Here is a 115343-nt window from a genome sequence, read left to right as displayed (position 1 = left end):
ACGTGTCTGCAGACAGGTCCGGCCATTTAAAAGCGAGCCATTGGCTTGAGGAAGGTAGGCTTGAAGACATTCCCTTAGCTCTTTCTCATCACTATTGTGGGAGCCGAAGTTTTGCTTATGCTGATTAGGATCTATGGGCTGACCACCATCCGTTCGACCGATTTTTAAGCCTGTTTTATTCAGCGCTGGAAATCCATAAAACATACGTGTGCCTTCATCGACGTAAAAGGAAGGAAACGCGTCTGCTGCATACAAGGATTCAGGGGCCTCAAACCAACCAAACACCTTTCGAATCGTTTGGATGGGGAGGTTAAGGGGTTTTAACAGTTTAGCAGTCCATGCCCCTGCCGTGATGATTACCTTTTCCCCATAGTAGTGACTATTTTTTGTTGTGACCTTGATCGGGTGCCCATTAAAATCAATGTCTACGACGGGCTCGCCGCCAATGAGCTCAGCGCCATTGGCTAAGGCTATCTCCTTATAGGCCTTAAGGCAATGTTCACTAAATAATACGCCTGAGTCTGATTCTAGGCATCCGATAAAATGCTCGGGAACCGTAATTCCTGGCCATTTTTGCATGATGCCTTGTGCACTCATAATATCTAAGGAAAGATCGTATTTAGCAGCGGCTTCAATAGTTTCCTGTAAAAATGGGGAATGCTTTGGTCCTAATCCAAGAACACCTGTTTTCTCAAAAATTTTATATGGGACTGCGGCTTCAAGGTCTTCCCATAATTCCTGTGCGCGTTGAACGAGCTTCACATATTGACGCCCTTCACCGTAGGCATGGCGGATCATGCGCGTCTCCCCATGGTGACTGCCATGAGTATGTGGCGGATGAAAGGCATCAATCATTAATGGCTTTATCCCGCTTTTTGCCAGAAAGGCACCGGCTGCCAGCCCCATGGTTCCAGCTCCCACAATAATGCAATCATAAACGTTTGTTGTCATGGCTACTCCCTCTCCAAGATTGAAAGAAAAACGCTTGACTGATTTTTTCCAAGCGCTTTTCTTCTTACTTTAAACATTTCATTTGATGAGCTTAATATTTGAGATCTGAAACGGGTTTGACGACTGGAATGGCTGCGCCTTTATATTGTTTCTTTATAAAATCTGTGACTTCTTTTTTGTGGAAGATGTCTACGATTTTTTTGTAGGTCTGATTATCTTTGTCCTTTGTTTTAGCTGCAATGATATTAACATAGGCGTTATTGCTTGAATCCTCACGGAAGATCGGGTCATTGGTTGGGTTGAGGCCAGCATTAATCGCCATATCGCAGTTAATGATAGCTGCTGTTGCATCATCCAAGCCGCGAGGGGTTTGACCTGCTTCTACAGGCGTGATTTTCAAATGCTTTGGATTTTCCTTAATGCTTTCTTTACCTTCAGTTCCAGTAAAGTTAGAGGATAGCTTAATTAAACCTGCCTTTTGGAGCAAGGCAAGGGCACGGCTTAGATTGGTTGCGTCGTTAGGCACAATGATTTGATCGCCATCCTTGATGTCCTTAATATCTTTGATTTTCTTAGAGTAGATCCCCATCGGCCAAATCGCAGTGGTTCCGATATCGGTTAAGTCCAAATGGTGCTGCTTTTTAAAGGAATCAAAATAGATAACGGTTTGGAAAGCGTTAAGGTCAATATCGCCATTATTTAAAGCAATGTTTGGCTGTACATAATCACTGAACTTTACAATTTGGATGGTGATATTTTCCTTCTTAGCTAGTTTTTTCACTAAATTCCATGTTGGCAATTCAGCCGGAGAAATGCCAACTTTGACGGTTGCTGGTTTGCTGCTGCTTGCATCTTTACCAGTGTTAGAAGAGCCACAAGCAGCAGTTACAATAAGTACAAAAACGAGAATGAGTGCTAATAATGCTTTTTTCATAAGATGTTTACCTCCAAAATGTTTATATTTTTATAGGGTTACTTCCTGCGAATTTTTTTAGCAAGAAGGTTGCCAATCGATTGGATAAGCTGGACGAAAATAATCAATAAAACAACCGTAATAATCATCACAACTGTCTGGAATTGCTGATAGCCATAGACAATGGCTAAGTCCCCTAAGCCACCGCCGCCAACGGCTCCAGCCATTGCTGAAGCTCCGATTAAGCCTATTGTAGCAATCGTAATCGCTAGAATGATAGACCCTAACGCTTCTGGTAATAGAAAGCGCCAGATGATTTGCCAAGGTGTTGCTCCCATCGCTTGAGCCAATTCGATTACGCCATGATCTACTTCTAATAATGAATTTTCGATCAATCGTCCAATATAGGGTGCAGTAAAAATCACCAGAGGGACAATAGCCGCAACAGTTCCAATAGATGTTCCAACAATCAGCCGTGTAAAAGGGATGATGGCGACGATAAGAATGATAAAGGGAATTGATCGAAAGATATTAACAATGACACTTAGACTAGTGAAAATCGTTTTATTTTGTAAAATCCCATTTTCCCGTGTCACAACTAGTATCACGCCTAAAGGGATTCCGATAATTAATGAAAATACAAGGCCCAATCCAACCATTAGTAGCGTTTGTTCGATGGCAGTTCTGAGTTCTGGACCAAAATAACTCCAATCAAGCGCCATGAATATCAACCTCCCTCACAGTGACCTCTTGCTGCCGAATATAAGACAAGACCTGTTCAATGGCACTAGGCTCACCTTGAAATTCAATGATTAAATGACCAAAAGGGATGCCTTGGAGCTCCGTGATGGTGCCATGAATGACATTGACATCGATGGGAAAGCGCTTGGCAATTGTCGACAATAATGGAAGATGAGTGGACTGTCCCTTAAAAAGCACGCGATACAAATACATTGAATCATTTTCTTGATGTTTCTCTTTGATTAACGCCTTAATCGTTGGTGGGATGGCATCATTAATAATCGTGCGCACGAAATTTTTTGTTATCTCTTGCTGTGGCTCGGAAAAAACATCTAATACTGAACCTTGTTCAACAATAACCCCGCCGTCAATGACAGCGACTTTGTCACAAATATCGCGAATGACGTTCATCTCATGTGTGATCATTAAGATGGTTATCCCTAGTTCATCTCGAACCTTCTTTAAAAGCGCAAGAATGGACTGTGTAGTATCTGGATCAAGAGCTGATGTAGCCTCGTCACATAAAAGAATATGGGGATCAGTCGCAAGCGCCCGGGCGATACCAACTCTTTGCTTTTGTCCGCCTGAAAGTTGATCAGGGTATTGCTTGGCTTTATCCGAGAGTCCGACAAAGGATAGGAGGGCATTGACCCTTTTCTCAATTTCCTCTTTGGGTCTACCGTCAATAATGAGTGGCATCGCCACGTTTTTAAAAACTGTTTTTGCATTGAGTAGATTAAATTGTTGAAAGATCATACCGATCTTCTTGCGTTCTTTTCTAAGCTGACTGGCCGTTAAGTGTTGTAGATTAACCCCATCGATGAACACCTCACCTGATGTTGGGCGTTCAAGGAGGTTGACACAACGGATGAGTGTACTTTTCCCTGCACCACTAAATCCGATGACGCCAAAGATTTCTCCTTGACCGATTTCTAAACTGATGCCTTTTAATGCTTCCACTCGCTTGCTATCTTTTCCGTATACCTTGTGAATATCTTTAAGTACTAGCATAGGAACCTCCTTACTTGACTGAACTGAAGACGCATTGTAAACAACAAAAAAACCTCTTTCATTCCGAAAGAGGTTCGTATCTTAGAAAACCTTATCTTTCAGAATGAGATAATCATTCTGCAGGATGTAGCACCTGTTCCATTAAGGAAGGTTGCTGGACGTCATTGGGCCTGTTCCCTCGGTCACTCTTGATAAGATAGTTATTTAGTTTATGTCATACAGGAAAGAGAACGGATAGGTTTCTCTTAGGTGTCTATAAACTTTTGTAAAGTTAACGAGATTAATAATATCTCGCGTAAGAAAATCTGTCAATCCTCATTTTGTATTTCAGGAGAAGAGGTTGCGCTTACACCCTTGATGCGGCAAAGAAAAAAATTTTTTTATGGGTATGTTCTAGTGAACGGTTACATTAATCCTCCCCTCCAGGTGCCTACGTCTGGAAAGGTGGAGCGTGCCAGTGAAATTAGGTTCTCTTCTCACATCTGGCTATGCATATCCCTCTTTGAAAGCGTCCATGCTAAGAAGGAGTAGAGAGATAAACGAGTCGGAGGTTGCGATGAATCGATTATTTTTTATTCTTATGTTGATAGGTGTTCCGCTTTCTATCGTTGGCCATGTATTAAAATGGAATGATATCATGATGTTTGTTTTTTATTGCGTGACGATCATTAGTTTGGCCAATTATATTCGCCGTTCGACAGAAAGCTTAGCGGCTGTGGTGGGAGATACCGTAGGAGGCCTTTTAAACGCAACCTTCGGTAATGCTGCAGAGATTATTATCTCGTTTTTTGCTTTGCGTGAAGGATTGAATACAGTCGTGATTTCTTCAATAACGGGTGTCGTTTTAGTCAATCTGCTCTTTGCTGGTGGGCTATCTATTTTGATAGGTGGCTTAAGGTTCAAACGACAAAATTTTAACGTCTTTAAAGCACGACATAATACGGGGTTACTCATGTTTGCGATTGCTGTAACTTTTGTGTTGCCCTTTATTTTTGCCAAGCGGATGAGCACAGAGAATATGCATTTTTTATCAACAGCCTTTGCCATTGTCATGATCCTGCTATATCTTTTAGCTTTATTTTTCAAATTGGTGACCCATAAGGGAGCTTACGTAGGTGAAGGAGAAGCACAACTAGAGACGGAAAAGCCAGAATGGTCGATGGGGAAAGCAATGCTCATTCTCGGAGCGGCGACAGTGGTTCTTGGATATATAAGTGAAAAATTAGTGGGGACGATTGAGCCTGTCGGCAATGCTCTAGGCTGGAGTGATGTATTTATTGGCATTATTGTTGTAGCGGTGGTAGGAAGTGCAGCCGAATATGTGTCGGCGATCTATATGGCCTATCAAAATCGCATGGATGTGATGATGGAAATCGCCATTGGTTCGACCGTGCAAACGGCGATGTTTGTCGCTCCAGTCCTTGTACTTGTCTCATGGCTGTATACCTTTTTGCCCCTTGTTTTTAATACAACAGAACTGGTTGCCATGATTATAGCTGTGCTTATGACTATCTCCATTACAAATGATGGAGATACCAATTGGTTTGAAGGGGCATTACTCATAGGCACATATATTGCTATGGCGTTTTGCTTCTATTTGATCTAAAGAAGGTAGGCTTTAGTGAGAATCAGCTAATGATTTTATTGAAAATGGTTGACGAGTGATAAAGAAGGGATCTTTTGTCATTTGAGATGCAGGTTTTTAACTAGAAAAGAAGCAGATCCTTAACAAAAGAGACGTAGGCCTGCAGGAGACTGTCCCCATAGAAAAAGGCAGTAAATGCGCCAATAGCAAGGAATGGAACAAATGGGATCGGTCCTTTTCTTTTTCTCTTTCGTAGCAGTTGGGCCAAAAAAGTGATCCCCATTCCAACAAAGCAAGCAATAAAGAGTGCTAAAAGGCTATCCTTCCATCCCAAAACAAAACCTAGCACACCAAATAGCTTGATATCCCCGTAACCCATACCATTTTTGATGACCAGAGAGGCTAAGAATAAGAGGATGAGGCTGATACATGCCCCTAAGAGGGCTTCCGCCCATGAATTCCAGGTGAAAAGGAGGTGAAGAAGGCCAAATAACAGGATAAAAAAGAGTAAGAGCTTATTGGGAACTAAAAAATATGTCAAATCTGACAGGGTTAAAATAATCAGCATAGCACTGAAGCTTAGGGAAATAGGGAGTAGCAGGGGCTGGTGATGGTGCAGGCAATAATAGAGGATAAAGATATAAAGCAGACCTGTGAAACATTCAATCAGTGGATAAGTGATGGGAATACGCTGTGAACAGGTTTGGCATTTTCCCTTTAGCAGAAGAAAAGAGAGAATAGGAATGAGCTCTGAAACTGTCAATCTTCGCTCACAAAAGTCACAATGCGAGGGTGGATGGATGATGGAATTGCCAAGGGGAAGCCGGAAACTGACAAGGGTAAAGAAGGACCCCATGATAAGTCCAAAGAGGAAGAAGTAGATGTAAAGGAAGAGGATAGTATCACACACCTTTATGAGGAGTTAGTGTAAGGGGATTCATAAATTACAATAAACGACCGCGTATCATTTGTCAATTTGTAGACGAAGAGGCATGAGAAGGGCCTGTAATCGTGTGATAGGATCAGTTGGGGGATAGCACGACAAAAGGTGGGCGCTCCCAGATCAAAGGGTGAACGTAACTAAAGACGTGGACATTTTAACAAAGGTCTCGACCAAAATAACACATAGAGCCCCAAGTTACCAAAAGGAGAATTCATCCAAGGATACAAGTTTCGGAAATCAAGGTGTGAGCGTAACAACTGGTATGCCCAATTTAACAAAAGCCTTCCAAAAAATAACCAAAGTCAATGGCATCAAGCTAGAGAAGAGGCTCCAGAGCCAGGTGTTTCTCTGTGTCCATAAAAACGCACCTCCAATTTTAAGGCGAACCTAAAAATTGGGGGTGCAGGTGGAGTAAGGGTTTATCAAGTGACTGAGAAGGAGATTTACCTCGCTTCCTCTATTTTCTTCCATTCCTTCATCAATTGGCGACGACGAGCCGTTTCGTTGACTTGTTCATCGGCATGATAGGAAGAGCGAACCATAGGACCGGATTCACAATGACGAAAGCCCTTTTCCAGTGCGATCTTTTTAAATTCATCAAACTCATCGGGATGAACGTAACGTTCGACATTAAGATGCTTTTTAGTTGGTTGTAAATATTGACCTAATGTCAGAATATCAACTTTATGGGCAAGTAAGTCATCCATGGCTTCGAGTACTTCTTCTTTGGTTTCACCAAGTCCAAGCATCATACTGGATTTCGTTGGCAATTCAGGACTCATATCTTTAACGCGTTTTAATAATTCTAAGGAACGGTCATAGGTTGCACGCGCACGGACGCGCTTGGTTAAGCGACGCACAGTTTCGATATTATGATTAAAGATATCTGGCTTGGCGTCCATAAGAGTTTTCAGGCTTTCATAGTCGCCCTTCATGTCAGAAGGGAGGACTTCAACCGTACAATTTGGCACGCGGCGACGGATCGCACGAATCGTTTCAGCAAAGACAGCAGCACCACCATCTTGTAAATCATCGCGAGCAACGGCAGTAACAACGACATGACGGAGACCCATTGTTTCAACAGAAGCAGCGACTCTTTCTGGTTCTTGCCAGTCAAGCTCAGTAGGTCTACCGGTTTGAACTGCACAAAAACGGCAGCCCCTTGTGCAAATATTCCCTAGGATCATAAAGGTAGCGGTTTTTCTGCTAGCCCAGCACTCATGAATATTTGGACATTTGGCTTCTTCGCAGACCGTATGTAGACGATTTTCACGCATCATTTTCTTTAAGCTTTTGTAGCTCTTATTTGTATTCAGTTTAATTTTCAACCATTCAGGCTTTCTTTGATAGCCTTCATTATTAGTGGACATATCGATCACTCCTAGCGTGAGAAAGTATATTCAGGGTTTTCGTACTTCTCTTTAGCAAGCTGACGGGCCTCTTCTAATAATTCTTTTTCGGGTTCATAAGGAACGAGTTTAATCTCCAATCCCTCTTCAAAGCCTTTTTTAAAGGCGGTCTTAACCTCCTCTAATGAAACAGGGAGTTCTAAGATTTGATTAATGGCAACAGCCTTATCTCCAAAGGCTTTCCTAGCACGCGCTCTAATTTTTTCATTTGGAAAAGCAAATAGATCAAATAGAACGTTATCATCAATTTCGAGTGGAATCGAGCCATGTTGTAAGATCACGCCTTTTTGGCGTGTTTGTGCACTGCCAGCAGCCTTGCGTCCGTCAATGACTAATTCATACCACGAAGGCTCCTCGAAGCAAACCGCTGTGCCTGATTTTCCTGGAATGTTTTCTGGTTCAGCGAGTTCTGCTGAAATGCTCAAGGCTTGATAGCCTTTCAATAACCCTTGAGATAAAACCCTATAAGCCTGTGTAATAGAGGAGGGCATTTTAGGATGACTTTCACTAATAATAACACTATAAGTTAATTCCTTGTCATGTAAAACCGCTAATCCTCCAGTAGGCCGTCTGACAATATCAAATCCGTGTCTTTTGGTTGCGTCAACATCAATGCGATTTTTTGTTTTTTGAAAATAGCCGAGAGATAGCGCTGCAGGGTTCCATCCATAAAACCTAAGGATTGGCTTAAGTCTTCCCTGATGGACCCAATTTAATAAGGTCTCATCAAAGGCCATGTTAAAGGATGCGGATTGATCACCAGTATCGATATACAGCCACTCTTCAGTCATCGAATTTCCTTCTTTCATAAAAAAACGATTTAGTGCATTAAAACACTTTATAGATATGATAAACACCCTTGGCTAATAATGTAAACATATTTGCGGGAAGTCTAAATTTATGGAATTATCCGTTTATTTATAGATAGGAGTGGGAAGCTTTGATCAGTCGGCAATCGCACGCTTAAAAAAACCAATATAAACGAGAAATATACTAAGAATTAAGTGTGATTTTAAGTGTTACATATGGATATTATCCAGTGAAAGCGTTAGAAAACTTGTTTTTTTACCGTATTGGCACTCCTGATGTGATATTTCAAATCACACATTAAGGGGACACCAAGCTTTAGGCGGTGAAGGTCAAAGCCTAAACTTATATGAGCACCCTTATAAGATTAGTTAACAAGGTTGTACATTCTTATCATTTAAAAAGACTCATCATGTCGTGAACTTATGCCCCAAATGTTAGTTATTATCTAACCTTTTAGGTTGTTTCACAAATTGACGAGTCTTTTTTTTTCTAGTTATGAAATGCGTTTGGTGGTTTCCTCTTGCTCTGGCCCGTTATCTATAAATCTGCGGTAGAGTGTAGCGATGATTGGACCTGAAATGTTATGCCAGACACTAAAGATTGCGCTTGGCACCGCAGCGAGTGGTGAAAAGTGTGCTTGAGCAAGTGTAGCACCAAGGGCGGAGTTTTGCATGCCTACTTCAATGGATACAGCCTTTTGTTTGGCGGGTGTCATCCGCATGAGCTTTGCCGCTAGAAAACCGATAATGAGTCCTAAAACATTGTGTAAAATGACAGCGACAAAAATCATGGCGCCAGTTTTAGCGATCTGCTCATTGCTTAGGCTGACAACCGCAGCAACAATCGCAATAATTGCGATAACTGAGACAAGGGGAAGAACGGTGACTCCAGCTTCGATTTTACTTTTGAGAAGGAGTCTAGCCATAATGCCTAATAAAATCGGTATGATGACAATCTCTAAGATCGATAAGACAAGTGAGCCAAGATCGACAGCGACCCATTTACTCGCTAATAAAAGAATGATAAATGGCGTAAGCAAGGGCGCGAGTATTGTAGATACAGATGTAATTGCAACAGATAAGGCGGTGTCTCCTTTAGACAGATACGTCATGACGTTGGAGGCCGTTCCACCAGGGCAGGCTCCGACTAAAATGATACCAACAGCAACATCCTTAGAGACAGGTAAGAAATTGGCGAGTAAAAAGGCTAATAGAGGCATGATGACAAATTGAGCGACGACGCCAATAGCGACATCCTTTGGTCTTCTAAAGACTTCTTTAAAGTCTTGGACTTTTAGTGTCAGTCCCATACCAAACATGATGATGCCAAGTAAAATTTGTACATAAGGTCCAATCCAAGTAAAGCCGCTAGGGAAAATGAAGCCTAAAATTGCAAAAAGGATAACCCATATGGCGAACGTATTCCCACAAAAACGACTGATAGCTTCTAAAGTTTTCATGACTTCTCTCTCCCTTGTTTTTAGATATCTTTAAATTATAATAGTGTTCGAAAATATTACAATACTTAAATAATATTGAATCAGAAAAAAATTTCTATGAAAGACTGTTATGACACAACGAAATCACTTATAGTTGAGGGGAAGTATTTATTTTAGTGGTTAGTATTCGACCTTCAAGCCCCCCTTGTATATAATCGACGTAGAATCTATAAGAAGCGGAGGATGGCTCTAGCAAGGTTGAAGAAGATTATGCAGATGTCCACCCAACTTATAGGAATTAAAATACCAATTTAACAAAATGTTAAAAGGATGACGTTCAAATGCGAAAGTATGTATACATGTTACTAGCCATTGCGGCGATGACCTTCTTAATGGCTGGGTGTTCTGGTCACTCTGAGTCGCAGCAGAGTGGTAAGCCAAAAAAAGACATCACCGTTCGGATGATGGCTGATCCTGATTTTCTTGATCCGCATAAGGCAACTGCTTCACTTACCTTTCAGATGATGCTTAATGTCTTTGAAGGGTTAGTGAACCCCGCGCCAAATGGTGGCATTGAGCCAGGCGTCGCTAAGTCTTATAAAATGTCAGAGGATGGATTAACTTATACGTTTAAACTGAGGCCCGGCATAAAGTTTCATAATGGGGATCCTGTTACTGTGCAAGATGTGGAATATTCTTTTGATCGATTGACGGGTAAGTCGACAGGCCAACCTTTGTCCAGCAGTTTGGCGGCCATTATCAAGTCTGTCACAGCACCTGATGATCAAACGATTGTGATTAAGCTGAAAAAACCGTATTCACCGTTTTTAACCGAGTTGACCGCTGTTGATGCAGCCATTCTTGATAAAAAGAATGATGCCAAACAGAATACGCATCCTATCGGGACAGGACCTTTCAAATTCGTAGAATATAAACCGGAAAATAAGCTCGTTTTGGAAAAATTCGATGATTATTGGAAAAAAGGTGTGCCTTATTTGAATAAGGTGACATTCTCTTACCAACCGGATGATGATGCAGCCTTCATGAGTTTAAAATCAGGCAACTTAGATTTGACAAGTGTACCGGCACATAAGGTGGATGAAATTAAGAACGCTTTTAATATTATTCCTCAGAATAGCAATGCTGTCTTTTTAATGGGGTTTAATAATGCTAAAAAGCCTTTTAATGATGTTCGTGTGCGTCAAGCAATTAATGATGTGGTGAACAAGCAGGACATCATTGATGCGGCCTTTTCAGGACATGGTTCGAAGCTAGGTTCACATATGAGCCCTGCCATGGGTAAATATTTTGATAAGTCAACGGTAGGGGATTATCAGCCCAATGTGAAAAAAGCTAAACAGTTATTAAAAGCAGCGGGATACAGCAACGGCTTTTCAATGACGATCACAGTCAGCTCACATAGTCCGGTCTATTCCGAGGCTGCACAAGTCATTGTTGAAGAGCTTAAACAGATCGGTATCCATGCTAAAATAAATGTGATTGAGTGGGCAAAGTGGCTTGATGATGTCTATAAACAGAAAGACTATGAAGCCACGATTATCGACTTTACTGGTAAGCTAAGCCCTTTTGATACATTGAGCCAGTATCGCTCCAATGACCCGGAAAATATGATGAATTTCAGTGATGAAAAATTCGATACATTAATGAGTCAGATTTTAAATGAATCCAGTGAGGATAAGCGTGTCGCCTTGTATAAACAGGCACAGGAAGAACTCAGTCAACAAGCCCCTGCTGTATTTATTTGTGATTATCAGACAGAGTGGGCGTTGAATAAACAGTTTACTGGGTTCACTAAATATCCGATTTATTATTTAGATCTCGCTCATATAAAGCCTGCTAAATAAGAGAAAAGGATTGGAACAAACACAAGTCATACATTCATAGATAGTGCAAATAATGGGGAGCTTTTAGCTCCCCACTAAACTGTTGCTGATTTTTAGAATATAAAGGAGTGACGAGGAATGGCTTATATCCTGCGCCGCCTTGTATTTTTATGTCTCACTCTCGTTTTTATCTCCATTATTACCTTTTTAGTCTTTCGTATCTTACCAGGAGATCCTGTTCAAATCATGCTGGGACCAGATGCAGACCCAGCCCGTATCACAGCGGTGCGTCATCAACTAGGCCTTGATCAGCCGTTATTCGAGCAATATATTCATCTTATTCAGGGGTTTGTAAAAGGAGATTTAGGAGAATCCTTGCGTTTTTCTATGCCGGTAAAAACATTGATCCTTGCCCGGTTGCCGCTTACTTTTTCTTTGGCGCTCATGTCTTTAGTGATTGTTGTATTCGTTTCTATCCCTTTAGGTGTTCTAGCGGCCATTCGCAAAAATAGCTGGGGAGACATCATCCTATCTTCCATCACACAAGTCGGGATGGCGATTCCTACTTTTTTTGTTGGCATGCTGTTAATGATCCTATTCGGATCAATGTTTCGTTTGTTTTCTCCGGGAGGTTACATTCCATGGGGAGAAAGCTTCTTTGGTGCACTTGGCTCGCTTTTGTTGCCAGCACTAACGATTGCTATCCCACAAATCGCTGTTTGTTTTCGCTATGTACGCAATGAGATCTTAGAGCAGACCACCATGGATTATGTCCGGACGGCACGAGGAAAAGGCGCAACGGAACGGGCCACATTATTTAAGCATATCCTGAGGAATTCTTTAATCCCCGTTTTGACCGTTTTTGGACTCATACTTGCTGAAGTCATTGCTGGTACAATCGTTGTGGAGCAAGTGTTCTCACTTCCTGGAATAGGGACGCTGCTTATTACATCGGTCAGCGGCAGGGATTTCCCTGTTGTCCAAGGCCTTGTATTGTATATTGCCTTTGTTGTCGTATGCATTAATTTTATAGTGGATCTGTTATATCGTGTGCTAGATCCGAGAATCCGATTAAAGTGAGGATAGAACAATGATACATAGCAAGAAAAAGAGAAACATGAACCTCATCATTGGTGGCACTATACTCCTCTTCTTTTTAACGATCATGGTCATTAGCTTTTTTTATACACCCTATGATGTAAATAAAATACAAGTCGCCAATAAATTGCAGCCACCAAGCAGTGCCCATTGGCTGGGCACGGATAAGTTTGGGCGAGATACTTTAAGTCGGATTATGACTGGTACGCAGACCGCTTTTTTTGTCGGTGCTGTTGTTGTGGTCATCGGGCTTTTCTTCGGGTCAATAATCGGTGGTTTAGCAGGTTATTTGGGTGGCTGGTTCGATGAAATTGTCATGCGCTTTATCGATGCACTCATGGCTTTCCCAGGGATTATCCTTGCCATCATGATTGTTGCTGTGTTTGGCACAGGGATTACGGATACGGCTCTTGCTCTTGGTGTGCTCGCTACACCAAGTATTGCAAGGATCGTGCGCAGTGGCTTCATGCAGAATAAGGATTTAGATTATGTGGTCGCTGCTCGGTCGATAGGGGTTTCGCCTCTTCGTATTATTTTCAAAGTCATCATGCCTAATATTTATTCGCAATTGATTGTCGCAGGCTCAGTAGCCTTTGCTGGTGCTTTACTCGCAGAAAGCTCACTAAGTTATCTCGGTTTAGGCGTACAGCCTCCTGACCCGAGCCTAGGCAGGATGTTAAGTGAGTCTCAGGAGTACATCACGGATGATCCATGGTATGCGCTGGCTCCGGGGCTCACCATTACATTTATAGTGCTTGGATTTTATATGCTAAGTAATGGGTTACGAGAATTGACCGATCGTCGTTCTTAAAAAAACCCTTTCAAGAAGTAGAAAAGATTGTATAATAAGAGTAGTGTGATCAATGATAACGCTTTGTTTTACTGAATTTTTTATATAAGAAGAAAGCTCATGATGTTTTACTTTGATGAACCATGTTGTTTTCTAATTAAAAGGGTGAATACAATGTATTATGGATCAATTGAAGCGGGTGGAACTAAATTTGTTTGTGCTGTAGGAAATGATCAAGGAGACATCCAAGAGGCCATACAAATCAAAACGGAAGCACCAGAAGTCACAATGCCGAAAGTGATCAATTTTTTTAAGCAATATTCGCTAAAGGCGATGGGCATCGGCTCTTTTGGACCCGTTGATATTGATAAGGGCAGTCGGACTTATGGCAACATCACGTCTACACCTAAGCTGGCCTGGCGGGATTATCCACTTGTTCAAACCATTCAAGAGGCTTTTCCTATTCCTATTGAATTTAATACAGATGTTAATGCAGCTGCCCTCGGAGAAGCGACGTTAGGGGCCGCGAAAGGTTTGGATAGCTGTCTTTATATTACTGTTGGGACAGGGGTTGGAGCGGGTGCAGTTGTACATGGCGAGCTCTTATCGGGGCTTTCACATCCAGAAATGGGACATATTCTTATTCCTAGACATCCAAAAGACACTTATGAGGGGAAATGCCCCTACCATAAAGGCTGTTTAGAAGGCTTAGCTGCAGGGCCAGCAATCGAAGCACGTTGGGGACAAAAAGGTGTTGCATTATCCGATCGTAAAGACGTGTGGGAGCTTGAAGCCTTTTATATTGCTGAAGCCTTAATGCAATATATATTAATCCTGTCTCCAAGGAAAATCATCCTTGGCGGTGGTGTTATGAAGCAAAAACAACTATTTCCGCTCATACAGGACAAGGTAAAAGCGTTATTAAATGGCTATCTTGCCTTGCCAGAAGTGACAGAGGCTATTGAGAGCTACATCGTTCCGCCAGGACTGGGAGACCATGCCGGGATCACGGGCGGATTGATTTTAGCAAAACAGGCAGAGCGTGCCTCGGAAAAGGCTAACATCTAAAGAAGCAGACACTAGGCTGACTCATTATGAGCCAGCCTCTTATTACAATGTTTATAAGAACGGACCCGGTGTAAAGTGATGATTGTGTCAATAATCATTTAGAAAATGGAGGGAAGAGCGATGGGGACACATGCGGTGGAGGTTGTTGTTGTAGGCTCCTATATGTCGAGCGATGAGGAAGCCATTCAAGTGTTGCGTTTTGATTCACAAACTGGCAGCTTGGAATATTTTACAGGCATTTCTGGTATTGAAGCACCTTCCTACCTAACAATGAATAGCACAGGAGAAAGGCTTTATGCTGTTAGTGAGGTTGAAGAGGGTGAACTAGTCGCTTATGGGTTTGACAAAGAAGAGAAAAAGCTGCAGGAAATCAATCGCCAATCGACTAAAGGAGCGGCACCGTGTTTTGTTAGCCTTGATCCGTCGGAACACTACGTGTTTACAGTCAATTATTTAGGTGGAAACGTATTGGCTTTTCCGATAGAAGACAAGGGCTCTGTTGGGCCAATTATGGATAGCATCACGCACTCTGGCCATAGTGTGCACGCTGAACGTCAAGAGGCACCGCATCCTCATACGATCGTAACCGTCCCAGCGACGAGAGATCAATTAGTCACAGACTTAGGTACGGATCATGTTTATATTTATCGGAATGAGGCAGAAGATGGGAAGCATCATTGGATTCTTAATGATCAAATTGAAGCGACCCCAGGGTCAGGACCGAGGCATGTGGCATTCCATCCCAATAAACGTCTGATTTACATTCTCCATGAATTAAATTCAACGATTGCAGTGTATGCGGTTGATGATCAAGAACACTTCCATTTGCTCGACACAATCAGCACATTGCCTAAAGGATTTGATGAAGAGAATACTGCGGCGGATATTCACTTGAGTCCGGATGGCCGGTTTCTTTATGCCTCAAATCGTGGCCATGATAGCATTGTTACCTTCAACATTTCGGAAAATGGAAAATTGGAAAATAAAGTGTTTACGCCGACTTTAGGGAAAACGCCGAGAAATTTTCTCATTACACCATCAGGGAAGCATCTTCTTGTAGCCAACCAAGATTCCGATTCAATTGTCGTTATGGATATCAATGATGAAGGTGTGCCAGTCGCTAATGGTCATACCTATACGATTAAAAAACCCGTTTGTTTGTCTTATAAAAAGCTATAAGGCTTGCTTGATTGAAATAAGAAAAACTGACCTTGTATAAGTCAATCCCTAAGTAGTATAAGCTTGCTTTGATGGATGCTTTTCCCAAGTGATATCAGATGACAAAATACGAGGCATTCGGTAGAATGATAGAGTTATTTATTTTTGATATTTGTGGGGGTTGACCATGAAGGAACCATTAAACACTCTATCTGCTGGCCCGACTTTAAGGCACAATAAGGCATGGCTGATCGGTGTGGTGATTTTTTTCATTGCAGTTATTATGGGTTTATTTTGGGCAAAATGGAATCCTTATTATCATAAAGCGTTTATTGCTGCGCATGATCATGTGATAGGTTCATCTTCTATTTCAGGTGATGGTCAAGCTGCACCAAATCCATCTTGGAAAGCATCATGGGATTTTAGTGTTGGCTATTTTCAATCGATCTGGAAGGCCTATTTAGTGGCGATTATTTTAGCATCTTTAGTGCAGGTAGCCTTACCGAAGGACTGGATCAGAAGAGTCTTGGGTAAAACCTCTTACGGAAGTACAGTGATTGCCGGTCTCTCTGCCTTGCCGGGAATGATGTGTACGTGTTGCACAGCGCCGCTTGTCGTTGGGATGAGAAAGCAATCGAGCTCCGTCTCGGCAGCCGTTGCCTTTTGGTTTGGCAATACCGCGCTTAATCCAGCGGTTTTAATCTTTATGTTTTTTACTCTTGGGTGGAAGTTTACTTTATTACGTCTTATTTTTGGACTCATTCTTGTCTTTGGTGTGAGCTATTTGGCGGGGCGAGTGGCTGTCAAAAATATGGATGTCCAACAATTTGTTGATAATATTGAACAAGGGGCTACACCTCAGGGCAATTTTGGATTGCGATGGCTCAAAAGCATTGGAGGTATTCTCCTTGTTACGATTCCGGTTTATATTTTAAGTGTGTTTGTCTTAGGTGCGTTTCGTGCATGGCTATTTCCGACCATTGGTCCTGAGTGGGGAAACAGCTTGCTCATAGTATTACTATTTGCTATCGTTGGGACGTTATTTGTTATCCCAACTTCTGGGGAAATTCCGATCATCCAAACCTTTATGAATTTTGGTTTGGGAGGCGGTCCTGCGGCAGTGCTCGCTATCGTTTTGCCGGTGATCAGTCTTCCTTCTGCACTTATGGTGCGCAAAGCTTTATCATGGAGAGTCTTGGGCTTTTTGGGGTTAAGTGTGGCTGTGCTCGGTGTGATAGCTGGTGGTATGGGTGCCATATTTTTATAAGTGTTGTCATAAAAGTATCTAGAAGAAATGTTTCTAGGTACTTTTTTTATACTATCAGAATGTATAACTCCGCTAACGCTTATAAAGGAAGATAGTATAAGTGTAACTTTAGCTTTCGCCATTAAAGCTTGGCGACAAGCCAAGTTTTCTAATTGACTAAGAAATTATTGAAATCATCAATTTGTGGGTAACTGTTTGTAAAATACTTAAAAAAGTAGATGAGATAACCTCCCTGCATTTCTTCGGACAGGAACGGGATCAGGAAGCCAAAAGGAGTCTGAAGTCAAGGCATCTCCTGATTCAACAAGATAAAGGCAACAATAGATGCTGCCAGTGTTAAGGCGAGCACCGTGTTTTTATTAGGAGGAGGCTTTTGGATGACGAACAGAAGTGAGGTTTATCGCAGGCTCTTGGAGCAGGTGAAAAGCTATTTCAAGGCGGAGCAGGTGATGTTTGTAACAGCGGAGGCAGAAAATCGTTCAGCCGCAGTACTTAGAGGTTATGAATATGGTGGGGAGACCTGGCACTACCTTTTTAGGATGCCTGCGGTGATTGGGAAGAAGGGTATCACTTTTGCGATGCAGGAGGGTGGCATGCGCTCACCTGCAGGCATATACACCATTAGTCAAGGCTTTGGGACTGAAAGCCCTCCTGAGGGAATCAGGCTTCCTTATAAGCAAACGTCGCCTCATGATTATTGGGTAGATGATGTAACTTCTGAAGATTATAATCGTTGGGTGGTTTATGAAGGTGATCCAAAAGCGCGCTGGCATTCTTTTGAAAGACTGCATATTCCGTTGTATAAATACGCTGCGGTGATCGACTATAACGAAGAGGCGATACCGGGTAAGGGAAGCGCGATTTTTTTGCATATTTGGCCAGATCCCAATGGATATACTGCAGGCTGTACGGCAGTATCAGAGGAAAATCTTTTAAGACTTTTAAAATGGTTAACACCTGAGAAGCATTCTGTCATCATTCAAGGGAGTAATGAGCAGCTTCATCAATTATTATTGCCGTGATAGTGTGGATATAGAAAGTCAAATCCTCAATATAATCACAAATATACTATTTTGAAGGGCTTGCTCAATCGACGCGATTTTTATTGATAGCTTTAATATTTTGGATATCTAACAAAAAGCAAGCAGTTGAACATATAAGAAAGTTCCTCTTCACTTGTGCGATAGATTAGAAACGAAAGTGAAAGTCAGCAAGTCTGAGCCAAGCTCCTCTTATAATGTTTTACGTATTGTGAAGCATAAGTATTTTGTGATTGGGCAATGTAGAAAAAAGAGGAGGGTGATTAAACTGAAACACTTCGCTCCGTTGCTTATTAAATTTATCATGGTATTCGCTGTGTTATATGTTGTAGCAGGTTTATTTTATGAATGGAGCTTTTCTTCTGTCCTTTGGACGAGCATTGTGCTAACTGTGGTAGCCTATCTAATCGGAGATTTATGGATTCTATCGACAGCAGGCAATGTGATGGCCACTTTAATTGATTTTATTTTAGGACTTTCTATCCTCTGGATTCTTGGCAATGTCTTTTTAGACAGAGCGGTATCTATGGTCAGAGAGCCAATGATCTCGGCACTGATAATTGCGGCTGGGGAATGGCTTTTTCATAAATATTTAGTGGAAAGATTGGATCGTCATGAAATGAAAAGTCGCCCTATGCTAGGAAAATAACTGGTCCCACAGTGTGGGCCAGTTATTTTTTCAATAGGTCTATAAGAAGTGATCAGTGGTTATTTTGGTGGGGAATCAGGAGGGTGCTATTTATTAGAGACTAAATTCGTTCATAAGTAAATAGATTGTCATTTCCCTGGTTTTATGTAAATATAGGTGTAATGACACATGTAATATTAAAATGCCGTAGAGGGGAAAGGGAGAACATTATGACAAAAAAGTTTCTTGCTATTATCTTTATTTTTTTTGTGCTAATAACGTATATCATCCCGTATACACTGCTTTCGCATGTGCATGCTTGGTATGGGAGCTTTTTATTTTGGGCTATTATAGCTCTGGTCATTATCGGTTTTAATTATTTCGTAACACGGAATTGGGGGAAGTAAGTTGAATACACAGTGGGTGTGGTTAGGCGTTATTATTTATATCATCTTATCTTTGCTTGTGGCGCTGATTTCAAGGCGAGGCAGTTTGACAGATATGGAAGGCTATTTTCTTGGTGGGCGAAAAATGAATGGATTTATGTCTGCCATGAGTTATAGTGCGACAACATATAGTGCCTTTATGATGGTTGGATTAGCAGGCCTGACGTATCAAGGGGGTGTCGGGGCATTAGGGTTTGAGATCGTCTATTTTATTGGCGTATCACTTGTTGCCCTATTTGGACCAAAATTTTGGTTGATTGGAAAAAAGAATGGTTATGTCACACCATCCGAGATGATTGGTGATCGTTATGAAAGTAAAGGCGTTGCTATGATTATCGCTTTGTCGAATTGTCTTTTCCTTATTCCTTATAGTGCTGTTCAGCTTGCTGGGGTGGGATACTTACTTCAAGGGATGACCAATAATGCCATTCCATTTACTGTTGGCGTGGTGTTGGCTACGGCATTAGCGCTTTTATTCTCAGTGATCGCGGGGATTCGTTCTGTCGTTTGGACCGATGCCTTGCAAGCGATAGTCATGATTATCACCTCTACTATTGTTGTTTTAATCGTGATTCATGGACTAGGAGGGTTTGGCCACTTCTTTACTACATTAAAAGAGAAGCATCCTGAATCGTTAGCGGTACCTGGTAATGGTTACTTTAGTTTTACCACATTTTTAAGCTTGACATTGCCATGGTTTTTCTTTAGTATGTCCAATCCACAAGTCAGCCAGCGCCTTTATATGCCAGGCTCATTAAGAGGCTTGCGCAATATGCTGATGGGCTTTCTTGTTTTTGGCTTTATCTATACCTTAGTGTCTGTTTTGTGGGGGTTTTCCGCGTTTGCTTATTTTCCCCATCTTGCAACGGCGGATTTAGCTACACCCAAGCTACTATCATCAAGCTTGGTACCGACTGCGTTGGGCATTATTGTTATGATAGGTATTTTAGCAGCAGCGGTCTCAACTATTGATGCGATTCTTTTAACCTTGTCCTCTCTCTTTTCGAGGGATGTCTACAATAATGTAAAAAGTGATGTGTCGGATAGGAAACAGCTTCAAGTTGGCAAAGTCGTTTTGCCGATCATTGCGATTTTGGCCTTTATCTTTGCTGAGCTGCAATTGAATTTGATTTCCGTTCTTTCTGTTGCTTCATCGGCAGGGCTAATTGTTGTCGTTCCGGCGATTTTTGGAACATTTTTTTGGAAAAGGGGGACGGCGGCTGGCGTCATAACCAGTGTGGTCATCGGGGCTATTGTCGTTCTTACTGTAGAGTTTTCAGGCATGAAACCACCACTGCAGCTTGGGTCAGGGGTATGGGGATTGATTGTATCGGCTCTTGTATTTATCATTGTAAGCTTCTTTACAAGAGCACCATCATCCTCCAAAACACAGGAATTTATGCGCATCAGGGTGACGGATGCTAAAGATTAGACATTAATAAAGCTGTCGAGAGGCTTCTCGGCAGTTTTTTTTATCATTAAGCAGGGATAAAATTTTGAGTGTTAATGGAGTGGAAATCGGCACCGTCCTCATGACCAGAAATTTTATAATTTCTTTTCTTTCAAAAAGAGCCGGGCATTTGCCCGGCCTTTATCGAGATTTTTATTGCTTCTGTAGCTGAAGCTCTAAATACTCATCATAAGTAATCTGCTTATCGAAAATACCTTCAGATTTAATCTCGATAATGCGATTGGCGATAGTTTGAACAAATTGATGGTCATGAGAGGTGAAGATCATTGACCCCTTAAAGTTCATCAAGCCGTTGTTCAAGGCTTGAATCGATTCTAGATCAAGATGGTTAGTAGGCTCATCAAGCAATAAAACATTGGAGCCGCTTAGCATCATTCGTGACAGCATACATCTGACCTTTTCTCCCCCTGAGAGAACGTTCACCTTTTTTAATACTTCCTCACCAGAGAAGAGCATGCGACCTAAAAAGCCTCTTAAAAAGCTTTCCGTTTGATCCTGAGGAGAATATTGGCGCAGCCAATCGACAAGATTCACATCGGTATTTTCAAAATAGGCATTGTTATCTTTTGGAAAATAACTTTGGGATGTTGTGACGCCCCATTTATAGCTTCCACTGTCAGGCTCTATTTCACCCATAAGAATTTTGAAAAGTGTTGTTTGCGCGAGTTCGTCACTTCCAACCAGAGCAATCTTGTCACCCTTATTCATGATAAAGCTGACATTGTCTAAAACCTTCACACCGTCAATGGTTTTGGAAATCCCTTGAACCTCAAGGATATCGTTGCCAGCTTCCCGTTCTGGTGTAAAGGCAACATAAGGATAGCGCCTTGACGATGGCTTAATATCATCCAGTGTGATTTTATCCAAAAGCTTTTTACGTGAAGTTGCTTGTTTCGATTTTGAGGCGTTCGCACTAAAACGAGCAATAAAAGATTGCAGTTCTTTGATCTTCTCTTCTTTCTTTTTATTGGCTTCTTGTGCCATCTTCTGAGCTAATTGACTGGATTCATACCAGAAGTCATAGTTTCCGACATAGATTTGAATTTTACCAAAGTCTAGATCAGCAATATGCGTACAGACGTTATTGAGAAAGTGACGGTCGTGAGAGACAACGATAACCGTATTTTCGAAATTGATGAGAAATTCCTCTAACCATTGAATCGCTTTGAGATCCAAGTGGTTGGTCGGTTCGTCTAGGAGTAAGATATCCGGTTTGCCGAACAACGCTTGGGCGAGAAGAACCTTGACCTTCTCAGAACCGCTGAGCTCTGCCATTTTTTTCGTATGCAAGTCTTCAGGGATGCCTAATCCCTGGAGCAAAATCGCTGCATCGGGTTCTGCCTCCCAGCCATTGAGCTCAGCAAATTCCCCCTCAAGCTCAGCTGCACGCATGCCATCTTCTTCAGTAAAATCTGCTTTAGCATAGATGGCATCCTTCTCCTGCATGATCTCATATAGACGCGTATGCCCCATAATAACAGTTTGCAGAACTTCATGTTCTTCATATTCAAAATGGTTTTGTTTCAATACAGCTAATCTTTCACCAGGACTGAGGTGCACATCCCCTTGTTGCGGTTCAATCTCGCCGGATAATATTTTTAAAAAAGTTGATTTACCAGCACCATTTGCACCGATAAGACCATAACAATTGCCAGGAGTAAACTTTATATTGACATCTTCAAACAGCTTGCGGCCACCATATTGCAGGCTGATATTATTTACACTTAACATTTCGCGCATTCCTCCATAGGTATTTCACACACCATTACTTAGACAGTCAACTCCATTATAACATGGAGTTGATGTCTTTAAAGCCTTGAATGAGAAAATCATAGTGTTAGTCATATTCTTTTCATTTTAGCCGAATGAATAAGTGGATAAACATATTAATGATGATGGAGCATAAGAGGGAAGAGACTATTAATATAAATTTAAGAAAAGTTATCTAAAATATAGCGCGTATTTAGTTAGGAAGCTTAAGGTCGATTATTTGCGGCTTTTTCGATACAATATAAAAAATAACAGTTTTAAATTTTGAAAGACTTATAGAAAATTAGTCATACGTGTATAAGCGAGAAGCATCTCTATAGTAAAATATGTGAATATTATGGTTTTAAACTAAATTTTACCAGCGTAGAGGAGAATGACATGAATAAATGGTATTCATTTTTTTTAGTGCTCATTACTGCAAGTGTCATGACAGCATGTCAAAATGAAGAGACTTCAACATCCCAGTCCACTCAGAAAGTAGAACAAAAGAGTGAAGCGACTGCTGCTAGTGCTGAGAAGCAAGTGCCTGAAAAAGTGCAGAGCAAAATTGAGACAACGGATTTTAAAACGACAGAAATACAAAAACAGCTTGAGGTGACGGCCTCTACTACAGGTATCAGGGAGGTTCCTGACACAGATCAGGATAAAATTGATGATTTGAAAAAGGATGAAAATGTAACGGCCTTTGAAGAGACGAGTATTGATGGCGAAAAGTGGTATCACGTTTCTTATCACGGGGATAAAAAAGGTTGGGTTCTTTCTGATGATGTTGCCCCTCTGACATCGAAGCATATTGATGCCCCTCTCGTCAAACAGCTCCCAGAGCTTCCCAATGGATGTGAAGTGACGAGTCTTGATATGCTCCTTCAGAGTGCGGGCATCGATGTTGATAAAATGACATTGGCTGATAAAATGACAAAGGTTCCGTTTGAGCAGAATGGAATTTACGGTGACCCTAATGATGGATTTGTTGGAAATATGTATCATGGGGCTCCGGGATACGCTGTGTATCATGGACCTGTAGCAAAACTAGCGAAACACTATCTCGGAAAGAGGGTCGTCGATTTAACAGGGAGTAATTGGGCGACAATTGAGAAGCAGTTGAATAAAGGGAAGCCTGTGTGGGTGATTTCTAATGTGCAATTTCGTAAATTACCCGATAGTTATTGGCAGGATTGGAAAACCAAGCATGGCACGATGAAGGTAACGATGCAAGAGCACTCGGTGTTATTAACAGGCTACGATCAAGATTATGTCTATTTTAATGATCCTTTAGCAGGTATCAAGGATCGTAAAGTATCCAAAAAGAATTTCGAAGAAAGCTGGGTTCAACAGCATCGTCAGGCTGTTTCCTATAATTAAAATGGGCGACATAGTGTATTTGAAAAATATGGACAGTGAAGCATATTCTTTGCTCCAAAACAATAAGATGGCAGGAGAAGCTTTGGACATCTGCTGTTAAGGAGATAATGAATAATGCGACAATCGACAGCCTTCATCGGTGTAGCCAGATATGGGATTTTATTAAGTGGTGCCATGCTTCAAGGTGTAGCAATGGCACTTTTTCTGTTTCCTCATCACATTCCTTCAGGGGGAGCGGCGGGATTAGTGATTATTTTGAATCACATATTCCATCTTCCACATGGCTGGGCGCTATGGCTGATCAATTTTTCTTTTTTAGTTTTAGCCTTTTATCACTTTGGTGCTGCTTGGACGTTTCGCACAATGTTTTCCGTCACAGTCACTTCTTATACGATACAAACGATTTATCATACTATGACGATTCAGCAGCATGATGTGTATATCGATCTGTTTTTTGGCGCGATTCTTTTTGGCTTGGGGGTGGGGTTGCTTGTGAAGCATGGCGCGTCAAGCGGTGGTTTACTTATTCCAGCGTTGATGATTGCAAATGCCCGCAAGCTTCCACCAGGGCGTACGATGTTTTGGTTAAATATAGCTGTCTTTATTTTGGCAGGGTTTCTTATTAATTGGCGAATCGTACTTTTTGCAATGATAGGTCAATGGGTATCTACGAGCATTATTGATTTGAATAATAAATAGCGGACTCAAAGCTTTCGCATGCCAGTGGAGGCTTTTTTTGTTTTGAGAGTATAGTGAATCGATTTCATAATTGTTTTTGACAGAAATAGAATTTCAGTTTTTCTTGTAAAATTTAGTACCTAGCTTTGGTCAATGACATATGCTTGCTTTCCGCTGGAGTCTCGCATATCTCCTTGTAATAAAAGGGTGGCCTGAGTATCTTGTAAAGGCTAAGATTTATGAAATTCGTTCATAGTTTAAGAAAAAAGTATAAGCACGAGCTATGGTATCCACCATCAAGATCTGATTTTTAGTCTTAGTGCGTACCATCAGGAATGACAAGCGAAAGCGAAGAGGGACAAGCAAAGCTTTTCTAATGAACATCATTCGTTCTATACACGCTAGGGCCACTGCTAAATGTGTGAGCTTGTTAGAATTTTAATTTTAGGGTTGACACTTAAAATGAAAACGGTTAAAATTTGAGACATCGAAACGTTTCACTTTATTATGCCGATGATAATAGTTCGAGATAAGAGGTGAGAAAATAGAAAATTAAAGATTGGCAGTAGCATGAACGGCTCTGTTTTCTATTTTTTACGCTATTGGAACGGATACGCTATTATAGAGAAACAATTAGAGGATGAATAGGTGAAGATTATCGGGAATCTTCTCCGGTGGATAAACGGGTGTGCGCTTTGAAAGGCACTGTTAATACCGAAAGCGGCTCAACAAAAATTTTACGCTTTTATTCGAAACGTTTCAAATAGCACAATGAATAGAAAAGGGATTTTCAGATGAGGGTGTTGATATCGTGGTAACTATAAAGGATGTAGCAAAAAGGGCCAATGTTGCTGTTTCCACGGCTTCATATGCATTAAATGGTGTTAAGAAGGTCAGCGAAGAAACACGGAGAAAGGTATTACAAGCAGCGGAGGAGCTAAACTACCGTAAAAATGGGTTTGCCGCAGATTTAAAAAAGTCAAAGACACAAACCATTGCGTTAATTCTAAGTGACTTATCTGGTCCCTTCTATTCGGAGTTAATACGAGGTGTTCAAGATATTGCAGTTGACCATGGTTACGACTTGATTGCCTGTAATTCTTTAGGAGGGCAAAATTCAACAGCTGCAAAGTTTTTAACAGAAAGGCGCGTCGATGGGTGCATCATCTTAGCGCATAATATTACGAATGAAATGATTGAAAAGTCTGCGAGTCCTGCTTTTCCGATTGTTTTACTCGATCGACAACTTGAGAGGGCCCATACAGTCCCCATCATCGTTGATAATAAAAACGGCGGTTACAAAGCGACAACGTTCTTAATCCAAAAGGGGCATAACAATATTGCCTTTATTGGAGGACCAGCTGATTCACATGATGGGCAAATGCGCTTTGAAGGTTATTTAGAAGCCTTACAGGAGCATCACATTGATTTTCAAAGCAGATGGAAGGTCACGGGAAACTTTACAAGAGAAGGTGGGGAGCTGGCGGCGAAAATCATAGCGGCTCAAGATGAGCGGCCAACGGCAATCTTTGTTGCTAATGATGAAATGGCCCTTGGTGCTATGGAATACTTTCAAAAAGTAGGCATCCGCGTTCCTGAGGATATTTCAATAATAGGGTTTGATAATATTTTGGAATCGAAATACACGGCACCTAAGCTCACGACGGTACAGCATCCTAAATATGAAATGGGGGCGCTTGCCTCACATGTCATTTTTCAATTATTGGATGGGGAAGAGACGGAAAAATCGTTTACGCTTCATACCGAGCTTATTATGCGTGAAACAGTGATAGATATAATGACTAAATTAAGGGGATGAATAGAATGAAGAAATGGCTTTGGTCATTGCTTTCCGTCGTATTGATTGCTAGCTTTGTCTTAAGTGCATGTGGCAAATCAGATAGCAGCTCTGGAGATAGTAAAACCATTACCGTATGGGCAATGGGTGATGAAGGCAAACTCTTAAAGAAATTAGTGCCTGGTTTTGAAAAAGAGGAAGGGATAAAGGTTAAGATCCAATCCTTACCTTGGGACAGCGCGCATGATAAACTGCTAACAGCCGTTGCCTCAGGAAAGGGCCCAGATGTCATCCAAATGGGAACATCATGGATGCCAGAATTTGCTGACGCTGGTGCATTGTTAGATTTATCAAAGTATATGAAAGACCATCCTGATTTTAATGAAGATAACTTTTTCCCTGGTGCAGTAGAATCAATGAAGTATGATGGCAAGGTCTATGGAATTCCATGGTACGTAGAAGCAAGGGTCCTCTATTATCGCAAGGATTTACTCCAAAATGTTGGTTATAATGAACCGCCAAAAACATGGGATGAGTTAGTCGATGCTGGTAAGAAGCTAGCTGCCAGAAATGATAAGGATTATGGCTTAGACTTAGACCTTAACGATCAAATTACCCCATTTATGTTTGCTTGGCAAAACGGGAGTGACTTTGTGACAAAGGATGGGAAATTGAACTTTAATACCAAGGAATTTAACGATGGGATTAAATACTTTGCCAACTTCTTTAAGCAGGGCATTAGTCAAAGCACAACAGGGTTGGATATTGGACAAGCCTTCAAAAAAGGCATCAAACCGATGTTTATCAGTGGCCCATGGATGGTGCAAACTGTTAAAGATCAAGGCTTAACTTACGGAAAAGATTGGGGCATTGCCGTATTGCCTAAAAAGGTCACGAATACGTCTGTCATGGGCGGATCTAACTTCGTCGTCTTCCACAATACGAAAAAGGTGGATCAATCTCTGAAGTTTATCGAGTATATGAATAAGGTGAAAACTCAGCTGAAGTGGAGAGAAATCTCTAATGATTTACCAGCAAGAACCGCAGCCTATGATGAGGATAGCTTAAAGAATGATCCAATTGTATCTGTGTTTAATGAACAGTTACAAGATACCAAGGCTCAGCCACAAGTCACACAATGGGAAGCAATTTCAAAAGATATGCATGATAATTTGGAAAAGGCGATCAAAGGAAACGAAAATATGGATAAAGCCTTGGATGATTTTAGGGCACAAGCCAAAGAAGAAATGAATAAATAGTTTCCATTATTAAGAGGCTTTAGATAAGTGGTGCCTGGTCCAGAAACCCTGAGCCAGCACCATTTATTCTTTTTTCTAAATATATCTTAATCGGGAATATTAGAATTGAGATGGGTGGGATAACAATGGCTGAGTTTTTCAAAGACCTGTATAAAAATAGGCATCCTTATACGTTCATTACTCCAGCAGTTCTTTTACTAATTGTATTTGCTATTTTGCCAATTTGCATTGCACTAGTGATTAGCTTTACAGATATGGATTTAAAAGGGTTAGCTGATTGGTCAACCATTAATTTCGTAGGGTTTAAAAACTATGTGGACTTATTTACGGATGCTATTTTCCTCAAGTCGATCTTTAACACTTTTTTCTATGTCGTGATTGGTGTGCCTTTGGTCATTATTTGTTCACTAGGTGTTGCTTTGCTCTTGAACTTTGGCAATAGCTTTATCTTCAAGCTATTCAGAGGCATTTACTATATGCCGGCGATTACCAATATCATTGCTGTTGCCGTCATTTGGGGCTTCTTATACAACATTGATTACGGTCTCTTTAATTATATTCTTTCTCTTTTCCATATTGATAAGGTGCAATGGTTAGAAGACCCACTCATCGCAAAGTTTTCATTAATCATATTAGCTGTCTGGAAGGGCATAGGGCTAAATATGCTCATCTTTTTAGCCGCTCTACAAGGCATACCAAAGTCCTATTATGAAGCAGCTGAAATAGATGGGGCAAAGGGCTGGCAAAAACTCATTTTCATTACCATTCCCTTACTGCGTTTTGCGACATTTTTTGTGACGATTACTACGCTCATCGGCTGGCTGCAGTTTTTCGAAGAACCTTTTGTGATGACTAAAGGCGGTCCATTAAATGGTACGGTTTCCATCGCTTTATTTATTTATCAAAAGGGTTTCCAAGACAGTAACTTTGGTTACGCAGCGGCAGGGTCCTTCGTGCTCTTTATTATCATCATTATTGCGACCCTGATCCAATTTAAACTGAGAAAGTCTGATGTCGAGTACTAAAAATGTGGAGGGTGGTTTTAAAAAATGACTGAAAAAGTGAAACGTCAGACCGTCAAAACGATTGTTACGCTTGTGTTAATCATTGGAGGCATCCTTGTTGCCATTCCCTTTATTTGGATGATTTTGAGCTCCTTTAAGCCCGATGCAGAAATTCTAGAAATCCCACCTACAATCATTCCAAAGCATGTGACCTTTCAGCATTACATTGATCTCTTCCAGCAGCTGGATTTTGGTATCTATTTAAAAAATACTTTGATTCTCGTTGTCTTTGGCTTCGTTGGTATGTTTTTCAATGCGATGGCGGGTTACGCCTTTGCCAAATTTAATTTCAGAGGGCGCGAAAAGTTTTTCTATTTAATTTTAGCCACCATGATGATTCCAGGTCAAGTGACGATGATACCTGTCTATCTCATTTTAAATCAGATGGGTTTAACCAATACGATGGCAGGTATTATTTTGCCAGGGCTCGTTGCGGCATTCAGCATTTTTCTATTCAGGCAGTTTATGACGACGATTCCGACAGATCTCATTGAGGCAGCGCGATTGGATGGTGCGGGGGAGTTTTTTATCTTCTTTCGTTTAATTGTTCCCGTGGCCAAGCCGATTTTTGCAGTCCAAGGGATCTTAGCCTTCATTGGTGCTTGGAATAATTTCTTATGGCCGTTGATTATTGCCAACGATGAAAGTCTTTATCCACTCTCAGTTGGTTTGCAGCTCTTACAAGGGGAGCATGGCAATGAGTTTGGCTTGCAAATGGCGGGATCAGCCTTTATGGTTGTGCCGATCATTATCATTTTCTTTATCTTCCAGAAATATATTGTCGAAGGCTTTACAATGTCTGGATTAAAATAAAAGGTATTGTTGCATTGGGATTGCGTCTTTACTGGCGTAATCCCCATTTTACGTATCTTCAAGTACTTGTCTCTCATTCCTTTAATGTGGCATGCCTTGTAAGGGGAATAAATTTTTTTGAAGAAAATATTAATTAATAGTTGTGATTTTTCTTGAAAACACATATAATGAACATGAGGGTTTGTAATCGATTACATTGTGTTTGATGACGGTGAAAAATGGGTGAAGGCTTGTGGCAAAAAGGGCAAAAATGAGTGATGTAGCAAAGTATGCAAATGTTTCAACGGCAACGGTTTCTCGAGCCTTGCAGCATCCGGAATCCGTTAAAGAAGAAACGCGCCAAAAAGTATTAGCGGCAATAACAGCGTTAAATTATACTCCGAATGTATTAGCACGACAGCTTAGACGGATGGAGACGAAAACGATTTTGGTTGTGGTCCCGAATATTGAAAACAATGTGTTCTCACAATTACTTAGCGGGATTGATGCCGTCGCCAATCAAAAAGGGTATAAGGTGTTATTGGGCAATATCAATCACAAGGTTGATAAAATCTATGACTATTTAGATCATTTTAGGCAGAGGCAAATCGATGGTATGATCATGCTTATCTCTGATTTGAGCGATCACATTCTGCAAGATCTTGCTAATGAATTACCGCTTGTCATCACACCAGATTCAAGTGATGATGCAATCGTCCCAACTGTTGTTGTTGATAATGTTGGCAGCAGCCAAAGGGCTACTGAGCACCTGATCAGCTTGGGACATCGCAGACTTGCCCATATTGCTGGCCCACTTCATCTGTCGTCAAGTAAGAGTCGATTAGAAGGCTATCGCCAAGCCTTGCATGAAAATGGCATACGCTTTGACCATGAATTGGTTAAGGCAGGGGATTTTACTATACAGGCTGGATTCAAACAAATGGAACAGCTTCTGTTAATGGAAGTACCACCGACTGCAGTTTTTTGTGCAAGCGATGAAATCGCGATGGGAGCTATCAAGAGAATCAAGCAACACGGATTAAAGGTTCCTGAGGATATTGCCATTGTTGGGTTTGATAATGTAAAGTTTTCTTCCATTTTTGAACCCGCGTTAACAACGATGGCTCAGCCTTTAGAAGAAATGGGAAGGCAGTCTATGAAAGTCCTAATAGACAGAATGAATGGCAAAACATTAAGCAAAAACCATTTTATTTATAGTGCCGACCTGATTATTCGCGAATCCTGTGGCGCGCATTTAAATAAAAGGGAATAAAAAATGCAATCGATTACATGAAGGGGAGAGAAAAAATGAGTACAATTCCTGTTGGCTTACAAATGTTTACGCTCCGTGATGAGAGCGAGAAGGACTTTGCAAAAACCTTAGAGAAGGTTGCTGAAATCGGCTATCAAGGCGTTGAATTTGCAGGCTATGGCAATTTATCAGCGAAAGAATTGAAAGCGCTACTCGATCAGCTGGGCTTACGTGCCGCTTCGAGTCATGTGTCTATTGATCTATTAGAAAACGAGTTAGCCGAGGTCATCACCTATCAACAAACCATTGGCAACCGTCATGTTGTTTGTCCATTTTTAATGCCAGATCGTCGCTCAGAAGAGGATTATAAACAGCTTGTGACCAGTCTTAATAAAATAGGGGAGACATGCCACAAAGAAGGCCTCATTTTTAGTTACCATAATCATGACTTTGAATTACAGCGTTTAAGTGACGGACGAACTGCACTTCAAACACTGCTAGAGGAGACCAATCCGGAATGGGTAAAAGCAGAATTCGATATCTATTGGTTAACCCGCGCCGGAGAAAAGCCCCTTGAATGGATCAAACGCTATCCTAATCGCACCCCGCTTGTTCATCTCAAAGATATGACAACGGATGGGGAACAGTTCTTTGCTGAACTGGGGACAGGAGGTGTTGATCTCGAAAGCGTGATCAACTATGGAGAAGCGGCAAATGTCGAATGGTGGATTGTCGAACAGGATCAAACACGGCGCACGCCATTTGAAAGCATTGAGATGAGCATGAACTATCTAAAATCCAGAAAATAATTCACTACTCTATATGAGGTAAAGGAGAGACAGGAAATGAGCAAAGTTAAAGTGGGTGTCATTGGGTGTGGAAGTATTAGCAGAAGGAGACATTTACCAGAATACGCAGCTCTGGAGAATGTGGAAATAGTAGCGGTTTGTGATAGCGTTCGGGCGCGTGCGGAAGAAATGGCAGAGCAATATGGTGCGAAGGCTTACACTGATTATAAAGAGCTGTTAAATGACGGCAGCATTGATGCAATTAGTGTTTGTCTCCCAAACTATTTACATGCACCTGTTTCTATCGATTCTCTCAATGCTGGGAAACATGTGCTCTGTGAAAAGCCGATGGCAACATCGAAAGAAGAAGCTGAAGCTATGATAGCAGCCGCTAAGGCCAATCATAAAAAGCTAATGATTGCCCATAATCAGCGGTTCGTGAGCTCCCATGTGAAAGCCAAGGCTATTCTTGACAGTGGTGAACTCGGTAAAGTGTATAGCTTTAGAACGACATTTGGTCATCCAGGTCCGGAAGCATGGAGCATAGATGGTAGGGAAAGCTGGTTCTTCAATAAAGAGCAAGCCTTCATCGGTGCATTAGGGGATCTTGGTGTGCACAAATCAGACCTCATTCGCTATTTATTAGGTGAGGTTGTCGAGGTGGGCTCTTTTGTGGAGACGAATGCGAAGGAAAATACGGAAGTTGATGACAATGCCGTAACGCTGTTAAAAATGGCTAACGGTGCCATTGGCACACTTACAGCGAGCTGGGCCTATGTCCGCTATGGGGATAATTCAACCGTTATTTATGCTGAAAATGGCGTTCTTCGTTTAGAGGATGATCCAGAGTACTCTTTGATCGTCGAATATAAAAATGGTGAAACCGTAAAATATGCGCTTGATAAGATTCAAACCAATGAGGAAGGCGGCCAAACGACGACACATGTCATGGAGAACTTTATTAATAGTATCATTAATGACACAGAGCCACCAATCCCAGGTGAAGAAGGCATGAAATCTTTACAGGTTATTCTTGCTGCACTTGAATCCAATGCATCGAAGCAATTTATTAAGCTCTAATTCAGTGAAGCATCATGTAAGTTTTGCGTATGCGAATTTTTAGGAGGTTACTAATCGATGAAACTAGGCGTATTTACAGTACTATTTGCAGATCAATCCTTTGAAGAAATGCTGGATACCGCTCAAAAGGCTGGTCTTGATGCTGTGGAAATCGGAACAGGTGGCAATCCGGGCAATGCTCATTGTCCTCTTGATGAGTTATTGGAGAGTGAAGAGAAACGTAAACAATATCGTGATGCTGTTGAATCACGCGGACTGACCATCAGTGCTTTCAGCTGTCATGCTAACCCCATTTCTCCAGACCCTGCTTATGCAAAGGAATCACATGAAACCTTTATTAAAACAGTACGCCTCGCTGAAATGCTTCATGTGCCTGTTGTCAATTGCTTTTCTGGAACAGCTGGGGATCATGAAGGGGCAAAATATCCGAACTGGCCAGTGGTGCCATGGCCGACGGAGTACAATGACGTTCTGCAATGGCAATGGGAAAAAAAGCTCATTCCTTATTGGAAAGAAGCTGGTCAGTTTGCCAAGGATCATGGGATCAAAGTGGGGCTTGAGCTTCATGGAGGCTTCCTTGTTCATACGCCTTATACTGTTCTCAAGCTTCGTGAGGCAACATGCGATGCCATAGGGGCTAATCTTGATCCTAGCCATTTATGGTGGCAAGGCATTGAGCCTGTTGGTGCTATCAAAATCTTAGGAAAAGCCGGTGCCATTCACCATTTTCATGCTAAAGATACTTACATTGATCAAGACAATGTTAATATGTACGGCTTAACTGATATGCAGCCTTATGAAAATGTGCAGACAAGAGCATGGACCTTCCGCTCAGTAGGATGTGGTCATGGGGTAAACGAATGGTCAGATATGATGAGCGCCTTAAGGACTTATGGCTATGATTATGTCGTCAGCATTGAGCATGAAGATCCACTGATGTCGATTGAAGAAGGCTTTAATCGAGCCGTCACTAACTTGAAATCTGTGCTGATCAAAGATAAGCCAGCAGATATGTGGTGGGCGTAATAGCTATATGTATTACTGACATTTTTCTAAGCTGAAAGAGCAGAAGGAGCTGCCTTTCAGCTTTTTTTATACTATCAGAAATTATAATTTCGCTGACGCTCGTAAATGAGGAGAGTATAAGGCGGGCTTTGATTTCGCCACCTGAGGCTTGCGGGCACCCTAAGTGTGTGATTGGCAAAAATCACATCAGGAGTACCAAATGGTAAAAGCTGAGTGTCTTTAGTTTGGATTTGGGAGGCATTCTGATTAGAATATTTATTCAGGTGTGTTATTATTTTAATAAATGTTGTAATAAAAGGAGAATTTTATTTGAGAACTTTGCAATTAACCTTCGAAAATGCCCTTGAAGTAAGTAAAGCACTAGCTAATGAGCATCGTATTCATATCATGAAGTTACTCAATGAGGGACCACTTAATGTCAACGAACTCTCAGAGCGCTTGAATCTTCCCTTTTCAACGACGGCTGTTAATGTAAAAAAGCTTGAAGATGCTGGGCTCATTACCACGGAGATCGTTCCGGGGAGAGGGAGTCAAAAAATAAATTCAAGTAAGTATGAACGGATTATCATCGATTTGGATTCAAGAACCTCTCCCCCTGTGGATAGTGTTATTATCGAAATGCCGATTGGAGAATATGTAGATTGTGAGGTTGAACCCACATGTGGCCTCATAAGTGAAAAAGAGATTTTGGGACTACAGGATGATCCAAGAAGCTTTTATGAACCAGAACATAAGAAAGCCCAATTGCTTTGGTTCAGAGCAGGGTATGTTGAATATCGCTTTCCAAATAGAATCCCTTATGGGACACGTTGTACAGAGATTGAGATCTCTGCGGAAATATGCTCAGAAGCCCCTTGTTCAAAAATGGATTGGCCCTCTGATATTACACTTTGGGTAAATGGCGTTGAAGTGGGAACATGGACATCGCCAGGAGACTTTGGCGGACAAAGGGGCTTTTTAACGCCGTCATGGTGGGAAACACATAATACACAATATGGCTTATTAAAGCGTTGGAAAATTACTGATAATGGGTGCTATATTGATGGAACGAAATTATCAGATCAAGTGATTGATGCCCTAAAGCTACGGTCCAAGCCCTATATTTCTATTAAATTAGGCGTTAAAAAGGATGCTTTAAATCGAGGGGGGATGAACCTGTTCGGCAAGCGATTCGGCAATTATGAGCAAGATATCATTATGAAACTTCATTATGAGAGTTTGGCTTGAGAGCTGCCAGAAGTGAGGGAAATCCCCTTTTTATATCAATGAATAGGCTGTATTCCTAGACAGAGGGGAGAAGAACCTCTGTTTTTTTTAATCAAATGTATTACAGATGGCCTTTTTTGAATAATAACAAAGTATAAAATTTAGAGTGTAAATGGAGTAGATAGTGCACATTTCCGCTCCAGGCATTTCACCGAACTCCCACTTTCTGAAGGACTCTCGTATCGCATCATGAATCAGCACCTTGTGTTCCAATCCACTTAAGCATGCAATGAAGTAGCTTCCATATATGATGATGCTCTATACTCAGACAAGGACAGCCCCTGCTTTTCACTTTTTTTATAAAAAAATATTGTAATAAAACAATAAAAGGTGTTATATTAAATATAATCAAAAGGGAGGTGGAAAGTGGTGATGTGGAGTTATATTAATAAATTAATTTAATTTATTAATATAACCGTACAAAGGATGGAAGAAGCACAAAACTTTTAAGTGGAGAATTTGTTTTTAACTTCTAGTAACACGGACTTTTATCAGAGATCACATTTGCTTTTAGGCCATTAATGTAAGCGTTATCTTGGAGTGGTGTAGATTTCCAAAAAGATAAAAGGAGGCAGGCGGGCAAAAATACTCAGCATAAGTGATTGGCTTTTAACAAAAGGGATCCTTACTATACTTATTTATTCTAGAGCAGGAAATAGACAGGAGTTAGATATAAGACTTTTATTATAAAAATAAAGAGGAGATTTGGTAATGGCGAATGCATCGAAAGATTGTAGAACACATCCAACACCGCAATTTGCAAGAAGTGAATGGCTCAATCTTAATGGAGAATGGGATTTTGCATTTGATGATCAGAATCGAGGGGAACAAGAGCATTGGTATGTTCAGCAAAATTTTGATAAGAAAATCAAAGTTCCTTTTACCTATGAAACTAAGGCAAGTGGTATCGGTGAACAAACCTTTCATCCCTATATATGGTACAGACGTTCCTTTGCAATCCCAAGTCATCTGAGTGATCAACGGGCGATTTTACATTTTAATGCGTCAGACTATATAACAAAAGTATGGGTTGATGGCACCTTTGTCGGGCAACATCAGGGAGGATACACACGCTTCTCCTTTGATATCACAGCAGCCTTAACGCAGGCAGTGGAACACGAGCTTGTCGTTAAGATCGAAGATTCCAATAGCTGCGCTCAGCCAAGAGGGAAGCAGCGCTGGATGGCTGAAAATTTTGGATGCTGGTATGTTCAGACTACTGGGATTTGGCAAACCGTTTGGATGGAATTTGTCAATGCAACGCATCTTCAGTCCATTAAGATGACACCGGACATTGATACATCTTCAATTACGATTGGCTATCAGGTAAAAGGAGCTGAAGCAAAATCAAATTTAGCACTAAAAACAGAGATTCAAATTGAAGGAAAAACAATAAAAACGTTCATTCAAAGTGTTGATACATCGGCATCAGAGATGACAATTAACATAAGCAGTGACACAGATGAATGGAAGGTTAAGCTTTGGCACCCTAACCATCCTAATCTTTATGATGTGACGTTGACCTTAATTGAAAATGAAACCGCTATCGATGAAGTGTATACGTATTTTGGCATGCGTAAGGTGTCTATCGAAAATGGTCAAGTGTTATTAAATGGCTCCCCGATTTATCAAAGGCTGATATTGGATCAGGGCTATTGGCCTGAGACACATTTAACACCACCGTCAGAAGCTGCCCTGATTGAAGATATTGATCGCACACTAGAGATGGGGTTCAATGGCGTGCGAAAGCATCAAAAGGTTGAAGATCCTCGCTATCTTTATTGGTGTGACAAAAAAGGCTTATTGGTTTGGTCAGAGGTTGCGGCAACGTATACCTTTTCAGATGAGGCTATGGATTGCTTTACAAAAGAATGGCTTGATATTGTACGGCAAAATTATAATCATCCTTCAATTATCACATGGACACCGTTTAATGAGTCTTGGGGCGTGAGTCGTATTTTTACCGAGAAACAGCAGCAAAAATTTACAGAAGCGATCTATCACTTAACAAAGGCGATTGACCCTATGCGTCCGGTTATTGTCAATGATGGCTGGGAGCATACGATTTCGGACATCCTCACGCTTCATGATTATGAGGAATTAGGTTCCGCTTTTACTGAAAGGTATGCGGATAAAGAAAAAATCGTGACAAATCAAGTGGCCCATAATCGTGATAAATTTGCCTTGGCTAAAGGCTATAAATATACAGGGCAACCGATCATTATTAGTGAATATGGTGGTATCGCTTTTGATGAAGGAAGTGGCTGGGGCTATGGGAATCAAGTGACCAATGAAGAGGAATTTTTTGAACGCTATCGCAATATTACCCAGGCTATAAAGGGGTGTGATTACATCACAGGCTATTGCTACACACAAATTACAGATGTCCAGCAAGAAATTAACGGTTTATTGACGGAGATGCGTCAACCGAAAGTTGACCTTAAAAGGGTGCGTGAGATGAATCAATGGTCTTAGTCAATTTGTATAAGAAAAGTGTTAAATACAAGCTCCTCTAAAATAATGACAACGCTGACTTTTAGCTGTTGAGGATAAGTGGATGAATATAGCGTTAACAATACGCTTTGTGTCAGGTGAAACGTAGGCATTATACCGGAATAGAAAAATACCTCTAGAATTCGCCTATGTGAAATTCTACTAAAAAGGAGAGGTTAGGAGTAATGAAAAAGTTGAGGTATTTTGTCATGGGAGTCGTTTTGATTGCTAGTTTCACATTAACAGGTTGTTCGGCAGATTCCGGTGCCTCTAGTGGCAAGATCGTTTTAAATATGGCTTGGTGGGGGAGTGCACCTAGAGCCAACGCGACTATCAAAGCTATAAAAGAGTTTGAGAAGGCTCATCCTAATATTGAAGTGAAAACAGCCTATCAAGGGTTTAATGGGTACTGGGAAAAAATGGGGACCCAAATTAGTGGAGGGAATGGTCCTGATGTTATGCAGCAGGATGTATCAACCATAGCGGGTTATGCACAAAAAGGTGCCCTTCTTCCTTTAGATAAAAAGATAATTAAAACAGCGTCAATAGATTCAACGGTATTAAAGACCGGAGTTATCAATGGAAAATTGTATGGTATTCCCTCTGGTATTGAGGGGGTTGCGGTATTCTACAATCCGAATCTCCTTAAAAAGGCTGGGGTGGAAATTAAACCGAATCAGCAAATCACTTGGACGCAATTTGCTCAAATGGCAAATCAGGTTAAACAAAAGCTGGATGGTGTGTATGGCACTTCAGACGAAGTGGGGGATGAAGTAGCATTCCAAAACTATTTACGTGGTAAAGGCGAAAATGAGTATACAACGAACGGTAAATTAGGATTTAAGCAACAATCACTCATCGATTGGTTAGATTACTGGGCCGAACTGCGTAAATCTGGTGCAGCACCCTCAGCAACATTCACTGCTTCACAAGCCAATGTTGCTACAGGAAACGATGCGTTTGCAACGGGAAAAACTCCTTTTCATTTTGGCTTTTCTGGGGACTCCGTTTTCACCGATTATGAATCTTATCTTAAGCATTCCTTAGGCATGATGATGAGTCCAACGCTAGATGACGGAAAAGAGGTCAATTATCCACGGCCAACCATGTATTGGTCAGTCAATGCCGGAACAAAGCATCCTAAGCAAGCTCAAGAGCTAGTGAATTATCTGACGAACAATGTAACGGCTGGTAAAATTCTTGGCCTGCAGCGTGGTGTACCGGTATCTTCTAAGGTTGCTGAAACAGTCCACAAATCCCTTCCTAAAAATCAAGAGACCGCTTGGAATGCGATTCAAGCTGAGCTTAAAGTAGCAAGACCAATGTCACCGTTAGCGCCATCTGCTGCCTCTCAAATTACGACACTATTTGGCAATATTACTCAAAAAAATGCCTTTGGAAAAATATCTTCCACACAAGCGGCTAATGAATTTTTCACTAAAGCAAAGACGATATTAAATAATCCCAATTAATAATGGACGATCATTTTTGCGGCATAAGGTTAGGACACATTCCACTGACTTCAGAAATAATAGGATGAGGTCAGTGGTCTAGTGAAAATAGTATAAAGGAGGGCATCTAAGTATGGCGACGACGCATACGGAAATAACCATCAAAAAATCAAAGCTACGTAAACGTGTAGCACCAAAATATGACAAAGCTGCAGCCCTGTTTCTACTCCCGTGGCTTATTGGATTAGTTGGTTTAACTATTGGACCAATGATCGCTTCATTTTACTTGTCTTTTACCCACTTCAATTTGCTTCAGGACCCAAAATGGGCAGGTTTAAGCAATTATAAACAGATATTAACTGCAGATGAATATTTCACTACATCCTTGCGAGTTACCGCAATTTATGTAGTTTCTTCAGTTCCTTTTAGGTTAGCCTTCGCCTTATTTGTGGCATTGCTTTTAAATAGAAAAATTAAGGGGATTGGCATTTATCGAGCTGCTTATTATATCCCTTCATTAATGGGTGGAAGTATTGCGATATCGATTATGTGGAGAAATATTTTTGGGGAGACAGGACTCGTTAACAAAGCGCTGCATGTATTTGGTATTCATGGTTCGGCTTGGCTAGGGGATCCTCATTACGCTCTCTATGTTATTAGTTTATTATCTGTGTGGCAATTCGGATCGACGATGGTCATTTTTCTAGCAGGTCTTCAGCAGATACCGGAATCCTATTATGATGCTTCAGCAATAGATGGGGCATCAAAGCTACAACAATTCTTTAAAATTACAATTCCTATGCTGTCTCCAGTCATTTTCTTTAATCTCATCATGGCAGTTATTGAGGGTTTTATGCAGTTTACACAGGCTTTTGTTATAACCAATGGAGGGCCGATTAATTCTACACTTCTCTTTGCCTTGTATCTTTATCAAAAAGCCTTCACAGATTTCCAAATGGGCTATGCTTCAGCTCTCGCTTGGTTATTACTCATTTTGGTAGGAATATTGACTGCTCTACTCTTTATCACTTCAAAATTTTGGGTGCATTATGAAAGTGGGGAGGAATAAACATGATGATGGCATACCCGCACACTAGACGATGGACGCGAGGGGTACTTCACCTCTTTCTCATCTTATTTGGTCTCCTGATGCTTTATCCTATTATATGGATGGCGTTCAGTTCGTTTAAACCAGAATCTGAGATATTTTCATCGCAGCTTCTTCCGACACACTGGATGATTTCTCAGTACACTAAAGGCTGGTCAGCACTTCCAGAAATTAATTTTGGTACAATGTTTCGCAATTCCATTTTCATTTCTTTTATATCTGTGATCGGAAGCTTGTTTACTTCTTCTTTAACTTCTTTTGCTTTTGCCCGTTTAAAGTTTCCCTTTAAGAAGACGCTCTTTGCGATATTAATGGTAACGATGATGCTGCCAGCACAGGTCACCTTAATTCCACAATATATTATTTTTCATAAGCTGAATTGGATCAACACGTATTATCCACTCACTATTCCGAGTTTTATTGGCGCTTCACCATTTTTTACATTTTTAAGCATTCAATTCATACGCGGTATCCCAAAAGATTTAGATGAAGCAGCAAAAATAGATGGATGTAATATGTTTCAGATCTATTGGCGGATTATCCTTCCGTTGACTAAGCCAGCGTTAGTGACGGTTTCAATCTTTAGCTTTTATTGGAGCTGGAATGACTTTTTTGGTCAACTCGTCTATTTGAATTCTCCATCTAAATATACGATTGCCTTAGGGCTACAGAATTTTCTAGATCAGCAGGGTCAAAGTCAATGGGGGCAAATGTTTGCGATGTCTGTTTTGTCTTTAATTCCTGTCTTTATTGTCTTTTTGTTTTTCCAAAAACATCTTACAAGAGGCATTGCCACATCTGGATTAAAGGGCTAGTTACGCTTGGTAAGGGTCTAAATGTATAGGAAGTAACGGCACTTCTTTTAAATCATACAAGCTATGCAGGGGCAGTGGTGAGTGAGCTGCTCCTATTCCTTTTCTCGGGATCATGGCATGCTCAAAAACTGTGCCTAAAAATATGAGTTTATATTGACAGCGTTTACTTCTTGCGATAGTTTATATTTAATTAAATTAATTTATAAACTATCAGGAAGTCACGATCATTTAAAGGTTATGTGATTGGAGGTTCATTATGCCCATCTATTTTAATGCAGCCACTCAGGAATTTCATCTTCAAAATGAACGGATAAGCTATATTTTTAAGGTGCTAGACAATGGTCAGCTTGGCTCTTTGTATTATGGAAAGGCCCTTCAGCATCGTGAAGCATTTCCACACCTTTTTAGCCCAAAAGAGATGCCGGCTTCAACGTTTCAACTCGATGATCCTTTGCTTTCCTTAGAGACGATTAGACAGGAGTTTCCTTCTTATGGCACAACAGACTTTAGAGATCCTGCTATTCAAATCGCCCAAGTAAATGGCAGTCGGATCACTGACTTTAAGTATAAAAGTCACCATATTATTAAAGGTAAACCGAAGCTCGATGGGTTGCCAGCAACTTATGTAGAAGCAGAAGATGAAGCAACTACTTTATTGATTTCTATGTATGATGCTGTCATCCAAGCGGAATGTCTCCTATCTTATTCTATTTTTGAACAGTATAACGTACTCACACGTAACGTTAAGGTGATCAACCATGGCAAACAGACGCTACTGCTTGATCGAGTATTGAGTGCAAGCGTAGATTTGTCTGATGCAGACTATGAACTTGTGCAATTGTCGGGCGCCTGGGGAAGAGAAAGATATGTGAAAACTCGAGGGTTACAGCCTGGGATTCAGAGTATTTCTAGTATCCGTGGGGCGAGCAGCGCTCAGCATAATCCATTTATTGCTCTCAAAAGAGAGGAAACTACAGAACATCAGGGAGAGATTTATGGTTTTAGCTTAGTGTATAGTGGTAATTTCTTAGCGCAGGTTGAGGTGGATCATTATAATATTTCTCGGGTAATGCTGGGCATTCATCCTTTTGATTTTAGTTGGTGCTTAGAAGAAGGGGACTCCTTTCAGGCGCCTGAAGTAGTGTGTGTCTATTCTGATGAAGGCATGAATGGCATGAGCCAGACCTATCAGCAGTTTTATAGTAAACGGCTGGCTTCGGGTGTCTGGCGAGATCGTGAGCGCCCTGTATTGATTAATAACTGGGAAGCGACTTATTTTGATTTTAATGAAGAAAAGATTTTGGACATAGCCGATACAGCACAAAGCCTTGGTGTGGAGCTATTTGTTTTAGATGATGGCTGGTTTGGCAAGCGAGATAATGATCACAGCTCGCTAGGCGATTGGTTTGTCAATCGAGAAAAGCTTCCGAATGGCATTAAGGGATTGGCAGAGAAGATCATCCAAAAGGGTCTTACATTTGGCCTTTGGTTTGAGCCGGAAATGGTGTCCCCTGTCAGTGAACTCTATAAGCATCATCCAGATTGGATCATTCGTGTGCCTGATCGAATGCCCTCACAAGGCCGGTTTCAATATGTGCTTGATTTTTCTAGAACTGAAGTGGTTGATTATATTTTTAAGCAGATGTGCTCTATTTTGGATGAAGCGGCAATTTCTTATATCAAATGGGATATGAATCGTCACATGACTGAGATCGGCTCTGCCTGTTTATCAGCCAAGCGGCAGAAAGAGGTCGCCCATCGCTATATTCTAGGTGTCTATGACTTGTACGAGCGTTTGAGATCAAGGTATCCAGATATTTTATTCGAATCCTGTGCAAGTGGCGGGGCGCGCTTTGATCCAGGTCTTCTCTATTATGCCCCGCAAGCATGGACAAGTGATGATACAGATGCAGTGGAGCGATTAAAAATTCAGTACGGCTCATCAATGGTCTATCCGCTTTCATCAATGGGGGCCCATGTCTCGGCAGTCCCTAATCATCAAGTCAAGCGAGTTACCAGTTTGGAGACAAGGGCTAACGTCGCTTATTTTGGCGCATTTGGCTATGAACTCGATCTTAATGGGTTAACAAAAGAGGAGCAAGAACGTGTTAAAGATCAAATTATATTTTTTAAAGCCAATCGCGCTTTGCTTCAATTTGGCCGCTTTTACCGCCTTCTCAGCCCCTTTGAAAAGGACGGTCTAACAAGTTGGCTGGTTGTTTCAGAGGATAAGAAGCAGGCGATTTTAGGTTATTATCAAGAATTGGCGCAGCCAAATGCACGTTTCCCTAAGGTGAAACTCACTGGATTAGATCCAAGCTTGACCTATCGTTTGGAAGGGGGAGAAGACATCTATCATGGAGATGAATTAATGTTTGCGGGGTTAGAAATGGATCGTCCTGCGACACGCTCATCTCCCTACGAAGGTGACTATCAATCACGTTTATACAAGTTTTGTGCATTGTAATTTAGAAAAGTGATCAAAGCTGATGAGTGGGCAACACTCGTTGGCTTTTTTTACTATCAGAATGTATAATTTCGCTGACGCTCTCAAAGGAAGAGAGTATAAGTGTCACTGGCTTTCGCCTTCTAAGGTTTGCGGGCACCCTAAGTGTGTGATTGGCAAAAATCACATCAGGAGTACCAGCGAAGTGGTGCAGTGGTGCAAGCCAAGTTTTCTAAGGGGACAAAAAAGTAGAAATGCACGTGCCTGAGCTGAATTTCTTTGAAAATGTGAGACGCTTAGATAAAGTTTTTTAAGGATTCCCAAGTATTTATGATCAAGAAGCTCCTGTTCCTGCGACTTTTAGATATGCTTTGTCGTCAGCTTCCTCGGAACAACGCATCGGTTATTCGTGAAGTTACCCTCGCCCGGTTTCCGAAGGCCTCTCGCGCCTTGCGCTCCAACCCATTTGACCACGCAATGAGCATCTTCCATATCTGATGATGCTCTGCACCCAGATAAGGAAAGGGCACGCTTTTAAGTCGTTTTTTTTAAATCCACAATTGCTTCCAATTCATTTAAAATGATAGGATGGCTTGAAAGTGGTTACAAACCTCTTAAAAAAGTGGATATTATAGTAAATTTATTGTATTTCCAGTTTGCATGTATGCGGATACAATAGGTTTGTGAAAGCGGTTTATAAAAATAAAGGGGGAAATCCTATGGTCTTCAAGATGAAAAAAAGCTGGAGTTTATTGTTATTAGGCGTTGTCTTAGTTTTTGCTCTATCTGCCTGTGGAAGCAATGATTCAAATGGTGCAAGTAAGGATGGAAAGGTCACACTCACCTTATGGAATGCTTGGTCTGGCGATACATCAGACACACGACTTTACAATGAACGTGTTAAGAAATTTAATGATTCCCACCCTGACATCACGATTAAAACAGAAACAACAGATAGTGATAACTATAGAACAAAGTTAAAAACACGAGCTGCTGGGAAACAGCTGCCGGATATTTTTCAAGTCTGGCCAGGTTCGGAATTAGAGCCTATCGTTAAAGGGGGCGCCATGGCTCCTATCGATTCGTTAACAGATGATTTGAAAGGTAAGTTAATCAATGAAAATACTTTAAAAGACTTTGCAGTCGATGGTAAACAATACGCAATTCCGACATCGGTAAGTTATACAAACCTTGTTTTCTATGACAAGGATATGATTAAAAAGGTAGGCTATGACCAGTTTCCAACGACCTATTCTGATTTTAAAACCTTGATTAAGAAATTAAAGGCGGAAGGGATTACCCCCATTGAATTGGGAAACAAGCCACAATGGCCACTTCAATCCATCTATGTGTCAATGATTGCTGACAGAATTACAGGAAGTGATTATTTACCAAAGGTATTGGCTGGTAAAGCCAAATTTACTGATCCAGGTTTTGTTAAAGCCCTTAACGTGGTTAAGGAACTTAATGATATGCAGGCCTTTAATAAAGATGTGAATACAATTAATGATGATCAAGCGATGGATAACTTTGTTCAAGGCAAGAGTGCGATCTTCATTTCTGGTTCTTGGTCAACTACTGGCTTATTGGATAAAAAATCAAAGGACAAACACATTGGAACAGCGCGCATGCCAGCCTTTGAAGGGGGTAAAGGAGACCCGACAAAAGTATCAGGTGTTGGTGCTGTAGGATTAGGTATTAACAGCAATCTATCTGGTGCAAAGAAAAAGGCCGCTTTAGAATTTTTAAAGTATTTCTACAGCAAAGACCTTTATGAGGATTTGTTAAAAGCTGGTTTACTTATCCCTGCAAAGGTTGATCTTCCAAAGGATACGGATCCACTCTTTAAAGAGGCTTATCAAGCCACCGAGGGAGGTACCGCGCCGGTCTATGATGGTGTGTTGCCGGCAGAACTTACTCAGACATTGAACAATGGTCTACAAGGAATATTAACGGGCTCAATGACTCCTGAAAAACTCGCGAAAGAAATGCAAAGTCAAGTGAATCAATAAGTTGCTGTAATAGCTGTTCAGACTGCAGGATGTCTTTTAGATTCTGCAGTCTGGTATCTTTCTAATCGTGATAGCAATGGCGTCAAATTTATAGAGCAAAATCAGTTTGACTCCCCTTGCCTTTACATGAGATAAGGCATTTTAGTCCGAGTTTGAGTGAAGGAGTGAGAAGAAACTATGAAAATAGATACGAAAGCCAAGTGGGGGATCGTTCTTGGTCTCGGCCCTGCTTTATTAATATATATCGGTTTTGCAATAGTTCCGATCATCATCTCATTCTATTATTCTTTTATGAAATGGGATGGCTTTTCCCCTATGCAGTACGTCGGATTGGACAATTTTAAGGAGCTTTTTAAAGACCAGCTGTTTTGGCATTCTTTAAAGAATAATGTTTATGTCATCTTAGCCTCTGTTATAGGTCAGCTTTCCTTGGCCCTTCTTTTTGCTTTACTCTTGAATCGCAAGCTAAAGGGAGCCAAGTTTTTTAGAACGATTGGTTTTATGCCAGTTGTCCTTTCCTCTGTTGTTGTCTCGCTCACATGGAGCTTAATCTATAACTCAGAGGACGGTCTATTGAATGAATTATTGCGGGCCGTTGGTCTACAAAGCTGGACGCAGAATTGGCTAGGCAATGAGCATCTGGCCATGATTTCAGTCTGTGTAACTATTATTTGGCAGTTTATTGGTCTCTATATGATTATTTTTCTAGCAGCACTGCAAAATATTCCAAGAGAGATCCTTGAGGCAGCTGAAATCGATGGGGCAACGGAATGGAGCAAGACATGGAAGATTATTCTACCCATGATGAAGGATACCATTACAGCCGCCCTTGTGCTGGCAATATCAGGAAGTCTGAAAACATTCGACCAAATCTATGTCATGACAAGCGGAGGACCTAACCACGCAACAGATGTTTCCGCTTTGTATATGTACAATAAAACCTTTCAATCGCTACAATTTGGCTACGGAAGTGCCATTTCTGTCTTTATCTTCATTTTTGGTCTTGTGCTTATCTTAGTGTTAAATAAACTCATCGGTAAAAGTGCTGTATAGGGGGATCGAAAATGGAAACATATTCTAATCGAAAAATCAAAATGACTTTAATTTATGTTGTTTTAATCCTTTTTGCCATTGTGAACGCCTATCCGATTCTCTGGATGATTTTAAATTCCTTTAAAACCACTAAAGAGTATGCTGTGGATAAGCTTGGCTTACCACATAGTCTACATTTCCAAAATTATATTGATGCATGGCATACCGCAAATTTTGGCGAGTATTTTTGGAACAGTATTGTTGTTTCGGTTGTCGCTGTGATCATCACGGTACTATTTGGGGCATTAGCCGCTTACTTTATCGCCCGCTTTGATTTTAAAATGAGTAAAACCATTTATAACTTCTTCATTTTTGGCTTGCTTGTTCCTATTCATGCGACCCTGGTTCCAATGTTTATCTTAATGTCAAAGCTCGGCATATTGAACACACGTCTTTCTCTGATTTTTCCTTATGTCGCTTTTAATCTACCGATTACAATCTTCTTACTTGTCAGCTTCATGAGAAGCTTTCCAAAGGATATTGAAGAATCAGCGATTATGGATGGTGCAGGGATATTAAGAATCTTTTGGGCGATTATCTTACCTATGACGCGTCCCGCTATCGCAACCGTTGTGATTTTAAGCTTCATTAACAATTGGAACGAATTCGTTTTTGCGCTAGTATTAATTAATAACCCGAAATTGCAAACGCTGCCCTTAGGATTGCAGAATTTTGCCGGTGATCATGTGACGAATTATGTCGCTCAGTTCGCAGGGCTCACCATGGCACTTGTGCCCATTCTTATCGTCTATCTCTTATTAGAGAAGGAGCTTGTTAAAGGGATGACAGCAGGTGCGGTGAAGGGTTAAATGGCGTGAAAAGTTGGGGCTGAGAAGATGCTAAGCAAACTCCCTTTTTTACACATAAGTCTTAAATATAAGTTTTTGATTATGTTTGCGGTATTAGTGACATTGCCGACGATTGGTTTTGGAATGTATATCTATCATAAGATGGATCAATCATTTCAAGCACAAACGGTAGAATCGACCAAAGGAACAGTGGATAAGATTGAAGGCAATCTCACATCGATCATTGAAGATATGGAAAATGTCTCATTATATACCATTTATAATGAAGACTTTCGTAATTTTATGATGACACCGGAAAGTAAAATCAATGACTTATCGGCGCAACAAAGCTTAGAAAATATTAAGGGATATTTAACCTTCCAGCTCATGTCTAAGGACTATATCAGTTCCTTTTATTTAAAAGGTGAAGGGGGCAATGTTGTGGAAATGGGCGATCCTGTTTCGGGCGATGAATCCAAATGGGATCGCTTAGCCTCTAAGAAGGAAGGCGGCATTGTGTGGAGTGATGCCTATGAACTGTCCAAAGGGATTGATGGTAGAGTCAATGTAATTAGTTTATCACGGGTGATCAATGACTTTAATAATATCAAGCATCCCATTGGGTTCATGCGCATTCGTCTCAACGTTTCTGAGTTGAAAAAGCTGATCCAGATTCCCGCTTTACAAAGACAAGGAACAGTCTTTTTGATGAGTCAGGCTGGCGATGTGATGATCCAAGGAAATAAGAGTGAGGCGTTTAGCGACAGCGATCTCCAACAGCTGCAACAGACAATTTTAAAGGATAATCAGGTCAATTTTAACTATAAGGCTCAAGGTCACCATTATTTGGCCGTATCAAAAAAGGTCAAGGGGATCGATTGGTACTTAGTGGCACTTGTGAGCAAGAATAAGATTGATCAATCCTTAATTCATATCCGTGAATTGATGAGAGATACCTTTATCATTTTAATTTTATTGGGGCTTATCGCATTAGTTGGCTATTATTTTTCAGATATTCGCCGGATTATTGCTCTTACGCACTCAACGAAACAATTGGAGCAGAAGGACTTTTCTGTTCATGTCCCCGTCGTTGTTAAAGATGAGATTGGTAAATTGGGGATTCGCTTTAACCATATGGTGGAGACCATCCAGAATCATATTAACCAGGAATACAAATTAAAGATCAGACAAAAGGAATCTGAATTAAAGGCGTTGCAAAGTCAGATTGATCCACATTTCTTATACAATACATTAGATATGATTCGCTGGAAGGCTCGGCTAGAGCAAGCACCAGAAACGAGTCATCTTATCGAACGCTTATCAAGGATTTTTCGAAATAGTTTAAGAGGAAGTGCTTTGTACATTCATTTAGAAGATGAATGTACATTTGTCAAAAGCTATCTTGATCTGCAAAATCAGCGGATGGGCGGCTCACTGACATATCATGTGACGGTAGATCAAAGCATTCATGATGTTTATATTATGAAGCAGATTATTCAACCTCTTGTTGAAAATTCTATTAAGCATGGTTTCGAGAATCAGCAAGCTGAAAAAGTCATTGATATTCGCTGTTATCCTGTTGGACACACATTATATATTGATGTCATGGATAATGGTATGGGGATGAACAAGGACCTCTTTTTAGAAAAGGTGGCAAGTAATGAAGGACACGCCCTTAAAAATTTACAGGATCGCTTAGTATTAGCGTTTGGACCAGAGTATGGGTTGAAATGGCTAAAAATGGATCAACAGGGAACCTGGTTGCAGCTTCAAATGCCACTATTAACTCAGCCGTCCGAAATCCAAAGCCTTTATAAAGGGGCAGGTGATATGAATGATGAAAATGATCATAGTGGATGATGAGCCTATTATTATCCAAGGATTGCGTGAAACCATTCCATGGGATACTTACGGCATTGAGATTGTTGATGTCGCCAGCAACGGGCGAGAAGCTCTGGAAAAAGTCCGACAGTATGCGGAGGTTCAGATCGTGCTTACGGATGTTAAGATGCCGATCATGGATGGACTTGAGCTCGCTGAGCAGCTGCAAAATCGACCGAATGCCCCAAAAGTCATTATGCTAAGTGGCTATGATGAATTTGACTATGCAAAAACAGCGATACGCTTAGGGGTAAAAGATTATTTATTAAAGCCTGTTGATGTCGATGAACTTCTTCAGACCGTAGATAAAGTCAAAAAAACCATTGTCTCTGAGCAATCAGCCCGTCAACAGTTCAATCAATTACAGATGAAAGATGTCATGGCGCATGTTTTATTTGCTACGCCATTTGAACACGCCTCGCCATCATTTGATATAGGGACTCTTTCTGTTTTACCGATATTGAGCAGTATGAAGCAAGGGGCTCAGCTCACTAGAGAATTGCAGGACAGCGCCCACCAGCGGCATTTTGACCAGTGGCAAACCTTGATTTCCAGCCTCGTTGATCAAAGGGGATCTAGCTGTGCGTCTCTGTATATTGAGGATAATCTTTTGCTTACATGTATTTATTGTTTAAATGACAAGACCCCAAATATGTTGAAAATCATTGAGCAGTTAAAGGTGTCTTTGGAGAGTCATTTGCGCTTTCATTTTATTGTGTCCAATCAGATTATCCCTATTAAGAGGCTTCCAGAAGTGAAAATGAAAATGGTTTATGCCTTAGAAAAATTATATATTGAAGAAGGCACCTACTCTGTTTTAACTGAAGAAAGTAGAATAAGGGAAGAGAGCAAAGAATTGCCACACGAATTAGAAGAAGCGGTCATCAGACCGCTCCAAGCTGCTGAAGCTAAAGAACTCAATGAAGGGATTGAGGTCCTTTTTGCTTATCTGAAACAACAGCGGTTTTTGTTAACAGAGGTTTGTAAGTGCTGTCATGCTATAGAAAAACGTATAGGAAAGCTTTATGGGCAAAGGTCTTCCCATTATGATGTTTCAACTCTTGAGCTTGCCTTTACCCAAGAGGTGAATGTGCATCGCCATAATTCCTATGAGTCCCTAAAGGCTTTGTTTGAAGAGGATATGCGGCTTATTTTTGCATGGCTTCATCCTGATCAAAAAAATCACCATCACTGGTTAATTGATCGAGCGATGAGTTATATTCAAGATTATTATAAATATGATGTGAAGGCGACTGAGGTAGCAGATTATATCAATATTTCGCCAAACTATTTCAGTGTGCTCTTTAAGCAGTATACTCACATGAGCTTTAACGAATACTTGAACCACCTCCGCGTAGAAAAGGCGAAAAGCTTGTTGGAGGAAACCTCTGATAAGGTAACCGCAATTGCCGAGCAGGTGGGCTATCAAAACTATAAATATTTTGTCCAAGTATTTAAACAGCTGACTATGATGACACCAACTGAATATCGCAGGTTTCTCAGCTAGGCTTTTTCATTTCAATAATAGATGACAAAAAAGGAGCGTAAGACTATGACCGAGACGAATGTGGCATTGCAAGATTGGACGTTTAAAGCCAGTGATTCCCAGGAATGGTTACCTGCACAGGTCCCAGGGTGTGTCCATACAGATCTATTAAACAATCAGCAAATTCCAGCCCCCTTTTATGGGACAAACGAGCGTGAGCTTCAGTGGATTGATAAGAAGGATTGGCAATATCGAACAACATTTGCTGTATCCGAGGACTTGTTAGCACATGACCGTGTAGAACTGTTCTTTGCTGGATTGGATACTTATGCTGATGTGTATTTGAATGGACACAAGATTCTAGCGGCAGATAATATGTTTCGCTCGTGGCGTGTCGATATTAAATCCCTCCTAAAAAAGGAGGACAATGCACTTAATGTGTATTTTTATTCTCCTATCCATAAAGGATTGGTAAAGCTTGCTCAACAGGGATACGACTTGCCAGCAACCAACGATGTTTCAGAAATTGGCGGTATTGGGGATCGGAAAGTCAGTGTCTTTTCACGAAAGGCCCCCTATCATTTTGGTTGGGACTGGGGTCCGCGCTTTGTAACCAGTGGGATATGGAAGCCGGTAAGTATTCAGGGATGGAATGAAGCACGCATCACTGATTTATACATCAAACAAGACGATGTCACCCCCACCGAGGCTTTGATGACTGCCCTTGTTGAAGTGGAGGTTGCAGATCGTTTTGAAGGCATGCTTCAACTGCGGGCAGAGGCTCTTTTCATTGAGAAACAGGTTGCCCTGGAACAAGGGAGCCATGTGCTGGAAATGAAAGTTGCTATTAACAAGCCAAAGCTATGGTGGAGTAATGGGCTTGGCGAACAGCATCTGTATACATTTACTGCGGAGTGCCGGAAAGGAAATCGACACGTATCCTCGCGATCTGTTAAGACAGGATTGAGGTCATTAAAGCTCGTTCGCATGCCGGATGACTCTGGATCATCGTTTTATTTTGAACTTAATGGTCGCCCAGTGTTCGCTAAGGGTGCCAATCATATACCGAATGATAGTTTTCTCTCAGAAGTGACGCGTGAGCGCTATAAATACGAAATTCTCAGTGCTGTGGCAGCGAATATGAATATGCTTCGCGTATGGGGCGGGGGCATTTATGAAGCCGATGCTTTTTATGAGCTTTGTGATGAATACGGCATTTTAATCTGGCAGGACTTCATGTTCGCTTGTAGCATGTATCCTGGGGATACGGCTTTCCTTGAAAATATTAGACTTGAAGCAGAGGAAAATATAAAAAGACTGCGCAACCATCCTTCTATTGCTTTATGGTGTGGCAATAATGAAATGGATACAGCGTGGTCTCAATATGATGAGAAGGCAGGCTGGGGATGGAAGGAGCAATATGAGCCTGAACTGAGAGAAAAAATTTGGCAGGATTATGAAGCGATTTTTCATCGTCTGCTTCCTGAGACAATCGAACGCTTAGCACCTGGCGTCGATTACTGGCCGTCTTCACCGCTTCAAGCGTTGACCAATAACAAAGAGCAACATGCAACGAATGATTCCTCGCATGGCGATATCCATTATTGGGGAGTCTGGCATAATGTCGAGCCCTTTGAAAATTATAATGTGCAAATTGGTCGATTCATGAGTGAATATGGCTTTCAATCCTTTCCTGAGGAAAGAACGGTACGCACCTATGCTGAAGAAGCAGATATGGCTTTAGAATCCGAGGTCATGCTTCAGCATCAGAAAAATGGTGCAGGCAATCGTTTGATCAAGGAGTACATGGAACAGTATTTTCCAGAGGCTAAAGATTTTCCTTCTTTCTTATATATGAGTCAAGTTCAGCAGGCAGAAGCTATTAAAATGGCGATTGAAGCACACAGGAGAAGGATGCCATATACGATGGGCAGCCTTTATTGGCAAATGAACGATTGCTGGCCTGTTGCCTCATGGTCGAGTATGGATTATTATGGGCGCTGGAAGGCCCTTCAATATTATGCCAAAAACAGCTTTAAAGAAGTGATTTTATCCGTAGATGGTAGAGAGGAACGCGTTGATCTTTACATCGTATCGGATGCGTGGGAGGACGAGGCAGGGCAGGTGATCATTAAACTGCTTGATTTTAATGGAAACGTACTTGACGAATGGCATGAGGCTGTTTCCATTCCTGCTAATACTTCGCAAAAGATTTGGAGCCGAGTCAACGGTGACATTCTGGGCGGGCATTCCGCACAGGAAACGCTACTCTCCATCGTTTTAGAGACAAATAGGAGAAGAGTAGAGTCAAAGGAACATTATTTTGTTCCAACAAAGCAGCTCAATCTCCCTCATCCCACAATAAGCCTAGAGCCAATAAAAGGGACTGATGGAACACAATATAGATTGGCGACGGATGGCTTGGCGAAGCAGGTTTGGTTGTCGTCTGAATACGATGGTGTCTTTTCTGATAACTTTTTTGATTTGCTTCCAGGGATTCCAAAAGTGGTCAGCTTTTATCAACACGAGCCCTCTGAAGAGTTCCTTGTTCCTAAAACTCCAGGTGAAATCATTGTGCGCTCCATGACGGATTTTATTTTATAGTATCACCGCTTGTCTATGTAATGAAAAAGAGTACACTCCCATTTCTTTAGCAGTACCCTCTGTCGCAATGCGGTTGTAGCAGAGGGGGATTTATATTTTTAAGCAAAAAAATCAGCGTTTTGAAAGGCTTTTAACGGTATTAAGAAAATAAAATTATTTTAAAAAGCAAAAAACGCTTGAATGATAAAGCGCTTTCATTTATAATCTGAGTTGAAATCGATTTCAGAATTGTTAAGCTGATGCTCTAAATCAAATAGGGAGGTGCTGACAGAGAGGAGGAATCATCGTGGCAACAATCGAGGATGTGGCGCGTCTGGCAGGCTTATCACGAGCTACCGTTTCTAGAGTGATTAATAATCATCCCTATGTAACGGAAGAAAAGCGCAAAAGTGTACAACAGGCAATGGAGCAATTGGGGTATGTCCCAAATTCCATCGCCAGACAACTTCGTACGCAAACGCATGAAACAATAGGCGTATTGATACCAAGACTATCAAATCCCTTTTTTAGCAAGCTTGTTGATGCCATGGAGAACATTGCAGCTGAAGTGGGTTTTCAGCTCATTGTGTGTCAGACGAAGTCACAAAAGGAAAGAGAGCTCTTATATCTCAATTGGTTAAAGACCCGACAGGTTGGCGGCATCATCTTTGCCTCAACGGAGAATGAGTGGGATGTTATTAAGCCATATAAAGAGTTTGGTCCGATTATGTTCTGCAATGAATATCCACCACATACTGAAGCGCCTATTGTTTGCTTAGATCAATTAAAGGGTGGCTATATAGGGACGAAGCATCTGCTCGAAAGAGGGCATAAAAAGATTGCTTATTGTTATGCAGGCAGTCAGTTTACCAATATAAGAGAACGCTATGCAGGGTATAAAAAGGCTTTAGATGAGTATGGACTCCCATTAAATGAGCGGTGGATGTTTAAGGATGCCTACGATACACGAGATGGCAAGCGCATTTATCATGCATTGATGCAGCAAGCCGATCGACCAACGGCTGTGTTCACAAGCAGCGATGAAGTGGCATTAGGGATGATTGCTGAAGCGAAGAGAAATGGGACGGCTGTCCCCGATGATCTTGCCATATTAGGATTTGACGACCAACCCATTGCTGAATTGATGGATCCAGCGATTTCTACCGTCTATCAACCCGTTGAACAAATTGGTATAACCGCCATTAGAATGATGATTCGTTTTCTCAGAAATCAATCGGTACCCGTCAATGAAATCACTGAATTACCCTTACATTTGGTGGTAAGACACTCCACATAATCAATTTTTTGTTTTTGTGAAATCGATTCCACAATATGTAAGCGTTTACTTTTGAAAAGGGGGAAGCACTCATGAATTTGAAAAGGTTTAACGTATTAGTAGTGATCGTATTGGCTTTCGGACTGATTTTGTCAGCCTGTTCATCATCTAAGGATCATTCAAGTGCCTCATCAAGTAAAGAGAGCAGCAAGTCCTCAGGTAAGGAGAAGCAAGTAACGATCGTTTATGCCCGTGGTAAAGATACAACAGATGCTACAACCAAAATGATTGCAGCCTTTGAAAAGGAACACCCTAATATTCACGTGGAGATTCAAGAAGAACCCAATGACACAGGAAAACAGCATGATGCGTATGTGACAGCGTTTAATGCAAAATCCAGTGCTATCGATGTCATCAACATGGATGTGGTTTGGCCAGCTGAATTTGCTCAAGCCGGCTATACTTTACCACTTGATCGCTTTATTCAACAGGATAATGTCGACCTTAGCGACTACAACAAAGGCGCTTTAAGTGCAGCGCAGTTTAATGGCAAACAATGGGCGCTTCCTCTCTTTGTTGATGCAGGTGTATTATTCTACCGCACAGATCTTGTTAAAAGCCCACCGAAAACATGGGACGAATTGATTAAAGATGCTAAAGAATTTCAAGGGAAAAACGGAACAAAATATGGCTTTGCATTACAAGCCAAACAGTATGAAGGACTTGTATGTAATGCTGTAGAGTATCTTGGCAGCTATGGTGGACAATTTATTGATAAGGATGGCAATGTAGCTGTGAATACTCCTCAAACCATCAAGGGGCTTAAGGAGTTGAAGAAGGTCATCGATTCAGGGATTACACCAAACAATGTCACGAACTTTGAAGAAACGGATACAGATAACGCCTTTATTGAAGGGCAAACCGTTTTTGCCCGTAACTGGCCATATATGTGGGCAGATGCTAATGATAAAGACAAATCTAAAATCGTTGGTAAGGTTGGTGTCGCCGTTCTTCCAGCAGGTGATAACGGCTCCGCTTCCTCTCTCGGTGGCTGGCAAATGGGCATCAATAAGTACTCTAAGCATCCAAAAGAAGCCTGGGAATTCCTAAAATTCATGACAGGCAAAGAAGGAGAAAAGATCCTGGCCATTAATGGAGGGAGTGCACCAGCGATCATGAGCTTGTATAAAGATCCAGATGTATTAAAAGCAAATCCATTCTTTAAACAAAAAGGGTTCACAGATGCTGTGGCTAACGCGGTGTCTCGCCCAGTTGCACCAAATTATCAAGAAATTTCAAGCATTATTCAAATTGAACTATCAAAAATGTTAGCGGGCAAAGAAACACCGGAAAAAGCAGCGGCCAATATGGATCAAAAAATGAAAGCAGCCATGAAGTAACTATATCCTCAAAATGTAAAACCAACAACGGGGAGCATGCTGATATGCAAATTGGCCTTCATGTCCATGAAGGCCAATACTCCTAAACGAGGTGTTGAAAGTGAAGGCTCAGAAAAAACTTCATAAAAAATCAGATTGGAAAGCTGCCTATCTTTTAATGAGTCCGGCTCTTATCCTGATCTTTGTCATTGCGATTTACCCGGTCCTACAATCCATGTATTTTAGTTTATTTGATTACAAGTTGAATGATCCGACAAAGGCATCAACAACGAGGCATTATAGCCTTGATTTAAATCGTTATTTAGATAATGCCCCCTTTTTAATGGCGGATTTAAAAAATGATGCGACTAAAGCTTCGGGAGAGCCGAAAGCTACCTTAACGAAAATCAATCAACAGCTCACGACGATTGATAATGAAATCCGAAAAGAATCTGGGGATCGTTATAATAAAGTCAATGACATCCTCAATAATTATAAAACACCGTCAGAAAAGCTTTCGATAGTGACCATTAGTAAGTCAACAGCTGAGGCTATTCAAAAGGCCACAGATCAAGTCACAAAGCAATTGAAGGCTCTGAATCAAAATACTAAGGTCTTATCCAATGCAAAAAAGGATATTGGGCTAGCTTCAGGCCTTGAAGATACCTTGAATAAGCCGAATTTTATTGGTTTAAAACATTATGCGCACTTTTTGAAGGATTCGCGAATGTGGGCAGCCATCTTGCATACCGTTGTTTTTACAGTGATCTCAGTCGCAATAGAGTTTGTACTGGGGTTAGCGATCGCCCTGCTTATTAATAAAGCCTTCTTTGGTAGAGGTTTGATTCGAGCCGCCGTACTTGTGCCATGGGCGATACCAACTGCCGTTTCCGCAATGATGTGGAAGTATCTCTATGATGGACAGAGCGGGATTATCGCAAAGTTCTTTGAAAAAATTGGTTTGATCCATAATATGGGGACCTTACTCACAACCGGAGATGGAGCCATGTTCTCTGTCATTTTGACCGATGTTTGGAAGACTACACCTTATATGGCTTTATTGCTCTTAGCAGGACTGCAAGTCATTCCAAAATCACTTTATGAAGCGGCTGCAATTGATGGAGCAAATAAATGGAAGCAATTTCTTAACATCACGCTGCCATTGCTAAAGCTAAGTATTTTGGTTTCTCTTTTATTCCGTACTTTGGATGCCTTCCGCGTCTTTGACCTTATCTCGGTTTTGACGGGGGGAGGACCAGCAAACTCGACAGAAACGATTTCAATCTACGCGTATAAAGTCATGTTCTCTGAGACGGATTTTGGAAGTGGTTCAGCGCTGTCTGTTATCGTCTTTATCTGTGTGGCCATCATTTCAGCCATTTTTGTCAAATTGTTGGGCTCCGATCTCTTACCCGAAGGCTCAAAAAAATAAGGAGGAATAGAAATGGAAAAGAAAGCAGGGGTATCCTTTTATTTGTTTCTCATTGTCTTTGTTTTTGTTATCATGTTTCCGTTTCTCTGGGTGTTTCTCAGCTCCTTCAAGCCTCCGACAGAGCTATACGGGAGCCAGGCGTTTAACTGGATTGCTGATCATCCAACATTAAATAATTATGTTTCAGTGTTTGTTGATTATCCTTTTTTAAACTATCTTAAAAACAGTTTTATTATCGCAGCAAGCACAACGATTATCTCCGTGTTATTTGCTTCATTTGCAGCGTATGCTCTGGCAAGATTACGTTTTCGTGGCAAATCCGTGATACTAGGGTTAACATTATCAGTAACAATGTTTCCGCAGATTTCAACACTTTCGCCAATTTATATTATTCTGATGCATTTGGGGTTAACCAATAGCTATACGGGTTTAATTATTCCGTATATTACGATTACCCTGCCGCTTTCCATATGGATTTTGGTTACGTTCTTTAGAAAAATACCACAAGAGCTAGAGGAATCGGCTAAAATGGATGGCGCCACGCTGATGCAAACCTATCGGAAGATCATTTTTCCATTGGCCGTCCCTGGGATATTTACCACGGCTATCCTTGCCTTTATAGCAGCATGGAATGAATACCTTTTTGCATTAACGATTAATACCGACGAGGCTTATAAAACCGTACCCGTTGGAATCTCAATGTTTTCAGGACAGTATTCCGTACCTTGGGGAGAAATTTGCGCGGCAACAGTTGTTGTGACGGTTCCACTTGTCATCTTAGTCCTTATTTTCCAGCGTCGCATTGTTTCAGGACTAACTTCGGGATCAGTAAAAGAATAGACAAACGTAGAGGAGTGTTAGAGAGATGAATGTAACAGTATGGAATGAATTTCGACATGAAAAAAATGATGAAGCCGTCAAAGCAGTCTATCCCAGTGGGATTCACGAAGCCATTGCTGACTTTCTAAATGAAGCCGGGTTCGCAACAAAAACAGCGACACTTGATGAGCCGGAGCATGGTCTGACTGAGGATGTCTTAAAGCAAACAGATGTGCTTGTTTGGTGGGGACACATGGCCCATGATGAGGTGTCTGAGGAGATTGTCAGTCGTGTCCACCAACGGGTTTTAGATGGCATGGGATTAATTGTTCTCCATTCCGGTCATTTTTCTAAAATCTTTAAACGTCTGATGGGGACGTCTTGTGACTTAAAATGGCGTGAGGCAGGAGAGAATGAACGTCTTTGGGTGGTCAACCCAGGCCATCCGATAGCTGAAGGGATCGGGGAAACCATCGAGCTAGAACATGAAGAAATGTACGGGGAACATTTTGATATTCCAGTCCCTGATGAGCTGATTTTTTTGAGCTGGTTCAAGGGTGGAGAGGTCTTCAGAAGCGGCTGTGTGTTCCATCGCGGTCAAGGGAAAATCTTTTACTTTAGACCAGGACATGAAACCTTCCCAACCTATTACCAATCCGATGTACAGAAGGTCATCATTAATGCGGCACATTATGTCGCACCGTCAAAACGTGATAAGCCTGTTTATGGGAATGCACAGCCTAAGGAAAGTTTAAGCTGATCATGAGGACGGTGCGGATTTCCGCTCCAGGCCGCTCGCTTTCCGCGGGGGAGTGGTAAGCCTCCTCGCGCCTTCGCACTGCTAAGGTCTTACCGATCTCCCACTTCCCGCAGGATTCTAGTTTCCGCATCATGAGTCAGCGGCGCCCGAGGAACACACGATTTTAGAGTGTCCCGAATCTCGTGCCTTGCGCTCCATCCACTTGACCAGGTAATGAAGCCTCTTTCATATTGGATGATGCTCTATACCAAGCAAGGACCGGGCATGCTCTTTGCCCGGTTTTTCTAAACAGGTAAGAAAGCATGAACATCAGGCTGTGCTCGGCGCAGCGGTTGAGTATAAGCTAAGCTTTCTAATATAAAAGGCTGGAAAAAACATAGGAACCACGATGTTTCTATGAGGAGGCTTCCCCAAGTTGCATGCTTTACTCTTGTAGGACGTGGGGAATTTTTTTGTTTATATCATCCATTCCCGCTCAAAAAGAGTGTATCCTCAAAAAAATAGACACCATTATTCGATCAGTTTTCCTTTACCTGTCTTGGTGAAAAGCCATAATAGTTTTTGAAGGCTCTTGAAAAGGAATAGATATCTGAGTATCCTGTGGAATGAGCAATCTCTGTAAAGGAATAGGTTTCGTCTTCAATCATCTGATACGCCTTGTTCATTCTAAGCTGAACAAGGTATTTCTTTGGTGAAATGTTAAAGGTGTGTTTGAAGCAGTCAGAAAAATAACTTCGATGGACACCAAAATATTGTGCAGCATCCTCGACGGATAAATTTTCAGTATAGTGGATATTGAGATAATCCTTTGCTTGATGAATCCAGTCATCTGAGGAAAAATGATCTACCTCTTGATTTTGCAAGGAAAGTAAATGAAAAATTTCAAATAAGTGTCCCAAGCGATGTAGGGCAAATTTTTTATCATCAAGTTCAAATGAAGCATATAAGGCATTTAATTCGGTGAGTAGATCCTCAGTAATTACCTTCCTAAGAATGGGCTTGGAGGCCGTTAAGCCTATTTGGAAAATGAGGGAGGGGGCTTGCTTGCCATCAATAGCAATCCATTGCATATGCAGCAAATTCTCCGGATCTGTATTATAGATATAGGACTGTTGGGGAAATAAGCAAAACAGGTCCCCACTATTTAAATGAAAGGTCTCGTTATTAAAGCTTAAGCTCCCACTCCCTTCAAAGATAAAATGTAAACTGAAATAATTGATGAACCGTGGCCCAACGACATAGTTAGGCTTTGCTTTATTTTTCCCCCCTCTTACAATCCAAAGGCCGCCTGATTTTTCGGTAAGCGTTGGGTTATGATACCAGTGGCTCGCATATTCATGGGTGAAACTGTCCATGCTTTAGCCCCCTATCTAACATAATGTTAAAATAATTCTAACATAATGCTATTCTAGTCACACCATTGTTTTATTACACTATTATTAAATTAAACTTTTGTCGAAAAAGTGAAGGTAGCCTGTATCATATTTTTACAAATTGAAAAAGCGTGAGAGAGCTCGAACAGTATTTATTTTAAGCAATGAAAGGATGTGGTGTGAACCTTCAATAATGAACAGCTCTTTGGCAGATAGATCAGCAGAGTAACGGCGTGGCGCTTCTATTTTATAAAAGTTAATAGAGAAGAGACTTCGCTCTAAGTTTTAAGCTTAATTACAGGTCGGTTATTTTGAAAACGCTTTGTTTTTATTCTTGGCTCCGTTTTTAATAGTTTCAGTTTAAATTAAAAGATAAATATTGCTTTAATATACCGACTACAATCAATGAACAGTTTTTCTGCAATGGCAATAACCATAAGGGGTGAATGATTGAATGACTAACAGACCTAACATTTTGTTAATTACTACAGATCAACAACACTGGAATACCATTCATGCGTTAGGTAATGAGACAATTTCTACGCCTAATTTGGATCAATTAACTAAAGACGGCGTCTCATTCATGAGGACGTATGTCACCAATCCAGTCTGTTCCCCCAGTCGATCAAGTATTCTTACAGGCCAATACCCATCGCGGCATAAATGTTGGAATATTGGAGTGGAACTGGATGAAAATTGTCGGACATTGAGTTCTGAGTTGTCGAAGGCTGGGTATAATACTGGATTATTTGGTAAAGCACATTTTAAGCCGGTTTTGAATAAGGAAAGCTTCGAAGCCCCGCCTAATATTCATGATCGTGAATTTTGGAAGAACTGGAATGGTCCCTATTATGGATTTGAAACAGTAGCGATGGTCCATGGACACGCTGATGAAGATTCTTCACATGGCATGCACTATGGGGCTTGGTTAGAAGAACAAGGTGTGGATCCCTCACAATATTTTGGTCCAGGTGGAGGCCACCGAGAAGGGTCATGGGACATACCTGAAGAACTTCATTATACGCGTTGGACAGCGGATCAAACAATTAACTATATTAAACAATCAAAAGAGGCTCCTTTTTTTGCATGGTGTAGCTTTCAAGATCCTCATAATGCTTTCTTATGTCCAGAACCTTGGAACAGTCTTTATGATCCAGATAACCTGCCGGCTTTTAATGCGAAGGAAGGGGAGATGATGGATAAGCCATCTATCCATCAACATTTGATTGCAGGCAAAATGGATGAACTTGATGTTGAAACAACATCAGACCCGGGTCATGATACTGGAGGTATACAATGTCTTGGTCATACTAATAAAACCATTGGTATAGAGAGAGCCAAAAGGTGGTTAGCCGCTTACTATGGCATGATAAGCTTAATGGATCATCATTTAGGTCGAGTAGTAAAAACGCTTAAGGAAGAAAACCTTTTAGAAAATACAATGATCATTTTCACATCAGATCATGGGGATTATGCGGGTAATCATGGCTTGTGGTTAAAAGGTCCTATTCATTATGAAGATGTCATTCGCGTCCCTTTTGTTGTAAGCTGGCCTGAGACTTTACCAAAAGACGTTAAGTCTGAATCCTTAATCAGTCTTGCTGATCTGGCACCTACACTATTGGATATTTGCGGTATTGATCCGTTGCCAGAAATGCAAGGGATGAGCCAAAAGAATATCTTTAAAAATCCTAATCGGTCTGAACGAGATTGGTGTTTGGTAGAAAATCGGGCAGAGCCCAATTTCTATGTTAAGACGTTAGTAATGAATGAGTATAAAATGAACTACTATTTAAATCGTGCAGAAGGTGAACTTTATCATTTAACAGAAGATCCTTATGAATATAAAAACTTATTTAATGATCCGAGATATAAAGAAATAAAGAATCAGATGTTTATGAAATTAATAGATGTCTATGCAGAACTTGAAGGACCCTATCCAGAACGGATGAGCTTCGCTTAAAGGATGGAGTAATTTTTATACTATCAAAATTTATAGCTTCGCTGACGTCTTTAAGATTGATAGTACTAACCAGGCTTGGCTTTTCGTCATCTGAGGCTTGAAGGCAACCATAAATGTGATTTGAAACTTACAACAGGAGTTCCGAAGCGATCAGGATAAAGTATTTGCAAATTCAAAAGAAAAATCCGTATGATGATCGTATAAAATTAATAAAACCAAGTTTTCATATAAAAATTATAAAATTAATTATAATTTAATTTAATAGAAATGTAATGGCTTTGGATTAAGATGATAGGCGCAGGGGTACCCACGAAGCGGCATAAGCTAAGTTTTTTAAGCAATTAATCGATAGATAATTTCAATATGAATATATAATTGTGAATAAAATGCTTGATTAAAGTCGTTTTGTCAGTTTTATGCCTATTTTAAATTTTAATTAAATTCATATTGAATATAATTAGTGAAAGCGCTATAATTGAAAACAAGAATTTAGATTATCTTGTTGGAGGTGCTATTATGAGATTTATTTATTTTGATATTGATTCACTGCGCCCTGATCATATGAGTTGTTATGGGTATCATAGGCAGACGACTCCAAATATAGACAAAATTGCTGAGAGGGGAATGAAATTCAATAGGTGCTATGCAGCCTCTTCACCCTGCGTTCCTTCTAGAGCGAGTTTTATGTCAGGACGATTTGGTGTCAATCATGGTGCATTAACACATTGGGGACCGGGATATAACTTTTATTATCCAGAAGGTGATGGGCATTCAGCAAAGTATCCTTTTTTCACAAGATATCTCCGTGAGGCCGGCTATAAAACGGTAACCTTCTCCTCATTTGGTGATCGCCATCATGCTTGGTGGTACTTTGCAGGCTGGAATGAAGTGCATACACATACCTTGAGGGAAGGAAATGAAAATGCGGATGAGGTTAATGAATCTGTTATCCCTTGGTTAAAAGCACATGGAACAGAGGATAACTATTTCTTGCATATTCAATACTGGGATCCGCACACCTTATATACATGTCCAAAGGAGTATGTTGAGCAATGGAAAGAGAGCCCGGTCAACGCTTTTCCGAGTGAAGCTATTATTCGGGAGCATCAATCAGATAGTTTCCCAAGATCAGCTAGCTTTTTGCACACTGTTGATAATATTCCACCAACCATGCCAAGACAAATTAATAATAGAGACGATTACAAGCATTTAATTGATGGCTATGATGGTGCCATTTCATTTATGGATGAGCAGATTGGCCACATTGTAAAAACCTTAGAATCCCTCGGAATTGAAGATGAGGTTTGCTTTATTATCAGTGCTGATCATGCGGAATCATTAGGAGAACAAGGTATATATGGGGAACACGCAAGTGCCACTGAGGCAGTGCATCACTTGCCACTAATTATGTCAATTCCAGGCGTTACAAAGTCGAGTCAAGAGTATGATGGCTTTTTATATAATGTCGATGTGATTGCCACACTTGCCGATTTAGTAGGCTTACCAATTCCTTCAGGATGGGATGGTCAATCCTATGTCAGTACATTAAAGGGGGAAGAACAAGAGGGCAGACCTTACTTGGTCATGGATCATGCACTCTATACGTGTCAGCGGGCGGTGAGGGATGAGAAGTGGTACTACATTCGGACGTATCATCCAGGGTTGTATAGATTTGAAGATGTGACACTCTACGATATGATAAATGATCCCAATCAAACAAAAAATGTGGCAAAGGCATTTCCTGAAATCATCACTTTAATGAATTCAAGATTAGCTGAATGGGAGCAAGAGCATTTGGGCTATCCACTTAATATGGTTGACCCATTACAAGAGGTCGTTAAGACTGGACCATGGAAATATGTCACATTAGAGTCATGGATTGAACATTTAAATCGATCAGGCTGGGGAAATGCGGCAAAGGAACTGGAAGCAAAATTTATTAAAGCCGATGAATTGGCTTCAGCCTACGGAGAAGTTTAAAAGCTATTAGTGCATAAGGAGGTCGAGTATGGCTACTAATAATGTTGATTTTGAAAAGAAACAAGCAGAGGCTATGGAAATCAAGAAAAAAAGGTTGAGTCTATCTCGGATTGACAACCGGATAATGGTTATCATTTCGCTTGCTCTAGGGATTATTGCTTGGTTTTTACTCGCATTAATTCCCTCAGTCTCTACGATTATTACGAATCCTATTATCCTAATCAAAACGTTTATCTCAGAACTGGAAAATGGCTTAATCTCTGATATTTATACGAGTATCTTTAGGGTGTTATCAGGCTTTCTTCTTGGCTTAGTCGTTGCTATTCCCATCGCATTTCTAATGGGTTGGTATGGCACCTTCCGCTCTTTAACAGAGCCCTGGATTCAATTTTTTAGAACGATTCCCCCCATTGCTTTAATCCCACTTGTTATCGTGGCTTTTGGTGTGGGTGAAAGTGCCAAAATAGCAGTCATATTTGTTGCCACTTTTCTAGTGATGGTTGTTTCCATTTACCAAGGGGTGCGCAATGTTGATCCCACCTTAATAAAGGCTGCTAGAGTGCTTGGGGCAAATGATAAAGATATCTTTTTTGAAGTGGTTGTTCCAGCATCTTTTCCTTATATTCTTGTCGGTGTAAGACTTGGATTAGCATCGGCTTGGACAACCTTGGTTGCTGCTGAAATGACGGGGGCTTCTAAAGGCCTAGGAAATATGATTATGGAGGCCGGCACCTTTTTTAGGATGGACCAAGTCATTCTTGGCATCGTTTTAATTGGGATCATTGGATTTATAATGGACAAATTGGTGTTATATCTCGAGAAAAAATTAGCAGGTTGGCAAGAGGTGAGTAAATGATGAATGAGATAATGCCTAAGATAAATATAAGGAATCTTTCGAAAATATATCAAGGAAGACATGGAGAAGTTGTTGCCCTGAATGATGTCAACTTAGAAATACAAGCTAATGAATTCATTTGTGTGGTAGGACCAAGTGGATGTGGGAAGAGTACCCTTTTAAATATAATAGCTGGTCTGGAAAATAAAACGTCTGGTTCTGTTATGGCAGATAATGCAGAAATCATAAAGCCGGGAAAGGAGAGAGGGGTCGTATTCCAACAATATGCGTTGTTTCCCTGGAAGACTGTACTTAAGAATGTGGAGTTTGGTCTTAAACTGAATGGTGTGGGAAAACAGCAGCGAAGAGAGAAGGCAATGGAATACCTAGATCTAGTGGGTTTAACAGAATTTGCAAACGCTTACCCTAAGGAGCTATCAGGTGGGATGAGACAGCGGGTGGCGATTGCTAGGGCATTTACTGCAGAACCAGATATTTTACTTATGGATGAACCTTTTGGTGCGCTGGATGCTCAGACAAGGGCACAATTACAAGAAGAACTCTTACACATTTGGGATACTAAGAAAAAAACGTGCTTTTTTATAACGCATGACGTTGATGAAGCTGTTTTATTAGCACAAAAGGTTGTCATTATGAGTGCAAGACCAGGTAGGATCAAAGAAATCATCGATGTTGACATCCCATATCCAAGGAATCAAGAGACCAAGCTATCAGAAAGATTTTCAGAAATCAAAAATGATATTTGGTCTAAGGTTTATAAAGAATACTTATCTGTGAAAAAATAATTTAAAGGAAGTGAAAGGTATGAAACGCAAGTATTTAATTATTACAGCTATTATAATGGCTCTTTCTATGATTTTAAGTGCGTGTTCTAGTGGGAAAAGTAGTGGCTCCTCAAGCTCTGGGGACTCTAAAAAAGTTCCAACTTTAAGAATTGCCTATATGCCGGATATACATGGTGCAGCACCATTGGTCATCGCCCAGAAAAAAGGTTATTTTAAAGATGCAGGTATTAAAGTGAAGTTAGTTAAATTTGATAGTGGTCCCCCTGAATTTGCTGCGATGGCTTCAGGGGACATCGATATTGCTTATATTGGACCAGGAGCCACTTTCTTAGCAGCACAAGGAAAAGGAAATATTATTGCGGTGGACAGCTTGAATACTGGTGACATGGTACTTGCTACGAAAAAATCAGGGATATCGTCGATTAAAGGGTTAAAGGGCAAGACGATAGGCGTTCCAAAAGGAACTTCTGGTGATATGGTTCTTAATCTAGCTTTGAAAAATGCAGGACTTAAGGAAACTGATGTCAAAAAAGTAAATATGGATGTTTCAGGAGCAGTTTCAGCGTTCATAGCGAATAAAGTAGATGCCGTTGCGATTTGGTCTCCTTTTACGAATGAGATTGAAAAAAAAGTTGGAAAGAGCAATATGGTGAAGTTAGCTGACGACACGAACTTCTTCCCAGACTATGTCTTTCCTCAAAGCTGGGTTGCCAATCCAAAGTATCTTAAAAGTAACAAAGAGAATGTTATTAAGTTCCTTGAGGCTTTAGGAAAGGCTAATAATTACAGATCAAATCATACTGATGAAGCCGTTAAGCTGACCTCTGATTTCACAGGGGTAGATCAAGAATCGCTTAAGGTCCAAGTCACGACGACGCAATTTATGACCTCTAAGGATATTGCAGCAAAGATGAAGGACGGCACCGCAAAGAAATGGTTTGAAAATCTAGAGAAATTATTTGTTGAGAATGGCTCACTTGATAAAGTGGTGGATGGTAATGACTTTATTAGTCCAGATCTTTATCAAAAGGCATTGAATAAGTAAGAAATAAATAGGGGGCTGGGACAGAAGGATTCAGCTCATAGAGAATCCGGACGCATTCACAATTTGAAGGCATGCGTTCGGATTTTTGAGTAAGTGATGAGCCGCTCCGTCAAAACACTTTGCTTTCCACGGGCACCTCCTCAGGCGCACCATCGGGGTCCCTGAAAAGTGCTTTTTACTTTTTGGGGTGGTAGTGATGTGCTAGCTTTGGTGTTAGCACATGGATGTGATGTTTTTAGCCGAAGTGTCTTGAAAAATGTAAGACACTTAGACAAAGTGCATTAAGGATTCTCAAATCTATTAGACCCAAGAAGCTCCTGTTCCTGAGTTTCTAGACCTTGCTTCGTCGTCAGCTTCTTCAGGACAACGCGTCGTTTATTCGTGAATAACCTTCGCCCGGTTCCCCTGCCTCTTTTAAAATCTTATCGTTCAGTATGAGGGCGATCTCTTTTCGTTTTGTCTTATCCACTTATTTATTGAAAGATTAGGCAGTGAGGTATTCTTACTCAACAAAAAGTGTAATTATTGTTAAGCTATTTAGAAGGAAGGATTGATAAAAGAAGCGCTTTGGTGTTTGAATCATTTGTGAGGTGGAGAGGTATTGGCTAGGTGGGCATCATTTACTCTTTATCAGACGGTGGAAAGTTCCGAAGCCTCAGAATGAGAAGGGGCTCGCGCTTCCATAGCCTTCTCGTCAATCCTCCTATGAGCAAATAGGTCTTGAAAACTCTTGAACGATAAGTGTTCAGGATTCATGAGCTGCCACATGATCATGCTGTAATTCCTTTTTCCCTCCTATAGAAGGAGAGGTGTGGTTTTTTTCTGCCGTTTTTTTATCCCGTTAGAATTTATAAACATTCGCTGACGTACCCTATGGTGGATAGTATTAGTTAGGCCTTGCCTTGACCCACCTGCGACTTGCGGTGCAACCTTAGTGCGTGATTATTTTTATAATCACAACAGGGCGAGTTAACGAAAGCCAAGTTTCTTTAGCGTTGGATTAGAGGATCAGACTTTTGTACATAGAAGGTGGCTATATTGGAAATCGTTGAATTAATAAAGGATCACAATATTGGGAAAATCATTGATAGTATAAGAAATAATGGTCCGATTTCAAGAATAGAACTATCAAAGACGTTGAATATTCCTCAACCAACAGTGACAAGACTTATTGATAAATTATTAAATGAAGAGATACTTTTAGAAAGTGGTTTAGGAAGCTCGACGACAGTTGGAAGAAGACCTATTTTGTTAGATTTCAACCCAGAATCAGTGTACGCCATCGGTATTGAGATAGGGCGTACTATAGTTAGAATTGCTCTTGTTAACTTTAGGGGACGAGTGGTCTCATCTCGAAAGATTGAAACAAATAATAAAGGAGACTTTAGTAATATCATTCAATTTTTGAAAGAAAGTTATTATAAATTATTAAGAGAATTTGATATCCCCATATCAAAAATATTGGGGGTTGGAGTTGGCGTGCCAGGCCCTTTAAATGAGACGAGAGAAGGGTTCATTACACTTTATAATTTTTACAATGAAGCAAGCCTCCCTATTAAGTTTGTTATTGAAGAGGCATTAGGGCTTCCGGTGATTTTGGACATTAATGCCAATGTTGCGGCTCTAGCGGAAAAGTGGTTTGGACTGGGGAAGAGCAGCGATGACTTTGTCTATGTCATGGCTGATGCTGGTGTTGGAAGTGGTATAGTTGTCAACGGTGGACTTCATAGAGGAAGCCATCATGAATCTGGCATGCTTGGACATACCATGGTTGATATCAATGGAGAGAAATGTAGTTGTGGAAATTATGGCTGTCTAGAGACGTTAGTTTCAACTATTGCAATCACTGAAAAGGTAAAGAAAATATTAAAGCAAATGCCACGGCAGGAGGAGTCTATCTGGAAAAAAGACATTGATCAATTGGTATTCGGTGATATTGTGCGAGGGATGGAAAGAGGATCTGAAGTGGCCATACAGGTGGTAGAGGGGGCGGGAACCTACTTAGGTATTGGGTTGACCAATCTTATTAATTTACTTGATCCGAAATTAATTATTATTGGTGGCGCGTTAATTCAATTAGGTGATGTTTTCTTGGAAAAAGTGAGGGAAACAATAAAAGCCCGGGCTGTAGGAAACGGTGGAAAGAAAACACAGATTAAAACAACATTGTATTCAGACAGTGTGGTTGTTGGATCGGCCGCCTTAGTCATCAATGAAAGGCTATCTATATAAGAAGCGCATAATTTGTTTTGGCGTGTGGCTTTCAAACCATGGTGTGCCCCACATTTTAAATCGAGTAGAACCTTCTCCTAATACTTCATTGATTCAGTAAAGCTGGGTTTTGAAACCCATTGCATAAACGTTTATACTAGAACTATATTAATTAAATTTATTAAGTGGGTGACGCGTATATGAAGGTATTACAAGAAGAATTTGGGCAAGTCGATGGTAAGCAAGTCTATCAATATACTTTGGTGAATGAACAAGGCATGCGCCTTTCGTGTTTGGACTATGGTTGTATTATCACTGAATTATTTGCACCTGACCGTGAGGGGAATTTTGAAAACGTTGTCCTTGGTTTTGATTCTATTGAAGACTATCTAACCCATTCACCCTATTTTGGTGCTATTGTTGGGAGAGTGGCGGGAAGAATTGCTGAGTCAGAGTTCGAACTAAATGGGAGACGGTTTGCTTTACCAAAAAATGAAGGTCAAAACCATCTTCACGGAGGGCCGAGAGGGTTTAGTCATGTCATCTGGGATGCGGCTATCATTGAAGGAGAAAATGAATCGGGAATTCAGTTTTCTTACGTTAGCCCAGATGGAGAAGAAGGCTATCCCGGCACTTTGCAGGTTAAAGTAACCTATACTTTGAACCAAGCTAATCAGCTTAAGATCCGTTATCATGCAACCACAGATCAGACAACATTAGTCAATTTAACAAACCATAGCTACTTTAATCTGAGTGGCGATCTTAAACGGAATGTTTTAGAGCATACATTAACCATGGACAGTAAGCAATTTTTTGAATTAGATGAAGCCTTGCTGCCGACAGGTAAACTATTAAATGTGGAAGGCACTCCCTTTGACTTTCGATCAGGTCGAAAAATTGCCGATGGTATAACCTCTAGCCATCCTCAGAACGTCTTAGTAGGTCAAGGATATGATCATCCCTTTCTTTTAAATAAGCAGCAATCTCAAGAGATGGTTTTATCAGATCCTGAAAGTGGACGCCAGCTTATCGTAGCGACGGAAGAACCAAGTGTCGTGCTTTATACGAGTAATACAATGGAGGATACCTTTAAGATTCGCGGGACTCAGTCTGGAAAGTACATGGGCGTTTGCTTAGAAACGCAAGGGCCACCAGATGCCATCCATCACCCCAATTTTAAGCAGTGTACATTAGAAGCAGGACAGGTGTATCAGACAGAAACCACATATACTTTTAATGGAGTTAAATAATATTAAGCAGTGTATAAACCTTATAGGTGGAATATTACAAAAGATTGTTAGTAAGTTTACTTATGATTTGCCTATGTTAAATCACTGCTATAATTCATCCAAATATTAAAGGATATAATGGGGGGAAACTGCTCACCTGGTTCTAACAAATGTTTTAGACTCTCTACTTGTTTTTGGTGTTGTGAGATCTTGATGCGCGTTTTGCAGCAGGTGCTTCGCAGTCTCCCCCTTATCGTTTAAGTGTGTAATTAAAAATTCCTCAGCATTCTTTGTGCCCCCTACTGGAGGAAGGGATTTTACAGCGCGCAGCTGGGGAGCATGCCATTCAGTTTATGATTGAGGTAGGTTTTCAATATAATTATAATTGATTGATTAAATCTTCTTACTTGCCAGCTTTTGATGGAAGCTTGTGTCTTTAGGTGTTCCAGGATCAATGCCATTTAATGGTGGAACTAATGCACAAATGAGTTGAATCGGAAGTATATATTCATAGGTTCTATAGAAAGGATGATTTAAAAAATCAGCTTTTAAATTTTGTGGTTTGTCAGCTGTATTCTTTCCTATAATATAAATATTCTTGGTCCATTCAGATAAGACGGTAACTAATGTTTTGACACGGGCTTCTTCACCAGTATCTAAAATGATGATTGTCGAATCTTCTTTTATTGCATTATAGATCCCATGAACAAATTCCTCAAATTCATACCCTGTAACTGGAATGCGCATGGTTTCTAATAATTTTAAAGCGGATTCTAGCGTATCTCCATAGATATCCTTTGTCCCAATGACACGGATATCTTTTGCTGAAGCAAATTCTGTCTTATTAGTAGAGACCCAGTTTATAGATTGTTCGTATATGAATGGAAAATGATTGATATATTTTTCAATTGCCTTTACTTCTTCTAGATATTCATTCAATGAGAGTTTACCGGATTCCCTTGCAAGCTGCAGAGTAAATAAGGTTAAATTCAATTTGGTTGCATAGAAGCCTTTTGTCTTAGCGCCCACCTTTTCTTCTCCACAATTGACCGTGAGTACATAATCGGATATTTCATCAATTAATGCATTCTCTGTTCCAGCCATTGAAGCAATTCTACATCCGGCTTCTTTTGCTATTTTCATAGCTTTATAAGTTGAATAACTGCTTCCACCTTGAGAGATTCCAATCAATAATATATCTGAAGAATCTGCGGGAAATGTCTCTTGATCAATTTGAAATGGATATAATATAGTGACTTCAATGTCTAAAAAATGTTGCATCAATTTTAACGATTGTATACCAGAATGGTAGCTTGTTCCGGAGCCTGTTACGATAATTTTAGAAAACTTCTGTTGTCGAACCTCTGAAAACAATTCATCAGCACCTTGAAGGATTTCTTTCATTTTTTTTGGTGTCTCTTTCACATAATCTTCAATTTTCATTTATCGTTCCACGCTTTCTTTTATAAGATTTTAACAACATGTAATAATATTCCTGCTGCAATTAGGAGAAGTGTTAACTTTGTAATACTCATTTTCTTTTTAATTAGAAAATAGATTATAAAAGTTAATGCAAGTGGTAGCATGTTTGGAAGAATTTTATCGAGTATATCCTGGATGACCACTTTTGCACCATTAACTTCAAATTTCAATGGCGTTGTGACGGTTAACATTGTTGCAATCATTCCTCCGACAACAACTAGACCTATTGTTGTTGTAATGGACATAATTCTATCCATCAAGCCTTGCTTTTGGATTCTTATCAATGAGCTAATTCCAAGGCGATAACCGAACTTCAATCCGAATATCCTTAATAGAAAATGCGGAAGGTTATAGAGGAAAAGAAATAGTATTGGGCCAAGAAAATTTCCTTGCTTGGCAAAGGAAATACCAATACCAGCGGCAATGACCCGAAATGTGCCCCAAAATAGTGAATCACCTATTCCGGCAAGCGGTCCCATTAATGAGGCCTTTACTGCATTAATAGAATGCTCATCAAAGTCAGGGTCATTAGCATTCTGTTCTTCCATAGCTGCTGAAATTCCCATTATTGCTGGTGCAACAGCGGGAGTTGTATTAAAAAGCTCTAAATGCCTTTGTAATGCTTTGACTTGATCATCATGATCTTTATATAATTTTTTTATTACAGGAATCATGGCATAGACATATCCAACATTTTGCATTCTTTCGTAATTGAAAGCCCCTTGAAGAGCAAAGGATCTCCAAAAAACCTTGCGAAGCTCTTTATTAGTTAGTGAGGTTGCACTACTCAAAATCAATCTCTCCTTCAGTTAAGTTATCTGTTACCTGTTCAAAAGCTGGGGTGTGATCATCGCGATTTAAAATAACATATATAATGATGGCTAGACATGTACCGAATAGTGCTATCGCTGTGATATCTAGTTTTAGATATGAAGCAGCAAGAAAACCAAGGAAGAAGTATACAGCCATTTTTTTGGTAAATAACATGTCTAGTAATAATGCAAAGCCAATAGCCGGTAATAAATTCCCTGCAACAGTTAAGCCATCTAATATTGTCTTAGGAATCGCGTTAATAAGTGCAGAAACTTCGTTTGCACCAACTAAAATGGCTAGAAAAGTTGGGATGAAGACACTTAGGAAAAATAAGATGGGAGGAATCCACATCATCAATGTTACCCCTCGAAAGTTTGCGGTCTTTGCATATTGATCAGCCCTGTGTAAAAAGTAACTATTAATGACTCTGACTAAAACACCTAATGATTGTGCTAAAACAGCAATAGGGACTGCGAGAGCTAGCGCAACAGCTACACCGTGTCCGGAGAGGATGGCAAAGGCTGTGCCAAGAACGCCACCTGTTACTACATCTGGAGGGGTTGAGGCCCCAATTCCTGCGATGCCCATCCAAATCAATTCCAATTGTGCACCAATGATAATTCCACTTTTTACATCCCCAAGAACTAAACCCACTAACATTCCAATGACAAGAGGCCGTTCGAGTAATACGACACCAAAGATACGTTCATCAAGAATGGCAATACCTGCTACAATTCCAAGCAGTATGGCATTGATTAACATTCACTTTATCCTCCTTCATCTTACTTTTTTAGTAATTCACTTAGGCTTTTCTTCTTATCACGTGGCAACAATCTGAACTCCAATTCTACCCCCATTTCTTCTAGTTTCTTAAGGTTATCAAGATCATGATCATCTACAGCTACTAAATCTGTCAGTTTACGCTTTCCTTCTTCGTAGCGTAATCCCCCAACATTAATGAACTTGATTGTTCCCCCTGATTCTTGTGCTAGCGCTAGGGCATCATTTGTATTTTTCACCAAAACTAGTACCTTGCTTTTTTTGGCTTCGGCAAATTTCTTTATAATTTCACCGGATTCCTCAACTCCTCGAATATAAAGTTTGACATTGTTTGGTTTTGCTAAATTTAGTGACATTGCTTTCATTTGATCATTTTTTGCTTCATCGTTAACAATAAAAATAACATTGGCATCGAGGGCCGGAGTCCAACCATAGGCAACTTGCCCATGAAGTAAACGATCATCAATTCTCACTAGTGATATCATCCTGTACACTTCCTTTCTGTGATTCAATGATTTCATTTATATGAATAATCCCATTTTTAGCTGCTTCGAAGCCTTGGGAAATTGTATCGGCAATACTTGCTTCTTCTCCAGCTAATAACATGGTGAGGACCATAGGTAAATTGACTCCTGTAAGTAAATCGAAATTTTTTAATTCCATAAATAGTTCTGAACAAATGTTGCAAACACTACCTCCAAACATATCGGTCAAAACGATAAAATGATCATTTTCTTCTTTATCTGTTAGAATTTCCTTCAATTCCTTTTTTGCTGTAGCGCTTGATTTTAATTTAGTCATCTGAAAGTAGCTGACATTTGGCATATCGCCAATAATCATAGATACAGTATTGATGAGGGCCTTAGATAAATCTCCATGAGTAGCAAATAAAAAGCGTTTCATTTGGTTTTCCTTCCTTCTTAAGAACTAGTCACTTATATACATGCAAAAAGCATGCCAACCTAGTGACATGCTTTTTGCGATAGAAGGATAAAATTGTAGAACCCTTGATATGACTTAATATCCAAAGATAATGTTATAGATATAGCCAATCTCAGGTATATTTAATTGCACACAATAATTGCTTTCAAGCACACTAAATGCATTTTTGATCATGGTTATTTCCTTAGTGTGCGCTTGCTCAAATTGTAATTGATTAGGGTATTCCTCAATAGGACTTAATCGAATTAAACGTTCCACCATACAACTTACATGTACAAATAAAGAAATTTTTTTGTCATTTGAAATTTTCTTACCTAATTTTTTTTCTAATTGTACGATCCCTTTTTCTACACTTTTAATAAGCTTATCTGTATCGAGAATAGTGAGGGAATCAATAACTCTATTAAGTGAAAAATTAATGATAATTTTATCATTAACACGCCGAATGGTTTCGGCATCTGCTACTTTTTCAAAAATACGAAAGACGTCTCTTTCTCCTTTTCCAGATATAATGTCTTCTAAGGGGATAAAATTAATCTCAGGTATATTGGGATTTTCAGTACCTACAATTGCCAGCACATCATATAGTTGAAATGGAGCTTCTTGAATCCCATTATGTTTCAAGCGCTCAAAGTCATGAGATATAATTTTTATAGCAATATCATCTTTAATGCTCTCAGTAAGTAAATCCTCGATTTGTGTTGCTGTGCCAATTCCGGTAAAACAGGATGTAATAATTGCAAATTCCTTCTTTTTCTTGGGGTAAAATAAATTGATTTTAGGTTTATCAACCTGCTTCATTTTTATCGCTATGTCATTGATTGTAAAGCCATTCATGATATATTGGCCTGCTTCTAATGCGGTCATTGTTGTAACCTGATCAATAAATAAGAGAGGTCCATCAATATGCTCTTGAATGTGATCGTGAATTAAGTTAAGGGACCCCATGTCAATAAATATTAAAAGACCATTCACTGTTTCGTTAAGTTCTAAATAATGCTGCAATTTTTCAATAATGTCTGTTGAGGTTGCTTCAATTTCCATATCCATTGAATCATAAATATTTGATCTGAGGATTCTGTTACATACATTAGCAATACTACTTGCAGTTGCATAACCGTGAGCGATGATCATTGCTTTTGCTCTGTTCTGATGATGAGGCATTTCGGTTGTTGATAAAAATAAGGTTATCAGTAGTGTATCGAAGTCATCCAGTTTTATGTCCAACCCGTTTTCAATAAAGGGTTTCAGTTTTAATACATATAAGTATTCTCTCTTTAATTTATGTTCGTAATAATGGCACATGGCATGAAATAATGTTTCCTCCTGCTCACTTAAGTGAAGGACTACAGGCTTAAAAAAAAGATAGGAAGCGACTGCGTATAAAAAATTCCCATCATATTTCATATTATAATTTGTTTCTAGATATCTGAAGGTTTTTTGCAGGGAGTTTATTGTAATTTCCATCATGATATTCATGTTATTATTGGGCCTTTTGAAAATTAAGTGATCCATTAAGACAGTTATTTCTTCTATGATTTTTTGATGGCTTACGTCCTCTTGCCAGGTTTGATCATCTGCATTTTTAAAATAATTTAGACAATTAAAGAAACTGTTCCTTATTCTACCTTTTTGTCTCTCATTATTTTTGCTGGCAACCGTTTTACTATCTGGTTGAAATACATAGGCGCCTTCATGAGGTATATAATTATCAAATAAGTGAGGAGACTTCTTAAATATTTCTTTTGGAAGATCGTTAATAGTTACTTTAATTATATCTGTGTCTTGAGTTTTATTGGCATAGGCGCATCCACAGGTGTATTTAATAATATTTTTGCATTCACCAATATTTCCAATATATTCATGGTGATTTAATACTTCGATAGTTTTATTACTTACCTCGATAGGTAGCTGAAATAGTTTGCTTTCTTCCATAAAAAAGTATTGAATGAATTGATTTTTTTCTTGTGTTCCTCTTTCTTCTAAGCTTGGGATAGTTACTTTTATGGGGATTCTTCGTAAAAAGGTGTCTAAAAAGCAAGATAGGCTTTCAGTGGTTGCAAAAATTAATCTTACCCTCGCTTTTCTTAGCGTGTCATTTTCGCCAAGTCTAGAAAATGTACCTTGATCCATAAACGTAAAAAGCTTCTCTTGTCCTTCACGACTTAAGCAGTGAACTTCGTCTAAAAAGAGAACACCTTGATCAGCCCGTTCTAATAGCCCAGATTTATCTTTATCCGCTCCAGTATAGGCTCCTTTTGCATGACCAAATAGATGGCTCGACAATAATTCTGGATTATTAGCATATTGTGCACAATTAAAAATATGAAAGGGGGCATCTCGCAAAATTAAATTTTGGTTTTTAATGTACTTATACATAAGTTGAGCTAAATGGGTTTTACCGACACCCGTTGGTCCAATTAACATTATTGGTAGGCCGTTTTCTGGATAAAAAATAGCCGTTTTCATTTGTTCAATAACTTCTTTTAAACTCTTATCATGTCCAATTATTTCTTGAAATACTGTTTTGGTTTGATGTCTGGTTAAGCTATTTTTGAGTTCTTCAATATTTTTATACTCATTTTCTTGTATCATACCAAAGTTATTTTCAATGGTACTTTTATGTAAAAAATAAACGGGCCTAGTGTTGATTTTTATAAGTAAACCTTCTTTAACAGCATCATTTAGAATGCGACTGATTGATGTTCGTTCCATTGAAAAATGATGGGCAATAACATTTGTCTGAAGTTGGCTAAGATCATACTCATCATGAAATAGAAAGGCTTGGGTAGCTTCTTTAATATAATCTATGATTAATTCTTTTTTCATAAGAATCCCTCCAGTGATTCATCACGTTCTTATCTCAATTCTGAACAATAAAGAATTATATTTTTCACCTATTTAAAGAGTACGATCCATTAATCGACAAATTTTTTATAATGGTGATATAATATCATAATTTTTCTGATTTTTCTAAGGAATCTTATGTCAAATGATAGAGTGGAAGGTTAATAAATGTTAGGGGTCTCTCAATATCTGGTGGATTGAAAAAGATAAATCCTGTAAATCGAATGTCGTAAACAAGGTAAAGGTAAGAGTTGGCGCTTTTGATATAAAAAAGGGACAGGAGACCCTTGCGCGTTCGGTGCTACTCCTGTACTTTTTTATGTTGTGGAGCAAGCGTCTAGCCTCCATTTTCTTTATTTCTTTCTCGAGCATTCAATACCGTCCCTAGACAAGTTGATGTCATTTTTGCCTATTGATATGAATAGAACAGTTTAATGGGTGGAAAAGAAAAGTATTGAATCTATTATTATTTTGGAGGTTAGGGTCATGCACAGATGGGGAGTGATTGTGCCAAGCAGTCTCATTTTCTTAATGGCACTTTTATTGGGATGTCTTTATTATCATCAGGCTACGCACTTCAATCGCCATATTAAAATAAATCATATAGATGTTGGTGGATTAACAGCTGAACAGGCAATAGACAAGTTGAAAGGGGCAGTTTCAAAACATGTCATTTATGTTGGACAAACGAGACTGATGGATGGAAAGGATACGAGTATGGGCTTTACAGAAAAAGATAGAAATAATATTAAAACGTTATTGCGTCAACAACGTACGATATTCCCATCTGCAAAAGAGAAAAATTATGTGTTAAGGCCAGAGGCAATGGGGGGAAGACAAGTGGATGCAATCAAAACGAGACTAAAAGAAAAGCTCTTGAAAATAAATAAGGACTTAGCGGCTCCTCAAAATGCTTCTGTACGTTTAAAAAATGGGAAGATCATCGTTTTAAAAGGAAAGAAGGGAACACGTTACGATGTTTCAAGTCTATTAAAGGCTTATCAGAAACAGGCCTTTAATAGTGAAATTCACTTGGCATCCATTCATCAGCAACAGACTAAGGCGGATAGTGCTGTTCTACAACAAGAAAAGAAAAAGCTGCAGGACTTGGTTCAACAAACGGTAAATTACAAGCTACAGAATAAAACATATGCCTTCAGGGGCAGTGAAGTGATCAAAAATGTCACCTTAACCAAAGATATGAAGTACAACATAGATCAGAGCATGATTGAGGAAAAGCTGGATAAATTGAATCAGTCTCTGTCGACACTTCATAAAAATTATACGTTTAAGACGCATTCTGGTCAGGTGATTTCAGTAAAAGGCCAATCCTATGGGTGGGCGATTGATTGCGCTGCTGAAGCGAAAAGAATTAAGGAAGCCTTTATAAAAGGAGAGGATACCATTCCCGCCTATAATATCTATGGAGAGGGATGGAATGTGAATGGCGTCGGTTATCATAATCCCACAAATCATGGGATAGGTGATACCTATGTGGAGGTGTCAATTAAGGCTCAGCGAATATGGGTTTATAGACAAGGACAATTAGCAGTGACAACACCTGTTGTAACAGGGACCCATGCTTACAATGAAGATACGCCAAAAGGGGTTTGGTATATTGAGTATAAGGCATCCCCCTCCGTTCTTAAAGGGAGCGAAGTTGGTAATCCGAATTATTCAATTAAAGTTCAGTATTGGGCACCCTTTACGCAAAGTGGCAGTGGCTTTCACGATGCAAGCTGGAGGACCAATTGGTCAAGTCATGCCTACATCAATAATGGATCAGGGGGATGTGTAAATACTCCTCCAAGTATTATGAAAAAAGTTTATGACAATCTTACGCAATATGAACCAGTTGTGGTGTATTAAGTAAAAGTTGCCGAGAAGACAAAGGGATAATGCCTTCTCGGCAATTACTTTTTATAGAACGAATAATAGACTGTCTTAAAAGAGCGGCTTTTTAAGGTTTTGAGGGTAAAGAATCAGGCATTTACTCTATACGGTGTTTCGCCTTAAAACATTCATCCCCATTTGTTTACCGCTGATTTTGACTTTCTTAGACCCGCTTTGTCGAACGACGTATTACTAACTTTGGCTCAAAAACGATGGACTCTACGTTCTTTGTGCGCTTTTCAATAAGCTTTATGATCGTTTCGGCAGCGGCCCGACCAAGCTCAGTTTTTGGATGTTCAACACTTGTTAATTTGATTTCTGAGGCCTCGGCAAGATGAGAATCATCATACCCGACAATTGAGAGATCGTCAGGAACTGATAATGAAAGCTCGCGAATAACATGAAGAATGCTTAAGGCAATTTCATCATTATAACAGACGATGGCTTCGGGACGGTTATGCTTATCCTTAGTCAGCAATGCACGGACCGTATCTTGGAGTCTGTTGCCTTTATCCTCAGTATTGAAGGAAATGACCATGTCAGGATAAGGAAGCAATTGATGTTCACGATGGGCGCGGATAAAGCCCTTCATCCGTTCAATGCCTTGCAAGTCATCGGTTTTAAAAAGCCCCATGATCCGTCTGTGACCAAGTGTGATTAAGTGTTCTGTGGCGATATACCCCCCTTTTTCATCATCAACCGTGATGCTGGGAGCAGCGAGCTCAGAGTATGAGGCATTGATCATCACATAGGGAATTTGGCTGCGTTCTAAATTTAAATAATAATTAAGATTCGGGTTATGATAAGTGCTCTTAGTAGGTTCGACGATCAGGCCGTTAATATTTTTAGTTAAGACGTTTTGTAACCCCTTTTTTTCTAATTCAACATTATTATTCGTACTTGTGAGAAGAAGGCTATAATCCTTTTCAGATGTATAAGACTCAATCCCTCTGATAATAGAAGGAAAGATGTAATCTGAAATATATGTTGTGATAATACCAATGGTTTGAGAATATATATGTTTTTGATCAACAGTGGATTGACGGTCCTTGCAGTAGGTGCCGCCTCCTTGGATTCGATATAACCAATCTTCATGGACGAGTTCACCAATCGCTTGACGTACAGTATGACGACTCACATTAAATTGTTCCATTAATTCACTTTCTGATCCTATTTTCTCTCCAGGTATAATTTTACCTTCTAAAATCCATTCTTTAATGGCCTCTTTCACTTGGATATACTTGGCTACCATGGCGTTGTTCCTCCTAGAAAACTTATACGTACAAATATAGTACCATATTTAAAAAAAAGAATTGGGGGTTATGAGAAAAACAAATTAAATTATATATTTTTCTAAATAAATTGACTTTAATTTTTGATGGCTTTAGAATGTACGCATCCTTTTTGAAAGCGCTATCTTGATTATTTGTGCGTATCATTTTGCTTGTGAGACGATGCTCAAACACTATAGAACTGTATGTATTCTGTGTGTTCAATGCATCAAACTTATAACAAGGAGAGGTGATGGCGGTGACTGCTTTAAAAGCTAAAATGATTCTGGATAAAGCTTATACTTCTCGGAAGTGGATGATCGCATCTAGGGTTCTTTTCTTGAGCATTTAGGCAGAGCGGTTTATGGTGGGATTTATGAGCCAGATCACCCTACAGCTGATGAGCAAGGGTTTCGTAGGGATGTCATGGACATGGTGAAAGCATTAAGGGTGCCACTTGTTCGCTATCCAGGTGGAAACTTTGTAACGGGCTACAACCGCCATTGCTCGAGGATATTTATAATTTGGAGGATGCCCTTGTTGTTGGAACGCTGCTTATTAAGCTGCTGAAACATGCTGATCGTGTTAAGATCGCTTGCCTTGCCCAGCTTGTTAATGTCATTGCTCCCATTATGACCCAAAAGGGTGGAGAAGCTTGGAAACAAACCATCTATTATCCTTATCTGCATGCCTCTCTCTATGGACGTGGAACGTTTTAAACCCAGTGATTACCTCGCCGGTTTATGACACTAAGGCTTTTACCGATGTGCCTTATTTGGAGTCGATCACTGTGTATAAGGAAGAGGAAGAAGCACTGACGATCTTTGCAGTAAACCGAAGCAGTGAGGACGCTCTCATTCTAGAAACAGATGTGAGATGTTTTGAGGGCTATAAAGTGATCGAACATATTATTTTAGAAAATCAAAATGTGAAGGCGACAAACCATGAAAATCATAATCATGTCACGCCACATCACAACGGTCAATCAGTTATAGAATCAGGGTATCTAAGAGCAGCACTGCCAAAATTATCGTGGAATGTGATCCGTTTAGGAAAATAGTTTGACAGAAGGGGATGGAGGGAGAGACTCTCTGCCCTTTTTTAAAGGATCAGAAAGTATAAAATTTCTGATCCTGAGGGGTATGGCCTGTGTTAATATCTTATGAATTGAATGGGCAGGTTTGTTTTCTAATACACGTAGGGGTTGCATTTTTTATTTTTTTAAAGACCCGCCCAAAGTAGTTAATATCGGAAAAACCAACTTTTTCTGCGATTTCAGTAATGGAATCATTTGTCTCAATAAGCATCCTTTCCGCTTCATTAATTCTTAATAGATGCACGTACTCGATGAAGGTTTTTCCAGTAACTTGTTTGAAAACGCGACAAAAGTGATTGGGACTTAAGTTTACCATGTGAGCTGCTTCATTTAAACTAAAGCTTCTGTTGTAATGTTGGCGCAGGGCTTGGAAAAGGTGTGAAAAATCATATTTTTTTTTTGAATCTAAGGTGGTGGATTGGTTTAAAAATACTAATGTATAGCGAAAAAATAATCCAAAAATGCGAAGGAGTTCAGCTTTGATAAGCAGTTCATAACCGGGATTTTTATTTTCAAATTCATTAATCAATCTTAAGAAGGACGCATTGATTTCCTGGATATAAGGATCGTCCTTTTTCATTGTTCTGGGCCACTTCATCCGCTTATCCAAATAAGGCAAAAAATAATGGTGATCAATAAAATCTAAGCCATTCCCTCTGACAAGAGATTCATTAAAAACGATACATATCAGTTCTAGGTCTTGCTCTAAGGTTGTGGTACTATGCAGTTGTTTAGAGTTGATAAATGCCAGTTCCCCCTTATTAAGGTCTACGAAAGTCTCATCAATTTGTATCCTACATTTTCCTTCTTTTATAAAAACCCATTCAATGTGATCATGCCAATGTAAGTAAATATCATGTGTGAAAAATACATTAATTGGAAAGGTTTTATCTGGGATGTCAGTTTGCTCTTTTAATAGCTTGATATTCACTATATCTCACTCCCAGAAATTCGGACTTTTTTAGCAGAATAACAGGAGAAAATAAGATTGTCAACGCTTTCTTTTTGTATAAATGATAAAATTATCCGACTATTAAGCAATTTTGTTTATAGTTTGCCATGATCTGTTTATATAAAATTAAATAATAGATAGAGAGGAGTGGTGAAAATGAAGCAAATTCGCATAGGAACTCTGGTTAATGGGGAAGATGCAGTCCGATTACTTCCACAACTTATACCCCATGGTTTTGAGTCTTTTAGCTTAACGTTTTGGCAATCAACGGGTCAGACTGATGTATCAGAACTGGCAAAGCGAGTGATGGATAGTTTAGAGAATCAAGATATTGTAATTTCATGTTTGTCGATTTTTGGAAATGCGTTAACTGGTGAAGGAAATAATGCGGACACCTTAGCAAGCTGGGAACGCCTCATTGATTCGGCGCATGCATTTGGAACGGATCTTGTTACAGGTTTTACAGGACGAATGCCTGGCTCCATAGATGCATCCATGACTCGCTTTACGGAAGTGTTTGGAGAGCTGGCGAAACGCGCAGAATATGCCGGTGTTAAATTAGCCTTTGAAAATTGCGATATGGGTGGGACATGGGAACAGGGAGATTGGAATATTGCACACAATCCAATGGCTTGGGAAATGCTATTTAATGCGGTATCAGCAGAAAATATTGGATTGCAGTGGGAGCCCTGCCACCAAATGGTTAGCTTAATTGATCCTATCCCGCAGCTACGTAAATGGGTAGATACAGGGAAGATTTTTAATGTACATGGAAAGGATGCTACGATAGCTTGGGATGTTGTCCGAGAATATGGCATTCATGGGCCAAAAGACTTTGTTTGGCACCGCACCCCAGGGTTTGGTGATACCAATTGGGTAGATATCCTTTCGATATTAAGACAGGGTGGCTATGAGGGGAGTATAGATATAGAGGGCTATCATGATCCTGTTTACAGGGAGGAATGGGAAATGACGGGTCAAGTTCACGGGTTAAATTATCTCAAGCGTTGTCGCGGTGGGGAATTTATAGCAAATCCTAAGTAAAATGTTTCAGAGGTGATGGGATATGAAGACACATAAAATTATTGTTGCAGGTTGTGGAGGCATGTCTAACCAATGGTTGGATTATGCCCAAGCACGATCAAATGCTGAAATTATAGGTCTTGTTGATATTTTTGAAGAAAATGCTATAAAGATGGCAGAACAACGGGGGCTTGATGTGCCTATCTTTACAAATCTATCACAGGCAATTAGGGAGACGGCTGCCGATCTTGTATTTGATGTCACAGTTCCTTCAAGTCATAAAGACATTGTGACGACGGCCTTACGAGAAGGATGTCATGTCTTTGGTGAAAAACCGATGGCAGCATCTATGGATGATGCAAAAGAGGTTGTCGAGCTGAGTGAACAAATAGGGAAACGTTATAGCGTGATGCAAAATCGTCGCTATAATAAGCACATTCGTGCCTTCCGAGATTTTTTAATGACTGGAGCGATTGGAAGGACGGGGTCTATTCATGCTGATTTCTTTTTAGGTCCACATTTTGGTGGTTTTCGTGATGAAATGGATCACGTACTTATTTTAGATATGGCTATTCATACCTTTGATCAAGCGAGATTTATAACGGGGGCAGATCCTGTATCTGTCTATTGTCATGAATATAATCCACACGGATCATGGTATAAAGGGAATGCCGCTGCGATATGTATTTTTGAAATGGATGATGGCACCGTCTTTAGTTATAATGGCTCTTGGTGTTCTGAAGGTTTATCAACGTCGTGGGAAGCCGATTGGCGTGTGACTGCCAGTCAAGGTTCAGCGACATGGGACGGTTACCATACCCCCATTGCCGAAGCTATTGATGATACGCAGCCATCAGGATTTATGAACACTTTCAAAACATTGGATGTGACAGAAAACTGGAATGGTCAAGAAGGGCATTTTGGATGTTTAGATGAAATGTTCACGGCTTTGGAAGAGGATCGACTAGCAGAAACGGATTGCTCAGATAATATTAAGAGCATTGCGATGGTCTTTGGAGCAGTAGAGAGTGCTAAGACAGGTAAAAAGATATATTTATGATTCGATTTGTGAGCCTTTTATTTTATCATCACTTTTGGTAGCCCTTACATTTTTGTTTTTCCAAATACTATATTTATATGTTTTCTTACAATAAAACATTTATCTATCTGTATAGAAGTTCTGATTGGAAGGTCCTTTGTAAAGTCTATAAAAAATAGGGAGTGGAGAATGGATGAAAAAATACCGCATTCTACTCGTTCTTTTCTCAATAGTGCTAATCTTTATGACTGGATGTGCAGGTTCTGGGTCTGGCGCATCTAGTTCAGATGGAAAGGTCACTATTACTTTCATGAACTGGGCCGGTGGTGGTGAAAAGGCTTCTTTGGAGCGAGCAGTTGAGGCTTTTAATAAAACGCATTCAGATATTTATGTCAAGCAAGAATTTGTTACTGGGGATTATGATACCAAAATCAATTCTCTTCTTGCAGCAGGTGATCCGCCTGATGTCGCCTATGTCTATGAATATAACACGATGGCATGGGGAGAAAAGGGAATTCTAGAGGATTTGCAGCCTTATTTTGAAAAAAGCAAGGATGTTAGTATGGATGACTTTATACCGGGTGTTTTATTTAATAATAAAGGAAAAACATGGGGAGCGGGGATTGGCCCAGAGACGATGGTGCTATTTTACAATAAAGAATTATTTAAAGATGCAGGCATGGCTCCCCCATCAGCCGACCCCCATCATCCCTGGACTTGGGACCAGTTTGTTAATGCGGCCAAAAAGCTAACTGTGGATGTTAACGGGAAACACCCTTCAGATGCTGCTTTTAATGCAGATCGAATTAAAACCTATGGTGCTATGATTCCTATTGGGTTTAATACGCTTGACCCTTTATTGAGGAGCAATGATGGAGGTTATGTATCAAGTGATGGTAAAACGATTGAATTAAATTCGCCGGACTCTTTAGAGGTTCTACAAAAGGTGGCTGACCTAAGCTTTAAAGACCATGTAGCCCCGATTCCAAAGAAAGCCTCTACTTTGCCAGATGCACCGATAATGGTACAGAACAAGCAGTTGGGCATGTATATCAGTGGGAACTATGATAATGCGACATTTGGAGAAAATGGTTATCAACCTGGTTATGCGGCTATTCCTATGTTTAAGAAGCCTTCTAATATTGCTTGGGCTGCAGGGTTCTCTATGTTCCAGGGGAGTAAGCATAAAAAAGCAGCATGGGAGTTCATGGAGTATATGCTTAATCCAAAGAATATAAAATCGATGTACTCGGATTCTGTATGGATACCGACCAAGAAATCGTGGTATACAGACAAAGAGAAGCTAAAGCTCTGGACAGGAAATAGCAGGCACTCAGGTAACTATAACAAGGTCGTTCTACCAACGATGCTCGATAATATTGCTCAATTACCTGATACTGTGACGATTAAAAATTTCAATGATATGCAGAAATACTTTGATGACGCCACAGGAAAGTTATTTGATGGCAATGGTAAGACCTCAGCAGAGAAGGCTATAAAGACATTGGATACGGACAAGATCAAACAATTGTTAGACGGTGCCTATAAATAATAAGTCAACGGGTTAAAGAGAGGTGAAGTAACGAACTTCACCTTTTTCTTAGATTAAGAGTAGAGAAATCTTCTAGAGGGTGGGTGTTCGAAAAAATGACCAAAATTGAAAAGAAGAATCTAGCATGGGGTTACTTATTTATTGCTCCAGCTATTATTGGTTTAACACTTTTTATTGTTGCACCGATGATCTTTAGTTTCATTATTAGTTTTACTGATTGGGACATGATTACATCATTTAAATGGATCGGTTTGACCAACTATCAAACAATATTTACTGATGATATTGATTTTTGGAATTCCATAAAGGTCACCTTTATTTTTGCAATTGTGCAAGTGCCCTGTGTGCAAATTTTTTCTTTTTTATTAGCTAATTTATTAAATAGCAAGGTTAAAGGGGTGTCGATATTTAGAACGCTATTTTATATCCCCTCTATCCTTCCCTTTGTCGCAGTAGCGATTTTATGGATGTTCATTTATAATCCGGATTTTGGATTGCTTAATCAATTCTTAGGGTTTTTTCATATTCCTCCGCAGGATTGGCTTGTGAGTAACAAGCTTGTTATTCCTTCCTTAGTCATTATGGCAATGTGGATGGGCGGTGGCGCAATGATTATTTCTCTTGCGGGATTGCAAGGTGTTCCAAACTATTTATATGAAGCGGTTGAAATGGATGGCGGTGGGAGAATCCATAAATTTTGGTATGTTACGGTTCCGATGATGAGTCCCATCATCTTCTTTAATGCCGTCATGAATTTAATTGGCGTGATGCAGGCATTTAATGAGGCTTACATTATGACTCAAGGGGGGCCCGATAAACATACTTATTTTTATTTATATATGATTTATCAAGCGGCCTTCAAAGAGGGGCATATGGGATACGCTAGTGCATTAGCTTGGATCTTATTTGTGATTCTTGTGATCGTTACCCTTCTTGTATTTAGATTTTCAAGAAATCTCATTTACTATGAAGCGGAGGTGAAATGATGAATCCTACAACAAAACTGCCAAGCTCTCTAGAACAGCCAAAGGAACGGATTGTTTCAAGAAAAAATAAATCATTTAAGGAAATCATCTATAAAACGTTTATCTATTTATTATTAATCTTAATTTCATTAATAATGATTTTTCCTTTTTATTGGTTAATCAGAAGTGCGCTGATGACCCAAGTTGAAGTCTTTACAATGCCAGTTAAATGGCTGCCTTCCATTCCCCAATGGTCCAACTTCAAGGAAGCTCTAACATCTGCCCCCTTTGGCTTATATTTTAAAAATACCATTTTTCTAGTTGTTCTAAACGTTTTCGGAGCTCTTTTAAGCAATAGCTTCATTGCCTTTGGTTTTGCACGAATTTCATTTAAAACTAGAAATTTTTGGTTTGGATTTGTGTTAATGACTTTGATGCTGCCGGGGGCAGTCATGCTTATCCCACAATTTGTCGGCTGGAAAGTAGTGGGTGCATATAATACTTACTTTCCGTTAATACTGCCAGCATTTTTTGGGAATGCCTTCAATATATTTTTGTTAAAACAATTCTATTCGACCATTCCAATTGAATATGATGAAGCAGCAAAGGTGGAAGGGGCGAATTACTTACAAATTTGGTATAAGATTATTTTGCCGCTCTCTAAGCCGGCATTGGTAACCATTGGTGTCTTTACTTTCTTATCGGTATGGAATGATTTCATGGGACCGTTATTGTATTTGAATGATGAAAGTAAGTGGACACTAGCTCTAGGATTACAAAGCTTTCAGGGGCATTATTCTTCACAATGGAATTTGTTAATGGCTGCAGCTGTTGTGATGTTTGCCCCTTTGGTTATTCTATTCTTTTTTGCCCAAAAGCAAATTATGTCTGGGGCAAATTTAACAGGCGGAATAAAGGGCTAAAAAATAATAAATATTCTGAATTAAGGTGGGGTCTATGATTGAAATACACTAAGCTAGGGGGCGTTCTTATGAGAAGTCAAAAGATATCTCAGCAAAGCAAGGTGAGAATAACGGATAGCTTTTGGAGAAAACGGATGGATATCATCCGTAATGAAGTTATTCCTTATCAGTGGGAGGCTTTAAATGATCGGTTACCTGATGCTGAACCAAGTTATGCCGTTCAAAATTTCCGAATTGCAGCAGGTGAAAGCGAGGGTGAATTTAAAGGGATGGTCTTTCAGGATAGTGATCTCATGAAATGGCTTGAAGCTGTGGCATTTAGTCTTGAACAAGATCCTGATCCAGAGCTAGAAGCTATTGCTGATGGAATGATCGAACTTTTAGAAAGGGCTCAACAAGAAGATGGATATTTAGATACGTATTTTATAGTGAAAGCACCAGATAAACGATGGAAGAATTTACGCGATTGTCATGAGCTTTATTGCGCCGGACATATGATAGAGGCAGCCGTTGCTTATTATGAGGCGACAGGCAAGGAAAAATTTCTCAATATTGTTTGTCGTTATGCCGACTATATTGCTTCTATTTTTGGGCCGGAAGCGCAAAAACTGAGCGGCTATCCGGGCCACCAAGAAATTGAGCTTGCGTTAGTGAAACTGTACCGTGTGACAGGGAACCCACGTTACCTTAAACTCAGTCAATATTTTATTGATGAACGAGGAACACAGCCACATTATTTTGACGTTGAAAAAGAAGTAAGGGGCGATCATGAGCAGTTTTGGTGGAAGAATGATTATGCCTACATGCAAGCGCATCGACCGGTTCGAGAACAGACTAATGCTGTAGGGCATGCTGTCAGAGCAATGTATATGTATGCCGCCATGGCCGATCTTGCAAAGGAAACTAAGGATGAGCCGCTGTGGGAGGCCTGTCAAGCTCTATGGCAAAATGTAACGAGACAGAAAATGTACATCACTGGTGGGGTTGGTTCTCAAGCCTATGGCGAGTCCTTCTCTTTTGATTATGATCTGCCTAACGATCTTTGCTATACAGAGACATGTGCATCTATTGGATTGGTGTTTTGGGCTTGGCGCATGCTTAGAAATGAGGTGAACCGTGAGTACGCTGACGTGATGGAAAAGGCTTTATATAATGGAACGATCAGCGGAATGGATCTAGATGGTAAGAAGTTCTTCTATGTTAACCCTCTTCAAGTGTCTCCAGAAAACATTACTGAAAGACAGGAGAGAGCTCATGTCAAGCCTGTTCGCCAAAAGTGGTATGCTTGTGCCTGTTGTCCGCCCAATCTTGCACGATTAATTGCCTCCCTTGGCCATTATATTTATTCTGCACACGATCAACAAGCCTTGATTCATTTGTATGTCGGGAGTGAAATAGAACTTGATTTAGCTGGGAGACAAGTCAAACTTTCTCAACAAACCCATTATCCTTGGGATGAAACCGTTATTATTTGTGTCACGCCAGATAAAGCGGCAGAATTTACGTTAGCATTACGTATTCCGGGATGGTGCCAGAAGGCAAGGTTAACTGTTAATGGAGAAGATATACAGTTAAAAGGCTGCATGAAAAATGGGTATGTTTATCTAGAGAGACTCTGGAGAGCCGGCGATCAATTAAAGCTTCATTTAGCGATGCCGATTGAGCGGATGCGGTCTCATCCGGCAGTCAGAGCGAATGCGGGAAAAGTAGCTTTACAGAGAGGACCTGTTGTTTATTGTCTAGAAGAGGTTGATAATGGAAACTTTCTTGATCAAATGGTGTTGCCACGAGATCAGGCGCTAAAATGTTATTTTGATAAGAGCTTACTGGATGGGATCGTTGTTATAACAGGAGAAGCAGAGAGAGCCGGAAGGGTTTCAAATGAGACAGCTCTTTACTTTAATCAAGGGTTGAGTTCTGATTCTCTAAAGTTCAAAGCGATTCCATATTATGCTTGGTGTAATCGCGATCCAGGGGAAATGTTGGTATGGATACGTGAAAGATAAATAAAAGTGAAGATGGGATAGATGGTGTGATTCATACCGTTTATCCCTTTAATATTTTAAAAAAACGAAAAATGATTGACATGAAAAAAGAGGAATTATACACTATATTTATACGTACAATATTTTATAAAATTAAAATATGTTAAATTCATACGTACAAATATTGAATGAGAAGGGTATGTCCATGTGACCATTGGGGATAAAGAGGGCTTTATCATTGATCGCAATGGCGCAGCTTTTAGGGGAGAACACCTTATCGAAGGAGCAGTACAAACCATCTTCAGGCTTCATTCCCTTAACAAACGCATTGTGTTTTTAAGCAATTGAGGTCATTTATCGCCAGAGCTGTGTGGAAAAATTACATAGGCGTGGCATAGACACAAAAGAAGAACTACGGTTATCGACCTATGTTGCCGCCAAATTTTTGAAAGCGCACTATCCAAGTATGACACTGTGGAGGTTCGGTGATCAAGGTTTGATTGATGAATTGTAGGATGCCAAGCTGACCATGGCAAGTCATCCTTGGAGAAGCGGATGGGCTTGTCATTATCTTGCATGAACACATAATGTATAACGACCTAAACAATGCCTTCTGTTGTGAAGGGTGGGGCAAGAATAATGGCGACCAAGATCGATAAATCCTTTCCAAGTGAGGAGGGGGAGTCCATTGGTGTTGCTGGAATGTTAGGAGCGATAGAAGCGACAACCAATCGGCCAGATAGTGTTGTGGGTGAACCGTCGCACATCATGGCAGGTGCAGCCTTAAAACAGCTGCGTCTCCCGCCAAAACGATGGGGATAACCTTAGCTCAGACATCGCGATGGGCAAACTTTATGCTGTTACTACAGTTTTGCTATGAACCGGTGGAACTTCTCTTGAACAGGTGCCCCATAGTCCTTTTAAGCCTGACCATGTTTTAGCGTCACGTGCTCATATATTAGAGGGGGAATGACCTTTGGAGATGCTCGCGAAATTTAAAGCTTTGTCAAAGCAGATCAATGGGCAAGACATTGGTGTGGAGCGCGTTGTGATTGAGAGCAATGCCCTATCTAAGATTCCAAAGTATATACAGGAAAAAGGGTTTGAAAAGATTGCGATCATTGCTGATGCCAATACATTTGAGGCAGCGGGTAAGCGATTAAGTGAGCGATTCACGCAGGAGGCGCTTTCGTATTATTGCCACCTGTTAACGATGGACCAGCATCAGCAAGTGGTGGCTAACGAGGAGACCTTGGTTGAACTTTTTCTTGCTATTGACGATGCAACAGATGTTTTAATAGCTGTTGGTTCAGGAACAATCCATGATATTGTTCGGTTTGTAAGTGATAAGATGGCTAAACCCTTTCTCTCTGTTCCTACCGCAGCATCTGTTGATGGCTTTACATCTAAGGGAGCGCCACTCATTTTAAGAGGAAGTAAACAAACCGTTCAAGCAGCATCACCATTAGCACTCTTCGCCGATTTACGGGTATTGGCAGAAGCACCAGCGGAAATGACGGCAGCAGGTTTTGGCGATATTCTAGGGAAATATACATCCTTAGTCGATTGGAAAATTTCACATTTAATAGGGAAAGAACCCTATTATCAAAAGGCTGCGGAGATGACAAACCGTTCTCTGCAAGCTTGCGTGGAGCATGTTCATGAGATTGCAGCGCGGGATGAGCGAGGGATCAAGCGACTGATGCAGGCCTTAATCGAATCTGGTCTCGTTATGTTAGTTCTTGATTATTCACGTCCGGCGTCAGGAGCGGAGCATCATCTTTCCCATTATTGGGAGATGGCCTTACTTCGCCAAAATAAGCGGCAGCTCTTGCATGGGGCAAAGGTCGGGGTAGCGACGACATTAATTGTTGATCTGTATAAAAAACAATGTAAGCGGTTAGAAAGAGAAAGGCTTCAGAAGTTGCCTGTTCATGGCGAGGCGCTTTATGAGCATTGGCCAGCAATCGTCGACTTCATTGAGAGATTACCAGATAAAGAGTATTTACAAGCTTTATTAAAAACAATGGGAGGTCCGGGAAGCACGAAGGAGCTAGGACTTGAACCAGCGCTTATACAAGCCAGTCTTCAAGAAGCCCACCATCTTAGAGCGCGTTGCACAGGCTTGTTTTTAATCAATGAAAATAAACATTATGAGCAATGAGTCGAAGGAGCAAAGAATATGGGAAAAAAATACGCGATAGGTGTGGACTATGGTACCGAATCGGCACGTGCTGTTCTCGTCGATCTCACTAATGGTGATGTGATCGCAACGGCAGTCGAAAATTATCCGGATGGCGTGATTGATGAGCGATTGCCTGGGACAGAAATTATGCTTGGACAGGATTGGGCATTGCAGAATCCTAATGATTATGTCACATGCTTTATCTCAACCGTTCAATCGGTTGTATCACAAACAAAGCACGAGATTAAAGCTGAGGATATTGTAGGAATAGGCATTGATTTTACATCTTGTACGGTATTGCCGGTCAAAAAGGACGGCACGCCACTATGTAATATACCGTACTACCGGGATAATCCACATAGCTGGGTCAAACTTTGGAAGCACCATGCGGCACAAAAAGAAGCCAATTGTTTAAATGAGGTTGCTCAGCAATTAGAGGATTCCTTTCTTCAGCGCTATGGAGGAAAAATCTCTTCAGAATGGCTTTTCCCAAAGCTATGGCAGATTTTAAATGAAGCCCCTGACATTTATGATCAGATGGATCGCTTTATTGAAGCGACAGACTGGATGGTTTGGCAGTTGACGGGAAATGAAGTCCGTAATTCTTGTACTGCAGGTTATAAAGCAATTTGGCATAAAGAGCAGGGGTTTCCGGATTCTACGTTCTTTAAACGGCTTGATCCTCGTTTAGAACATGTTGTCGATGAAAAAATTGGTCGAGAGTTCTTGCCTGTTGGTTCTCGGGCAGGGGGACTCACACAAAAGATGTCTGAACATGTTGGTCTGTTGGCAGGAACGTCTGTAGCGGTAGGAAATATTGATGCCCATGTTTCGGCACCACCCACGGGTGTCATTGCACCTGGCAAGATGTTAATGATCATGGGAACTTCAACGTGTGACATTTTGCTAAGTAGGGAGGAAGTCGCTGTTCCGGGTATTTGTGGCGTAACCTTTGATGGCGCGATTCCAGGTTATTTTGCCTATGAATCTGGACAGCCTGCCGTTGGGGATGTTTTTGCCTGGTTCGTGAAGCAGGCTGTCCCAGAGCACTATTTTAAAGCCGCCTCTAAGCGTGGGATATCTATTCATCAATTGCTAGAAGAAAAGGCGACTCAACTGTCAGTGGGTGAAAGCGGCTTGCTAGCGTTGGATTGGTTGAACGGCAATCGCTCTGTCTTGGTGGATGTAGATCTATCTGGTGTCATACTAGGTTTGACTTTGAGCACCAAACCAGAGGAGATCTACAGGGCATTTATTGAAGCTACAGCTTTTGGTAAGCGTTTGATTATTGAAAATTATGAAAAAAATGGCATCGCCGTGGAGGAACTAGTGGCTTGTGGCGGTCTTCCGCATAAGAATGCCATGCTCATGCAGATTTATGCGGATGTCACTGGAAAAACCATTACTGTATCAGAGCATGTTCAAACGCCGGCAGTCGGTGCGGCAATGTTTGGAGCTGTTGCTGCTGGAACGGCCGCTGGTGGCTATTCTAATATTTCTGAAGCAGCTGACCATATGGCGAAATTAAGTGAAGATAAAATTGTCCCTAATCCTGAAAATCGGCAGCGCTATGAGCCGCTCTATCAGGAGTATAAAAAGCTCCACGATTACTTTGGCCGCGGAGGAAATGATGCGATGAAGGTTTTAAAAAGCTTAAAAAATAAAAAGTAAGGAGTCCTCGCGAATGTTAGAAAAGCTTAAGCAAGAGGTATTAGAGGCCAATCTAGCGCTTCCTAAGCATGGCTTAGTGACCTTTACTTGGGGAAATGTGAGTGGGATTGATCGTGAAAAGGGTCTAGTGGTAATAAAGCCGAGCGGTGTGCCTTATACAAAGCTCACCCAAGATGAACTGGTTGTTTTGGATTTGGAGGGGAATAAGGTTGAAGGAGAACTCAATCCCTCCTCGGATACACCGACACATATTGTCTTATATAAGGCGTTTCCAACGATTGGTGGCATTGTCCATACGCATTCTTCTTGGGCGACAAGCTGGGCACAAGCAGGGAGAGATATTCCAGCGTTTGGTACCACACAAGCGGATTACTTCTATGGCACCATTCCCTGTACGAGACCGATGACGCCAGTTGAAATTGCTCATGATTATGAAAAAGAGACGGGAAATGTCATTGTAGAGACCTTTCAAGACATAAGCCCTGAACAGATTCCAGGCGTCCTTGTTCACAGCCATGGTCCTTTTGCTTGGGGAACGGATGCTGCCAATGCTATTCACAATGCTGTGGTTTTAGAGGAAGTGGCAAAAATGGCTTATCGGACGGTTGATCTTAACCCAGAAATTTCAGCAATGGATCGTCATTTGCTAGATAAGCATTTTTTGAGAAAGCACGGTGCCGACGCCTACTATGGTCAATAGGAGCCAGATTGAGATCAAAGGAGAGAGAATAATGATAAGTATTAAGCCTTATGAATTTTGGTTTGTGACAGGAAGTCAGCATCTTTATGGAGAGGATGCGCTTAGGGAGGTAGAGAAGCATTCCATTCATATTACACAGGGGTTAAATCAAGGAGATCGCCTGCCATATAAGCTTGTTTTTAAATCGGTTCTAACCACCTCTGATGCGATAAGAGCGTTGTGTAGAGAGGCGAATAGTGATGAGAACTGCGCCGGACTTATGACTTGGATGCACACCTTTTCACCGGCAAAAATGTGGATTGCAGGTTTAAGCGAATTACAGAAGCCCATACTTCATCTGCATACCCAATTTAATCGTGATATTCCATGGGATGATATTGATATGGATTTTATGAATCTCAATCAATCCGCCCATGGTGATCGTGAATATGGCTTTATCCATACACGTATGCAGCTTTCTCGAAAAGTGATCGTGGGCTATTGGCAGGATGAAGCAGTCAAATCACGTTTGAGTGCTTGGATGCAAACGGCTGTTGGACATAACGAAGGAAAAGGACTTAAAGTGGCGCGCTTTGGTGATAACATGCGTCACGTTGCAGTCACGGAAGGCGACAAAGTTGAGGCACAAATCAAGCTTGGATGGACGGTTGATTATTTTGGTATCGGCGATCTTGTAGAAAGGATTCAGAGCATCTCAGCAGAGGCGGCCAATGCTTTATGTAGAGAATATGAGGCGTTATACGATTTTCCAGAATCAGCAAGTAAGGAAGGGGCCATTCGTGAATCCATTAAAGAGCAAGCAAAAATAGAGCTTGCTTTAAGGGCCTTTTTAGAGGAGGGAGGGTATACAGCATTTACAACGAATTTTGAGGATTTACATGGTATGAAGCAGCTTCCAGGATTAGCCGTCCAACGCTTAATGGCTGAAGGATACGGCTTTGGAGGGGAAGGCGATTGGAAAACAGCTGCTCTCACTCGAATAATGAAAATGATTGCAAATAACCAAAAAACATCATTTATGGAAGATTACACATATCACCTGGAACCCGGTAATGAAATGATCCTTGGATCGCATATGTTAGAAGTGTGCCCAACGGTCGCTTCAACAAAACCAAGAATTGTTGTTCATCCTTTGTCAATGGGAAACAAGGCAGACCCTGCACGTCTTGTCTTTGATGGCGTAGAAGGAAAGGGGGTGAATGTATCTCTTATTGACATGGGGAATCGTTTCCGCTTAATTGTGAATGAAGTGGAAGCGGTTAAATCAAGTAAAGAGACACCGCACTTACCTGTTGCTAAAGTGCTATGGAAGCCCCAGCCATCGTTGCGTGAAGCGACCGAAGCATGGATATATGCGGGTGGGGCACATCATACCGTGTTTTCTGGTCAGGTTTCCATTGAGCAATTATGTGACTGGGCAGACATGGTGAAGGTAGAATGTGTCGTAATAGATAGGACAACACAGGTTCGTCAGCTTAGAAAAGAACTTCAGTGGAGCGAGGCGGCTTGGAAGTAATCACTTAGGGGTACGCTGTTGCTGTATCCGCTAGGTCCTACATTTTCAAAGAACCACCTGAATCGAAGGGGAGAGCTAAACATCTTAGGAATAGGATCAAACTTCAATGAAAGAAGGTTCTAGAAATGTCAGACGGATTATTTCACCTGAGTTTTATTGATTATTTGATTGTTATCATCTACTTTGCTTTTGCACTTATTGTAGGTTTTCTTTTAAGAAAGCATACGAAGACAGGAAAGGATTTCTTCTTGTCTGGTCGAGCATTGCCCACATGGATTACAGGGATTGCATTTATGTCTGCCAACCTTGGTGCAACAGAGATTATTGGGATGAGTGCCGGTGGTGCTGAATATGGTATGATCCAAGCCCACTTTTATTGGATCGGTGCGATTCCCGCCATGATTTTTATGGGCCTATATATGATGCCCTTTTATTACGCATCGCGAGCTAGATCGGTACCTGAATATTTGAAGATGCGATTCAATGAGGCAACAAGAGGCGTTAATGCCTTTGCTTTTGCGGTCATGACACTTCTTGTTTCGGGCATCAGTTTATATTCGATGGGCCTACTTTTAAAAACATTGCTCGGCTGGTCATTGACCGGCAGTATTATTTTGTCGGCAGTCATCGTGCTGATCTACGTTGCATTAGGTGGATTAACTTCTTCTATCTTTAACGAGGTTACACAATTTTTCTTAATCTGCTTGGGGATCCTGCCAGTCACGATTATCGGTCTCTATCATTTAGGGGGCTGGGATGGCCTGGTAGCAAAGATTCCCGATGGCTTTGGTCATGCATGGGGCAGCTTAGGCTCTTCAGATAATTCCTTAGGGGCGAGCTGGTTAGGTGTTGTTTTAGGACTGGGGTTTGTCACCTCCTTCGCCTATTGGACGACAGATTTTCTAGTTGTGCAACGGGCCTTTGCGGCAAAAAACCAAAGGGCAGCACAAGTCACACCCATTTATGCTTCGTTTATTAAAGTCTTCATTCCGGCGATCACCATTGTAATTGGTTTAATTGCACTTGCTGTATTTCCAAATATCGGGCATGGAGACACAAGCTATAATCTAGCGCTTCCTTTGCTCCTGGCTAAATATTACCCGGTTGGGATGGTTGGATTAGGTGTCACGGCATTGATGGCTAGCTTTATGAGTGGAATGGCTGGCAATATTTCAGCGTTTACCACTGTATGGACGTACGATATTTATCAGGCCTATATCAAAAAGGATGCTTCCGATCAACATTACGTATGGATGGGAAGATTGGCCACTGTGGGTGGCGTCATTGTCGCGATTGCGGCGTCATATCTTGCCGCTGGATTTCCAAGCATTATGGACTATATGCAAACTTTATTCTCTTTCTTCAACGCGCCAATCTTCGGGGTCTTCTTACTCGGGATGTTTTGGAAGCGCATGACACCATGGGGAGGCTTCTGGGGCTTGGTTTCAGGTATTGCCTTTGCCTTCATCTTTTATTTCTTTATTCCGATCCACTTTGCGACGCCAAATGCCGGAAACTTCTGGAGATCATGGTGGGTCTGGGTGGTCACAACAGCTGTCGGTGTTGGTGTCAGCTTAATTACAAAACCAAAACCTGTAGAAGAGCTCAAAGGTATTGTTTTAGGAGCAAGCAAGTACCGTTCATACAAGGGATTAAGCTGGTATAAACGTCCAGGTATTCTCGGAATTCTGAGTTTAATCATCTTTGTGATTATTAATATCATCTTCTGGTAGGAGTGAAGCAAAAATGGACGAAAAACAAGAGCGGAAATTTTTTGATCTTCGTCGTTTAATCGGGCTATTATTGACCATTTATGGGATATTAATCGGTGGCTATGGCTTATTTGTAAACCCTCAGTCTGCTTCAGTTTCCTTTAACATTGATTTATGGTGGGGCATTCTCCTATTAGTTATTGGCATCATTTTCTTGCTTTTATCGCTGCGACCTGAAAATGTCAGGGATGATGACAGCGAGGATTAAAGGATCGTGGAGAGGCTGGAACATAACTAGTCAAAAAAAATGAAAAAAGGCTCCCGTTATCTATTTTTGGATGATGGGAACCTTTTTTAGTTGAATTATTCATCAATCGCTATATTTAGCGTTTGGGCAGTGTACTTTCTTAAGTTCACTGCCATAAACGCAAAGCCGAATCCATTTTCTACTTTCTCTTTGCCTCGCACTGACGTACGAGTGAAACGCAAATTCGCCTTCAGAAATCCAAGAACTGGTTCTACGTCACTTTTACGCTTGCCGTAGATTTCACCAGTTTTCTCTTCCGAAAGCTGTTTTCTAATCGCTTCTTTTTGTGGTTCCCATTTCTCATTGTCATAAACTCTTCGAGGATTCTCTTCCTTCTCTTTCGTACATTGCCAACGTAATGAACAGTCCGAACAGTCTTCGCACGCATTTAAACGGTCGTGTAAAACCTGTTTTGTCTTTTCGTTTCGAAGGGTAGAGGACTATTACTTTTTTGCCATTTGGACAGGGGAATGCGTCACTTTCTTTATCATATGCCCAATGAGCGACATGAAAAGGGTTTTGCTTATACTTCTTTTTCTTCTCTTTACGATGCATATTATACGTGATAAGGGGTATGCGTTTCCGATTTTCTAGGACATCTTCATAATTTTGTTCGCTTCCATAACCGGCGTCTGCGACGATATAATGCGGGAGTTCGAAAAAGTGTTTCTCGATGTTATTTAGAAAAGGAAACAACGTGCGTGTATCCGTTGGATTGGGAAAGACATCATAAGTCAGGGTTTTAATACTAAAAGTATCGTCGGTTTTCAAGTGGATTGGAGCGAAAGACGCTCTGGCGCCTTCAGGAACGGGGCCAGCGTTACTTCACAAATAAACGTCGAGTTGTTCCGAGAAAGCTGACTTCGAAGCCGTACGCGTAGACGCAGGAACAGGGGACTTTTAATCACAAATACTTGGGAAACAGATCGTCCATTCCCAAGTGAGCTGAGGCCACTAAGGACGATCGGTTAAAACGTCACGTCCTGTGACAACGCCGCCCCTACCCACATCAATACCACCCCAAAAAGTAAAGTGCACCCTTTTCGGGGACCCCGGGTGTGGGCATGAGGAAAGTGAGCGTTCTGTAGCGGAAATCAACCTTGCCAATTCCGATGACAAACAGAATTTTATACTTTTTAATTCAATGGAGTAGCAATTGCTAATTTTTGGTAGATGCCACTCTTAATTTACTGGGTTTTTTCCCAGCCCCTCTTTAGCTGTTAGACGAATCAAAGAATAGAATATCTCGTTTGTCTTAGGTTTAAGGGCTTGGCGTCTTTCTATTTCAATTTATGAAAGGAGTAAAATGTGGAAAGAGGAATATGTACACGGTTCGGAGAAGTATTGAATAGAGATAGGGTTGCTATGCTTTGAAGCAACCATAATTGACTATGGAATGATTATTGGAAAGGGGATGAATGATTTTGATTGATATTGATCATTTACACCATGTGAGTTTAGCTGTGACCGATCTGGAAAAGGCAAAACAATTTTACGGAGGGATTTTAGGTTTGCCTGAGCTTAAGCGTCCTCCCTTTGATTTCCCCGGCGCATGGTATCAGGTGGGGAATGGGCAGCTGCATTTAATTGTTCACCCTGAATCTAAGACCTTAAGGAAAACGGATAGCATTGATACGAAAGATGGGCATATGGCTATCCGCATCAAGGACTATAAAAAAGCGTTGGAGTATTTAAAGGGAAAGCCGGTAGATATTGTGGAAAAGCCTTATAGTACCAGTGGATTTTCACAAATATTTTGCCATGATCCCGATGGTAATTTAATTGAATTAAATGTTGAACAAAAGGATTTAAATATTTAGGGTTATCTTACATGAGAGTACTAAAATTACAATTGGGGCTGGGACAGAAATATTTAGCACATAAAGAAGTCGAGCGCATGCGTTCGGCTTTTTGGTGCATCATGAAGGGCACCGCCAAACTCTTCGCTTTCCGCGGGGGAGTGGTAAGCCTCTTCACGCCTTCGCGCTGCGGGGGCTTATCGATCTCCCACTTCCCGCTGGAGTCTCCGCATTTTGACTGCGCTTTCAATTTCTCTATTTCCTTTTAAAATCTTATCGTTCGGTATGAGGGTTAGCCCTTTTAGTTTTGTCTCAGTCTCTTTCTTTTTTAGATTGATTAATACTAGGCATATACCACGATATCTATTCGTATGATTTTGACTTGATTAAAAGTTATAAAAATTTAAAAATAGCTGTTGCACTTTTTCTAATAAACTGTTAATATGCTTGTAAGGCGAACTACCATAGTAGTATTATTAAAATAGTAATAATGAGAAAACGCATTAATTTCAATTCGATACCTGTCGAATATTTTTTTGGAGTAACTGCCATACTAATATGATTAGTATTACAAAACTGTGTTGAATAGAGGTGATTGTTTGCAAAGTATACCGAATCGCTCGAACCGTTCAACGGGCGAATTAACTTATGAAACGCTAAAAAGATTAATCTTAAATCTGGAACTTAAGCCAGGTACAAAGCTCTCTGAAAAAGAAGTAGCAGAAAAACTTCAAGTCAGTCGTACCCCTGTCCGTGAGGCTTTTTTAAAACTATCTCAAGAAGAATTGCTTGAGATATATCCGCAAAGCGGCACTTTCGTTTCTTTTATTGATTTGGAGCATGTAGAAGAAGCAAGGTTCGTCAGGGAGAATATTGAACGAGCCATTGTCAGGGAAGCATGTAAGGAGTTTTCTGAGGATTATTTATTTCAATTAGAGACGAATATTGCGACGCAGGATCTGTCAAGTAACAAAGGCAACTACTCTAGAATGTATCAATTGGATGATGAGTTTCACAGGCTTCTATTTTATGGATGTGGCAAAGTGCGTTCTTGGAATATGCTGCAACAGATGAACAGCCACTTTAACCGTTTGAGGATTTTGAGACTATCATCGAGCTTGGATTGGGATATTATCATTTCTCAGCATAAGGAAATTTTTAATCTCATTAAAAATAAAGAGTCAGATAAAGTAGAACAGGTCATTATTAAGCATCTCCGCTTGGCTGTTTTTGAAAAAGAAATTTTAATTGAACGCTACCCAGAGTACTTTAATCCACAGAAATCGTAATGCGTAAAATTTTTTTAAACAGCTATGCAAACGCTTTCTATAAGTCGCTAAACTCTTGTAAAGCAAGGCAAGTGTCATCTGTGGTCATAGGTGATTTTAGTCATGGTTTAAATAGATTGAGTTGGCTTATTCAACAAAATAATGATCGCAATAAATGAAAGCGTTATCTTGGGAGGTGAGGAAGATGTGACACGAGCATCAGCAGTGTTTTAACGATGGATAGGTATTCAATGAAAATTGTCATAATAAACATTGCCATTTTAGGAGGGGAATACATGAAACGTATGAAAAAGAGTTTTGTTATTTTTCTTTCGATCAGTATGTCTTTGTTGCTGTTATTAGTCGGTTGTGGGAACAATGACAGTTCCAGCTCATCGGGAGATAAATCCGTAACCATTAAATTCTCTTGGTGGACCAATCCAACACGTACAAAACAAACGAAAGAAGCGATCAAGCTTTTTGAAAAAAAGTATCCAAATATTCATGTAACGATGGAATATACCTCTTGGGATAGTTATTGGCAAAAGCTTTCAACAGAAGCTGCGGGTGGAGGTGCCCCTGATGTAATGCAAATGGATGGGTCACGCTTAAATGAGTATGCGAGCAAAAATCAATTAATGGATTTATCCAAGACAAAAGTCGACACCTCGGGACTTGATAAGAACACTGTGGCTCTTGGTAAACTCAATGGAAAACTTTATGCATTAACAACAGCACTCAATGCCCAGATCTTCATTTATAATCCTGAGATTCTCAAAAATGCTGGCGTAGACTTTCCAACAGGCAATTATACTTGGGATGATTTAGCGAAGCTATGTGAAACCATCTATAAAAAAACAGGGGTTTACGGTATGCCAGATGAGATGGAACAAACTGCATTCTTAGATTATTTTGCTAGAACCAAGAATGAAAACTTATATTCTTCTGATGGAAAATCCCTTGGGATGTCAAAGAAAACACTTACTGAATGGTTCCAGTATTGGTTAGACTTACAAGAAAAAGGTGGCGTTCCGACAGCACAGGAAAGTGCGGCCTATAATCATAATGATCACCCATCCAGTCCATTTGTCAAAGCAAAGACGGCCTTTGCGTGGTTATTCCTAGGAACTGGTGGCGAATTTGAACAAGATCTCGGTAAGCCTATTATAAGAGGTCTTCTTCCAGAATGGGGCAATGACAATAAACCATATCCACTCCATCCAGCCATGTACTGGGCGATGTCTTCAAAGACCCAACATGCTGATGCTGCAGCAAAGTTGATTAATTTTCTTGAAAATGATCCTAAGGTGTCACAACTTTTCCAAAATGATCGAGGAATCCCAGCAAACACAGCCAATATGAAGAAAAATGCTGAAACAACGAAGGATGCGACTGTTAAAAAGCAAGATGACATCATGGAAAAAATCGAAAAGGTGGCAACACCAGTTAAGCTAGATCCTCCGGGAGCAGGAAGCATGGGAGATACATTAAAAAATATTTCTCAACAAGTGCAAAATAAGCGATTGACTCCAAGCAAAGCAGCGGACGAATTTATGCAACAGGCTAATCAAGCACTCTCACAAGGATGATATCTTCTTCACAATAATTTAACACGGTGGCTTTTTTTGTAAGTCACCGTGTTAAAGGAGGTTTTCATAATGGAAGCTCAAGTGCGCACTGGAGTGTCAAAGCGAAAGGCAAAACAAGGCCTGCAAACAGCCCGCCAAAGAAATTTGACCGCCTACGCCTTCTTGACCCCTTGGCTTATAGGTATGCTTTTTCTTACGGTTGGTTCAATGTTGTTTACCTTTTACCTCGCTTTCACAGATTACGATTTATTGAGCGCCGCACATTGGACAGGAATTCGTAATTTTTCGCAAATATTAGATGACCCTAATTTTTGGGTATCCATTCGGTCAACATTAATTTATGTGGTTATCTCTGTACCAGCACGACTTATTGCTTCGCTTTTAGTCGCCCTGCTATTAAGCAAGGAGGTGCGTGGCATCGGTCTTTATCGGGCATTAATTTACCTACCCTCTTTAATCGGTGGGAGTGTTGGGATATCGATTGGCTGGAAGAACCTCTTTGCTAATGATGGCCCCATCAACTCACTGCTCGGTATGGTTGGCATTCATGGTCCGAATTGGATTGGTAATCCTTCAACAGCGATCATCGTGTTGATCTTATTAAGTGTCTGGCAATTTGGATCAGAAATGGTTATTTTTTTGGCTGGAATTAAGCAGATTCCAAATTATCTCTATGAGGCGGCAACCATTGATGGGGCGTCACCGATGAGAAGATTTTTCAATATTACTTGGCCGATGCTTTCACCTATTGTCTTTTTTAATCTATTAATGGGAACCATTTCTTCATTTATGGTCTTTACTCAGGTCTATATTATTACGAGTGGTGGTCCGATGAACTCTACATTATTCTATGTCTATTACTTGTATCAACAAGCATTTAGCTATTTCCATATGGGGTATGCTTCAGCATTATCGATTATTTTGTTAATTATCATTGCAATCTGCTCGAGTATTATCTTCCTCACTTCAAAACTCTGGGTCAAATATGATGTTTAAGGTGGTGTGTGACGAATGACTAGAAGCTCTATGTCGAAATCCATTATCCGGCATGTCGTTCTGATTATTGTAACGCTAATCATGATCTACCCGATTTTCTGGATGTTATCTTCTTCTTTTAAGCCGGATACAGAGATTTTTTCAACCTCTAACCTATGGCCTAAAACATGGACGTTCAAGCATTATTTGGCAGGCTTCAGTGGGGATGCGGGAATGAATTTTGGTCCTATGTTTCTCTATTCCTTCTTAGTTTCAGCCGTTGTTGTCGTGGGCACAATATTCAGTTCATCGCTAACGGGCTTTGCTTTTGCTAGACTACGGTTTACACCGCGTCGCTTTTTTATAGGATTTATGTTTGCGACGATGATGCTGCCGGCACAGGTTGTAATGATTCCTCAGTATATTATCTTTCATAAGATCGGTTTGGTTAACACCTTTGTTCCTTTGATGCTGCCGAGTTTTCTTGGAACAGTCCCTTTCTTCATTTATTTGATGGTGCAATTTGTCCGTGGGATTCCTAAGGATCTGGACGAAGCTGCTTTAATCGACGGGTGCAGTCCCTTTCGCCTATTTCGTTCGGTCATTTTCCCACTCGCTCAACCTGCGATCATCACGATGTCCATCTTTTCCTTTTATTGGACCTGGAATGACTTTTTTGGCCAATTAATCTATCTTTCTAATCCTAAAATTTACACCGTTTCCCTTGGACTAAGCATGTTTATGACAAATATGGGTAACACACAGTGGGGAGACATGTTCGCCATGTCGATTGTCTCGGTTATTCCTGTATTTATTATCTTTTTGATCTTCCAACGCTATTTAGTAGAAGGCATTGCAACCCAAGGATTAAAAGGCTAGAGCTGTTCCAGCTTTGAATGAAGCGTTCCTTGTTATGACGACTGGGGGGATAAACATGACCAACGTACAGGATGTCATAGATCATCTAACAGATTCGGTAGGTCCCATTGAAAATACGGTGGATATCCTTAAGTTTGGTGATCCAAATACAAGAATAACAGGGATTGCGACCACTTTCATGGCAACACACCAAGCCATCCAGCAAGCCGTGGAGGTCGGAGCTAACCTTCTTATCACGCATGAAGGTGCTTTTTATAGCCATCATGATTCTGATTTATTGACACATGATCCGGTTTTTGAAGGAAAGCTAAAAGCAATTGAACAAGCGGGCCTAGCCATCTATCGTTTTCATGACCATATTCATCGCTATCAGCCCGATGGCATAACAGCTGCTTTGGTGAAGGCATTAAGATGGCAACCTTATATTGAGAAGCAGTTACTCATCAGTACACTATTAAAACTTCCAAAGCGCCCTTTAAAAGTCTTATCTGACTATGTAAAAACAACATTGAAGCTGCCTTTCGTACGTGTCCAAGGCGACTTATCCATGCCATGTAGTCGAGTAGGGCTATTGGTGGGATATCGAGGTGGAGGACAGACGGCGCTTCCATTATTTGAAAAGGAAAATCTTGATTTGATCATTACCGGAGAAGGACCTGAGTGGGAAACTCCGGAATATGTACGCGATGCGATTGACCAAGGAAAACACAAGGCATTAATGGTATTGGGACATTCAGAGAGTGAGAGCCCTGGTATGAAGGCCCTTGCTGAAGGCCTAAAAATAAAATTTCCGAATATTCCCATTCACTTTATTTCTAATCAGCCGCTTTTTCAAGTCATTTGACCTACTTGAAAGTAATGTACAAAGAATGCGGTGGAGACTTGTATGGCAAGCAGTCTTTTATTGTTGAATGTATAGAAAAAGAAAAAATAGAAGGATTGTCTTGGATCCACCCTCCTAACAGAGAAAATCAACATTAATAAAAAGGGAGTAAACAAAAATGAAAATGACATTTCGCTGGTTTGGTAGCGATGATGATAGCGTCACATTGGAGCAAATCAAACAGATTCCAGGTGTAAATGGTATTGTTGGTGCTTTATTTGATATCCCAGTCGGTGAAGTGTGGCCGCTTGAACGCATTATGGCGTTAAAAAAGGAGATTCAGGAAAAAGGCTTAAGCCTAGAGGTAATTGAAAGCGTCAATGTTCATGAGGATATTAAATTAGGACTACCAACACGCGACCGGTATATTGCAAATTATATAGAAACGATGCGCAATCTTTCTACAGTAGGCGTCAAGGTTATTTGTTATAATTTTATGCCTGTCTTTGATTGGACGCGGTCTGATCTTGCTAAGCCACTCCCAGATGGATCCACTGCTCTTGCTTATGAAAAAAGTAAAATTGAGACGATTGATCCAATAGTCCTTGTCAATAGAATGGAGGGTGCCTCAGAAGGTTTCTCCATGCCAGGCTGGGAGCCTGAGCGATTGAAAACCATTAAACATCTTTTTGAGCTCTATAAAGATGTGACAGAGGAAGATTTATTTGATCATTTACAGTATTTCCTAGAAAAAATTATCCCTGTAGCTGAGGCATGCGATATCAAGATGGCTATCCATCCGGATGATCCCCCTTGGTCGGTATTTGGTTTGCCGAGGATTGTTACGAACAAGGCAAATCTTGAACGCATTACAAAGCTTGTAGATAGTCCATATAACGGTCTTACGATTTGCACGGGGTCCTTAGGTGCTAATCCAAAGAATGACCTTGTCGACATTATGAGGACCTTTTCTGAAAGAAATAGAGTTCCCTTTGCGCATATCCGTAACATTAAGATTTATGAAAATGGTGATTTTGAGGAAACAGCCCATCGAAGTGAAGAGGGTTCTCAAGATATATATGGCATTGTAAAAGCGTTACATGATACGAATTTCTCAGGCTATGTGCGGCCAGACCATGGTCGAAAGATTTGGGGAGAAGTGGCTCGCCCGGGTTACGGGTTATATGACCGAGCACTGGGTGCTATGTATCTATTAGGTCTTTGGGATAGTTTGGAGAGAATGAGAGCCTCTGATCTTGCCCGAGAAAAGTCGACTCTTTCATAAGAAGGACATAGCAAAATGGCTGTGACCAAGAAAAGATACAAAGATGTGCTAGAAAGATTGAACGAACAGGAAGAACATGCTAAGGAATGGCGGGATATTATTAATACGTATTTCTATAGAAAGTCTGGGATTGCTGATGAAAAAGGCAGAACCATTTATTAAAGGAGGCGCTGACAGTTCTTTCAATGTTTAACTAAAATGTTCCTATCACAATCATTCTAAAAACAAATCTTAAGGAGATGACCGTCGTGTTAAATGTAGCGATTATTGGTGTTGGAGCTATTTCTACGTCACATATTAAGGCTTATCAAACCTTTGCTGAGAAATGTAACATTGTCGCACTTTGTGACCGTTATCCAGAAAAGGCTCAGGCGAAGGCAGAGGAAGAACAGTTGAAGGTTGATGTGTATAGTGATTACCAAAAAGTGTTCGAACGCAAAGATATTGATATGATTTCGATTTGTACACCTCCTTACACGCATGCGGAATTAGCTGTGGCCGCGTTGAATGCGGGTAAACATGTTTTAGTGGAGAAGCCCATGGCCTCCTCCTTGGCAGAATGTGATGATATGATTGCTGCTGCTGAAAAAAGTGGGAAGATCTTATCAGTCGTCTCACAAAATCGCTTTAGAACACCAATGATGCGGTTAAAGCATGTTCTTGAAACGGAAAAAATGGGGCCAATTGTCCATACTCAAGTGGACTCTTTCTGGTGGCGAGGACATAGCTACTATGATTTATGGTGGCGAGGAACATGGGAAAAAGAAGGGGGTGGATGTACATTAAACCATGCGGTGCATCACATTGATATTTTCCGCTGGATGAACGGTATGCCCTCTGAGGTGACCGCCGTGACAAGTAATACATCACATGATAACGCTGAGGTTGAAGATGTATCTATTGCAATTTGTCGTTATGATAATGGAGGACTGGCGCAGATTACCAGTTCAGTTGTCCACCATGGGGAAGAACAGCAATTAATCTTCCAAGGGAAGCAGGCTCGGGTATCCGTTCCTTGGAAGGTCAAGGCTTCTAAAGCAAAAGAAAATGGCTTTCCGCTTCCCAATCCCGAGCTCGAAGCTGAACTGGAGGCTATTTATAATGAAACTCCAGTTCTTAACTATGAAGGGCATCAAGGTCAGCTTTACGATGTTTTGCAGGCCATTGAGGGGAAGAAATCACTGCTTGTTGATGGCAAGGAAGGACGGCAAACCCTTGAATTAATCACAGCCATTTATCAATCAGCAACCTTTGGTACTAAAGTCAAGCTTCCATTAAAATCAGATAGTCCCTTTTATACAAGGGCAGGCATTCTAAAAAATGCCATTCATTTCTATGAAAAAACAAACTCCATTAGTAATTTTTCTACGGATCAAATTACTACAGGAGGAAATTACGAGACATCAAGAGAATAAAAAAGATAGAGCTTCATGATTAGAGAGCATGTTATCTCCACAGGTTTGGGAAGCGCTTTAGAATTGACTGAATTTAATATTCGTAAGGCCAAGTCTGACATATTTGGGAGGAGAACAAGATGGATAAAAATGATGGCATGAATTATGCCCCAAAGGGAAGCTTTAATCGGGTAGTAGAAGATGGAGTCTTTCAGTTTGCGGTGATCGGATTAGACCATGGTCACATCTATGGCATGTGTAATGGTCTGACAGAAGCAGGGGGGACGCTTGTTTCGGTCTATGATCCAGATAAGCAAAAGGTGGAAGCTTTTTGTAAAAGCTTTCCTGGAGTAGAACCTGCTCATTCAGAAGAAGAGATTTTGTTAAATCCACAGATTCAGTTAGTTTCCAGTGCTTGTATTCCCTCTGATAGAGGTCCATTAGGCCTGAAAGTTCTGGATCACGGGAAGCATTACTTTACAGATAAACCCGCATTCACACAGCTAGAACAAGTGGAACAAGCAAGAAGAAAAGTTGAAGAAACAGGGCTGAAATGGGGCATTTATTATAGTGAACGTCTACATGTTGAAAGTGCGATGTTTGCTGGCCAATTAATCGAACAAGGGGCAATAGGCCGTGTGATTCAGGTGATAGGAACAGGGCCCCACCGTGCTAATATTGAGAGTCGGCCAGAATGGTTTTTTGACCCTGAACGATACGGGGGCATCTTATGTGATATTGGCAGCCATCAGATCGAACAATTCCTTCATTATGCTGGAGCGAAGGATGCGCAGGTTCTGCATAGTAAAGTCGGAAATTATAATCATCAGGAGTATCCAAAATTTGAGGATTTTGGTGATGCAACGCTTGTCGCTGATAACGGAGCCACCTTTTATTTCCGTGTGGATTGGTTCACACCAGATGGGTTGGGAACCTGGGGTGACGGGCGCGTGACGATTTTAGGGACAGAAGGTTATATTGAAGTCAGAAAATACATTGATATTGCACGGGATGCTTCAGGGAATCATCTGTATTTGGTCAATGGAGAAGGAGAAAAGCACTTTGAATTATCTGGAAAAGTAGGCTTTCCATTCTTCGGGGCATTTATCTTGGATTGTATAAATGGGACGGAAAAGGCGATGACTCAGGAGCACGCCTTTAAAGCTGCTGAATTATGTATTGTTGCTGAACAACAGGCGATTAACATCACTGCGATGGAGCGTCCACTCGCCTAGATGAAGCCAACCCTTCTTTTCGGAGAAGGGTCCTTGCCCAGGCTTTTGCGGCAATGGATAAAAAGAAAACACAGGCAATCGATTTACAGCAAAGGAGGAGGATGCATAGTGCTACCCATACATCCTAGTTTAAAAGATAAAGTGGTCGTGATTACTGGTGGAAGTGGTGTGCTTTGTCGGGCGATGGCAAAAGAACTTGCTCGCCAAGGAAGCAAGATAGCTATTCTCAGCCGGACGGAAGAAAAAGGCAGTCAGGTTGTTGAGGAAATTAAGGCGAGTTCAGGAGAAGCCATTTTTGTTCAGTGTGATGTGACCGATAACGCATCCGTTAAACAAGCTGAGGCAAGGGTAAGTGATGTCTATGGTGCCTGTGATATTTTAATCAATGGTGCAGGCGGGAATCACCCCAAAGGAGCAACTACCAATGAGACTTTCAAGCTAGAAGATGTGGAAGATCCCACGGTTCAATCCTTCTTTGACTTAGAGGAGGAAGGGTTTAACTTCGTCTTTAATCTAAATTTGCTAGGCACGCTCTTGCCAACACAAGCTTTTGCTAAAAAGATGGTTGGTAAGAAGGCCACTGCTATTATCAATATGTCCTCCATGAGTGCGCCGACACCGATGACTAAGGTTCCAGCATATAGTGCTGCAAAAGCGGCTATTGAAAACTTTACCAAATGGCTTGCAGTCCATATGGCGGGTATGGGGATTCGGGTCAATGCCATTGCGCCAGGCTTTTTTCTCACTGAACAAAATAAAAAAATGCTCACAAATGAGGATGGCACCTTAACTGAACGTTCACATAAAATACTCACTCACACCCCGATGAATCGCTTTGGAGAACCAGACGATTTATTAGGCACACTACTTTGGCTGGTAGATGAAGAGGCATCAGGATTCGTCACTGGAATTACGGTGCCCGTTGATGGCGGTTTTATGGCTTATGCGGGCGTTTGATGTAAAATTATAATCTATTAAAAAAAGGGTATAGAATAATAGTCTTTAAAAATGGCGAAATAAAGGGATTCGTTTGAGCTTAGGCAATAGAACGATGTCTTATTTCGTCTTTTTTTCGTCGGTAATAGTAGATTTTAGTTAAAATATTGAAATATAAGGGAATTTTTATGTAGATTTTGCTTGCAATCTGAAAAAAGTTATACTATGATATTATTAGTTTATTGAATAAACAAACAAATCGATTTGATTGGGGGCTATTTTGTGAATCGGGTAGGTAAAAAATTTTTTATGACGATTGTAAGCGCTGTATTGCTCTTGGGTCTTTTGGCTGGCTGCTCAAGTTCGAGCTCGGGCAAGGGGTCAGGTGGTTCTGTCGTAGTATGGAATGATGTCAGTGGAGATGCTAAGGATGCTATCGATAAGATGGTCGACCGCTTTAACAAAGCAAACTCAGATATCACAGTGAAGTCTCAGTATTTCGAAACAAACCCATATAAACAAAAATTGCACATTGTAATGGGAGCTGATAACGCACCAGATATTTTTAGTAACTGGGGTGGCGGAGGCTTGAAGGACTACATTGATGCAGGTGATGTTTTAGATTTAACCCCTTACTTGAAAGATGACTCTGATAAATATTTATCCTCAATAATGAAATCGGTTACTTTCGATGGGAAAATTTATGGCGTTCCACATGGTAATTTGCAACAAGTGAATTTCTTTTATAACAAAGAAATATTTAAGAAATATAATCTTAATCCACCAAAAACGTGGGACGATCTTCTTGATGCAGTTAAAGTATTGAAATCTAAAGGCATTGCACCTATTGCGCTTGGTGGAAAAGATAAATGGCCCGATCTTATGTACTTCGAATATTTGGTCGACAGGATAGGCGGGTCTGAACCTTTTAATAATGTTGCGGCGGGAAAAGATAATGCTTGGTCGGACCCTTCGATTCAAAAGGCCATTCAAATGATGCAGCAATTGGTGAAAGCGGGGGCATTTGAACAAGGCTTTAGTTCAGTGGGATCAGGTGATGGTGAAGATGCAGCGCTGCTTTATACTGGTAAAGCGGCAATGTGGTTGATGGGAAGCTGGGGCTATACAAGTGTGTTGTCTGATGCTAAAGACTTTGTTGATAAAGGCAACTTAGGTTGGTTCACCTTCCCAACGGTGTCTGGTGGAAAAGGGGATCCAAGTGATGTCGCAGGTAACCCAAGTGAATTTTATTCGATCTCAAAAAATACCAAGAATAAAAAAGCAGCTATCAAGTTCCTTAAAGACGCTAACCTAAACGATAAAAATGTTAGTGATTTAATTAAGATTAGTAATGTCCCTGCTGTAAATGGCATTGATTCACAATTAAAAGATTCAGATAATGGGGATTATATGAGTTTCTCCTATGATATTATTAAAAACGCCAAATATTTCCAACAATCATGGGATACAGCTTTGAGTACAAAAGAGGGCAATAGACTTAATGAAGACCTAAGCAAGGTTTTGTTAAATCAAATGTCGCCACAAGAATTTTCTACAGACATGAATAAATATTTGAAGTAATAGCAGGGGGATATCCCCCCTTGCTAAATCTTTTTAACAACTGGAGTGTTGAAAAATGCTTGGGACGCGAATGAATTGGCAACGGTGGGTAATGGTGCTTCCAGCTTTGGTTTTCTTTGTGGTTTTTGCGTTAGTCCCGATGTGTGTCGCTGTTTATTATAGCGGATTAAGCTGGGATGGGATTACCGATCCTATTTGGGTTGGAATGAAGAATTGGGTAACCGTATTTAAGGATGGAGAAGCTTGGCAATCCACTTGGTTAACGATTGAATTGATGGGATTGTGCTGGATTACACAGTGTCCGCTGAGCCTAGTACTCGGTGTGTTTATGGCAGGTAAGCAAAAACATCGAACTGTTTTTAGTATTTTTTATTTCATCCCTTTGCTATTTTCCGCAGCAGCTATCGGGGTGACGTGGTCCTATATTTTAAATCCAAACTTTGGACTTGTTAACGCTATTTTAAAAGCTATAGGCATAGGAAATGGAAATGAAAACTGGTTGGGCAATCCACACTTAGCGCTTTTTATTGTCAGTTTAATCATTGCTTGGCAATTCGTCCCGTTTAATTCCCTCTTGTTTCAGGGTGGAGCAAAACAGATTCCAGAATCCTTATATGAAGCAGCCAGAATAGATGGTGCTGGTCCATTTCGTATATTTTTTTCAATTACCTTGCCCCAATTAAAATATACAATAGTCACGGCATCGGTATTGATTCTTACAGGAACATTAACGTATTTTGATTTGATCTATGTATTGACTGGGGGAGGTCCGGGCTCTGCAACCCAGGTTTTAGCAATGGATATGTATAAGCAAGCCTTTATAAATAATGACCTAGGAATGGGAAGTGTCATGGCTATTATTCTAGCTGTATTTGGACTCGTTCTTTCACTCCTCATCTTAAAATTTACAGGGTTTAACCGTATGGATAGTCAGAAGGAGGGGATGTGATATGGCGGAGTCTCAAACAATGCTAAATACAAATAACTATGAGCAACGACGGCATAAACACTCATGGACGAACATTGCGTTTACCACATTTGGAGTCATTTGGCTCATCATCTCGTTTTATCCAGTTCTCTATATTCTCATGTCCAGCTTACGAGAGCAAAATGGATTTCTTACGGGAAGTCCAACATGGCTGCCGACCATACACCCGACATTTAGTAATTATTTAACAGTACTTCAAGCAGGTTTTGTGCATTTCTTTTTCAACAGCCTTATTGTGTCAGTGCTCTCTGTTATTTTTACGGTCGCCTTCTCATTATTCCTAGCCTATGTCATTGTGCGTAGTCGAAGTCGTATGGTGAGAATTATCTTTAATATATTTTTAATTGGCTTGGCACTCCCGATACAAGCTGCTATCATTCCAGTTTATGTCTTAATTACAAAAATGGGGCTGTATGATAGCTTAGGAGGATTGGTGCTCCCATCAATTGCCTTTGGCATTCCGCTCACACTGCTATTTCTTGTTAACTTTGTTAGAGATATTCCTAATGAGTTATATGAGTCAATGGGAATTGAAGGCGCATCTGATTTTAAAATATTATTTCATCTTGTTACACCTTTAGCTCTGCCATCGATTATTTCGATAGCCATCTATCAATTTATCCTAGCATGGAATAACTTCTTATTTCCCCTTGTACTTACGCAGAGTGATAATGTCAAGGTTCTGCCTCTTGCAGTCGTGCAATTCCAAGGGGAACATACAATGGATATCCCTGTAACTATGGCCGCTGTCACCTTATCCGCATTGCCCTTATTAATTGCTTATATTTTTGGAGGGCGTTTTATCCGTCGTGGGATGATGGCTGGTTTTGGAAAGTAATCGATGATTAAAATTTGACTTCATGGACAAGGAACTCCTGTCCTTTGCGTCATTATGACCCACATGTAAAATGAATGCTTTCTAGTGAAAGGGGAGATGATTTCTCATGCCTGATAATCAATTTTTTAATGCGCACCATTCTCCAATCGGTGCCTTTGCTAGCTTAACCTTAGGTTTTCCAGGGGCCTCTGGCGGTCTCGATCTTGAACAAGGAAGACCTCCGAAGGAAAATGTTTTTATTGGTTTAGAATCAATAGAAAAAGGTCAGTATCAGGCCTTACCGTTCTTCCAACAGAGTGAGAGTGAAAGCGGACGATATGATATTGAGAATCCTGATCCTAATCCGGATAAGCCCAATATTCTTTCCGCCTTTCCAAAAGAAGAGATTAAAAGAATTTTTAAGACAACAAGTGATACGTGGCATGCGGGAGATTTGACCTTTACTATTTATTCTCAGGTTCGTCCTGTCCCTGATCCTACTTCTGCTTCCGAGGATGAAGTGAAGGAAGCCATTCTTCCAGCCTTATTTGTAGAAGTGACAGTCGATAATACGAAAGGTACACACGCGCGGCGTGCTTTCTTTGGCTATGAAGGCAGTGATCCTTACGCATCTATGAGGAGAACTCAGGATACCTCGGAATTAATTGGTGTGGGGCAGGGGAGTCGAACGGCTATAGTCACAGATAATCCCATGGTGAAGTCTGCTTTGCATTTTAGTCTTGAGGATATATTCACTAACCCTTTTGAGGAAAACTGGGCCTTTGGTTTAGGTAAGGTTGGACTCTTAATCATGGATACACCTGCTGGTCAAAAAGAAACTTATCGCTTTGCGGTGTGCTTTTACCGTTCTGGTCAGGCCACTGTAGGGATAAACAGTGTCTACTACTATACACGATTTTTTGATTCCATTGAGGATGTTGGACGCTATAGTCTGACCCACTTTGATCGCTTAGTAGACTATTCTAAGCAAGCCAATAAAAAAATAGAATCGGCATCACTATCTGAAGACCAGAAGTTTATGATGGCCCATGCTATTCGAAGTTATTACGGTTCAACGCAGCTTCTGGAAGCTGAAGGAGGTCCCTTGTGGGTGGTGAATGAAGGTGAATATCGCATGATGAACACCTTCGATTTGACGGTTGATCAGCTATTCTATGAATTAAAGATGAATCCTTGGACTGTAAAAAATGTTCTTGATGTCTTTGTAGAGCGTTACAGCTATAAGGATACCGTCCGCTTTCCAGAAGATGAGAAGGAGTACCCGGGTGGCATTAGTTTTACCCATGACATGGGGATTGCCAATACCTTTTCTCGCCCACATTATTCGGCCTATGAATTATATGGGATTGATGGCTGCTTTTCGCATATGACACAAGAACAGTTGGTCAACTGGCTGCTTTGTGCTTTGGTTTATATTGAACAAACCGACGATCAGGAATGGTTGCAAGCTAAATTTTCTATTATCGAGGAATGCTTTCAAAGCATGCTTCATCGTGATCATCCTGACCCAGACAAGCGCAACGGGATCATGGGGCTGGATAGTTCAAGAACAATGGGTGGGGCTGAAATTACAACATATGATAGTTTAGATGTTTCTCTTGGGCAGGCACGTAACAATATTTATTTGGCAGGTAAATGCTGGGCTGCTTATATCGCTCTAGAAAAACTTTTTAAAAGACATAATCGGGCTGAACTCGCCCAGTTAGCCGAATTACAAGCGCAAAGGTGTGCCAATACCATTGGCGAAAATGTAACTGAAGACGGATATATTCCAGCAGTTATCGGTGAAGGAAATGATTCCAAGATCATACCAGCTATCGAAGGATTAATTTTTCCTTATTTTACAGGGTGTGAAGCGGCATTAAGCCCGAATGGAAAATATGGGGCTTATATACAGGCTCTCACAAAGCATTTTAAGCAAGTGCTTGTTAAAGGCATCTGTTTATTCGAGGACGGAGGCTGGAAAATATCATCCACAAGCAATAATTCCTGAATCCGTGATGAATTGAAATCGACTTTGATTTTGTTGTAATTTTGATGGATTGATAATCCATAAAACCCTTTTTATGCTTATGACCTATGTCATCTCT

93 protein-coding genes, 3 pseudogenes and 1 riboswitch (1 of these 97 running past the window's edge) are annotated in these 115343 nt (G+C 40.6%); of the genes and pseudogenes, 77 read left to right on the top strand and 19 right to left on the bottom strand.

Features of this window, described 5'->3' with window-relative positions; translation table 11 throughout:
- The 4 genes from solA to IEW82_RS00460 form a co-directional block, all read right to left on the bottom strand.
- Positions 1-951 carry the 5' portion of an N-methyl-L-tryptophan oxidase gene (gene solA, locus IEW82_RS00475; RefSeq protein ID WP_188687782.1) on the bottom strand. 207 nt of this gene lie to the left of the window's left edge, so 951 of the gene's 1158 nt are visible here — the first part of the coding sequence; the start codon lies at positions 949-951; its stop codon lies off the left edge, out of view.
- Positions 952-1042: 91 nt separating this feature from the next.
- Positions 1043-1885, bottom strand: a complete 843-nt coding sequence (locus IEW82_RS00470; protein ID WP_188687780.1) for a MetQ/NlpA family ABC transporter substrate-binding protein — start codon at positions 1883-1885, stop codon at positions 1043-1045.
- 38 nt (positions 1886-1923) lie between these two features.
- Positions 1924-2586: a methionine ABC transporter permease gene (locus tag IEW82_RS00465; RefSeq protein ID WP_188687778.1), complete on the bottom strand. Its 663-nt coding sequence runs from the start codon at positions 2584-2586 to the stop codon at positions 1924-1926.
- The gene (locus tag IEW82_RS00460) at positions 2576-3616 is read right to left on the bottom strand and encodes a methionine ABC transporter ATP-binding protein (RefSeq protein ID WP_188687776.1); all 1041 of its coding nucleotides are present in this window, start codon (positions 3614-3616) and stop codon (positions 2576-2578) included. The genes IEW82_RS00465 and IEW82_RS00460 overlap by 11 nt, the downstream gene beginning before the upstream one ends.
- An 88-nt stretch (positions 3617-3704) precedes the next feature.
- Positions 3705-3814, bottom strand: a riboswitch (SAM riboswitch).
- 316 nt (positions 3815-4130) lie between these two features.
- Between IEW82_RS00460 and cax the strand changes: the two genes are divergently transcribed.
- A complete protein-coding gene (gene cax / locus IEW82_RS00455) occupies positions 4131-5222 on the top strand; it encodes a calcium/proton exchanger (protein ID WP_188688830.1) in 1092 nt (363 codons plus the stop codon).
- 100 nt (positions 5223-5322) lie between these two features.
- On the opposite strand, the gene IEW82_RS00450 is transcribed toward cax, so the two are convergent.
- Positions 5323-6057 (bottom strand): prepilin peptidase, encoded by a 735-nt coding sequence (locus IEW82_RS00450; protein WP_188687773.1) that lies wholly within the window; start codon positions 6055-6057, stop codon positions 5323-5325.
- Between IEW82_RS00450 and IEW82_RS20165 the strand changes: the two genes are divergently transcribed.
- A complete protein-coding gene (locus tag IEW82_RS20165; protein WP_268237326.1) occupies positions 5998-6132 on the top strand; it encodes a hypothetical protein in 135 nt (44 codons plus the stop codon). The genes IEW82_RS00450 and IEW82_RS20165 overlap by 60 nt on opposite strands.
- 455 nt (positions 6133-6587) lie before the next feature.
- Here the strand turns inward: IEW82_RS20165 and lipA are convergent, their stop codons facing one another.
- From lipA to IEW82_RS00435, 3 genes are all read right to left on the bottom strand, one after another.
- Positions 6588-7514 carry a lipoyl synthase gene (lipA, locus tag IEW82_RS00445; RefSeq protein ID WP_188687771.1) on the bottom strand — a complete coding sequence of 309 codons (927 nt, stop codon included), beginning with the start codon at positions 7512-7514 and terminating at the stop codon, positions 6588-6590.
- Between the two features lie 11 nt (positions 7515-7525).
- On the bottom strand, positions 7526-8344 hold the full coding sequence (lipM, locus tag IEW82_RS00440) for an octanoyltransferase LipM (protein ID WP_188687769.1): 819 nt from the start codon (positions 8342-8344) through the stop codon (positions 7526-7528).
- A gap of 512 nt (positions 8345-8856) precedes the next feature.
- Positions 8857-9822 (bottom strand): bile acid:sodium symporter family protein, encoded by a 966-nt coding sequence (locus tag IEW82_RS00435; RefSeq protein ID WP_188687767.1) that lies wholly within the window; start codon positions 9820-9822, stop codon positions 8857-8859.
- Positions 9823-10142: 320 nt separating this feature from the next.
- Between IEW82_RS00435 and IEW82_RS00430 the strand changes: the two genes are divergently transcribed.
- The 10 genes from IEW82_RS00430 to IEW82_RS00385 all read left to right on the top strand — a co-directional run bounded on the left by IEW82_RS00430 (position 10143) and on the right by IEW82_RS00385 (position 20572).
- A complete protein-coding gene (locus IEW82_RS00430; protein ID WP_188687765.1) occupies positions 10143-11666 on the top strand; it encodes an ABC transporter substrate-binding protein in 1524 nt (507 codons plus the stop codon).
- A gap of 117 nt (positions 11667-11783) precedes the next feature.
- Positions 11784-12725, top strand: coding sequence for an ABC transporter permease (locus IEW82_RS00425; RefSeq protein ID WP_188687763.1), 942 nt, complete (start codon positions 11784-11786; stop codon positions 12723-12725).
- Positions 12726-12735: 10 nt separating this feature from the next.
- Entirely contained in the window at positions 12736-13554 is an 819-nt protein-coding gene (locus IEW82_RS00420) for an ABC transporter permease (protein WP_188687761.1), read from the top strand.
- A 153-nt stretch (positions 13555-13707) separates the two neighbouring features.
- Positions 13708-14601, top strand: coding sequence for an ROK family protein (locus tag IEW82_RS00415; protein ID WP_188687759.1), 894 nt, complete (start codon positions 13708-13710; stop codon positions 14599-14601).
- Positions 14602-14721: 120 nt separating this feature from the next.
- Entirely contained in the window at positions 14722-15780 is a 1059-nt protein-coding gene (locus IEW82_RS00410; protein ID WP_188687757.1) for a lactonase family protein, read from the top strand.
- 166 nt (positions 15781-15946) lie between these two features.
- The gene (locus IEW82_RS00405) at positions 15947-17026 is read left to right on the top strand and encodes a permease (protein WP_188687755.1); all 1080 of its coding nucleotides are present in this window, start codon (positions 15947-15949) and stop codon (positions 17024-17026) included.
- 377 nt (positions 17027-17403) lie between these two features.
- Positions 17404-18048 carry a L,D-transpeptidase family protein gene (locus IEW82_RS00400; RefSeq protein ID WP_229672137.1) on the top strand — a complete coding sequence of 215 codons (645 nt, stop codon included), beginning with the start codon at positions 17404-17406 and terminating at the stop codon, positions 18046-18048.
- Between the two features lie 277 nt (positions 18049-18325).
- On the top strand, positions 18326-18715 hold the full coding sequence (locus IEW82_RS00395; protein WP_188687753.1) for a YndM family protein: 390 nt from the start codon (positions 18326-18328) through the stop codon (positions 18713-18715).
- 209 nt (positions 18716-18924) lie between these two features.
- Entirely contained in the window at positions 18925-19101 is a 177-nt protein-coding gene (locus IEW82_RS00390; protein WP_188687750.1) for a hypothetical protein, read from the top strand.
- A 1-nt stretch (position 19102) separates the two neighbouring features.
- Positions 19103-20572: a sodium:solute symporter family protein gene (locus tag IEW82_RS00385; protein WP_188687748.1), complete on the top strand. Its 1470-nt coding sequence runs from the start codon at positions 19103-19105 to the stop codon at positions 20570-20572.
- A 171-nt stretch (positions 20573-20743) separates the two neighbouring features.
- Here IEW82_RS00385 and IEW82_RS00380 read toward each other — a convergent pair whose 3' ends face one another.
- Positions 20744-22342 (bottom strand): ABC-F family ATP-binding cassette domain-containing protein, encoded by a 1599-nt coding sequence (locus IEW82_RS00380; protein ID WP_188687746.1) that lies wholly within the window; start codon positions 22340-22342, stop codon positions 20744-20746.
- A gap of 417 nt (positions 22343-22759) precedes the next feature.
- On the opposite strand from IEW82_RS00380, the gene IEW82_RS00375 reads away from it, so the two are divergent.
- From IEW82_RS00375 to IEW82_RS00245, 27 genes are all read left to right on the top strand, one after another.
- On the top strand, positions 22760-23743 hold the full coding sequence (locus tag IEW82_RS00375) for a C39 family peptidase (protein ID WP_188687744.1): 984 nt from the start codon (positions 22760-22762) through the stop codon (positions 23741-23743).
- A gap of 114 nt (positions 23744-23857) precedes the next feature.
- Positions 23858-24442 carry a YitT family protein gene (locus tag IEW82_RS00370; RefSeq protein WP_188687742.1) on the top strand — a complete coding sequence of 195 codons (585 nt, stop codon included), beginning with the start codon at positions 23858-23860 and terminating at the stop codon, positions 24440-24442.
- A 790-nt stretch (positions 24443-25232) separates the two neighbouring features.
- Positions 25233-26240, top strand: coding sequence for a LacI family DNA-binding transcriptional regulator (locus IEW82_RS00365; protein ID WP_188687740.1), 1008 nt, complete (start codon positions 25233-25235; stop codon positions 26238-26240).
- Positions 26241-26245: 5 nt separating this feature from the next.
- Entirely contained in the window at positions 26246-27478 is a 1233-nt protein-coding gene (locus IEW82_RS00360) for a sugar ABC transporter substrate-binding protein (protein WP_188687737.1), read from the top strand.
- Between the two features lie 125 nt (positions 27479-27603).
- A complete protein-coding gene (locus tag IEW82_RS00355; RefSeq protein WP_188687735.1) occupies positions 27604-28503 on the top strand; it encodes a carbohydrate ABC transporter permease in 900 nt (299 codons plus the stop codon).
- Positions 28504-28527: 24 nt separating this feature from the next.
- Complete coding sequence (locus IEW82_RS00350) at positions 28528-29355, top strand: carbohydrate ABC transporter permease (protein WP_188687733.1); 828 nt, start codon at positions 28528-28530, stop codon at positions 29353-29355.
- Between the two features lie 250 nt (positions 29356-29605).
- Positions 29606-30607, top strand: coding sequence for a LacI family DNA-binding transcriptional regulator (locus tag IEW82_RS00345; RefSeq protein ID WP_188687731.1), 1002 nt, complete (start codon positions 29606-29608; stop codon positions 30605-30607).
- A 35-nt stretch (positions 30608-30642) separates the two neighbouring features.
- Complete coding sequence (locus IEW82_RS00340; RefSeq protein ID WP_188687728.1) at positions 30643-31395, top strand: sugar phosphate isomerase/epimerase family protein; 753 nt, start codon at positions 30643-30645, stop codon at positions 31393-31395.
- A gap of 36 nt (positions 31396-31431) precedes the next feature.
- On the top strand, positions 31432-32454 hold the full coding sequence (locus IEW82_RS00335; protein ID WP_188687726.1) for a Gfo/Idh/MocA family protein: 1023 nt from the start codon (positions 31432-31434) through the stop codon (positions 32452-32454).
- A gap of 57 nt (positions 32455-32511) precedes the next feature.
- Entirely contained in the window at positions 32512-33480 is a 969-nt protein-coding gene (locus tag IEW82_RS00330) for a sugar phosphate isomerase/epimerase family protein (protein WP_188687724.1), read from the top strand.
- A 309-nt stretch (positions 33481-33789) separates the two neighbouring features.
- Positions 33790-34707: an ArsR/SmtB family transcription factor gene (locus tag IEW82_RS00325; RefSeq protein WP_188687722.1), complete on the top strand. Its 918-nt coding sequence runs from the start codon at positions 33790-33792 to the stop codon at positions 34705-34707.
- Positions 34708-35457: 750 nt separating this feature from the next.
- Entirely contained in the window at positions 35458-37221 is a 1764-nt protein-coding gene (locus tag IEW82_RS00320) for a glycoside hydrolase family 2 protein (RefSeq protein ID WP_188687721.1), read from the top strand.
- A 203-nt stretch (positions 37222-37424) separates the two neighbouring features.
- A complete protein-coding gene (locus IEW82_RS00315; protein WP_188687718.1) occupies positions 37425-38711 on the top strand; it encodes an ABC transporter substrate-binding protein in 1287 nt (428 codons plus the stop codon).
- Positions 38712-38823: 112 nt separating this feature from the next.
- Entirely contained in the window at positions 38824-39759 is a 936-nt protein-coding gene (locus tag IEW82_RS00310; RefSeq protein ID WP_188687716.1) for a carbohydrate ABC transporter permease, read from the top strand.
- 2 nt (positions 39760-39761) lie between these two features.
- The gene (locus IEW82_RS00305) at positions 39762-40613 is read left to right on the top strand and encodes a carbohydrate ABC transporter permease (RefSeq protein WP_229672135.1); all 852 of its coding nucleotides are present in this window, start codon (positions 39762-39764) and stop codon (positions 40611-40613) included.
- A 256-nt stretch (positions 40614-40869) separates the two neighbouring features.
- Complete coding sequence (locus IEW82_RS00300) at positions 40870-43080, top strand: alpha-galactosidase (protein WP_188687714.1); 2211 nt, start codon at positions 40870-40872, stop codon at positions 43078-43080.
- Positions 43081-43778: 698 nt separating this feature from the next.
- Positions 43779-45071 carry an extracellular solute-binding protein gene (locus tag IEW82_RS00295; RefSeq protein ID WP_188687712.1) on the top strand — a complete coding sequence of 431 codons (1293 nt, stop codon included), beginning with the start codon at positions 43779-43781 and terminating at the stop codon, positions 45069-45071.
- A gap of 177 nt (positions 45072-45248) precedes the next feature.
- Positions 45249-46124: a carbohydrate ABC transporter permease gene (locus IEW82_RS00290; RefSeq protein WP_188687709.1), complete on the top strand. Its 876-nt coding sequence runs from the start codon at positions 45249-45251 to the stop codon at positions 46122-46124.
- An 11-nt stretch (positions 46125-46135) separates the two neighbouring features.
- Positions 46136-46972 carry a carbohydrate ABC transporter permease gene (locus tag IEW82_RS00285; RefSeq protein WP_188687706.1) on the top strand — a complete coding sequence of 279 codons (837 nt, stop codon included), beginning with the start codon at positions 46136-46138 and terminating at the stop codon, positions 46970-46972.
- A 27-nt stretch (positions 46973-46999) separates the two neighbouring features.
- Positions 47000-48811, top strand: coding sequence for a cache domain-containing sensor histidine kinase (locus tag IEW82_RS00280; protein WP_188687704.1), 1812 nt, complete (start codon positions 47000-47002; stop codon positions 48809-48811).
- Entirely contained in the window at positions 48786-50339 is a 1554-nt protein-coding gene (locus IEW82_RS00275; protein ID WP_188687702.1) for a response regulator transcription factor, read from the top strand. The genes IEW82_RS00280 and IEW82_RS00275 overlap by 26 nt, the downstream gene beginning before the upstream one ends.
- 45 nt (positions 50340-50384) lie before the next feature.
- Complete coding sequence (locus IEW82_RS00270; protein ID WP_188687699.1) at positions 50385-52922, top strand: beta-mannosidase; 2538 nt, start codon at positions 50385-50387, stop codon at positions 52920-52922.
- Positions 52923-53208: 286 nt separating this feature from the next.
- Entirely contained in the window at positions 53209-54198 is a 990-nt protein-coding gene (locus IEW82_RS00265; protein WP_188687697.1) for a LacI family DNA-binding transcriptional regulator, read from the top strand.
- Positions 54199-54269: 71 nt separating this feature from the next.
- Positions 54270-55577, top strand: coding sequence for an ABC transporter substrate-binding protein (locus IEW82_RS00260; RefSeq protein WP_188687696.1), 1308 nt, complete (start codon positions 54270-54272; stop codon positions 55575-55577).
- 157 nt (positions 55578-55734) lie between these two features.
- Positions 55735-56988, top strand: a complete 1254-nt coding sequence (locus tag IEW82_RS00255; protein WP_188688819.1) for an ABC transporter permease subunit — start codon at positions 55735-55737, stop codon at positions 56986-56988.
- A gap of 12 nt (positions 56989-57000) precedes the next feature.
- The gene (locus tag IEW82_RS00250) at positions 57001-57828 is read left to right on the top strand and encodes a carbohydrate ABC transporter permease (protein WP_188687695.1); all 828 of its coding nucleotides are present in this window, start codon (positions 57001-57003) and stop codon (positions 57826-57828) included.
- A gap of 25 nt (positions 57829-57853) precedes the next feature.
- Complete coding sequence (locus IEW82_RS00245; RefSeq protein WP_188687692.1) at positions 57854-58567, top strand: ThuA domain-containing protein; 714 nt, start codon at positions 57854-57856, stop codon at positions 58565-58567.
- A 518-nt stretch (positions 58568-59085) separates the two neighbouring features.
- On the opposite strand, the gene IEW82_RS00240 is transcribed toward IEW82_RS00245, so the two are convergent.
- Positions 59086-59922 (bottom strand): helix-turn-helix domain-containing protein, encoded by an 837-nt coding sequence (locus IEW82_RS00240; protein WP_188687690.1) that lies wholly within the window; start codon positions 59920-59922, stop codon positions 59086-59088.
- 472 nt (positions 59923-60394) lie between these two features.
- Between IEW82_RS00240 and IEW82_RS00235 the strand changes: the two genes are divergently transcribed.
- The 7 genes from IEW82_RS00235 to IEW82_RS00205 all read left to right on the top strand — a co-directional run bounded on the left by IEW82_RS00235 (position 60395) and on the right by IEW82_RS00205 (position 70030).
- On the top strand, positions 60395-61903 hold the full coding sequence (locus IEW82_RS00235; RefSeq protein WP_188687689.1) for a sulfatase family protein: 1509 nt from the start codon (positions 60395-60397) through the stop codon (positions 61901-61903).
- A gap of 516 nt (positions 61904-62419) precedes the next feature.
- Positions 62420-63883: a sulfatase family protein gene (locus tag IEW82_RS00230; protein ID WP_188687687.1), complete on the top strand. Its 1464-nt coding sequence runs from the start codon at positions 62420-62422 to the stop codon at positions 63881-63883.
- 28 nt (positions 63884-63911) lie between these two features.
- Positions 63912-64739: an ABC transporter permease gene (locus tag IEW82_RS00225; protein ID WP_229672133.1), complete on the top strand. Its 828-nt coding sequence runs from the start codon at positions 63912-63914 to the stop codon at positions 64737-64739.
- Entirely contained in the window at positions 64736-65524 is a 789-nt protein-coding gene (locus IEW82_RS00220; RefSeq protein WP_188687685.1) for an ABC transporter ATP-binding protein, read from the top strand. Before IEW82_RS00225 ends, IEW82_RS00220 begins: the two co-directional genes overlap by 4 nt.
- Before the next feature lie 19 nt (positions 65525-65543).
- Positions 65544-66569, top strand: coding sequence for an aliphatic sulfonate ABC transporter substrate-binding protein (locus IEW82_RS00215; RefSeq protein ID WP_188687683.1), 1026 nt, complete (start codon positions 65544-65546; stop codon positions 66567-66569).
- A 1038-nt stretch (positions 66570-67607) separates the two neighbouring features.
- A complete protein-coding gene (locus IEW82_RS00210) occupies positions 67608-68801 on the top strand; it encodes an ROK family transcriptional regulator (protein ID WP_188687681.1) in 1194 nt (397 codons plus the stop codon).
- A 179-nt stretch (positions 68802-68980) separates the two neighbouring features.
- Positions 68981-70030, top strand: a complete 1050-nt coding sequence (locus tag IEW82_RS00205) for an aldose epimerase family protein (RefSeq protein ID WP_188687679.1) — start codon at positions 68981-68983, stop codon at positions 70028-70030.
- Between the two features lie 372 nt (positions 70031-70402).
- On the opposite strand, the gene IEW82_RS00200 is transcribed toward IEW82_RS00205, so the two are convergent.
- The 6 genes from IEW82_RS00200 to IEW82_RS00175 all read right to left on the bottom strand — a co-directional run bounded on the left by IEW82_RS00200 (position 70403) and on the right by IEW82_RS00175 (position 76855).
- Positions 70403-71452 carry an SIS domain-containing protein gene (locus IEW82_RS00200; RefSeq protein WP_188687677.1) on the bottom strand — a complete coding sequence of 350 codons (1050 nt, stop codon included), beginning with the start codon at positions 71450-71452 and terminating at the stop codon, positions 70403-70405.
- A gap of 20 nt (positions 71453-71472) precedes the next feature.
- A complete protein-coding gene (locus IEW82_RS00195; protein ID WP_188687675.1) occupies positions 71473-72282 on the bottom strand; it encodes a PTS system mannose/fructose/sorbose family transporter subunit IID in 810 nt (269 codons plus the stop codon).
- On the bottom strand, positions 72275-73066 hold the full coding sequence (locus IEW82_RS00190) for a PTS mannose/fructose/sorbose/N-acetylgalactosamine transporter subunit IIC (RefSeq protein ID WP_188687673.1): 792 nt from the start codon (positions 73064-73066) through the stop codon (positions 72275-72277). Before IEW82_RS00190 ends, IEW82_RS00195 begins: the two co-directional genes overlap by 8 nt.
- 20 nt (positions 73067-73086) lie before the next feature.
- Positions 73087-73557: a PTS sugar transporter subunit IIB gene (locus tag IEW82_RS00185; RefSeq protein WP_229672131.1), complete on the bottom strand. Its 471-nt coding sequence runs from the start codon at positions 73555-73557 to the stop codon at positions 73087-73089.
- Positions 73547-73987: a PTS sugar transporter subunit IIA gene (locus IEW82_RS00180; RefSeq protein ID WP_188687670.1), complete on the bottom strand. Its 441-nt coding sequence runs from the start codon at positions 73985-73987 to the stop codon at positions 73547-73549. Before IEW82_RS00180 ends, IEW82_RS00185 begins: the two co-directional genes overlap by 11 nt.
- Before the next feature lie 114 nt (positions 73988-74101).
- Entirely contained in the window at positions 74102-76855 is a 2754-nt protein-coding gene (locus tag IEW82_RS00175; RefSeq protein WP_188687668.1) for a sigma 54-interacting transcriptional regulator, read from the bottom strand.
- A 504-nt stretch (positions 76856-77359) separates the two neighbouring features.
- Between IEW82_RS00175 and IEW82_RS00170 the strand changes: the two genes are divergently transcribed.
- Positions 77360-78742: a L,D-transpeptidase family protein gene (locus tag IEW82_RS00170; protein WP_188687666.1), complete on the top strand. Its 1383-nt coding sequence runs from the start codon at positions 77360-77362 to the stop codon at positions 78740-78742.
- Positions 78743-78929: 187 nt separating this feature from the next.
- On the opposite strand, the gene IEW82_RS00165 is transcribed toward IEW82_RS00170, so the two are convergent.
- A complete protein-coding gene (locus tag IEW82_RS00165; RefSeq protein ID WP_188687664.1) occupies positions 78930-80018 on the bottom strand; it encodes a GntR family transcriptional regulator in 1089 nt (362 codons plus the stop codon).
- Positions 80019-80534: 516 nt separating this feature from the next.
- On the opposite strand from IEW82_RS00165, the pseudogene IEW82_RS00160 reads away from it, so the two are divergent.
- Positions 80535-81097: pseudogene (locus IEW82_RS00160) on the top strand (alpha-L-arabinofuranosidase C-terminal domain-containing protein); the annotation flags it as partial.
- A gap of 100 nt (positions 81098-81197) precedes the next feature.
- Here the strand turns inward: IEW82_RS00160 and IEW82_RS00155 are convergent.
- Entirely contained in the window at positions 81198-82064 is an 867-nt protein-coding gene (locus IEW82_RS00155; protein ID WP_188687662.1) for a helix-turn-helix domain-containing protein, read from the bottom strand.
- Positions 82065-82241: 177 nt separating this feature from the next.
- Here IEW82_RS00155 and IEW82_RS00150 point away from each other — a divergent pair, with 177 nt between their 5' ends.
- From IEW82_RS00150 to IEW82_RS00085, 14 genes are all read left to right on the top strand, one after another.
- Entirely contained in the window at positions 82242-83129 is an 888-nt protein-coding gene (locus IEW82_RS00150) for a sugar phosphate isomerase/epimerase family protein (RefSeq protein WP_188687660.1), read from the top strand.
- A 22-nt stretch (positions 83130-83151) separates the two neighbouring features.
- Positions 83152-84168, top strand: a complete 1017-nt coding sequence (locus IEW82_RS00145; RefSeq protein WP_188687658.1) for a Gfo/Idh/MocA family protein — start codon at positions 83152-83154, stop codon at positions 84166-84168.
- A gap of 172 nt (positions 84169-84340) precedes the next feature.
- Positions 84341-85699 carry an extracellular solute-binding protein gene (locus tag IEW82_RS00140; protein WP_188687656.1) on the top strand — a complete coding sequence of 453 codons (1359 nt, stop codon included), beginning with the start codon at positions 84341-84343 and terminating at the stop codon, positions 85697-85699.
- Between the two features lie 95 nt (positions 85700-85794).
- Complete coding sequence (locus IEW82_RS00135) at positions 85795-86685, top strand: carbohydrate ABC transporter permease (RefSeq protein ID WP_188687653.1); 891 nt, start codon at positions 85795-85797, stop codon at positions 86683-86685.
- Positions 86682-87587: a carbohydrate ABC transporter permease gene (locus tag IEW82_RS00130; protein ID WP_229672129.1), complete on the top strand. Its 906-nt coding sequence runs from the start codon at positions 86682-86684 to the stop codon at positions 87585-87587. Before IEW82_RS00135 ends, IEW82_RS00130 begins: the two co-directional genes overlap by 4 nt.
- Before the next feature lie 68 nt (positions 87588-87655).
- A complete protein-coding gene (locus tag IEW82_RS00125) occupies positions 87656-89593 on the top strand; it encodes a glycoside hydrolase family 127 protein (protein WP_188687652.1) in 1938 nt (645 codons plus the stop codon).
- A gap of 186 nt (positions 89594-89779) precedes the next feature.
- Positions 89780-89920 carry a hypothetical protein gene (locus IEW82_RS00120; RefSeq protein ID WP_188687650.1) on the top strand — a complete coding sequence of 47 codons (141 nt, stop codon included), beginning with the start codon at positions 89780-89782 and terminating at the stop codon, positions 89918-89920.
- 291 nt (positions 89921-90211) lie between these two features.
- Complete coding sequence (locus IEW82_RS00115; protein WP_188687648.1) at positions 90212-90394, top strand: HAD family hydrolase; 183 nt, start codon at positions 90212-90214, stop codon at positions 90392-90394.
- 160 nt (positions 90395-90554) lie between these two features.
- Complete coding sequence (locus IEW82_RS00110; protein ID WP_188688810.1) at positions 90555-91736, top strand: sn-glycerol-1-phosphate dehydrogenase; 1182 nt, start codon at positions 90555-90557, stop codon at positions 91734-91736.
- An 18-nt stretch (positions 91737-91754) separates the two neighbouring features.
- Positions 91755-93428 carry a ribulokinase gene (locus IEW82_RS00105; protein WP_188687645.1) on the top strand — a complete coding sequence of 558 codons (1674 nt, stop codon included), beginning with the start codon at positions 91755-91757 and terminating at the stop codon, positions 93426-93428.
- A 13-nt stretch (positions 93429-93441) separates the two neighbouring features.
- Positions 93442-94128, top strand: coding sequence for an L-ribulose-5-phosphate 4-epimerase (gene araD, locus IEW82_RS00100; protein ID WP_188687643.1), 687 nt, complete (start codon positions 93442-93444; stop codon positions 94126-94128).
- Between the two features lie 31 nt (positions 94129-94159).
- The gene (araA, locus tag IEW82_RS00095) at positions 94160-95644 is read left to right on the top strand and encodes an L-arabinose isomerase (protein ID WP_188687641.1); all 1485 of its coding nucleotides are present in this window, start codon (positions 94160-94162) and stop codon (positions 95642-95644) included.
- A gap of 125 nt (positions 95645-95769) precedes the next feature.
- Entirely contained in the window at positions 95770-97377 is a 1608-nt protein-coding gene (locus tag IEW82_RS00090) for a sodium:solute symporter family protein (RefSeq protein ID WP_188687639.1), read from the top strand.
- Positions 97378-97390: 13 nt separating this feature from the next.
- Positions 97391-97624: a Pycsar system effector family protein gene (locus IEW82_RS00085; RefSeq protein WP_188687637.1), complete on the top strand. Its 234-nt coding sequence runs from the start codon at positions 97391-97393 to the stop codon at positions 97622-97624.
- Between the two features lie 95 nt (positions 97625-97719).
- Here the strand turns inward: IEW82_RS00085 and IEW82_RS00080 are convergent.
- Positions 97720-98404, bottom strand: a pseudogene (locus IEW82_RS00080) (transposase); the annotation flags it as partial.
- Between the two features lie 683 nt (positions 98405-99087).
- Between IEW82_RS00080 and IEW82_RS00075 the strand changes: the two are divergent.
- The 15 genes and pseudogenes from IEW82_RS00075 (at position 99088) to IEW82_RS00005 (ending at position 115246) form a co-directional block, all read left to right on the top strand.
- Complete coding sequence (locus IEW82_RS00075) at positions 99088-99483, top strand: VOC family protein (protein WP_373285679.1); 396 nt, start codon at positions 99088-99090, stop codon at positions 99481-99483.
- A 578-nt stretch (positions 99484-100061) separates the two neighbouring features.
- Complete coding sequence (locus IEW82_RS00070) at positions 100062-100751, top strand: GntR family transcriptional regulator (RefSeq protein WP_373285678.1); 690 nt, start codon at positions 100062-100064, stop codon at positions 100749-100751.
- Between the two features lie 275 nt (positions 100752-101026).
- Positions 101027-102319 carry an ABC transporter substrate-binding protein gene (locus tag IEW82_RS00065; protein WP_188687632.1) on the top strand — a complete coding sequence of 431 codons (1293 nt, stop codon included), beginning with the start codon at positions 101027-101029 and terminating at the stop codon, positions 102317-102319.
- A 69-nt stretch (positions 102320-102388) separates the two neighbouring features.
- The gene (locus tag IEW82_RS00060; RefSeq protein ID WP_188687630.1) at positions 102389-103315 is read left to right on the top strand and encodes a carbohydrate ABC transporter permease; all 927 of its coding nucleotides are present in this window, start codon (positions 102389-102391) and stop codon (positions 103313-103315) included.
- Positions 103316-103330: 15 nt separating this feature from the next.
- Positions 103331-104173 (top strand): carbohydrate ABC transporter permease, encoded by an 843-nt coding sequence (locus IEW82_RS00055; RefSeq protein ID WP_188687628.1) that lies wholly within the window; start codon positions 103331-103333, stop codon positions 104171-104173.
- Positions 104174-104228: 55 nt separating this feature from the next.
- Positions 104229-105017, top strand: coding sequence for a Nif3-like dinuclear metal center hexameric protein (locus IEW82_RS00050; RefSeq protein WP_188687626.1), 789 nt, complete (start codon positions 104229-104231; stop codon positions 105015-105017).
- 157 nt (positions 105018-105174) lie between these two features.
- On the top strand, positions 105175-106281 hold the full coding sequence (gene uxuA / locus IEW82_RS00045) for a mannonate dehydratase (RefSeq protein WP_188687624.1): 1107 nt from the start codon (positions 105175-105177) through the stop codon (positions 106279-106281).
- Positions 106282-106302: 21 nt separating this feature from the next.
- Positions 106303-106443: pseudogene (locus IEW82_RS00040) on the top strand (hypothetical protein); the annotation flags it as partial.
- Positions 106444-106529: 86 nt separating this feature from the next.
- Positions 106530-107696, top strand: a complete 1167-nt coding sequence (locus IEW82_RS00035) for a Gfo/Idh/MocA family protein (protein ID WP_188687621.1) — start codon at positions 106530-106532, stop codon at positions 107694-107696.
- 119 nt (positions 107697-107815) lie between these two features.
- Positions 107816-108910, top strand: coding sequence for a Gfo/Idh/MocA family protein (locus IEW82_RS00030; RefSeq protein ID WP_188687619.1), 1095 nt, complete (start codon positions 107816-107818; stop codon positions 108908-108910).
- A gap of 108 nt (positions 108911-109018) precedes the next feature.
- The gene (locus IEW82_RS00025; protein ID WP_229672127.1) at positions 109019-109867 is read left to right on the top strand and encodes an SDR family oxidoreductase; all 849 of its coding nucleotides are present in this window, start codon (positions 109019-109021) and stop codon (positions 109865-109867) included.
- A 261-nt stretch (positions 109868-110128) separates the two neighbouring features.
- On the top strand, positions 110129-111427 hold the full coding sequence (locus IEW82_RS00020; RefSeq protein WP_229672125.1) for an extracellular solute-binding protein: 1299 nt from the start codon (positions 110129-110131) through the stop codon (positions 111425-111427).
- A 55-nt stretch (positions 111428-111482) separates the two neighbouring features.
- On the top strand, positions 111483-112376 hold the full coding sequence (locus tag IEW82_RS00015) for a carbohydrate ABC transporter permease (RefSeq protein WP_188687615.1): 894 nt from the start codon (positions 111483-111485) through the stop codon (positions 112374-112376).
- A 1-nt stretch (position 112377) separates the two neighbouring features.
- Positions 112378-113253, top strand: coding sequence for a carbohydrate ABC transporter permease (locus tag IEW82_RS00010; protein ID WP_229672123.1), 876 nt, complete (start codon positions 112378-112380; stop codon positions 113251-113253).
- A gap of 106 nt (positions 113254-113359) precedes the next feature.
- Positions 113360-115246 carry a glycoside hydrolase family 52 protein gene (locus IEW82_RS00005; RefSeq protein ID WP_188687613.1) on the top strand — a complete coding sequence of 629 codons (1887 nt, stop codon included), beginning with the start codon at positions 113360-113362 and terminating at the stop codon, positions 115244-115246.
- Positions 115247-115343: the final 97 nt, after the last annotated feature.

Source organism: Pullulanibacillus camelliae (assembly GCF_014642655.1).
Lineage (GTDB): Bacteria > Bacillota > Bacilli > Bacillales > Sporolactobacillaceae > Pullulanibacillus > Pullulanibacillus camelliae.
The sequence above is the reverse complement of the archived record's forward strand: the minus strand, read 5'-3'. Positions and strand labels throughout refer to the sequence as shown.

Bases quoted from the DNA above. Each gene is read 5' to 3' on its own strand.
- IEW82_RS00470 (WP_188687780.1), bottom strand. From the start codon at position 1,885: ATGAAAAAAGCATTATTAGCACTCATTCTCGTTTTTGTACTTATTGTA.
- IEW82_RS00465 (WP_188687778.1), bottom strand. From the start codon at position 2,586: ATGGCGCTTGATTGGAGTTATTTTGGTCCAGAACTCAGAACTGCCATC.
- IEW82_RS00460 (WP_188687776.1), bottom strand. From the start codon at position 3,616: ATGCTAGTACTTAAAGATATTCACAAGGTATACGGAAAAGATAGCAAG.
- cax (WP_188688830.1), top strand. From the start codon at position 4,131: ATGCTAAGAAGGAGTAGAGAGATAAACGAGTCGGAGGTTGCGATGAAT.
- IEW82_RS20165 (WP_268237326.1), top strand. From the start codon at position 5,998: ATGGATGATGGAATTGCCAAGGGGAAGCCGGAAACTGACAAGGGTAAA.
- IEW82_RS00450 (WP_188687773.1), bottom strand. From the start codon at position 6,057: ATGGGGTCCTTCTTTACCCTTGTCAGTTTCCGGCTTCCCCTTGGCAAT.
- lipA (WP_188687771.1), bottom strand. From the start codon at position 7,514: ATGTCCACTAATAATGAAGGCTATCAAAGAAAGCCTGAATGGTTGAAA.
- lipM (WP_188687769.1), bottom strand. From the start codon at position 8,344: ATGACTGAAGAGTGGCTGTATATCGATACTGGTGATCAATCCGCATCC.
- IEW82_RS00435 (WP_188687767.1), bottom strand. From the start codon at position 9,822: ATGAAAACTTTAGAAGCTATCAGTCGTTTTTGTGGGAATACGTTCGCC.
- IEW82_RS00430 (WP_188687765.1), top strand. From the start codon at position 10,143: ATGCGAAAGTATGTATACATGTTACTAGCCATTGCGGCGATGACCTTC.
- IEW82_RS00425 (WP_188687763.1), top strand. From the start codon at position 11,784: ATGGCTTATATCCTGCGCCGCCTTGTATTTTTATGTCTCACTCTCGTT.
- IEW82_RS00420 (WP_188687761.1), top strand. From the start codon at position 12,736: ATGATACATAGCAAGAAAAAGAGAAACATGAACCTCATCATTGGTGGC.
- IEW82_RS00415 (WP_188687759.1), top strand. From the start codon at position 13,708: ATGTATTATGGATCAATTGAAGCGGGTGGAACTAAATTTGTTTGTGCT.
- IEW82_RS00410 (WP_188687757.1), top strand. From the start codon at position 14,722: ATGGGGACACATGCGGTGGAGGTTGTTGTTGTAGGCTCCTATATGTCG.
- IEW82_RS00405 (WP_188687755.1), top strand. From the start codon at position 15,947: ATGAAGGAACCATTAAACACTCTATCTGCTGGCCCGACTTTAAGGCAC.
- IEW82_RS00400 (WP_229672137.1), top strand. From the start codon at position 17,404: ATGACGAACAGAAGTGAGGTTTATCGCAGGCTCTTGGAGCAGGTGAAA.
- IEW82_RS00390 (WP_188687750.1), top strand. From the start codon at position 18,925: ATGACAAAAAAGTTTCTTGCTATTATCTTTATTTTTTTTGTGCTAATA.
- IEW82_RS00380 (WP_188687746.1), bottom strand. From the start codon at position 22,342: ATGTTAAGTGTAAATAATATCAGCCTGCAATATGGTGGCCGCAAGCTG.
- IEW82_RS00375 (WP_188687744.1), top strand. From the start codon at position 22,760: ATGAATAAATGGTATTCATTTTTTTTAGTGCTCATTACTGCAAGTGTC.
- IEW82_RS00370 (WP_188687742.1), top strand. From the start codon at position 23,858: ATGCGACAATCGACAGCCTTCATCGGTGTAGCCAGATATGGGATTTTA.
- IEW82_RS00360 (WP_188687737.1), top strand. From the start codon at position 26,246: ATGAAGAAATGGCTTTGGTCATTGCTTTCCGTCGTATTGATTGCTAGC.
- IEW82_RS00355 (WP_188687735.1), top strand. From the start codon at position 27,604: ATGGCTGAGTTTTTCAAAGACCTGTATAAAAATAGGCATCCTTATACG.
- IEW82_RS00350 (WP_188687733.1), top strand. From the start codon at position 28,528: ATGACTGAAAAAGTGAAACGTCAGACCGTCAAAACGATTGTTACGCTT.
- IEW82_RS00345 (WP_188687731.1), top strand. From the start codon at position 29,606: ATGAGTGATGTAGCAAAGTATGCAAATGTTTCAACGGCAACGGTTTCT.
- IEW82_RS00340 (WP_188687728.1), top strand. From the start codon at position 30,643: ATGAGTACAATTCCTGTTGGCTTACAAATGTTTACGCTCCGTGATGAG.
- IEW82_RS00335 (WP_188687726.1), top strand. From the start codon at position 31,432: ATGAGCAAAGTTAAAGTGGGTGTCATTGGGTGTGGAAGTATTAGCAGA.
- IEW82_RS00330 (WP_188687724.1), top strand. From the start codon at position 32,512: ATGAAACTAGGCGTATTTACAGTACTATTTGCAGATCAATCCTTTGAA.
- IEW82_RS00320 (WP_188687721.1), top strand. From the start codon at position 35,458: ATGGCGAATGCATCGAAAGATTGTAGAACACATCCAACACCGCAATTT.
- IEW82_RS00315 (WP_188687718.1), top strand. From the start codon at position 37,425: ATGAAAAAGTTGAGGTATTTTGTCATGGGAGTCGTTTTGATTGCTAGT.
- IEW82_RS00310 (WP_188687716.1), top strand. From the start codon at position 38,824: ATGGCGACGACGCATACGGAAATAACCATCAAAAAATCAAAGCTACGT.
- IEW82_RS00305 (WP_229672135.1), top strand. From the start codon at position 39,762: ATGATGATGGCATACCCGCACACTAGACGATGGACGCGAGGGGTACTT.
- IEW82_RS00300 (WP_188687714.1), top strand. From the start codon at position 40,870: ATGCCCATCTATTTTAATGCAGCCACTCAGGAATTTCATCTTCAAAAT.
- IEW82_RS00295 (WP_188687712.1), top strand. From the start codon at position 43,779: ATGGTCTTCAAGATGAAAAAAAGCTGGAGTTTATTGTTATTAGGCGTT.
- IEW82_RS00290 (WP_188687709.1), top strand. From the start codon at position 45,249: ATGAAAATAGATACGAAAGCCAAGTGGGGGATCGTTCTTGGTCTCGGC.
- IEW82_RS00285 (WP_188687706.1), top strand. From the start codon at position 46,136: ATGGAAACATATTCTAATCGAAAAATCAAAATGACTTTAATTTATGTT.
- IEW82_RS00280 (WP_188687704.1), top strand. From the start codon at position 47,000: ATGCTAAGCAAACTCCCTTTTTTACACATAAGTCTTAAATATAAGTTT.
- IEW82_RS00275 (WP_188687702.1), top strand. From the start codon at position 48,786: ATGATGAAAATGATCATAGTGGATGATGAGCCTATTATTATCCAAGGA.
- IEW82_RS00270 (WP_188687699.1), top strand. From the start codon at position 50,385: ATGACCGAGACGAATGTGGCATTGCAAGATTGGACGTTTAAAGCCAGT.
- IEW82_RS00260 (WP_188687696.1), top strand. From the start codon at position 54,270: ATGAATTTGAAAAGGTTTAACGTATTAGTAGTGATCGTATTGGCTTTC.
- IEW82_RS00255 (WP_188688819.1), top strand. From the start codon at position 55,735: ATGAGTCCGGCTCTTATCCTGATCTTTGTCATTGCGATTTACCCGGTC.
- IEW82_RS00250 (WP_188687695.1), top strand. From the start codon at position 57,001: ATGGAAAAGAAAGCAGGGGTATCCTTTTATTTGTTTCTCATTGTCTTT.
- IEW82_RS00245 (WP_188687692.1), top strand. From the start codon at position 57,854: ATGAATGTAACAGTATGGAATGAATTTCGACATGAAAAAAATGATGAA.
- IEW82_RS00240 (WP_188687690.1), bottom strand. From the start codon at position 59,922: ATGGACAGTTTCACCCATGAATATGCGAGCCACTGGTATCATAACCCA.
- IEW82_RS00235 (WP_188687689.1), top strand. From the start codon at position 60,395: ATGACTAACAGACCTAACATTTTGTTAATTACTACAGATCAACAACAC.
- IEW82_RS00230 (WP_188687687.1), top strand. From the start codon at position 62,420: ATGAGATTTATTTATTTTGATATTGATTCACTGCGCCCTGATCATATG.
- IEW82_RS00225 (WP_229672133.1), top strand. From the start codon at position 63,912: ATGGCTACTAATAATGTTGATTTTGAAAAGAAACAAGCAGAGGCTATG.
- IEW82_RS00220 (WP_188687685.1), top strand. From the start codon at position 64,736: ATGATGAATGAGATAATGCCTAAGATAAATATAAGGAATCTTTCGAAA.
- IEW82_RS00215 (WP_188687683.1), top strand. From the start codon at position 65,544: ATGAAACGCAAGTATTTAATTATTACAGCTATTATAATGGCTCTTTCT.
- IEW82_RS00205 (WP_188687679.1), top strand. From the start codon at position 68,981: ATGAAGGTATTACAAGAAGAATTTGGGCAAGTCGATGGTAAGCAAGTC.
- IEW82_RS00200 (WP_188687677.1), bottom strand. From the start codon at position 71,452: ATGAAAATTGAAGATTATGTGAAAGAGACACCAAAAAAAATGAAAGAA.
- IEW82_RS00190 (WP_188687673.1), bottom strand. From the start codon at position 73,066: ATGTTAATCAATGCCATACTGCTTGGAATTGTAGCAGGTATTGCCATT.
- IEW82_RS00180 (WP_188687670.1), bottom strand. From the start codon at position 73,987: ATGAAACGCTTTTTATTTGCTACTCATGGAGATTTATCTAAGGCCCTC.
- IEW82_RS00175 (WP_188687668.1), bottom strand. From the start codon at position 76,855: ATGAAAAAAGAATTAATCATAGATTATATTAAAGAAGCTACCCAAGCC.
- IEW82_RS00170 (WP_188687666.1), top strand. From the start codon at position 77,360: ATGCACAGATGGGGAGTGATTGTGCCAAGCAGTCTCATTTTCTTAATG.
- IEW82_RS00165 (WP_188687664.1), bottom strand. From the start codon at position 80,018: ATGGTAGCCAAGTATATCCAAGTGAAAGAGGCCATTAAAGAATGGATT.
- IEW82_RS00150 (WP_188687660.1), top strand. From the start codon at position 82,242: ATGAAGCAAATTCGCATAGGAACTCTGGTTAATGGGGAAGATGCAGTC.
- IEW82_RS00145 (WP_188687658.1), top strand. From the start codon at position 83,152: ATGAAGACACATAAAATTATTGTTGCAGGTTGTGGAGGCATGTCTAAC.
- IEW82_RS00140 (WP_188687656.1), top strand. From the start codon at position 84,341: ATGAAAAAATACCGCATTCTACTCGTTCTTTTCTCAATAGTGCTAATC.
- IEW82_RS00135 (WP_188687653.1), top strand. From the start codon at position 85,795: ATGACCAAAATTGAAAAGAAGAATCTAGCATGGGGTTACTTATTTATT.
- IEW82_RS00130 (WP_229672129.1), top strand. From the start codon at position 86,682: ATGATGAATCCTACAACAAAACTGCCAAGCTCTCTAGAACAGCCAAAG.
- IEW82_RS00125 (WP_188687652.1), top strand. From the start codon at position 87,656: ATGAGAAGTCAAAAGATATCTCAGCAAAGCAAGGTGAGAATAACGGAT.
- IEW82_RS00115 (WP_188687648.1), top strand. From the start codon at position 90,212: ATGGCGACCAAGATCGATAAATCCTTTCCAAGTGAGGAGGGGGAGTCC.
- IEW82_RS00110 (WP_188688810.1), top strand. From the start codon at position 90,555: ATGCTCGCGAAATTTAAAGCTTTGTCAAAGCAGATCAATGGGCAAGAC.
- IEW82_RS00105 (WP_188687645.1), top strand. From the start codon at position 91,755: ATGGGAAAAAAATACGCGATAGGTGTGGACTATGGTACCGAATCGGCA.
- araD (WP_188687643.1), top strand. From the start codon at position 93,442: ATGTTAGAAAAGCTTAAGCAAGAGGTATTAGAGGCCAATCTAGCGCTT.
- araA (WP_188687641.1), top strand. From the start codon at position 94,160: ATGATAAGTATTAAGCCTTATGAATTTTGGTTTGTGACAGGAAGTCAG.
- IEW82_RS00090 (WP_188687639.1), top strand. From the start codon at position 95,770: ATGTCAGACGGATTATTTCACCTGAGTTTTATTGATTATTTGATTGTT.
- IEW82_RS00085 (WP_188687637.1), top strand. From the start codon at position 97,391: ATGGACGAAAAACAAGAGCGGAAATTTTTTGATCTTCGTCGTTTAATC.
- IEW82_RS00065 (WP_188687632.1), top strand. From the start codon at position 101,027: ATGAAACGTATGAAAAAGAGTTTTGTTATTTTTCTTTCGATCAGTATG.
- IEW82_RS00060 (WP_188687630.1), top strand. From the start codon at position 102,389: ATGGAAGCTCAAGTGCGCACTGGAGTGTCAAAGCGAAAGGCAAAACAA.
- IEW82_RS00055 (WP_188687628.1), top strand. From the start codon at position 103,331: ATGACTAGAAGCTCTATGTCGAAATCCATTATCCGGCATGTCGTTCTG.
- IEW82_RS00050 (WP_188687626.1), top strand. From the start codon at position 104,229: ATGACCAACGTACAGGATGTCATAGATCATCTAACAGATTCGGTAGGT.
- uxuA (WP_188687624.1), top strand. From the start codon at position 105,175: ATGAAAATGACATTTCGCTGGTTTGGTAGCGATGATGATAGCGTCACA.
- IEW82_RS00030 (WP_188687619.1), top strand. From the start codon at position 107,816: ATGGATAAAAATGATGGCATGAATTATGCCCCAAAGGGAAGCTTTAAT.
- IEW82_RS00015 (WP_188687615.1), top strand. From the start codon at position 111,483: ATGCTTGGGACGCGAATGAATTGGCAACGGTGGGTAATGGTGCTTCCA.
- IEW82_RS00010 (WP_229672123.1), top strand. From the start codon at position 112,378: ATGGCGGAGTCTCAAACAATGCTAAATACAAATAACTATGAGCAACGA.
- IEW82_RS00005 (WP_188687613.1), top strand. From the start codon at position 113,360: ATGCCTGATAATCAATTTTTTAATGCGCACCATTCTCCAATCGGTGCC.